We start from the raw sequence: 112574 nt of genomic DNA, 5'->3' as shown, positions 1-112574 counted from the left end.
CAGAGCAACGTGCAACGCTGGATGAGATCGAACGCCTTTCCGAACAGACGGCTCGGCGCTGGGGCCAGCTGCGGGCGGTACACCTCGAATATCACCTGCGCATGCTCGCGGTGCTCGATGAGGAACAGGTTCGGCTTTACAGTCACCTGCGAAACTACGGAAGTAGCGGCCAAGGTTACTAGGGCTCGGCCATTCATCCATCGTTTGCTTGCTTTATCTGTTAGCCGCTACTTTCGTCACCTTGACCGAATAGGACGCGCGTCCTATGCTTTGCTTGGTGTTAGGACGAACGTCCTAATTAGTGCGAAGCGACTGGCTGCAAGAGGTCTCGATGCGGGAAAACTCGACGCGTGAGCAGATCATCACGGCAGCGGACGATTTGTTTTATCGGCAAGGGTTCGAACAGACTACCTTCGCGGACATAGCGGAGGCTGTTGGCATATCCCGGGGTAATTTCTATTACCACTTCAAGACGAAAGGCGAGATCCTGGAGGCCGTGATCAAGCGGCGGCTTGCCAACACACAAGACATGCTCGACCAGTGGGAAGCCGAGAGCAGTGAGCCTTTAGAGCGCATCCGCAGCTTCGTCCGCATCCTGATCGGCAACCGGGGCAAGATCATGCGCCACGGCTGCCCGGTCGGCACGCTCTGTGCCGAGCTTGCAAAGCTCGAGCATCTTCAGCGCGATGCGGCGAACGAGGTCATGACCTTGTTCCGGAACTGGCTACGCCGGCAGTTCGCTGCCTTGCGGCATGAAGCCGATGCCGATGTACTCGCGATGCACCTGCTGGCGCGCAGCCAAGGGATCGCCCTAGTGGCGAATGCCTATCAGGAGGAGAACTTCGTCGATGCGGAGGTCGAGCAGTTGCTCGATTGGCTAGACGCATGCGCGTCACAGCGCACGCACGCCGAATAACCACAAGAAGAGGGCTTCATGATGCACCTGGTATTTCTACGCTTCTCGGAAAAGATGAGTGAGGCAGGCCGTTTCATGGAGGGCCATAAGCAATGGCTCGAGCGCGGCTTCGATGAAGGTGTGTTTCTCGTTTCGGGCAGCATCCAGCCGAAGCAGGGCGGTGCCATCCTGGCGCATAATGTCACTCTTGATGACCTTCACCGGCGTGTCAACGAGGATCCGTTCGTGGCAGAGGGTGTCGTGAGCGCGGAAATCATCGAAGTGGCTCCCTCCAAGGCGGATGAGCGGCTAGCGTTTCTGCTCTCCTAGCATTCCGGCCTGTTTCACTCAGGACGACAAAATGACGAATCTGATTCCTGGCCCCGACGGCCACCAACGTTGCCGCTGGTGTAGCGCTGCCCCTGAGTTTCTTGCCTATCACGACACCGAGTGGGGGTTCCCGGTCAGCGATGATCGGCGCCTGTTCGAAAAGCTGTGTCTCGAGGGATTTCAGTCGGGTCTGAGCTGGCGCACGATCCTCGCGAAGCGAGAGAACTTTCGCGCCGCTTTCTGCGGCTTCGACTTCACCCGCATCGCACGGTTTGACGAGCACGACGTCGAGCGCCTGCTAGGCGATCCGGGAATCGTGCGACACCGAGGCAAGATCATAGCCGTCATCAACAATGCGCGCCGTGCCATGGAGCTCGTCGAGCGGGAAGGCTCTCTTGCGGCCTTCTTCTGGCGCCATGAGCCAGCCCCGCAGCGGGACGTTGAGCCACAGAGCGCATCGACGTCGGCGGAGTCGATTGCACTGTCAAAGGCACTCAAGAAGCAAGGCTGGAAGTTCGTTGGGCCGACGACGGTTTACGCTTTCATGCAGGCCATGGGATTGATCAACGACCACGCGATCGGCTGCGTCGTCCGTGACGAGGTCGAACGTGCCCGTCTGGGCTTCGAGCGGCCTGCCGCTGCGTAGCCACGTAGCCAACGCGCCACTAGGGCACCCCGAGCCAGCCCACAGGCTCGGGGTGTTGTCGTTTATGGCAATCAGTGGAAGGGCTACCCCTACACCTTGCTCACGATCAGCGCCGCATTCACTCCACCGAAGCCGAAGCCGTTGCACAGCACGTGCTGGGTCGCGTGCTGGCGCGCCTCGCCCGAGACGATGTCCAGGTCGTGCAGGTCCTCGTCGCGGTGCTCCAGGTTCAGGGTCGGGGGCAGGCGGTCGTGCATGGCGGAAAGCACGGAGAAGATGCTCTCCACGCCCCCGGCAGCACCCAGCAGGTGGCCGGTCGAGGCTTTGGTGGCGGAGATCGGGATGCCGCCGAGGGCGTCGCCGAAGGCGTTGCGCAGGGCGGCGATCTCGGCGCGGTCGCCGACCGGCGTCGAGGTGGCGTGGGCGTTGATATGGTCGATATCGGTGGGCGTCATGCCCGCCATTCGCAGCGCCGCGCGAATGGCCGCCGCGGCACCGCCACCGTCTTCCGGGCCGGCGGTGATGTGATGGGCATCGGCACTGGTGCCGTAGCCGCTGAGGATGGCCAGCGGCGTGGCGCCGCGTGCCTCGGCGTGGGCCAGGGTTTCGATCACCAGCAGCCCCGCGCCTTCTCCCATGACGAAGCCGTTGCGTGCCTGGTCGAAGGGGCGCGAGGCCCTGGTGGGGTCGTCCTGCTCGGTGGAGAGCGCCTTCATGGCGTGGAAGCTGGCCAGCGAGAGCGGGTCGATGCAGGCCTCGGCGCCGCCCACCAGGGCCACCTCGGCTTCGCCGCTGCGGATCATGCGCATGCCGTCGCCGATGGCCTGCACGCCGGCCGCACAGGCCGTGACCGGGCAGCCGATCGGCCCGCGCAAGCCGTAGCGGATCGAGACGTTGCCCGCCGCCAGGTTGGCCAGGAAGGCCGGCACGGTGAACGGGGAGAGCCGGCGGTAGCCGCGCGTGGAGAGGGTGTTCTGCGCCTGGGTGATCGTGGGGAAACCGCCGATGCCGGACCCCACGATGGTGGCCGTGGACAGCCGGTCCGCGTCGCTTTCGGGGAACCAGTTGGCCTGGCGCAGCGCTTCCTCGGCGGCGGCCATGGCGTAGAGGCTGAACAGCTCCATCTTGCGACGCTCCTTGGCGTCGACCACGCGATCCGGATCGAGGCCGGCCTCGGGGTCGTCCTCGATGCCGGGCACCGAGCCTGCGACCTTGATCGGCAGCTCGCCGGTATCGAAACGCGAGATCGATGAGACGCCGGAACGGCCGGCAAGTAGGCGCTCCCAGCCTGCCTTGACGCCGCAGCCGAGGGGGCTGATCATGCCCATGCCGGTGATGACGAGCGGTGATTGCATGGTAATTTCCTGAACAGCTTGGGGTTGTGCCACGCTAACACCGAGCTTGATATGATCAAGATAATATTCAGCGCAGTGTGAGGTCGCCATGCCCTACCCGACGAGCCACAAGGCCAAATCGAGGGAGCGCATTCTCAAGTCGGCCATCGAGCTGTTCAGCCGCCAAGGCTTCGAGAAGGTCTCCATCGGCCAGATCATGAAGCTGGCCAAGATGACCCACGGTGCCTTCTACGCCCACTTCGCCTCGAAGGAAGCGCTCTACCACGCCTCGGTGCGCGAAACCCTTGAGAGCAGCCGTGCGGCCCGGTTGGTCAAGGGGCCCCTCTCAGTGAAGCACCTGACGGAGCTGGTCGCCAACTGCTGGAACCTGCAGGAGCTGGAGCGCAAGCGCAAGCCGGGCCCCGAGTCGGTGCTGTTCAACGAGATCGGCAACGAGAACGCCGAGATCCGTACGCTCTTCGAAGCGTCCTACCTGCGCATGAAGAAGATGCTGGAAACCCGGCTCATCGCCCTGAGCCGCCTGAAGAAGCTGCCTTTCGAGCCCGACCGCGAGGTCATCGCCGACAAGTCCCGGGTGATTCTCGCCTCCCTGGTCGGTGCCGTGGCCATCGCCAAGAGCCTGCCCAGCGAGCAGGAGCGCCAGCACATCCTCGACGCCGCCCAGCGCAACATCCTGCAGATGCTCGGCGTCGACGAGAGCGAACTGGACGGCATGACGGGGGCTGCGGGGCAGGGCGGCGCGTGAGCGTACTCGATCGGCCCTGAAGACCCCAGCGGGGTGGCGCCCTCGGGGCCGTCAGGTCCTCCAGTGCACCGGCGCGCGAGGATCGGGCTCGTAGGTGAAGTAGGTGCCGGTGCGGATCGTCCGTTCCAGGTGCTCGCCGAGGCTCGGATGATGCTGCGAGATGCGCCTGAGGGCGTAGCGCAGCGAGCGGGTGGTACTGGTGCGAGCGCGTTCCAGGCCGTCACCGACGGTTCGGGCGCGACCGTTCAGGCCGACACCGCGGCGAAGCTCATCGATCAGGAACTGACGGTCGGCACGCGCCAGCTCGGCGCGGTGGAAGTCATTGTTGGCCTCGGCCTCGGCAATGTCCTCTTCGGTCTCGGCGAGCCGCTGCCGGTAGGCCTCACGCGCCTTCGAGTCGAACACCTCCAGCCCCGCCTGGCACAAACCGGCATGGGCATCGAGCCTGGTGGCATCCGAAGTGTCACCGACCGGGAGTGAGCCACGCTCCACTGCCACCAGGTCGAGCACGTGGAATTCCCGGCCGGGCTCCGTCAGCAGGCGTTCCAGGTAGTGCATGCCCTTCAGATCCTTCAGGTACACGGTGAGGCCGTCGAACGTCACCGTGCGCATGTTCCCCTCGCAGCAGAAGACACACTGCTCGGGTTCGGCATCTGGCAGCGAAGCGGTGACCGGCAGGCGTTCGCGGGCCAGTTCCGCCCAAGGCAGGGCGTTGAGGGACTCGAAGGCACGACACGCCGCCTCGAGCTCCAGCTCGGCCGTGATGTCGTCGCCCGCCGCGCGGTGCGCCGCCGCCAGTTCGACCCGCAGTTGCGCGGCCTCGAACGGCATTCGCAGCGAGACCCACTCCATGACGGCCTCGCTGAGAAGCCGTATCGCATCGTTAGCCTGCCCGTCGAACAGCGCCAGGCGCCCCTGCGCGGCGAGCGCCGAGTTCCGCAGCGTGCGGCTGCGGTACGTCCCGGCAATCTCCGCGAGGTCGGCTGCGGCGGTGCGGGCCGTGTCGGCGTCTCCGGCCGCCAGCGCAATGACCACCTGGGCATCGCGCAACGGCGCCCGCTGCAGCCCTCCCGAAGGCGGGCGCTCCTTCGAGGGGATGTCGAACGGATGGTCGAGGGCGCCGTTGATCATGGAGAGCGCTTCCTCGACCCGGCCCTGGGCCAACCGCAGCAGCGCCAGGCCCGGCTGTGGCAGCCAGGCGTTCTGATGTGCCGCCAGGAACGCCTCCTCGGCACCGGTGAAGTCGCCCTTGCGCAGCCGCACATTGCCGAGTTCGGTCAACGGCCAGCCGTACTCCCGCCGCATCCACGGGCGCAGCTCCTCGCAGGCCAGCAGCGCCTCCTGCTCGGCGGCGTCGCAAGGCCCGCGCAGGCGCATGATCTCCGCGCGGTGCACCCGGCAGCGGCCGTTGAGCCCACCGAACGCCGCCCCATGGCGCCAGCGTTCCATCGCCTCGGTCCACTCCTCGGCGCGGTCGTGCTGGCCGATCCACTGCATGGCGCAGATGACCTCGCACCACATCTGCCCCGTGGTGAGGGGGTCGAGATGGCCGGAACTCAGCTCCACGGCGACGTCGTCCAGCGCACTCAGCCCTTCATCCAGCTCGCCGTCATGGATGCGCACCCGCGCCATGGCCACCTGGCCGATGATCGTCGGCGGCGCCAGACCGTGCCGTTGGCCTTCGTCCATGGCCCGTTGCGCCCACTGCGCCGTGCCCGGCATGTCACCGCACATCAGGCGCTCGTAGGTGCGCACGGCGGCGAGCCACGCCCAGACGGGATCGCCCGGCGCGTCCTGTACCAGGCGCTCCGCCCGTGACAGCCAGGCGCGCACCGTGGCCATCAGGCCCGTATCCATCATCAGGTACATGCCGACCATCACGGCGGCGAAGGCAGCCTCGTGGGGGCGGCCCGCTTCGAGGTGCAGGTGGTAGAGCTCGCCATAGGCGGCCAGCGTGCCTTCCAGGTCGCCGGTGCCGTAAGCCGCCTGGGCCTGGAGCGCCAGCAGCTCGGCTGAAGGCGGCATCGAAAGCCCTTCGAGCAGTTGCTGTGCCCGGGCGAAGTCGCCGGCGTCGAGGGCGGTGCGAATCGACGACAGGTGCGCTTTCGTCATCGCTCAATTGCCTTTTGTTGCGGTTGTAACAAGGAATGTTACGCCCTTTATGTAGGTGCCCTGGCACCGAACCGAAACCGCATCCAAGAAAGGAGCATCTCGCCATGAACGAAACCCTTTATGACAGACTCGGCGGTCGCGACGGTATTGACAAGCTCTGCGACCGCATCGTCGAACTCCACCTGCAGAACGACGTCGCCGGCCCACGCTACCAGGCCCTCGACCAGGAGGCGCTGGAGCGGGCCCGCATCAAGGTCAAGGAGTTCATCGCGGCCGGTACCGGCGGGCCGGTGGAGTACACCGGGCGCTCGATGCTCGAGACCCACACCGGCATGAACGTCAGCGCGGCCGAATACGTGGCCGTGATGGACGACATCATGCAAGCCATGAACGAGATGGAGTATCCGCGCCCGGTCTGCGACGAAGTGCTGGGCATCGCCTATTCGCTCAAGGGGGAGATCATCCACAAATGAGCGCGGCACTGTCGCTTGGCCATGCCCGCCCACGGTCGATTGCACCGGCCGCTGGGCCGGGTGTGTCTTATCCTCCCAATGACGGATAGAGCGCGCCATCAAGCGATGGCCGGTATGAATGGCCCGTTCTGCCAGGCTTTGAACGGCGAGCCCAGTATCTGAGGAGAGCGCAGATGACCAAGCCCGAACTATCGAACGTCTATCGAGACTACATCGCCTGCTTGAACAGGCAGGATTGGCCAGCGCTGGGGCGCTTCGTTCATGAAGACGTCAAGCATAACGGCGAGCGGCTCGGGGTATCTGGCTACCGGCGCATGCTGGAGAGAGACTTTTCCGAGATCCCTGACCTATCCTTCCATGTTGAGCTACTGGTGTCGGACCCGCCCTACATAGCCAGCCGACTCCGCTTCAATTGCACACCGAAGGGAGAGTTTCTCGGCCTGGCGGTCTGCGGAAGAAGGGTCTCCTTTGCCGAGAACGTGTTCTATGAGTTCCGCGGCGAGAAGATCGCGGAGGTGTGGTCCGTCATCGACAAAGCGGCTATCGAGGCGCAGCTAGCCCCCCATCAGATTGATCAGGAGGAAAGCGGTGATGCCACGCGACAAGGCCAAGCCAACGGCAGAAGCGAAACCGACGCTGCTGTCGGGAGGCAACCCGCAGATCCCCAAGGCTGACGGCGACGCCCCCGTACAGGCCTACATCGCCGCCATGCCGGAGTGGAAGCAGGACGTCGGGCGCCGTCTCGACGAGCTCATCGTGCGTACGCTGCCCGAGGTGCGCAAGGCCGTGAGATGGAACTCCCCCTTCTATGGCATCGAGGGCCAGGGCTGGTTTCTGACCTTTCACTGCTTCACCAAGTACATCAAGGTGGCGTTTCTCAACGGCGCTTCGCTGGAGCCACCGCCGCCTGTCGCCTCCAAGGACCCCAACACGCGCTACCTGCATATCCACCAGGACGAACCGATCGACGAAGCCCAACTGGAAGCGTGGCTTCGCCAGGCAGCCCGGCTGCCTGGGGAGCGTATGTTCTAGCGAGCGACCGGGCCAATGTCACCTGGATCTCAACGAAATCTGAATGAATGTCTTCCAGCCGAGTAAGCTGGTGGTGATCTGCTCCCGCTCAATGCCAGGCCTCAGGAGGGTGTCGACATGCATGCGCAACAGGCAAGAGATCTAGCCAGCTACAACCGATGGATGAACGAGCGTCTCTACGCCGTGTGCGCCGAGCTTTCGGAGGCCGAGCGGCATGAGGATCGTGGAGTCTTCTTCAAGTCCGTTCATGGCACCCTGAACCACCTGCTGCTGGCGGACAAGATCTGGCTAGGGAGATTCACCGGGAAGGCATTTCACGTCAGCGGCCTGGACCAGGAGCTTCACCCTGCATTCGATGCGCTGAGCGATGACCGGAAAGCCACCGATGAAGAGATCGTGCAGTGGGCCGAATCGCTCACGGAAGACCAGCTTTCAGCCACGCTGGCGTATACGAGTATCAGCAATCCCGAGCCTCGCTCCCTCGAGATGTGGTTCGCGGTCACGCACTTCTTCAATCACCAGACCCATCATCGGGGCCAGCTGACGGCGTTGCTGAGCCAATGCGGCAAGGACTATGGCGTGACGGATTTGATCGCGCTACCGCAGGTGCTAGTGCGCCATGCAACCTGACCTCGAGGCCAGATTGAGGATTGTGCGTCCATCCGCCGCCTGATCCGTCTCCTGTTGGGAAGGCCTCGCAAAGGGCGAGCGCAGATGACCAAGTCCGAGCTAGCGAACGTCTATCGAGACTACAGCGACGTCCAGGCCGATACGGGGCCGGAGGACGAGGCGGCCATTGCCCTGTATTCGAAGCTGGGCCTCAGGGAGAGCGTCCTGCATTTCGATATCCCCGTCAGGCGCAGCTGAGCCTCCTCATAGCCTGCCCCTATCGAGCCGAAAGCCTTCCTGCAGCTTGACGGTTTCGCTCTCTAATCCTTGACTGATACTTGACGGCTTACGGGACGCTCGATGCCTGCGGCGAAGAGCTGCAAGGCGTTTACAACAACATGAGGCGATGCGGCGTTATCGGCTCAGATACCCTGTAGGCCACCATCCAGTCGAGGAGAAGACCGTGTCCGATCAAAAGCCTACACGCCGGGAGTACGGGGCGCGCACCACGTCCCGTCTGCAGGGCAACGAGCACTGGTGGCCCGACCAGCTCAACCTCAACATCCTGCACCAGAAACACCCCGACGCCAGCCCGTTCGGGGCCGACTTCAGCTACGCCGAGGCGTTCTCGCAGCTCGACGTCGACGAACTCTGCGCCGATCTCGATGCCTTGATGACCGATTCGCAAGACTGGTGGCCTGCTGATTGGGGCCACTACGGCCCGTTCTTCATTCGCATGTCGTGGCACGCCGCCGGCACCTACCGTGCGCTCGACGGCCGCGGTGGCGGCGGTACCGGCGCCCAGCGCTTCGCCCCGCTCAACAGCTGGCCCGACAACGGCAACCTGGACAAGGCGCGCCGCCTGCTGTGGCCGATCAAGCAGAAGTACGGCGAGAAGATCTCCTGGGCCGACCTGCTGGTACTCGCCGGCAACCGCGCGCTGGAGACCATGGGTTTCCGCACCTTCGGCTTCGGCTACGGCCGCGCCGACATCTGGGCGCCGGAGGACGACATCTACTGGGGCCCCGAGACCGAGTGGCTCGCCACCAACGACGAGCGCTACACCGGCAGCTGGGAAGACGGCAGCCGCGTGCTCGACAACCCCCTTGCCGCGGTGCAGATGGGGCTGATCTACGTCAACCCGGAAGGCCCCAACGGCATTCCCGACGCGATGAAGTCCGCCCAGGACGTGCGCGAGACCTTCGCCCGCATGGGCATGAACGACCGCGAGACCGTCGCGCTGACGGTGGGTGGCCACACCTTCGGCAAGATGCACGGCAACGGCTCGCCGGATGCCGTGGGCGAGGCCCCCGAAGGCGCCAAGATCCACCAGCAGGGCTTCGGCTGGGCCAACACTCATGAAACCGGCCTCGGCGAATACACCGTGACCTCCGGCCTCGAAGGCGCCTGGACCCCGACGCCGACCAAGTGGGACAACGCCTACCTCAACACCATCTTCGCCCACCAGTGGGAGGTGAAGAAGTCGCCCGCCGGCGCCAACCAGTGGCAGCCGGTGGAGGTCAAGGAGGGCTACTGGGTGCCCGACGCCCACGTCGAAGGCAAGAAGAACCCGCCGGTGATGAACACCGCCGACATGGCGATGATCACCGACCCCATCTACCTCGAGATCGCCAAGGACTTCCACCAGAACCCCGACAAGCTCGCCGACGAGTTCGCCCGCGCCTGGTACAAGCTGCTGCATCGCGACATGGGCCCGCGCGCCCGCTACCTCGGTCCGCAGGTGCCCGACGAAGAGCTCATCTGGCAGGACCCGGTGCCCGAGCACCAGGGGCCGCTGGTCAACGACCAGCAGATCGCTACCCTCAAGCAGCAGATCGCCGACTCCGGCCTCACCGCCAAGCAGCTGGTGAGCACCGCCTGGGCCTCGGCCTGCACCTACCGCCAGACCGACCACCGCGGCGGTGCCAACGGCGCGCGCATCTGTCTCGAGCCGCAGACCGGCTGGGACATCAACCAGCGCTCCGGCGTGTATGACGTGATCGACAAGCTCGAGCAGATCAAGGACGCCTCGGACGCCAACATCTCGCTGGCGGACATGATCGTGCTGGGCGGCAGCGTCGGCGTCGAGATGGCGGCCAAGGCAGCCGGGCACAACGTCACCGTGCCGTTCACCCCGGGCCGCACCGACGCCACCCAGGAGATGACCGAGGTGGATACCATCGCCTACCTGGAGCCTAGGCACGACGCCTTCCGCAACTACATGCAGCCCCAGGTGACCTCCATCCCGGCCGAACACCTGATGGTGGACCGCGCCTTCATGCTCAACCTCAGCGTGCCGCAGATGACCGCACTGCTCGGCGGCATGCGCGCCATCGGCGTCAACGTGGGAGACAACAACGACGGCATCCTCACCGACCGCCCCGGCCAGCTGACCAACGACTTCTTCGTCAACCTCGTCGACATGGGCACCGTGTGGGAGCCCCTCGACGACAGCGAAGAGCGCTTCGAAGGCCGCCACCGCAAGACGGGCGAGAAGAAGTGGACCGCCACCCGCGTCGACCTCGTGTACGGCTCCAACTCCCAGCTACGCGCCATCGCCGAGGAGTACGCCGCCAACGGCGGTGAGGAGCGCATGATCGACCGCTTCGTGAAAGGGTGGGTCAAGGTCATGGAGAACGACCGCTTCGACCTGCACCGCTGAACGACAGGTCCGCGGCAGTAACGCGGACCTGGTGTAAATAATTGACCCCGTAGGTGGGATATCTGCCTTCGGGGTTTTTTATGTCCCGACTCAGATCAAGAGAAGCGGCACTAGCCGCGCCTCATGCTTTCGTTGACGTTGCCCTTAACGTTTCTGTTGGTTACGGTTAGTAAAAAGTCACAGAAGATGACGAAGTAACCAAGACGTACTCAGGGACTGCCGCATTAGGATGATGCGAATCATCATCCATTCTGCCAGCAGGGGCGGTAGCGTGCCCCGACTCCCCAACTCCCCGCCAGACGAAATCAAGTCTTATTTACATTCCTTAATAACTTACTGAATTCAAACAGATTCGACCGCGCATGGTATTCTCTGACAATTGATTGATTCAGAAGAGATAACCCATGCGCCATGAAGGTAAACTCACCGAGTGGAACGACGCCAAGGGCTTCGGGTTCATCACGCCAGCCGCAGGCGGCCCTCGCGTGTTCGTCCACATCAGCGCTTTTCCCCGCGATGGGCGCCGCCCAACAATCAACGAGCCGATTACCTACCAGCTGACACGAGATAGCCAGGACAGACCGAAAGCCCAGAAGGCGGGCTACCTGACAAAAGCATCACGCCATACATCCCCGCGCTCCAAAGGGCTGACCTTGGCATGCGCCATCGCCGCTGCGTTCTTCGCACTCCTGGCAGCCCTGAGCGCTCTAGGCAACACACCATGGCAGCTCATGGCGGCATACGCGCTGCTGAGCGTAGTCACCTTCGCCATGTACGGCATCGACAAAGCCGCAGCAGGGAAGGGCAGAAGGCGCACACCCGAAGCCACACTGCTCTTCGCAGGTTTGATCGGTGGCTGGCCCGGCGCGCTGCCAGCGCAGCGACTATTTCGGCACAAAACCAGGAAGCAGCCATTTCAGACCATATTTTGGTGTGGGGTGGTGGTGAATTGTGGGGTGGTTGGGTGGCTTGTTTATACGGGTGATGCTGTGACCGTGTGGGCTGGTTTGGGGATCGGTTAATAGTAACTAGGGCGGCGTCTCGTCGTGATCTCATCTGTATATCTCAATTTCATCAGTTATCATGCATACAGTATATTGGAACCGGAAAAACGAGCATGCGGGCGAATTCTGAATAGGTAGTCGAGCTATACTTAAATCAATAACTTGTAATAAATGAGGCGCGTTAAATAATATTATTGAACGCGCAGGATGTTCATTGAATATCAGGACGTGCAGTCCAATCACTGTTAAGCGGTAGCAAGGAACTAGTATCGTGCTACTTGAAAAACCGAATCTAAAAAGGCCTATATCGCTTGATCTAGTCGGGATGGTTTGTATCGTTGTGATAACTACAGCGTATGTCACCTATGGCGCCTGCGTTATATTCGGAGTTTTGAGTGGGTACGACTCCAGTCCCCAGATAACGTTTTTAGACCTCATCAATGGCATCGCACAAATAGCTACTGCATTAGCTTTTATTTTGGCTTATGTTCAATTTCGAAAAAACAGGATTCAGCAGAGGCAGGCAATAATTGCCAAAGAGGCGGAATCACAGCTAGAGAAAATGATCTCGGTTATTTGTGACATGGAGGTTGGTGAGAATTCGGACTTAAAGAATCTCAATAAGTCATTAGCTCTTCTTTCTAATTTAGCCACCAATTTTGATGAACTATTTAAAGCCATGAATGAAGATATTCAAAAAGGCATCGTCAGGATGCAGTGGCAAGATATGTATTTCAACTATTTAACTCATGCGCTGAGTGACATAGATCCAGTGGCAATCTTGAAAAAGGAAGCGTCAATTGATGAGGCTGTTTTAGAGGAGGCAGTTTCTGAAGCTAAAAGGGAGTCTGAATCAGAGAATATTTTGCCCGTATTCAAGGATTATGTATTTACCGAAAAGCTCCTCAATCACCCAGATATAAAAGAAGCATATAGCCTTATCGGTAAAATAGATTCTCTCGATATGTTTGTATCGCACTATCTAAATGATCATAATTTAAACGACCTCTTGTATGGTCTGCTGTCTAGGATCGATATTAGAGTCCGCGCTCCTCTATTGGCAGTCTCTGGGCCAAGCGATTGGGCATTGGAGAAGTCGGCATGAATCGCTTAACAAACGCGTCAATTAGGACGCTCGTAAGCTCGCGCCTATTACGCGGGCGTTAGGCTAAAAATGAGGCGAGAAAGATGAATGAAGTTAAGGATCTGATTTATCTCGACATGGATAAAGTTATCTCGCTTTATAGCCAGATAACTGGGGGAATAATTCAGCAGTTTGAAACATCAACTTCCTCCAATCAAACGGATAAAAATCTACGAAACTATGATCTCAAGCTGTTCAAGCATGAGGCGGGTGGTGTCGGTACTGATTCGGAGTCATTTAAGGAGACGAGAGTTAGTCACCATGAATTGTATAATGAATTAGAAGATCAGCTTTTTAAATTAGGGTATGCAGCAGAAATAGGTGTTGACGTAAGCAAAGAACAGCTGGCTTCGGGTGAGGCAATATCGATATTCGAAAACACGCTATGTATTAAAGCGACAGGATGGGTCGTTCTCGAAGATTATGAGCGTATATGTCGAATATCAGCTAACTACAAAGATATTGCGGCCCTTATAAATCGAAGTATAGAGTCTTCGCTAAGAGAGTCAGATGAGTGTAAAGAGATACTAAAAAAGATCGAGTCCCAGAAAAATGAAATCCGATTGATGAAAAATGGACAGCAAAAGACCAAGCGAAAAAATGAATTAGAGGGGTTAGAGCGTCACATAGAGCTTCTTATCAAAGCAAAGTCAATTGGCGAGGTTGAAGACTGGATCATTGAAGGAATGCAAAACTGGATAAGGGTATTTCTTCCCGGAGTAATTAATTTCCGGTTATATCCCTTTGATGATATGCCTGAATTTCATATATTGTCGAATTTAAAACGAGAGTCTTTTCTGGAGAGCAGTACTGAATCGGTACATTTTCTTTATGGATCAAAACCAACCGTTAAGCTTGATATTCTTGGCGTAATTACGGCGATTCCAAAAGAAGGAAGCGAGCAGTTTGATCCAATGATCGAGTTCAATGAAGAAGAGTTAAATCAGGAAGGACGTGAATCGGAATCAATAGAGAGAGCTTTCAGAGGTGTTTTTCGTGGCTTCGATGGGTTTGAAGAAATGATTCGAACGTGTAGGTATCCTCGAATTATGATTCAACCAATTGCAATTTACCGATCTATCAAGCCTAACAAAGCATTGCAGCGGACAGGCCGCTGAATGCGGCGTTAGATTTCTCAGGGGGAGAATGTGAGACTTCATAAGCTAAAAATAGAAGGGTTGAGAAGGCTTCAATCTGTGATAGTTGAATTCGGCGATGCTAGCTTTTGCATTGGTCCGAATAACGCTGGAAAAAGCTCCGTTTTGATTGCTGTTGAGTATCTTCTTTCGGCCAACAAACGAATTTCTGAAGCAGACTACTATTCGGAAGTGGATGAGGATACAGGAGAGGTAAAGGTTGTTACGGACTGCATAACACTTGAAGCGGAATTTCGTAATGTTCCGATTGAATCAAACAGCTGGCGTGGATTCAAAGGAAGAACATTCAGTTACGAGCTGCCGGAGGGTTCGGGTGAGACGGGAGTCTCTATTCATTATCGAAAAAGATTCCCCCTAGGCAAGGATGTCATTGTCGAGCTGAAGTCGAAGCAACGGTCTATTGCTACACAATTCGAAAAATGCAAGAGTCCGCAAGACTTTATTGATGCCGGTGCAAGTGAAGAAGTATTTAAAGAGTTATTTTCTGATTTGAACAAGGCAATTCCGGCAAAGGAAAATATCAAGCTGGAGGCTATTGATGAGCTCTGGGAGTTGGGACAGGAAGAGGAATGGTTTCAGAATCCAGGCGGAATACCTGGAAACGTTCTGAGTCGTTTGCCTACATTTCTTAGAATTCCCGCGGAAGCGGCATCTTATGAAATCGATGATCCCAAGAAGGGAGTGTTAGGAAAGACGCTAACCGAGTTATTCGAAGACGTTCGCGATGAATCAGATAATTATAAAGCTGCACAGAAACACCTCGACGAACTCACTAAGGAGCTAGATCCAACAGACGAAAAGTCTGAGTTTGGAAAGATGATGATTGAACTCAACAAGGTTCTTTCAAGTGTATTTCCGGATTCCGCGCTACATGCGACTGCGGACCTTAGTGACCCGAAAAAGGCTCTTGTCCCCTCATTCGAGATCGCTATGTCTAGCAATATACAGACGCCCGTGAGTCATCAAGGTACTGGAATGGTGCGGTCAGCCGTTTTTGGAATGCTTCGCTTCCGGCAACGTTGGTTATCACAGCGTGATGACAACTCTGATAGAAGTCTGATCATCGGCTTCGAAGAGCCAGAAATTTATCTTCATCCCAGCGCAGCCAACCAAATGCGGGACACTATATACGAGCTTTCCGGGAGGCAATCGCAAATTGTTGCTACTACTCATTCTCCATACATGATTGATCTTTCTCGCAAACCTAGGCAGGTCTTAAACAGGTTTCGTTGTGATGGCGCGTATACAGAAAGTGTGGCATTTAACGTATCTGATGAGTTCATTGCATTAGGTGAGGATGATAAAACATATGTAAAAATGCTACTTCGAATTGATGATTATATTGCAAGAGCATTTTTTACTAAGACTGTAATTTTGGTTGAAGGGGATACCGAAGATATTGTGTTAAGGGAAGCCTTGAAAAGGCTTCCTTCCGACAAAAGAGCTAAGATTCATTCCGATTTCGAAGTGGTTAAGGCAAGAGGTAAAGCATCCATCATTGGTATAGCGAAGTATTTTCACGCACTGTCTATTAATTTTAGAGTTATGCATGACCGTGACGCAGGCGTAGATGGTGCCGAGAAATTCAACCAGCCTATTCTGGAAGCAGTGGGTGACGCTGATAAAATTGTAGTTCTTGAGGAATGTGTTGAAGATTTGCTCGGCTATGATGCACCAAGCTCAGAGAAGCCTTTCAAAGCGTATCAGTTCGTCAACACTTGGGGTGATGATTGGGAAGATGTTCCAGAAAATCTAAGAGTGGTTATGGCAAATCTATTTCGTGGTTATGTTGAAGCCGAAATCTAACAGGCGCTTGCAGTCTGACGCCAAAACCGCCGCGTTTTTGTGCTACTCGCTGCGCTCAAACAGTAACACAAAAACACTCTAGTTTCAGCGCAGCTGAAGCGGGCGTTAGGCTCAGATATTAAGGGAGTCATTTTGGCCATATCAGAAACTGTTTTAGAAATGCATTACCATCGCCCAATCATGGACGCCATCAGGGATACAATCGGTGTGGGGCCGCAAGGTGCTGTTAGTTTCTATAAGTACTCTCCTCAACGAGAGTGTTTTGTTGGGTTTGATCAAGCTTATGCTATATCAGAATTAAGTGAGAGCGAATTTTTTAATCTGGTAAAAGATGCAGCGAAAAGCAAAAGCCCCCACCTCAATGATCAATTTTTTGGCTACTTTCTTCAGTTTAAGGTGGTAAAAAAGATGGAGAAATTTAATAGATATACGCCGAAAATGATCACGAATAAGCCGCATTATCGAGTTTCGCTGGATACCACGAAAAATGCTAACACCGGCTTATCTCAGCATGAGCTATTGTTCAATCTCAACCAGAACGCCGGAGCTTTAGTCTACTACGCTTGTCCTATGATTTTTGATAAGGCATCGCTCTATGAAATAGATGTGGATCTCGACTCTCTGCGGCTGGCTGACTTTAATGATTGTCCGTCTTCTTACCTCGATAACGACAATCACTTTATTTTTTTTAATGACAAAACAGACGATTCGATTTGGTGTAGCGAACCAGTTAGAGGTAAAGCGATCTCAGCAAGAGAGTTCGCTACCAAAATTGTAGAGCGAGAGGTGTCGTTGGATCGAGCTGCCGAGACCAGCAGGAAGCTTTTCGATGTATTAACGGATTTCGAATCTGCCGGCCTTAGCAGAGAGTCAAAACTGTTTCGAGATATGTTCAAGCCATCTTTTGTGCCAATGCTTGCAGATGCACTGACAATTGTTCGAGTCTCAAGGCATGCAGAGAGTGCCTAACAAATTGCTGCACGCGGAAAAATTACTCGCTGCGCTCCCAAACTTCTGGTGAGCAAAGCGTTAAATTTTGGGAGTAGAAATGCAAGTCCGAGAATGTCGATCATGTGGAGATTTGACGCCAGAAGACGCATTCCGGAAGGGCCGTGCTGATTGTGTTTGGTGTCAATACGAAGATATGGAAAAACGGGCGAAAGCTCGTTTCGCGGACAAACAAAAGGGTGCTAAGCAGCGACTTCACATTGGAAAAAACGAGTTCGTCTCTTGGTATACCGATCAGAGTGATGAATGTGCATATTGCGGCCTGACATATTCAGAGCTTAAAGAGCTGAAGCTGAAAAAAGGTAAGGGCTATTTCGTGTCTTGGGACATAGATTGCGTCGAACCGAAGAAAGGCTACGCCCTAGGAAATCTTGCCTTGTCCTGCTTCGTCTGCAATATGGCGAAAGGTAATGCGTTGACTGTGCAGGAAATGAGAATTATTGGTCCTGCTATTCTTGAGGTCTGGCATACTCGTCTCGACGCCACCAACTGAATTTAACCAGGTGGTCAACAGGACGCCAACTACGCGTTGCTCCGTTGACGCCCATTACCACGGCATTAATCAACCAACCCCTCTTATATTCCCCATAAACGCAGGAAAAACATTTAACAGTGTTCATCCCCCAAGACGGGCGCTTGCGGCTGGATCGTGAGCGCTTGAAGCAGCATCGCAAGCGGCTGGGCCTGAGTCAGGAGGCGCTGGCCGAGTATTGTTTTGATCGGCGTTTGTGCGTCTCCATCGCTTCCATCAAGCGGGCGGAGAGTGGCAAGGCGGTGCTGTATCGTACCGCGCGCCACCTGGCCGAGATCTATGAGGTCGAGGTCGAGGCGTTGTCGGCGGAGGCCGAGGAGGCTGCCGTTGTCGCTTCCGATATCGAGGAGATGGAGAGCGCCCGCGTACTGATCCAGCTGCACGCCGTGGCGGCCGATCCCTCGGCGCTGGCGAGCTGGGTGCAGCATTTCGGCGGCAGCCTGGAGGAAGGAGGCACGGCACTATTCGGCCTGCCTCGGGCTTACCGCAGCGATGCCCAGCGCGGCCTGTTGTGTGCCGCTACCCTGGTGGAGCAGGGGGTGGCCCGCGGCGTGTATCTTCAGGCCGGCCATTGGCCTACGGCTGCGCCGCTTTCCATGTCGGGTGGGCAGAGCGGCGTGTGGGTCGAGCGTGGCGTAGCGGTGCAGCTGGCGGAGCGCTTCGTTTTCGATGACGAAGGTGGCGAGTGGCTGCGCTATCGCCAACCCCGGGACGAGGCTCATGACGCTCGCTTCGAACTGGTGGGGCGCCGGGTGCAGTTGGGCCAGCTGCAAGCCATCCTGGAGAGCACCCAGGCTTACCAGGCCGGTCATTTGATCTATATCCGCGGTGTGGCGGGTATCGGCAAGACGCGCCTGAGCGCCGAGTTTGCCGAGATGGCTGCGGCCCATGCCGATCATCACCAGGCCGAGGTGCTGGATTTCGGTACTCGCGCCGATGAAGGGCCGCTGATGCAGCTCACGCGCTCGCTGTTGAAAGCGTCCGCCGAGGCGAAAGCGGAAATTCTGGACGAGGCTCTCCTACCGGCCCGTCTCTCGGCGCTGCGCCTGCCCATGGATCACGCCATGCTGCTGCGTCCGCTGCTGGGCTTGCCTCAGCCGGAGCAGGCGCAGTCGCTCTATGCCGCCATGACTCCCGCGACCCGCAGCCAGCGCTTGGTGCTGGCACTGCGCGATCTGCTCCTGGCGCGCTCCATTCATCGCCCGCAGCTGGTGGTGGTGGAGGACCTGCACTGGGCCGACGAGGCGCTGCTGGCCACGCTCACCGGGCTGCTGCAGGGTACCCAGGAAGCGCCGGTGATCTGGCTGTTCACCTCGCGCCTGGAGCAGGACCCGCTGGAGACCCGCCTGCGCCCGCAGCTGCCGGAGCTGCCGCTCACTCTGATCGAGCTGCCGCCGCTGCGCCCCCAGGAGGCCGAGGCCCTGGTGGCCAGCTTCGCCACGGTGCCCGCCGAGCACGCCGCCCGCTGCGTGACCCAGGCCCAGGGCAACCCGCTGTTCCTGACCCAACTGCTGCTGTTCCATCCTCATCGCAGCCTGCCGGCCAGCCTCGCCAATCTGGTACAGAGCAAGCTGGATCAGCTCACCGATCTGGATCGTCGGGCCATGTGCATCGCCGCGGTGATGGGGCAGCGCTTCTCCCTGGCCTCGCTGCAGGAGGTGCTGGGGCAGGCCGATTATCAGCCCGAGCTTCCTCAGCGCTACAGCCTGGTGCGCCCGCTGGAAGAGGACAGCTACCGCTTCGTGCACGACCTGATCCTGCAAGGCATCTACGAGGGGATTCCCAAGATCCAGCGCGACCGCCTGCATTTGCGCCTGGCCGCGCTCTACGGCGAGGCGGAACCGGGCTTGCGGGCGCGCCACCTGCACCGCGCGCGCTCGCTGGAGGCGCCGAATGCCTTCCTGCAGGCGGTGGCGGCGGAAATGGCCCGCTATCGGCACGAGGAGGCCATGGCGCTGCTGCGGGATTGCCGCGCCATCGACTATGCGCCGAAGGATGAGTACCACCTGATGCTGCTGCAGGGCCAGGTGGCGATGGCCACCGGTCAGGTCCAGGCGGCGCGGGAGCACTTCGAGGCGGCGCGTGCGTTCGCCCGGGAGGAGTGTCAGCGCATCAGCGCCGACCTGTGGCTGGCCCGGGTGCTGAACATGCTCGATGCACTGGCGGCGGAGGAGGCGATACTCGACGGCCTGCTGCCCCTGGCCGAGGCGCTGGAGGACCCTTTGCCCCTGGCCGAGGCGCTCTATCTCAAGGGCAATCTCTATTTCCCCCGGGGCGACTTTGCCACCAGCCGCGCCTATCACACCCGCGCCCTGGAGCAGGCCCGCCGTGGCGGCGACGTGCGCACCGAGATCCAGGCCCTGAGCGGGCTGGGCGATGCCCACTATGCCGAGGGGCAGATGCTCAGCACCCTCGAGCTGTTCGATCACTGCGTCACGCTGTGCCGAACCCATGGCCACGCCGACCTGGAGGCCTCCAACCTCTTCATGCTGGGTACCGCCCGTATCTACGCCAACCAGACCGAAGCGGCGCTGGCCGACTGTTTCGATGCCGCCAAGCTGGGCAAGCGGGTCGGCAACCGGCGTGCCGAGGTGGTGGCGCGGCTCACGGCAGGGTGGATTCTGCTCTCCCAGGGCGAGCCTTATGCGGCGGACGAGCAGATCGAGCAGGCGCTGACGGTGGCGCGTGGCCTGGGCTCCGGTCGCTTCGAGGCATTCCTGCTGGAGAGTTGCGCCCGGGTCGAGCTGATCACCGGGCGGCTGGCCGAGGCGCGGGCCAGCATCGAGCGTGCCTGGCAACTGGTCGAACAGCACGGCCTGAAGGCCTTTATCGGCCCCTGGGTATTGGGCACCCGGGCGTTGCTGGAAGAGGAGCCGGAAGCCCGCCTGGCGACGCTACAACAGGGCGAAGCGCTGCTGGATGCCGGCTGTGTGGGGCACAACGGTTATCGTTTTCTGATCGCCGCGGCAGAAGTCAGCCTGCTCGACGGGCGCCCCGAGGCGGCCCGCCACTATGCCCGGCGCCTGACCCAACTGATGGGGGCGGAGCCCTGTGCCTGGGGTGAGCACCATTGCGCCCTGATCGAAGCCCATGCCGATTGGCTGGAGAACGGCCAAGCGGAGGGCGAGAAGGGCGGTAAGGCACACGCCCTGGAAGCCTTACGAGCGTGTTGGCACCGAGGCGAAGCCGCCGGCGTGCGGATGACGCTGCCCCGCCTTGCTGCCAGTCGGCGCTAACCGCGTGGGACCATCGATCCGACGCTCTTTCTTCGTGGTACGTGGTCCATGATGAAGCTCCTAGGCAACATGATCCAAGGATCGAGATGCTACCAAGGGGGGATTTGGTGATGCCGAAGTAATTTGTTGCGGTTGGTGCTGTTACTAACTTGGATAAGTCCTTCTTCGACATGATAGTCTGCCACTTCCTTTGATACTAGCTAGTGGTCAGTCATCTAAAAACTATAAAGGGGCGGGGAATGATCGTTGAATGTCCGAGCTGTTCCAAGGATAAGGAAATCAAGTGCGCTGAAAATATAGTCTGTGACGAGTGCGAATCAAGCTTTTTAGGCCATACCTATAGAAAGTACAAGAAGCCTCTGATCTCCGCTACTACCGCATTGTTTATCGGTGCGTTCGGAGGCTACAAGGCGGAGGGTTATGTTTCCTCCTCAGACCGATATCCATTACGGGCAGAATATCAATTGGTTGACTCTTGCGTCAATTCTAGTGCCCTGCCTTTGGCTCGGGAGAGCTACGCTAGGAAGCAAGAAATCTGCCTGTGCGCGGTAGGGGAAACCACTGCTGAGATAAGTGTTTCGTCAATGAGTAAAGACCCGGATGGCTTTCTTAAAGCTATGAGAACCAATATTGCAAGTTGCAGGTGAAGAGGCCGCTTTCGCGGCCTCAGGGTATTAACGCTTAGGTGGGTTGTTTCCCCTTCCTTTGCCAGAGGGTTCACCGGTTTTGCTGGGGCCATTGGGTGGGGTAGTCTTTGAGGCAGTGCTTTGTGCACGCGCTGCAAACGAACCCTTGGGTACCGCACCACCATGCTGCTTTGCGGTGGCTGACTGAATTCTGGAAGCAGCGGCTTTGGTCATAGACTTAGACATAACGTACTCCTTGTGTGGTTGGTTGTCCCCGCTGGGACAAGGACCATACTAGAGACATCCAAGGGGACAAATGGGGACATTTGAGAAAATGGGTGCTAGGGATGAGCTAAGAAAGGCGATGAGGCAGCTTGGATGGTCCACACCGCGCCTGGCTGAGGTGGTCTATGTCGCTCGAAATGACGATGACGACCTTGAAGGGATAGCAAGGTTGGCCGAGAGGATTAAGAAGGAGTTTCAGCGAGAGTCAACAAGCGCCGATAAATTTTATGGATACTTAAAGATTCTTCAGGCTCACCCGGAGTACTCGAAGCTGGGTGAAGTTGTGCCGGTTTACCATTCAGGAACAGCTTTAAGTCCTCAGGTTGAGCGTGGTATGAAAAAAATTTCTGAGCAATTGTCGAAGGATCTACTTGATGAAGAGAAGGGGCGAAGTTTTGAAGAATAGCGCTATAGGCTGTGCAGTAACGGTAATCACCTGACACAAAGCCTCTGGGCCAGTCATCTGACCCAGGGATTTCGTTTCTGCTGTTTGCTTACTTCGCGGCCAGCACTAGGCAATCTTTGAGAGATTTGGACGGCAGATGGCTTGGGGATCCAGGTGCCGCTCTCGGCGGGCTTGCCGAAATCAATGTCGGTGTCGTCGCCCAGGCCTTATATCAGCGTCTGGGTGCTGGCACCGAGGCGAAGCCGCCGGCATGCGGATGACGCTGCCCCGCCTGGCTGCCAGTCGGCACTAGCCGCAGGACTTTGTCATCCCGGCGCTCTGCCGTGCCCAGCAGCAGCTCGACGAGATGCGCCGATTGCTCCAGGCACTGCTCCTGCAGGCCGGCACCGCGGGTCCAGCCGCCGGCGAACAGCAGCGGGCAACCCTCCTGGCCCTCGGCGCTCCGTCGGGCGGTGGCCTGGTTGTAGCGCTCGATCTCCGCCTGCGCCTCCAGGCAATTGGCATCCAGCACGTTGTGCTTGAACAGGGTCCAGGCCTTGGATTCCAGGGCGCTGTCCAGCGGCGGCAGCCGGTCGCGATAGCCGCCCTCGCCGGGAGCGGCGGTTATCGGTACGGGCTCGTCCAGGGGAGGGGACTGCCGCTCGAGCATCTCGCTGCGGGGAATCCGGTTGAGGTCGTCCACCAGGGAGACGAAGTACTGCGGCAGGCCCGCCTGGTTGTAGGCGGGGTTCTCCGCATCGTTCTGGTGGCGATTGGCCACGTAGTCGATGCGGTAGGGGAAGAAGGTGTCCTCGGGGTTGCGCACCTCGATGTTGTAGGTGCGCCACAGGTTGCGATCGGGCGGCAGGCGAGCGGCGGCGGTGTGGCAGACGCCGAAGCTGCGGGTGTAGCGCACCTTGCCGAGGATATGCCGCAGCTCCCGCTGGGTGTCGCTCAGGCCGTCGCCGAAGGTCAGCAGCGGCAGGGCGTCTTCGGCGTGGGTGGCCATGAACAGCAGGTCGGCTTTCCAGCGGCGTTCGCCGGGGGCTCGCTCCGTCAGTGTCACACCCTGGGGCGAGAGGCTGGCTTCCACCTCGATGCCGCGCAGGATCTGAACGCGGGGGCCCGGCGTATTGGGGTTGACGATGTGCGCGGCCAGCGCTTCCAGCCAGTGCTGGGCGCCGTGCTCGAAATAGCGGCGGTCCGGCGGCGAGCCGCCCTCCTGGATACGGTAGTACTCGAAGGGGGCCTGGAGCGGCATGCCGCCCGGGCCGCGATCGTCGGCGAAGTACATGGCCGAGATGCGCGGGTAATAGATGGTGCGGCGGATGCGCTCCAGCCGCGCCGGTAGCTCCGGATCCTGCCAGTCGATGGTGACGCTCAAACGCTCCGCCGCCGCGGCCAGCATGTCGGCGGGGGCGGCAGCGCAGGCGTCGAAGAAGTCGTCCACCGTATAGCGCGGCGTAACGCGGTGACTCTCCACCAGGGCGATGGCACTTTGGTGAACCACGGGGATCAGCAGCGCCAGCCGGCCTCCATCGACCTTGCACAACTCGCGGGCCGGGTCGCTGACGCCACGGAACAGCTCCTTGTCGTCGGTCAGGGCGATGCTGCCGTCGCGGCTGAAGTAGCTCTCGGTGTTCTCCAGCGGCTTCATGCGCTCCAACTCGCCGATCTCGCCGAGTATCGTGCGCAGGCGGTGGTAGGTCGCCAGGTTGACGTCATTCACGCCCAGGTCGGCCCAGCGGCGATAGGGCGTCTCGGGCTTGCCAGGGTACCGCCGCACGCCCAGGTCGACCCACACCGTCTCGGCGTTGCCGCCCAGGCTGGCCTTGCGCTCGAAGATCGTGACCTCGATCTGCCGGGCCGTCTCGTGCCCCAGCTTCTGGCAGCCGAGTTTTTGCAGATAGTAGGCCAGCGACAGGCCGGAAACCCCGCCGCCGATGATGGCAACCCGTAGCGGTGCATGGTCCATGGTGGCGCCCCCCGTCGTTGTTTTCACAAGAATCCACCAGGAGGGTGTTGCGTCCAAGAGGCTCAGATGAGGTGATACCGAAGTGATCCGTTGCGCTTGGCAGCGCTGATACCGGCGTTCGTGGTGATACTGAGCTGATGCGGTCGGTATGAGAGTTCTGAACTGGAATGCTTAGTGCAGTAAGCCGGTCGGTTTCCGACCGCCATTTCCAGAACGATCGTACGAGGTATCGACCGATGAATGCTCCGCAAACCATCGACAAGCAGCTGATCGCCCACGACTTCCGTGTCGCCATGCATGGCAAGCTCGAGCCCGAGAAGATCGACGAGGCCGCCCAGGCACTGGCCGCCTCCCAGAAGGCCTATCCTGCCAATGGCAGCGTAGCCAGCATGATCTTCTACCTGAAGTTCCAGGTGAATATCACCGATGGCAAGACCTTCGACGGCCATGCCGGCGGCGCCTCCTCACCGGGCGGTGGCGCCCTGTTCGGGCACGTCTATACCGATGACCTCGACCGGCTCTACCGCGATACCGTGAGCTTCGAGTTCCAGGCCACGCCGGTCTACCTGAGCATCCTGTTCTTCGACAGCCACAGCAACCTGCTGGGCCACTTCCAGTCGGGGGCAGTCTCCATCGTCACCGGCGTCGGCGGAGGCAAGGGTAGCTGGAGCTGAGCGGATAAATTGTCAATAGCTTGGCTATATACGGGGGCGCTTCGGCGCCCCTGTTCATTTGAGAGGGCATCGTCGCCTTAAGCTTTCATTGGCGTTGTCACGGAAGGGGGAGGCGCTGCCTGCCAGATGGGAGGTGCCTTGCGCTTTACCCATATCTCACCGAAGGTTGGATAGATACCTGGCTAACCTGGCGTCGTAACCGACGCGCCTACTTCGCGCCGCCGAGCTAGAGCGTTACCCGTAGGGTAGCGCCGCCGAGCTAGAGCGTTACCCGTAGGGTGCATGGAGGAGTAGAAACCATGTCCAAGCCGATCCTGTATATCGATATATCAGACATCCGACCGGGCAAGCTTGAAGCCGTCAAGGTGTTGATGGAGGATCTTGTCGCCTTCGTCGATGCACACGAACCACAGCTTCTCACCTACGAATTCTTCATCGACGAGACGGAAAGCAGGATGACGTGCGTCGCACTGCACCCCGATTCCGCATCGATGGAGTTCCATATGGATGTCGGGTGGGAGAAATTCCGGGCCTTCCGCGAACTCATTGATCAGCGATCCATTGACGTCTACGGAGATGCGAGCGAGAGGGTCATGGCACGGCTACAGAAAAAGATCGAGATGCTGGGAAAAGGGACAGTCATCGCACATCACCTACAGGCAGGTTTTGCGCGACTTGGCAGGGAAGCAACTCCTGGCATGACTTGAACTTTGCACCCTCATCAGGCGTCGCTTAGGCTCAGTAGGGTGCTGCCGGAGGAGGGCCAGCGGGGAGGCCGCCACACTTGATGAAGGCGGCAGGCCAGTTTCGGCTGGCCCGGGATGGCGGCGGTTGCCTGCCATGAATCCGTGGAATCCACAGGAGACAACTGAATCCGCGATGAGCTTCGTTCAGAACATCTTCATGCGAGCCTTCGGTCGCCCGGCGGGCCTATTGGGTAGAGTCGGCGGTACCATCATGGCCCGCATGAATCGTCGGATCGCCCAGCGGGTCATCGAATTGCTCGAGATCCAGCCGAGCGACAGCGTACTTGAGGTTGGTTTCGGTCCAGGCGTCGGAGTTCAACTCCTTGCCGATTGCGTTCCATCGGGATGCGTCGCCGGCATCGATGCTTCGGGGGAGATGGTCCAGCAAGCCAAGGCTCGCAACGCCAAGGGAATTCGTGCTGGCAGGGTTGAGCTTCGGCAGCATTCGGTAGAAGACCTGCCTTACCGGAACGCCACCTTCGACAAGGCCCTGGCGATCAATTCGCTGCAGGCCTGGCCCGATGCCGCGGCAGGGCTGCGGGAGATTCGGCGCGTGATGAGCCCGGGGGGTGTAATGGCGCTCGGTTTCACTCCCCACTCCGGCCAAGTGAAAGAGGGGCTGGCCGAAGTGCTCGCGGCTGCTGGATTCGCCGATGTCCGGCTGGTGGATGTGGATGAGGGGTTCTGTGTACTGGCGACGGCACCCGGCGAATAGAGCGCCGTTGCCGCCTGCGCTCGCGTTGCACTCGTTGGGGCTGCATGGGAGAGAGTCGCCACTCCGCCTTGTGCCACGCATTCCAGAGGAACAAGAAATGCTCAAGACCTACCAAGGCAGCTGCCATTGCGGCGCCGTACGCTTCGAGGCGGACCTGGACCTTGCCCAGGGCTCCTTCCGCTGCAACTGCTCTATCTGTCGACGAACTCGGTTCTGGCCCGCCGTTGCGAAAGAAGGCGGGTTTCGTCTCGTCTCGGGAGAGCATATGCTCACCGAGTACCTATTCAATTCCACGAAGAACCAGCACTTCTTCTGCAAGGTCTGCGGTGTCCGGCCATTCGGCGTCGGCAACGAGACGCCTATCGGGAAGATGTACGGGGTCAATATCGGTTGCCTGGAAGGCATTAGCGAAGAAGAGCTATCAGGCATTTCGATTACCTATGTGGACGGCATGAACGACCAGTGGCAGCAATTCCCCCAGTTCTTCGCTCATTTGTAACGGAGGACGATCGAGGAGCCGCCTATGCGCTGGAAATTCGCGTATGCCATCGGCTTTCATCCCTGGGAAGATACCGACCAGGCGTTCCATCGTACGCTTGCGTCGCTGCTCGAGCGCGAGGAAGAGGGCCGTGAGCCACCCTATGGGCGTGCCCTGGATGTCGGCACGGGTAGCGCCATCTGGGGCATCGAGCTGGCGAAGCGGGGCTGGGAGGTGACCGGGGTCGACTTCGTGCCAAAGGCCCTCGAGCGGGGGCGCGAACGGGTCCGGGCTGCCGGCGTGGAGATGAACCTGGTGCGCGGTGACGTTACCCGCCTGACCGCGGCTGAAGTGGGTTCCGGCTTCCGGCTCATCCTCGACACCGGCACCTTCCATGACTTCGATATCGAGCGGCAGCGGGGTATGGCCCGCAGCCTGGATGCCCTGGCCAGCGACGACGCGACAGTGCTCCTGCTTTGCTGGCCGCGGCGCCTCCGTCCGTTGATCCGTGGGGTAAGCCGCGAAGAGGTCGAGGCCGCCTTCACCGGTTGGCAGGTCACCGACGTGAAGCCATCTTGCTTCAAGCTGCCGCCACCGCTGGAATGGGTGCTGCGCCCGGATGAGCACTGGTATCGCCTGCGCCGTGCTTGATCCGCCCGCCTTGGCGACAGCCACCCCCAGGAGGACGAGGCGCCGTCTCGTACTCAGTTCACGATACCGATGCCCCCGGGCCAGATACCTGGCTCGGGGGCTCTGCATTCTGTTGCCGGATGATTTCGCCGCCAGCGCCGCAATCACCTTGGAACGGTTCAACTTCGACGGCCTGGGTGAGCTTGTCCAGGGCGATGCCGGTATCGATGCCCAGTCTCTCATGTAAGCCCCTTCCTACACGTTTATCGGCGAAGTGCCACAGATACCCACTGCCACGATTGATAAGCTTTGCGCGCGAGGGACTGCGATTCCCTAATTAACCAATAAGAGCGGCATCTTCCGGATGCAGGGAGGCATCATGGCCAACGAGAGCGGATGGCAATTCACCCTGGCCCTGGCCGGGGCCGACGACCTGGCGGTGGTCGAGTTCACTCACAAGGAAGCGCTCTCCCAGCCCTTCGAACTGTCGGTGCGCTTCGCCAGCCGCGATGGCAGCCTCTCCGCCGCCGACATTCTCGATCGCGAAGCCACCCTGACGATCTGGCAGGCGGGCGAGGCGCTGCGCCACGTGCACGGCATCGTCAGCGAGTTCGGCCGCGGCGATCGCGGCCACCGCCGCACCTTCTACCGCGTCGAGATTCGCCCCGCGCTGTGGCGCCTTTCGCTGCGCCACAACTCGCGCATCTTCCAGGAGGTCTCGCCGCTCACCGTGCTCAACACCCTGTGCGACGAGCATGGCCTGACCGATCTCGCCTTCGCCGCCACCCGCGAACCCGAAACGCGCGAGTACTGCGTTCAGTACCGGGAGCATGACCTCGCCTTCGTCGAGCGCCTGGCCGCCGAAGAGGGCCTGTTCTACTTCCACGAGTTTCATGACGGGCACCGCCTGGTGTTCGCCGACGCCCCTCAGGTGCTGCCCCACCTGGGCGAGCGCACCTACCACGGACGCGCCGGCGGCACGCCGCCCACGCGCCACGTGCGCAAGCTGCACCAGCACGCCCGGGTTGCCCCGGCTTCGGCCACGCTCAAGGACTACTCCTTCAAGAACCCGGCCTACGGTCAACTGCACGAGCACCTCGCCGACGGGCTGGAGGAGCACGCCCAGCGCGTCGACTACGAACACTACGACTACCCCGGCCGCTACAAGGCCGACGCCTCCGGCCAGGCCTTCACTCGCATCCGCCTCGAATCGCTGCGTCGCAGCGCCAACACCGCCGACGCCGAGAGCGACCTGCCCGAACTCGCCCCGGGCACGCGCTTCACCCTCACCGACCACGACCTCGATGAGCTCAACCAGGACTGGCAGGTGCTCGGCGTGGTCCATTACGGCAAGCAGCCCCAGGCGCTGGAAGAGGACGGCATCGTTCAAGATCATAACGGGGGCAGCGCTGCCAGCCTGCAGGGTCGGGCAGGCTCGGAAGCCATGACCAAGTACCACAACGAACTGGTGCTCATGCCCGCCGATCTGGCCTGGCGCCCCGAGCCCAACCCCAGGCCCCGGGTCGACGGCCCCCAGGTCGCCTTCGTCGTCGGCCCCGAAGGCGAGGAGATCCATTGCGACGAACACGGCCGGGTCAAGGTGCAGTTCCCCTGGGATCGCTACGCCGAACCCAACGAAACCGCCAGTGCCTGGCTGCGGGTCAGCCAGGACTGGGCCGGCGGTGGCTACGGCAGCATGGCGATTCCCCGGATCGGCCACGAGGTCCTCGTCAGCTACCTGGAGGGCGACCCCGACCAGCCGCTGATCACCGGGCGGGTCTACAACGCCATCAACACGCCGCCCTACGAACTTCCGGCGCACAAGACCCGCACCGTCATCCGCACCCAGAGTCACCAGGGCGAAGGCTTCAACGAACTGCGCCTGGAGGACCAGGCCGGCCAGGAGCAGATCTGGCTCCACGCCCAGAAAGACCTGGAACTGCTGACCAACAACGACCGCACCGAAGAGATCGGCAACGACAGTCATCTCAGCGTGCACCATCACCGCATCAGCGAGATCCACAACCACGACCACCTCACCGTGCACGGTCAGCGGCATACCCAGGTCGATGGCGACGACCACCTCATCGTCGGCGCCACCCGCCACGAAAAGACCGCCCGCGCCCAGCTCGTCGAAGCCGGGCAGGAGATTCACCACCAGGCCGGCAGCAAGACCGTGATCGATGCCGGCGCCGAGATCACCCTCAAGGCCGGCGGCAGCTTCCTCAAGCTCGACCCCAGCGGCATCACCATCGTCGGCGCCCAGGTCAGGATCAACTCCGGCGGCAGCCCCGGCTCGGGAAGTGGGCAGGGGGCCCAGCCCCCTGAACTACCCCAGCGCGCTGAGCGAGAGGAACATACCCAAGTCGCCTTCTCAGGCCATGGACCCAGCCAGCGGGCACAGCTGGTCGAGGCGGAAGGGCTGGGCGAGCGGGAGTTTCTCGTCGACGTCACCAGCGGTAGCCAGGACGGTCAGCAGGTTCGTCTGCGCAAGGGGCGGGCTCGGACGAATGGAGGACAGAACGGATGAGCGAAGCCGATCTCAAGGAACTGCAGGACGAAGATGTCGACCTGGGCGTGCGGCGCCGTGTCGAGTACGAAGACGAGGAAGATGGCACTTTGGCGCTGGTCATTCCCAAGCGTGAAGGCGGCGGTGAAATCGAGATACCGCTGCTGGAACATGCCAGAACCGTTTTCGAGCGCACCGATGGCAACCTGCAGGACAACACCATGCTGGCCGTTCGCCCCCTGGCGGAAGTCGGGCGCAATCGTCCCGTTCAGCGGAGTGGGGTAACGACCAATACCGGCATCGCTACTGCCATGCTGCGCCCGGGATACCTCTATGTCTTTTTCGACAACCGCCTGTGGCGCGAACTCGAGGTCGGCCCCGATGGCAAGCTCAGCGATGTAGACGTCGAACACTATCGCGAGCAGGCCGAGGGCGGCGATACCCCCAACGAGCGCGACAGCGCAGGTGAATGGCTCGATAACATCCTGCTGCCTGCGATGCTGCAAGGGCAGGCCACTTTGCACCGAGTGCGCCTCGCCTACAGCGAGATCGCCTGGAGCTGGCCCTATATCACCTGGCTCGAAGCCAATCCTGGCCGGCTCGAAACGCGCACCACCGCCGTCGGTCACGCCCATGCCGTCGTCCTCGACATGGAAGGCTGGCTCTCCATGCAGACCGGCTTTCCTGCCGGGCGCGTGGCTGACCAGCCGGAACTGCGCGAGCGTGATCTCGGTATCGAACTGATGCTACAGGCGCCGGAGTCTTTCACTCCCGACTTTACCGCGCCGCCAGGAAGCGAACTGTGCGCCAAGCTCAAGACCTTGTGGGAGCAGGCAGGGGAGACCGATCGCGCTGCCACCCTGGCGCTGGAGTGCGAGGCAAGTGAAGACCTCTTGGCTGCCATTCGGGAAAACGCTGGTATCGTTGCCGTGGCACTGCCGGACCCCCCGTTTACGTTGCGCCATGCCCTGGCACAGATCCACCTCGCCGAACACTATCTGGATGGCCTCGACAGCCGGCTGGCCGACAATCCCTTGGGACATTCGGCCAAGCTGATTCGCCAGGCTCTCTTCACCGCGCCGAGCGGTGGCGAGGCGAATCCGCTTGCCGAGTTTCGGGGTACCATCGACACGACAAAGCTCGATGCCACCCTGGAGCAGGCCGAACGCAACGCCGCGCTTGCGGTAGTGCGCTCACAGCTCGACGCCCTTGAGCGGCTGGCCAGCCAGGGCCAGCTCACTGCCGTGCTGCGTGATTTCACCAGCCACGATGAACTGGGCATCTGCGAAGGCTACGCCCTGTGTGGTGATCTCTACGGCGTACTGCAACAGCTTCCCGGTGTGCTCCACGACCAGGGCGACACCCGCCAGGAGGCCCGTACCCGGCAACTGCTCAAGACGCTGCTGACCGACCGGGAGTTGCAAGCGCTTTGGAGTGCCGACGAGAACGAGGCCACCGATGAATCGGCGGATGACGACACCAATGATGGCAGTGGCAATTTCCGGCCTGCCTTCCTGCGCCGGCTTGCCCAGGATGACCGCGACATCGACGAGGCCCTAGCCGAAAGCCTTGGGCTGGAGACCTTGGGGCTGGTCGCCCAAAACCAGTCCGAGCAGGAACAAACCCAGCAGGCCGGTGTGCTCAGCGTGGCCAACGCCATCAAGGTTGGCGGCTTGGTCAACACGGTAGTGGGGCAGTGGAGCCAGGCCGTGCTGCGAGTCGCGGAGCGGGTCGGCGACGACGTGGAAGTGGTTCACATGCGGCGTGTGTTCACCGCCGTTGGTGCCCATGCCAATCTGGTCGATGGCTCCCTGAGGGGCGAGCTACAAGTCATGCAGCGTGGCGAGGTCGACCTGAGCCGCTACGTCATCATCGGCGTGCATGGCGATGGTATCGAATGGGGCCTGACCGACCGCGACCGTACCAGCGGTGTGCTCCAGACCCAACGAGACTACCTCTACGCTGAGCAGGTGGATCCCAGGGGCAATGCGCAAGCCTCGACCAGCCCGAAGCGCATGTCGTCTGAAGTAGACGATGCTATCCGTCAGGCTGCCGGCCATGTCCTGGTGTACGTACTTCCCGCCGGCCACCCCGAAGCCGCGAAGGTTGCTCAACTGCGTCTGACCAAGCTTGCCGGTCAGGTGAAAGTGGTGATGGATGGCCCTTCAGTGTCGAGATTGTTGGTGGGGTTTGCGATATATAATCTTGGTAAAGAATTATCTAGTGCTGCGAAAGCGTATCAAGATGGCATGCTTGAAGGGCTTCAAGTTTCTAAGGTGGTGAGTGGTTTGGTTGATCTTAGTGCTGCCTCAATGAAGTTGCATTCAGTGTTATATCCGGAGCCTGTATCAGTAATCGGGCGTATTTCTCAAAGGCCTTTAGTTGATATGAAGAGCTGGCCTATTATTGGCAAAAGGTTGGCTAAAGTAGGAGCCTCTACACTGGTTCGTACTATTGGGCTATTTAACTTCTTCGCTGGTGTGATAACAGTGGGGGTTAGCAGTTGGGAGTTGCGCAATAGTTTGCAGCAAGGGGATCGCGATGCAGCTATTGGCCATGGTGTGGCGATTGCAGGAGGAGCACTGTTTCTTGCCGCTCCGCTAATGGCCGGGCTGATAATGGTTCCCGGCTGGGGCTGGGCGTTGCTGGGCCTTGGGCTTGCCATCGGCGGGTCCAGCTATGCCGCCATGAACCAGGATACCCCCTTCGAGCAATTGCTTAGGCAAGGCCCCCTGGGTACCCATCCTGCCAGTACAGTGACATCGGCCGACGATACCGTTTACTACCCGCAGCTGTTGACGCAGTTGAGCCCGGCTCAGATCGAGGTGTCGCGCTACGGCAGTTTGGGGGCGGAGGAGCGCCAGGCACTGCTGGAAAGTGTTTGGGAATCAAGCACTGATGCCCCCAGTAGCCGCGACTATGTGGTAACGATCAGCACGCCGCTGATCAGCCGCTACAAGATTGGCGAGACATTGAACCTGGCCGTGCAGGAGCTGGAGCAGACCGATACCGGTACCATCACCCCGCTTGGCACCTATGAGCAGCTCTCTCATATCACAAGGGCGCCGGAGCCGTTCGAGATTGGTAAACGGCAATTGCTGCCGCAGCAAAGTGCGGTACGCTTTCTGGTCAAGCGCAAGGTGGCGGAGGAGAGCTTCGAGATGGGCGGTACCAGCGTGACCTCCACGGCTCGCCTGCGTGTCGCCCTGCAGGCGAGAATCGAATGGGAGTTGGGCGAGATGGTGCTGCCTACCCCCATGCTCAAGGAGTACGAGCCCTTTGTGGAAGGGCAGCATGATGCGCTTCCGGCTCGGTCGTATCGCACGGTGAACAACCCTATCGTCGATTTCATCAGATCCTTTACAGGGCGTTCACAGGACCCCCGTTACTGGTACATCAAGGAATTTCAGGTATGAAAGAGGCAAGCTCCTCCCACTATGGTTCCGGTGCCTACCGTGCTAGTGCTATTCCTGCGATGCCGGCAGCGCCGAAGAAGCGAGAGCGTATTGGTGAGGAGCTGCTGCCTTTTGGGGATTATGCCAGTATCGACCCCTATCAGCAGCTCTGCGAGGATGCCGAGTTCGTTCAGCATTTGGATTGTGAGGACAAGGCGTTCTTCAAGACGGATGATTGGTGGTGGGATCACCAGCGCATTCGTTTTCTAAAAAGCAAGCTAGGGCTTTCTGTCATATTGATGGCCTTTCCCTTTTTTTATTTCTGTCTTTTGGTTTTAGCTCCATTTTATCTCTCGGGAGTGATTGTTTTTTATATGCAGGAGCGTGGTTATAGTGTTATGTTGGCCATGTTTTTGTTTTTGCTGGTGGCTGGAGGGGGGCTGGTATTCGCTATCGCGATTGCGGCATATACAACTCAACCTGTTTTTAATTGGCTGATCAAGTTTTTTGCATTGATTTTACGTCCCTTTAGTCGATGGTCTGCCAATCGAGCTAATCGCTATATGGAAAACCGCTGCAGCGAATTCAACCGCCAAACCGGAATGGTGAGTTTCGCCCAAGGCAAGAAGAAGCCACCGCTGAAGGCACCTTTCGTCGAGTTCGACGGCTATGTGGAGCGCGTGGTACAGCGGGGCGGTATCTTCTACCGCTTGATGTTCGTGCACCGCTATACCGGCAAGCAGTTCAACCAGACCTCGCTCAGCGCCATCGTCGACCACAAGCACGAGGTGCATGCCACGTGGGACATGCTGCAGCGTTACATGGACGTGAGCCAACCCATGCCCGACGTGCCGCGTTTGGAGCCGTTCCGGCATCTCGACCCCACCACCGCCGAGCACGACCGACAAACCGGGCGCGACCCGCGCTACTGGCGCGACCTGGACCTAGAGGCATGGAAGAAGGGCGAGGGCGCCGCCCACCTCAAGGCGCAGATCGAATATCCTTGGTCTCGCCAGCGTTGCCAGCTCACCCCGCAGCTTGGGAAGGTAGAGATGGCTGCCTACAAGGAACAGCTGAAAGCCGCGATGGCATGAGGAGAGACAGCTCCGCTTGCTGTGGTTCAGGTGCCCTTGCCTGAAGTGCGACGGTACTCACCTGACAAAAAGCCCCTGAGCCAGCTACCTGGCTCAGGGGCTTTTCGTTTCCACCGCTAAATCACTTCGCCGCCAGCGCCACACCTACCTTCGAACGGTTCGGCCGGCCGATGGTTTGGGTGATCCAGGTGCCGGTTTCGGCGAGCTTGTCGAGGTCGATGCCGGTTTCGATGCCGAGGCCGTTGAGCAGGTAGACGACGTCTTCACTCGCCACGTTGCCGGAGGCACCTTTGGCGTAGGGGCAGCCGCCGAGGCCGGCGACGGAGCTGTCCACCACGCCGATGCCTTCTTCCAGCACGGCATAGAGATTGGCGAGCGCCTGGCCGTAGGTGTCGTGGAAGTGGGCGGCGAGCCTTTCCATGGGGATGTCGCGGCTCACGGCTTCGATCATGCGCTTGGCGGCGAGCGGGGTGCCGACACCGATGGTGTCGCCGAGCGAGACTTCGTAGCAGCCCATCTCATACAGCGCCTTTGAGACTTCGGCCACCTTGGCCGGGGCGATTTCGCCTTCGTAGGGGCAGCCGAGCACGCAGGAGACGTAGCCGCGCACGCGCACGTTGGCCTCTCTGGCTCGCTCCAGCACCGGGGCGAAGCGCTCCAGGGATTCGGCGACGGAGCAGTTGATGTTCTTCTGCGAGAAGGCTTCGCTGGCCGCGCCGAATACCGCCACTTCTTCCACGCCGCACTCCAGCGCCGCTTCCAGCCCCTTGAGGTTGGGGGTGAGGGCGGCGTAGGTCACGCCCTGGCGGCGCATGAGGCCGGTCATCACTTCACGGTGGTCGGCCATCTGTGGCACCCACTTGGGCGAGACGAAGCTGGCGGCTTCGATGTAGCGGATGCCGGCGGCGCCCAGGCGGTCGATCAGTTCCAGCTTGGTGGCCGTGTGGATCGGGTTGGGCTCGTTCTGCAGCCCGTCGCGTGGGCCGACCTCGACCAGGCGCACGCGCTTGGGAAATGCCATATTTACACTCCTTCCTGTCCTCGGCCGTGGCCATGAACCGCGGCTGATCCGTCGACAGGGCTACGCGGAGGCGCTGTAAATCCTTCCCTGGACGCTACATTTGCCATCCATGGCAAATGACCTCCGCTTCGCCCTGTCCCCGGCGCCGCTCGGCTTGCTGCCTTCCGCCTTGACGCTTTCGTTTCCACTCCAATCTTACTCGGCGGGAGCAAACTCGAGCAGCACGTCTCCCTGGCCCACCGTATCGCCGGCGTTGAAGTGGAAGCTCTCCACGTGGCCGTCGGCGGGGGCGGTCATGGTGTGTTCCATCTTCATGGCTTCCATGACCATCAGCGGCATGCCTTTCTCCACCTTCTGGCCGGCTTCCACCAGCAGCGCGACCACGGTGCCGTGCATCGGCGCGGTGAGGGTCGACTCGGCTTCGTGGTGGCCGTGGTCGATGGCGTCGATGCGGCGCCAGAACAGGCGGGTTTCGCCGCGTGGGTCCACCATCACCACGACGTTGCCGTCGCGGCGGGCCTGCAGGCGGCGGCGGTGGCCGTTGAGGGTGACGGCCACGGCGTCGCCTTCCAGGTGCTGCAGGCGGGCGGTGAGGGTTTCGCCGCCGATGGTCAAATCCCACGGATCGGCGCCGCTGGCCCGGGTGCCTTCCACGACGACGACGCTCGCTTCATCCTGCACATGGGCCGGGTCGCAAAGCGAGATGCGGATGGTGTGCGGGGCGTTGAGGCGGAAGCCGTCGTGGCGGTCCCACGGCGAGTCGCTCTCGCACTCGCGGGCGAGCTGGTTCAGGCCGATCAGCGCGGCGCCGGCGTACTCTTCGATGCTGTACTGCTTGGGCGCGAAGAGGGTGGCTTCGTTCTTCTCGATGAAGCGGGTATCCAGCTCCGCGTTGCGAAACGCCGGATGCGTGGCCAGCCGTTGCAGGAAGGCGCGGTTGGTCACCACGCCCTGCACGTCCAGCGCCGCCAGTGCGCGGTTGAGGGTGGAGAGCGCCTGCTCGCGGTCGTCGCCGTGGACGATCAGCTTGGCCAGCATGGGGTCGTAGTGCATGGAGACCACGTCGCCGGTTTCCACGCCGCTGTCCAGGCGTACCTGGCGCGGGTCGAGTCCGGCACCCTTGAGGTCCATGGCGAAGCGCTCGAGCTTGCCGGTGGCGGGCAGGAAGTCCTGCTCCGGGTCTTCGGCGTAGAGGCGCGCCTCGAAGCTGTGGCCGGTGATGGTCAGCTCGTCCTGCTTGAGCGGAAGCGGTTCGCCCATGGCCACGCGCAGCTGCCACTCGACCAGGTCCTGGCCGGTGATCATCTCGGTGACGGGGTGCTCTACCTGCAGGCGGGTGTTCATTTCCATGAAATAGAACGAGCCATCTTTGTCGAGCAGGAACTCGACGGTGCCTGCGCCGACGTAGCCGATCTCCTTGGCGGCGCGCACGGCGGCTTCGCCCATCTCGCGGCGCAGTTCGGCGGTCATGCCGGGGGCGGGGGCTTCCTCGAGGACCTTCTGGTGGCGGCGCTGCACGGAGCAGTCGCGCTCGAACAGGTAGACGCCGTTGCCATGGGAATCGCAGAAAACCTGCACCTCGACGTGACGCGGCTGGGTCAGGTACTTCTCGATCAGCATGCGGGTGTCGCCGAAGGCGGCCTGGGACTCGCGGCGGCAGCCGTCCAGCGCGGCCTGGAACTGCTCCGGGGCTTCGACCACGCGCATACCCTTGCCGCCGCCGCCGGCGCTGGCCTTGAGCAACACCGGGTAGCCGATCTTGTCGGCTTCGGCCTTGAGCAGGGCGTCGTCTTGGTCGTCGCCATGGTAGCCCGGCACCAGCGGCACACCGGCGTTGGCCATGCGCGCCTTGGCGGCGGACTTGTCGCCCATGGCGGCAATCGCCGAGGCGGGCGGGCCGACGAAGGTGATGCCGGCGGCGTCCAGTGCCTCGACGAAGGGGCCGTTCTCGGAGAGGAAGCCGTAGCCGGGGTGGATGGCGCCGGCGCCTGTGCGCTTGGCGGCTTCCACCACCGCTTCCACCTTCAGGTAGCTCTCGCGGGCGGCGGCCGGGCCCAGGCGCACGGCTTCGTCGGCCTCGCGCACGTGGCGGGCGTTGGCGTCGGCGTCGGAGTAGACAGCCACGGTGCGCAGGCCCATGGCGCGGGCGGTGCGCATCACGCGGCAGGCGATCTCGCCGCGGTTGGCCACCAGCAGGGTGTCGAAGGGCGTGGTGCGGGAATCGGTCTGGCTCATGAGCGGCGCTCCGAGGAGTTCGTGTTGTCGTCGGCCCAGGCGGGGCGGCGCTTCTCGAAGAAGCTGGTCAGGCCTTCCTGCCCTTCGGCGCTCACGCGCAGCTCGCTGATCACGCGGCAGGTGTGCTCGCGGGTGGCCTTGCTGTCGGAGTCACGGGCCACTTCGGCGAGCAGCGACTTGGTGGCGCGCTGGGCCTGGGGCGAGCCGGCCAGCAGCGTGGCGATCATCGCTTCGACCGCCTCGTCGATATGGTCGTGGCCGACGATCTGGTGGGCCAGGCCCAGCTCCAGTGCCTGGTCGGCGTCGATAACCTCGGCGGTGAGCGCGTAGCGGCGCATCTGGCGCGAGCCCAGGGCGCGCTGCACGTAGGGGCTGATCACCGCCGGGGAGAGGCCGATCTTGACCTCGGAGAGGCAGAACCTGGCCTTCTCGCTGGCGATCACCACGTCGCAGCAGGCGGCCAGGCCCACGGCACCGCCAAACGCCGCACCCTGCACGCGACACACGGTGGGGCAGGGCAGGGTGTCCAGGCCGTGCATCAGCTGCGAGAGCTTGCGCGAGTCGGCCAGGTTACCTTCGAAGTCGTACTCCACCATACGCTTCATCCAGCCGAGATCGGCCCCGGCGGAGAAGCTCTTGCCCTCGGAGCCCAGCACCACCACGCGTACCTCGCCGTGGCGGGCGGCGTCGTGGAGCTTGACGAGGTGCTCGTTGAGCTCGGCGATCAGGCTGTCGTCGAAGGCGTTGTGCACCGCGGGGCGGTTCAGCGTCAGCCGGGCGACGCCGCGCTCGTCGATGTTCAGGTTCGAATATGTCTGTGTCATGGCGACCTCACATCCGGAATACGCCGAACTTGGTTTGCTGGACTTCCGCGTTCATCGCCGCGGCGAGCGACAGCCCCAGCACGTCGCGGGTCTGGGCCGGGTCGATCACGCCGTCGTCCCAAAGCCGGGCGCTGGCGTAGTAGGGGTGGCCCTGGCGCTCGTACTGCTCGCGGGTGGGCTGCTTGAAGGCTTCCTCCTCCTCCTTGCTCCACTCGCGGCCTTCGCGCTCGTACTGCTCGCGCTTGACCTGGGCCAGCACGCCGGCAGCCTGTTCGCCACCCATTACCGAAATACGCGCGTTGGGCCACATGAACAGCAGGTTGGGGTCGTAGGCGCGGCCGCACATGCCGTAGTTGCCGGCGCCGAAGCTGCCGCCGATCAGCACGGTGAACTTGGGCACCTTGGCGCAGGCCACGGCGGTGACGAGCTTGGCGCCGTGCTTGGCGATGCCTTCGTGCTCGTACCGGGAGCCGACCATGAAGCCGGTGATGTTCTGCAGGAACACCAGCGGGATCTTGCGTTGGGCGCACAGCTCGATGAAGTGGGCACCCTTCACCGCGGATTCGGAGAACAACACGCCGTTGTTGGCGACGATACCCACCGGGTAGCCGTGGATGTGGGCGAAGCCGGTGACCAGGGTGTCGCCGTAGTAGCGCTTGAATTCGTCGAAGTCGGAGTCGTCGACGATGCGGCCGATCACCTCGCGCACGTCGAACGGCTTCTTCAGGTCGGTGCCGACGATGCCGTAGAGCTCGCTGGGGTCCAGCCGCGGGGGCTTGGGCTCCTGCATCTTGAGCTGGCCGCGCTTCTGCCAGTTCAGCCGCGACACGCAGGCGCGGGCGAGCTGTAGGGCGTGGGCGTCGTTCTCGGCGTAGTGGTCGGCCACGCCGCTGATCTTGGCGTGCACGTCGGCGCCGCCCAGGTCCTCGGCGCTGATGCTCTCGCCGGTGGCGGCCTTCACCAGCGGCGGGCCGCCGAGGAAGATGGTGCCCTGCTGCTTGACGATGATCGACTCGTCGGCCATGGCCGGCACGTAGGCGCCGCCGGCGGTGCACGAGCCCATCACCACGGCGATCTGCGGGATGCCTTCGGCGGAGAGGGTGGCCTGGTTGTAGAAGATGCGCCCGAAGTGGTCGCGGTCGGGGAACACTTCGTCCTGGCGGGGCAGGAAGGCGCCGCCGGAGTCGACCAGGTAGATGCACGGCAGGCGGTGCTTGCGGGCAATCTCCTGGGCGCGGATGTGCTTCTTCACCGTGAGCGGGTAGTAGGTACCGCCCTTGACGGTGGCGTCGTTGGCGACGATCACACACTCCACGCCGGAAACGCGACCGATACCGGTGACCACGCCGGCGGCGGGCACGTCGCTTTCGTAGACCTCATGGGCGGCCAGCGCCGAGAACTCGAGGAAGGGCGAGCCTTCATCGATCAGGTGGTCGATGCGGTCGCGCACGAACAGCTTGCCGCGGGACTCGTGCCGCGCGCGGGCCTTCTCGCCGCCGCCCTGGCTGATCGCCGCGGTCAGCTCGCGCAGCTTCATTACCTCGTGGCGCATGGCCTTTTCGTTGGCCTGGAAGCCATCGCTGCGCGGATTGATTTGTGTCGTTAGGGTAGCCATAGGAGTCTCTTTTTCTCTTCAAGTATGAAAATAAGCGAGCGATATTCAGCCAAGGCAAAAATTGACGAAAAAGCGGAGTTTACTGTTGTAAATGAGCCTTTTGAGTCAAGTTTTAACGCCGTATGAATGAGCGCAGCTATTTTCACTTGGACTCGTTGAAGAGTTCACGGCCGATAAGCATCCGGCGAATCTCGCTGGTGCCGGCGCCGATCTCGTAGAGCTTGGCGTCGCGCAGCAGGCGCCCGGTGGGGTACTCGTTGATGTAGCCGTTGCCGCCGAGCAACTGGATGGCGTCCAGCGCCACCTGGGTGGCCTTCTCCGCACAGTAGAGGATCACGCCGGCAGCGTCCTTGCGGGTGGTCTGGCCGCGATCGCAGGCGGCCGCCACGGTGTAGAGGTAGGCGCGGCAGGCGTTCAGGGTGGTGTACATGTCGGCGACTTTGCCCTGCACCAGCTGGAACTCGCCGATGGACTGGTCGAACTGCTTGCGCTCGTGGATGTAGGGCATCACCACGTCCATGGCCGCCTGCATGATGCCGATGGGGCCGGCGGCGAGCACGGTGCGCTCGTAGTCGAGGCCGCTCATCAGCACGCGGACGCCCTTGCCTTCGTCGCCGAGCACGTTCTCGACCGGCACCTCGCAGTCCTGGAACACCAGCTCGCAGGTGTTGGAGCCGCGCATGCCCAGCTTGTCGAGCTTCTGGGCGGTGGAGAAGCCGGCAAAGCCCTTCTCGATGATGAAGGCGGTGATGCCCTTGGAGCCGGCGTCCGGGTCGGTCTTGGCGTAGACCACCAGCACATCGGCGTCGGGGCCGTTGGTGATCCACATCTTGTTGCCGTTGAGCACGTAGTGGTCGCCTTCGCGGCGCGCGCGCAGCTTCATCGAGACCACATCGGAACCGGCGCCCGGCTCCGACATGGCCAGGGCGCCGACGTGTTCACCGCTGATCAGCTTGGGCAGGTACTTGGCCTTCTGCTCGCGCGAGGCGTTGATCTTGAGCTGGTTCACGCACAGGTTGGAGTGGGCGCCGTAGGAGAGGCCCACCGAGGCGCTGGCCCGGGAGATCTCCTCCATGGCAATGCAGTGCGCCAGGTAGCCCATGCCGCTACCGCCGTCCTCTTCCGGCACGGTGATGCCGAGCAGGCCCATGTCGCCGAACTTGCGCCACAGGTCGTTGGGGAACTCGTTCTTCTCGTCGATCTCGGCGGCGCGCGGCGCGATCTCGTCGCGGGCGAAGGCGTTCACCTGATCGCGCAGCATGTTGAGTTCGTCATCGAGGCCGAAGTCGAGGGGCTTGTAGGACGTGAACATGGCGGCGGAACTCCCTAGTGTCAGTGGTAGACCGGCTGTCGGCTGATGCGGGCACGCAGCCGCGCCTCAGTGTATTCAGGATGCTACAAGACTAGGCGAGGTTGACGTTAACGTAAAGTGCAGCTTTGTGGCGTTCTACGAATGTCGAAGGAAGCGAGCCATCGGCACGTGCCGACGGCCCGCGGGCGGCCGGCTCGCGCTAGCCGGCCAGCCACTGAATGAGCTGATGGTAGAGCGGTATGCCGATGATCACGTTCAGCGGGAAAGTAAAGCCCAGGGAGGCGAGCATGGCCAGCCCGATATTGGCTTCGGGGATCGCGGTGCGCATTGCCGCGGGCGCCGCAATGTAGGAGGCGCTGGCGGCGAGCGCGGTGAGGATCAGCACCGAGCCGGTCGGCAGGCCCAGGGCCAGGCCGGCCAGCATTCCCACCAGGGAGAGCAGCGGCGGGGCCACCAGGGCGAAGGTAAGCAGCCGCCAGTGGCGCCAGGGGATCGGGCGCAGGGTCTCCGCCGCGGTCAGGCCCATCTCGAGCAGGAACAGCGCCAGCACCGCGTGGAAGGCGCCGGTCAGCAGGTCGGTGACGTTGGCGCCCTCCGCCGGGCCGTACATGGCGCCGATCACCACGCCGCCGGCGAGCAGGATCACGCCGCGGTTGGTCAGGGTCTCGTGCCACAGGCCCTGCATCGCCTCGCCGGCTTCACTGCCGCGATAGCGTCGGTAGAGAGCGATGGCGATCATGATCGCCGGAAGCTCCATCATCACCAGGTAGAGGGTGACCTCGGCGCCGATGGCCAGGTCGCGCCCCTCGGCGAAGGCCAGCGCCACGGCGAAGGTACCGGCGCTGACCGAACCGTAGTGCGCGGCCAGGCTGGCGCTGTCGGCCGGCGAGAGGCGTACCAGCCGCCGCAGGATCGGCATCAGCGCCAACGGTATCAGGGCGCCGAGAGCCGCCACCGTCAGCAACTCCGGTATCAGCGACCAGCCCAGGTTGCCGTAGAGTGCCATGCCGCCCTTGAGGCCGATGGTCAGCATCAACAGCAGGCTCAGGGTGTCGTAGGCGGCCTTGGGAATGGTCAGGTCGGACTTCACCACGCCGGCCAGCAGGCCGAGCAGGAAGAACATCACCACGATATCGGGCATGAAACGCTCTCTTCTCGTTCAGGAGGCAGGGTAGACGCGGATTGTGAAGAGTGCGTTATATTGATTCCAATAAATTGTTAGAGGTAGCTAGATAGATGATCAGCTATGGATCATTGGCCAGGGTGGTGACATGAACGTTCGGCACCTGACTTTTCGGCTCCTTCAGGTGTTTACCGCAGTGGTGCGTACCGGCTCGGTCAGCGAAGCGGCGCGCCAGCTCCACCTGACCCAGCCGACGGTGTCGCAGCAGCTGCGGCGCCTCACCGAGGCGGTCGGCGAGCCGCTGTTGCAGAGCGGCCATGGGCGGCTGACCACCACCGAGGCGGGACACGAGCTGTACCGTGCCAGCCGTGAAGTGCTCGGCCGCTTCGACGACTTCCAGGACTACCTGGCCGCCCTGCGCGGCGGTGAGCGGGGCCGCTTCAGCATCGCCCTGGTCAACACCGCCCAGTACGTGCTGCCGCGCCTGCTCGGCCCTTTCAGCCAGGCCTTCCCCGACATCGACGTGACCCTGCACATCGGCAACCGTCGCCAGGTGCTGACGCGCTTCGAACGCCAGGACGACGATCTCTACGTGTTCAGCCATCCACCTTCGCTGGCCCATGCCTTGGCCGGCCGCTTCCTGCGCAACCCGCTGGTGGTGGTGGCGCCACAGGGGCATCCGTTGGCGCACCGCGAAAGCATTTCCCTGGGAGAGCTGCTGCGTGAACGCTTCCTGCTGCGCGAACCGGGCTCGGCGACGCGCATGATGTTCGAGAGCTGGCTGCAGGAACACGGCCTGTCGCTGGGCCCCACGCTGCAGATGGCCAGCAACGAGGCGATCCGCGTCGGAGTGGCGGCCGGGCTTGGGCTTGCCGTGCTCTCCGAGCATGTGCTGCCGCAGGAGCACCCCGACCTTGTGATCCTGCCGGTGCGCGATTTTCCCATCGAGAGCCACTGGCAGTTCATCGTGCGCCGTGACCGACGCCTGCCCCATGCCGCGCTGGGCTTCCTGCGCTTCGCCGCGGGGCATCTCGACGAGTGCGTCGAGCCACGCTTCGTGGCCAACGAGCTGGAGGCGATGCTAGGGCGGTTGGAAGACTCCTCATGAAGGTCTCAGGCAGCTTGATCCTGCGACTGGCGACGATGGCGCAGCGTCTTCCACAGCTGAGAGAGCAGCACCACGGCCAGCAGAGCGACGATGCCTAGCGAGATGGGGCGGGTGAACAGCACCGTCCAGTCGTTCTGGGCAATCAGCATGGTCAGGCGGAAGTTCTGTTCCGCCATGGGACCCAGCAGCACCCCCAGTACCACGGGCGCCAGCGGGAAACCGAGTCGATTGAGCAGGTAACCGGTCAGGCCGAAGGCCAGCATGACATAGAGATCCGTGACGTTACCGTTTACGGTGTACACCCCCACCGCCATCAGCACCAGGGTGGTGGGTACCAGCAAGGCGGAGGGCATGCGCAGCACCTGGGCGAACAGGCGTGTGGCGACCATGCCGCCGAGCAGCAACAGCAGCATGGCCGTCAGCAACATCTGCCACATGAAGCCGAACACCACGTCGGGAGCGCGGGTGAACAGCTGCGGACCGGGCTGCAGCCCGTGGATCATCAGCGCGCCCAAAACCAGCGCCGCAACCAGGTTGCCAGGAATGCCGAGCGTCAGCGAAGGAATCATGGCCGCCGCGTTGTCGGCGCTGTTGCCGGACTCCGCCGCGGCGACGCCGACCGGATTGCCGCTGCCGAAGGTCTCGGGGTCCGGCGCCTTGCGCTTGGCCTCGTTGTAGCTGAGCAGGGCGGCCAGGTTGCCGCCGGCGCCAGGCAGGATGCCCACGGCCACACCGATCAGCGATGAACGGCTCCAGGTGCGCCAATGTCGACGCAGCAGGCCCAGGCTGCCGCCGCTCGGCTTGGCACGGAAACTGTCGCTGTTGAAGTAGGATTCGTTGCGCCTTTCCGCCATCTCGAGCACGGGAGGCACGGCATACAGCCCGATCAGCACGATGAGCAGCTCGAAGCCGCCTGACAGGTAGAGCGAATCGAAGGTGAAGCGCTCTTCGCCGCTGATGGCATCGACGCCCACCAGGCCGATGATGACGCCGAGCAGGGCGCTGAGCATGCCCTTGCTGACATCCTTGCCGACCAGCACTGCAATGCTGACGAGGCCGAACACGGCCACCCAGAAGTACTCCGCCGGGCCGAACGCCAGGGTCACCTTGGCCAGCATGGGGGCCAGCGTCATCAGGGCCAGGGCGCTGACGATACCGCCGATAGCGGACGACCAGCAGGCCGTCTTCAGGGCAAGCCCTCCCTCACCCTTGCGCGTCATCGGGTAGCCGTCGAAGGTGGTGGCGATGGCGGCAGGCGTGCCGGGGATGTTGAGCAGGATGGCGGGAATGGCGCCGCCATACATGGAGCCGTTGTAGATCCCGGCGACCAGCCCCAGGGCAATGATGGGGTCGAAGCCGTAGGTCAGCGGCAGCATCAAGGCGATGGCCATGACCGGGTTCAAGCCGGGCAGCGCACCGATCAGGATGCCGATCAGCGTGCCGACGAACAGGCTGATCAGCGAGCCGAACTGCAGGGCCACCGGGAGCGCATTCAGGAGCGATTCGAACATGAGCTGGAGCCTATCTAGGAAGCGAGAAAGAACTCGACGGGCAAGGGGCGCTTGAGCACCACGGCGAACAGGGCGTACAGCAGCGTGATGAAGCCAACGGTGATGCCCGCTATCACGGCGGGTCGCCGTTCTCCCAGCAGCACGGCCAACAGCGTGATGAACAGGGCGCTGGTGGTATAGAAGCCGACGATCGGCAGGGCCGTGTAGTACACCAGACAGCATCCGAGGGTCGTGGTGAAGCGCGCCGGATGATCGACCAGGGCGGGCGCCGGGTGGGTTGTCATGTTGTGGCCGGTGGTGGAGTCGGTCATTGCGCGTGTGGTCAGCACGCTCTTCATGCCTCGCCAGATCAAGGGCAGGGAGAACGCGCCCATCAGGGTGCCTACCCCGATGGGAACGTAGGCGGCATCGGCAAAGAAGTCATTCCCCATCCAGACGGTGGTGACGCCAATGATGAGGAAGGCAATGCCAGAGAAGAGATCTCTGTAGTTCATGGTCTTATCGCTGCCCTTGCGAGTCACTGTTGCTTGAGGCCGAGGTTTTCCAGGGTCTCGCCGATGGCCTGGGTTTCCTGTTTCAGGCGCTCGCGCAGTTCTTCGCCACGCACCAGGTTGAGGGTTTCGCCCTGGGCGGCGAGAAACTCCTGGAACTCGGGATGTTCCACGGCGCGGGCCACGGCGTCGGCGACCGCTTCCGCGCGCTCTTCCTCCATGCCTTCGGGGCCCAGCATCATGCGCCAGAGCACGGTCTCGAGCTCGGGATGGCCAAGGGCGGCGAGGCCGGACGCCTGTGGCAAGGCCTCGTTGTCATCGGCGGAGGTCACCAGCAGGCACTTGGCCTGGTCCTCCTCGACATAGGGCAGCACCGGCGTGATGGAACCGCCGTAGATGTCGACGTGGCCACCGAGGAAATTCTGCAGGGTCTCGCCGGCACCGCCGAAGGGAATTGGGCGGGCATTGATGTCGTAGGCTTCGAAGATCCGCTCCGCCGCCAGACGCATGGTGCCGCCGACGCCGTCGTTGCCATAGGTGTACTTGCCGGGGTTGGCTTGCAGCTCGGCCAGGAACTCCTCGCCATTATCGGCCGGAAAATCGGGCGCGACACAAAGTGTGTAGGCGCTCTGCGAGGTGCTGGTGATGGGGGTCAGCGTCTCGTAGGAGTACTGTACGCGCTGCAAGTGCGGCACCGTGGTGATGGGACTGTTCCAGGTGGAGAGCAAGGTATAACCATCGGGCTTCGCTCGGGAAAACTGATTGACGCCGACGGCGCCGCCGCCGCCCGCCACGTTGAGTACGGCGACGGGCTGGCCCAGCTCCTCCTCGAGGTACTGGTTGAGCATGCGCGCCACGTTGTCGGTGCCGCCGCCCGCCGGTGCCGGCACGATGAGCTCGATGGGTCGGTCGGGATAATCGCTGGCCATCGACGGAGTGAAGGCAAGGGCTGACACGGTGGCGGTGGTGAGAAGCAGGGTGGTTTTCATTTGTCGTACCTGTCGTTGGAATCGTGAGGACATGGGGCGGGCATCGAGGCCCGCTTCAGGCGTTTTGTTCGCCGAGGGTGACGCGATAGCGGAAGCGCTCGGGGCGGCCATGCACGCGGCGATACTCGATGACGCGGCCCACGGGATTGCGCGCGATGCGCTCGATGACGGCAACCGGCGAATTGGCAGGCAGTCCCAGGTACCTGGCGCTTGCCTGGGTGGCGGTGCCGAACGAAAGCTCATCCGTCGCCGACGAGATGAGAATCCCGAATTCCTGAAGGAAAACGGGGTAGAGCAGCGGTCCCATGTCCTTGGGGTCGAGCGCCAGCAGCCCTTCGAAATCGGGCAGGCGCAGGTAAACCTCCTCGAACAGCATCGGTTCGCCGGACCACAGGCGAACGCGCTCGAGCTTGATGCAATTCGTCGCGACCGGCTCGCCGAAGGCCAGCCGGACCTCGGCGGGCGTTTCGACCTCCTCACGACGGAGAATACGGCTCTCCGGAATCATGGAGCCGTCGGGATCCTCGGCGTCGTGAACATGGAAGAAGCGGAACAGGTCGGCGCGAAAAGCCGGCTGCTTGACGAAGGTGCCGGTGCCCCGGCGCCGCTCCAGCAGGCCTTCGTCCACGAGTTGTTTCAGCGCCATGCGCATGGTGGCCAGCGCCACACCGTACTCCTCGGCCAGGCGATTCTCCGAGGGGATCGTGTCGCCCGGCGACCACTCCCCATTGGCGATCCGCGACGCCAACTGATCGCGCAGCCGGGCATAGAGGGGAAGGCGCCCGTCGGCTTGGGGCATGCGCAATGCACACATGGGTTCGATCTCCTGGATTCGCTGTCTTGTTGCTGTCACTAAAGACCAGTGTATACTTCTAGTCAACCGGTTCTCTAGAGAACTAGACTTAAGTCTTAACAAGAGGCCTTGGCTTCAGCCGCCAAGGGCCAGGCGATGAGGAGGCCAGGGTGAGGGAGCCAACGTGAAGCAAGGATTCGACTGTCATGCCCACGTCTATCCGCAGGTGGATGAGGTCAAGGGCTCCAACTATCGCCCGTCGCGGCCGGCGCCTCTGCATGAATGGCAGGCACATCTGTCGTCATGCGAGCTTCGCGGTGGCGTGCTGGTACAGCCGAGCTTTCTCGGTCACGACAATCGTGAGTTGTTGCGTATCCTCGCCGATCTGGGTGAGAACTACCGCGGAGTGGTGCAGCTTCCCAAGGAGGCCGGCCTGACGGAGATGCGTCAGCTCGATGCGGCCGGCATCGTCGGCGTGCGCTGGAACCTGATCGAACGGCGCCGCGAGCTTCCCGACCTCAACGATCCGGAGTGGATCGGTTTTCTCAACCGGCTGAAGGTGCTGGGCTGGCACCTGGAGCTGCACCTCGAAGGGGATCGCCTGCCCGAAATCTTCCCCGCGCTGCACGAGCACGGGGTCACACTGGTGATCGATCACCTGGGGCTGCCCGTCGAGGCCGACCCCGCCGCCGATGCCGGTTTTCGCCTGCTGCTGGAAGCCGGCCGCTACGGTCGCACCTGGGTCAAGCTGTCGGCGCCGTATCGATCGCCCGTGGCTGATCTGCGACCTCATGTCCGAGCGCTACTGGAAGCGTTGGGGCGTGAACGACTGGTGTGGGGCAGTGACTGGCCCTGGACCCGCCATGAAGGCAAGCACAGTTACCGGGACACCTTCGACTGGCTGGCCGGTTGGATCGGCGATGAAGACGACCGTCGTTATATCCTGGAGAAATCGCCACAAGCTCTCTTTCGACTGGGCGAAATCGACTGACAGGAGAAGACCGAACGATTAGCAAGACCCGGCCGCTCAGGGCGAGCGGCCGGGTCTTTCTTGCTTCCGCACATCCGTCTGCACCTGAGCCGCCGTCAGGCGAAGGAGTCGCGACGCCGCCGCGCCCCGGCCAGCCAGCCGGCGAGATGGAGGCTGAGATCGCGGGCGTCGTCGTCGGCGCCGTGGATGGCGCCCGACTTGCGTCGGCGCATGAACGGCAGGCCCATGGCGTAGAGGCCGGGTGCCACCATGCCGCCGTCGTGGCGCAGGCCTCCGCGGGCGTCGAACACCGGCACCTCGAGCCAGCTAAAATCGGGGCGAAAGCCGGTGGCCCACAGCACCGTCTTGATCTCGCCGGCGGCCAGGTCGAGCCCAAGGCAGGGCCGCTGCGGTACTCGCGTGGAGGGTAGGCGCTGCGGGGCGGGCAGGGCGTCGTGCCAGCCATGGGTGCTGGCCCAGGCGTCCAGATTGTCTAGCAGCCGGGCGAGCTTGAGATCCGCCGTCGTGCAGTGCACCGCAAGTGAGCCCGAGAACTGCAACCGGGTACCGGACAGGCCCGCCAGGCGGCCGACCAGGCGCACGCCGCGATCGCTCAGGGCGTTGAGGTCCAGGTCCTGCGGCACGGCGCTGCCCAGCAGTTGAGGCGAGGGCTGGCGCCGGGCGCGGGCCAGGTCCTCCACCTCGTCGAAGCGCTGGTCGAGCATCCCGGCGCGCTCCAGCCACCACTGGATGTCGCGGTCGCGGTAGCTCCGCGGCAAGCGCAGGTGCTGGCCCACGGCAAGCGTCACGGGGCGGCCGCTGCGCTGGATCTCGTCGGCCAGTTGCACACCGGTGGCCGAGGCGCCGACCACCAGCACGCCGCCCGGCGGCAACTGCTCCGGGCGACGATATTCGTGGGGCGTCAGGCTTTCGATCCAGGGCGGAAGGGCGGCGGCCATGGCGGGCACAATGGGAAGCTGGCAGGCGCCGGTGGCGATCACCACCGCCCGGCAGCGCCAGTCGCCCCGGTGGGTCACCACCCGGTAGCCGTCCTCGGCCTGGCGCACCGAGACCACCTCGGTGTCGGTATGCAGCGGGGCCGAGAGGCTCCGCGCATAGTGGTCGAGAAAGGCGATCAGCTCCGCCATGCCCATGAAGCCTTGCGGCTCCGGCCCGCTGTAAACCTGGCCGGGCAGCCGCGTCTGCCAGTTGGGCGTGAGCAGGCGCAGCGAGTCCCAGCGCTGGTGCCGCCAGGCATTGGCCACCTCGCCGCGTTCCAGGAGCACGTGGTCGATGGCGTGCCGGGCCAGGTGGTGGCTCATGGCGAGCCCCGCGTGCCCGGCGCCGACGACCACGGCGGTCACGGTCTTCACTTTACCTCGACCTTGACGTGGGTCGGGTTGGTGAGCAGGTCGTAGACCGCCGAGCGTTTCTGCGACTGGGCGACCAGCGCCTCGATGTCGGCACGGCTGGCATCGGCGTCGATCTCGAACGTCACGCGGATGTCGTCGAAGCCGTTGCGCACCTCCGGGTCCATGCCGAGGATGCCCTGGATGTCCATGTCGCCCTCCACAACGGCCTTGACCGAGCGCAGCTGGATGCCGCGATGCTGGGCCACGGCGGCGACGCCGGCGGTGAGGCAGGCGGCCAGGCCCAACAGCACGTACTCCACCGGGGTGGGGCCGTTGTCCTCGGCGGCGAACACCTCGGGGTGGTCGGCCTCGAAGGTGTAGCGCGAGCGGTGCCGCTGGGTTTCGCCGAGGCCGTGGAACTCCTCGATGGCGATGCGGCTGTGTGTGCCGCGGACCCAGGCGCAGTGCGCGCGCCAGGTGAAGCGGGCGGCGGCGGGGGCCTGGGCCAGCGCCTCGCGGGCGCCCAGCAGGGCGGTGACGTTGACGCCGTTGTCGATCGGTTGGGTGGCGGTGTGCATTGACGCTCTCCTCGTGTCGTTGTGTCTCGTCGGGGTTGACCGTCAGCGGTCAACGGCGAGATTCGACGCGCTTGGTGTGAGTCAGCGTGGGAGAGGGCGTGGTTTTTCAGGTGGGTGGCGTGGAATTCACTGCCGGGGCGATACGCTGGAAGGTCCAGATGCGGGTGACCGGCATGCCGGCCTGATACTGGGCCAGGCGGACCGATTCGGCGTCCGGAGCTTGGTAGAGGCAGAACATGCGTCGCCGGTCGAGCGAGAAGAAGGTGCGCAGGAACCTCACCCGATGGTTTTGCAGGCACGCGCCCCCGGCGTCTTCCAGCGCCTGGATCGCCTCGAAGGTCACCGGGGCGGCGAAGTGGCGTTCCACGATGACGTTGGCGGCAGCCAGCTCGGACGACCCCAGGCCGGGGGCATCGATGACGCTGCCGCCCCACAGCGAGCTGACATCGGCGCCGGCCTGGCGCAGGCCGATGCGTGCCGATTCCGCGTCGGGAGCCTGGAAATGGCAGACCAGGCGGCGTCCGTCCCGTGCCAGCAGGCTCTCGTGCCAGCAAATCCGGTGCAGGTCGAAACAAGGCAGAGCCGCTTCGGTCAGAGAGCGCACCAGCCATGGTTCGAGGGGGCGGTCGAAGCCGCGTTCGAGGATGACATCGATCATGTTCCGTCCTCGGTGGGCTGGTCCCGCAGCGCCTGCCAGCGTCGCCGGGCCCAGCCGGCAACGGGCTCCTGCGCCAGCGCTTCGGCGGCCTGGGCATGCAGGCGCCAGGCTGGCGTGTCGCCTAGGCGCCGGGCACATTCGGCCAGCAGGGCGTGGGCCAGCAGCTGCTCGCTGCGGCGTTCCAGCACCCGCGCGTGCTCGAGGGCTTCGCTGGCGCGCTGTCGTGCCGTTTCGGTTCTTGCGCGAGCGAGGTCGAGCCGTGCCGCCTGCAGCAGCAGCACCGCCAGGCGGTGGCGGGCATCGGCGTGGCGCAGGGGCACGAGTGCCACGCCGAAGGGGTCGGAGTCGTCCTCCAGGGCGTAGTGGCACAAGGCGTCGGCGCTGGCGGCATAGGGCGCCTCGCTGCCGTCGCGCAGCCGTTCGGCGAGTTCGCGAAGTTGGGCGCAGCGTTCCCGGGCGCGGGCGTAATCGTCCCGCTCGAAGTCCATCAGCAGCAGCGTCTCCTGGGCCTGGAACTCGCCCAGCCTGTCCCCCATGGCCTTGCACAGGGTGCGGGCCTCCTTGAAGTAGCTTTCCGCACTGTCGAAACGATCCTCGTGCAGGCTGAGCAGTCCCTGGGCCAGCGGAATGGCCGGGTGCCCGATATTCTGCTGGATGGCCAGTTCGCGCGCCTGGGCGAGCAGTGCCTTCGCCTGGTTCAGGTCGCGCTCCAGCATGGCCAGGCAGCGCGCGGTTTCGGCCATGGCGATGACCTGTTCGCGGCCTTCGCCGCAGCGGGTCGCGCGCTCCGCCTGCAGGGTCTGTTCGTGAGCATCGCGCCATTGGCCGTGGGCCCAGCGAATATGGCTGGCCAACTGGAAGCCGAGCCGCGCATGGGCCAGGGCGCCGTGCTCCAGGGCCTGCTCGGCAAGCGCGACCACTTCGCCGGCACCGGCCTCCCAATCGGCCAAGGGGGCGGCACTGTACAGCAGCTCGTGGAGTTCGAGCGCCAGGCAGACACGCCGCGAGCCGGTCATGGCGTCGGCCAATGCCAGGCCCCGCTGGGCAAAGTGCTGGGCTTGCTGGTTGGCGAAGATGCGCAGGCAGAAGCGGCCGGCTTCGATCATCGCCCGGACGGCCAGCTCGAGGTCGCCGCTGGCATGGGCGTGGTGCGCCAGGCTGGTGGCTTGGCGCATGTCGTTGAGGGGACTTTCGGCCAGCCATTCGGCAATACGCCGATGCATGGCCTGGCGCCGTGCCGGCGAAATCGCCTGGTAGAGCTCGGCAGCCACTTCGATTCGCGAAAAACGCAACCCCTCGGCGCCGAACGTGAGCCACCCGTGCCGTTCGGCCACCTCCAGGGCCAGGCCGATACGATTGGTGTCGAGCCCCGAGACCCGGCCCAGGGTGGCCGGATCGGGATCAGGAGCCAGCAGCGCCGCCCAGCGCATCACTTCCAGGGTATCGCCTGCATGGGCGAGGGGGGCGTCAGCGGCGGAGAGAGGCGGCATGCCTGTGCCGGCACTCACCATGGAGCCCTGAACCTGACGGGTCTCCCGCCAGGCGCGCAGCAGCTGGCCGTTGAGCGGCAGGCCCGCTTCACGAATGAGGCGCACGCCCAGTTGCAGCTGCTGTTCGGCTTCGCGCGGACGGTGCAGGGCCAGCAGCAGACGCACCAGCCAGGCACGAGCCGCTTCGTCGAAGGGGACGAGGCGTACCCAGGCGTGGGCGTGGGGCAGCGCGCGTTCCGGTGTATCGGCAAGGCGCTGGACCAGCGTCGTCAGCAGGGTCGTCTGGGCTCGCATGGCGGCTTCTCGCTCGGCCAGGTACCAGCCGTGAAAATCGGCAAAGCGGTCCAGTTCCAGGCCCTCGAGGAAATGGCCCCGATAGCGGCTGGCGGTGCGCTCGAGCTGGTCGATGTCGGCTGCGGCCAAGCCGTCACGGCACAGCGCATGCAGGCCGACCACATCGATGTCGATATCGGAAGTGTCCAGCAGCACGCCGTGCCGGTCGGCCCTGAGGCGGGGCCGACCCGCAGCGTCCACCACACGGCGCAGCTTCGACAGGCTCCAGCGCAGCGAGCCTCGTGGATCGTCGGGCAGTTCCCAAAGCAGGTCGCACAAGTGCTCGCGGCTCAAGGGGCGCGAGTGTCGCGCCAGGTAGCCGAGCAGAGCACGGGTTTTCCTGGAAGGAGGCAGCACCAACACCTGTCCGTCCCGGATCACTTCGAGATCGCCAAGCAGGTTGAGGGTCAGCGCGTGCATGTCAGGACCCGGTGGGATAACCCTAGCAGTATAGTTCGCGCCTCCCTCGGCCTGGTCGCCCATTTTTCTACTCACTTGGCAGCAAAAAACCACGCTGGTTTCCACGCCCGCTTCCTCGGCCCGGGCCGACCCTGTGGACCTGTCTACCCGAGGAGAATCACCATGGCCCGCTACGCCAGCATCCTGGAAACCATCGGCCGCACCCCGTTGGTGCGACTCGCTCGGCTCGCCCCGCCGGACGTCAATCTTCACGTGAAGGTGGAGGCCTTCAACCCCATGGGTTCGGTCAAGGACCGTATGGCACTGGCGGTGATCGAGGCGGCCGAACGCAGCGGTGACCTGCGCCCGGGCCAGACGGTGATCGAGGCCACCAGTGGCAATACCGGGATCGGCCTGGCCATGGTGTGCGCGCGCAAGGGCTACCCGCTGGTCGTGACCATGGCCGAGAGCTTCAGCCTAGAGCGCCGGCGGCTGCTGCGCTTCCTCGGCGCACGGGTGGTCCTGACGCCGGCCTCGGAGAAGGGCAGCGGCATGCTGGCCAAGGCGGTCGAGCTGGCCGAGACCCACGGCTACTTTCTGTGCCGACAGTTCGAGAACGAGGCCAACGCCGAGGTGCATAGCCGCACCACGGCGCGGGAGATTCTCGACGACATGCAGGGCGAGCCGATCCATGCCTGGGTGACTGGCTTCGGCACCGGCGGCACGCTCAAGGGCGTCTCCCGGGTACTCAAGGCGGCCGATGCCCGGACGCGCATCGTCGTGGCCGAGCCCGACAATGCGCCGCTGCTGGGCAGCGGCGAAGTCCAGCCGCAAGGCGTCAGCCACCCGCGCTTCCGTCCGCACCTGATGCAGGGCTGGAGCCCCGATTTCATCTCGCCCCTGACCCAGCAGGCGGTGGCCGCCGGGATGGTCGACGAGGTGGTGCCGGTGGCGGGAGAAGAGGCGCTGCGGCTGGCCCGCGAGCTGGCGCGCAAGGAGGGTATCTTCGTCGGCATCTCCGCCGGCGCGACCCTGGCGGCGGCCCTGGAGGTGGCGCGGCGGGCACCGGCCGGCAGTCATGTCGTCTGCATGCTGCCGGATACCGGCGAGCGCTATCAGACCACGCCGCTGTTCGCGGGCATCGAGGACGAGATGAACGAGGAGGAGCTGGCGCTGTCCCGTTCCACGCCCGGTTTCCGCTTCGACACGCCCGCGGCAGCGCCGGCCCCCCAGCCTTCTGCCACGCCCGCGGTGCGTGTCGCCGCGGCGCAGGAAGCGACAAGCGACGCCGAGGCCGAGCAACGGCTCGACGACTACCTGGCCCAGGCGCCGGTGGTCATGTTCGCCCTGGCCTGGTGCGAGTTCTGCTGGGCCGCGCGCAAGCTGTTCGACCGCCTGGGCGTCGACGTGCTGAGCGTCGAACTCGATTCGCCTGCCTGCCAGGTCGGCGACATGGGCGTGCGCCTGCGCCCGGTGCTGGCCCGGCGCACCGGGGCGCCCACCATTCCGCAGATCTTCATCGGCGGCGAGCCGCTGGGCGGCTGCGGCGAGCTGTTCGAGGCGTGGGAGAACGGCAGCCTGGGCGAGCGCCTCGCGGCGTGCGGCGTTGCCCATGACAGCACGGCGCGGATCGACTCAAGGCTGCTGTTGCCGGCCTGGCTGCATCCGCGCTCCGCCGAAGCCTGACACGGGAGAGGACCCACATGAGCTATATCGAGACGATTGCCCCGGAACTGGCCGAGGGCGAGGTCAGCGAGATGTACCAGCGCCAGCAGGCCCACTTCGGCTTTCTTCCCAACTATGCCCGGCTGTTCTGCCATCGCCCCGAGGTGATGAAATGCTGGGCGGCACTGATCGCGACGATCCGCCGCCCCATGGATGCGCGCCGCTACGAGCTGGTGACCCTCGCCGCCGCCCGCGCCCTGGGCAACAGCTACTGCTCGCTGGCGCATGCCAAGGCCCTCGCGGAGCTGCTCGGCATGGAGGGGACGCAGGCCATGGTGGCGGGCGAGGCGGGGCCGCTCAGCGAGGCCGAGCGCAGCATGATGGCCTTCGCCGCCAAGGTGGCGTGTCGCGCCCAGGAGGTCGGCGCCGAGGATATCGACGCGCTGCGGGCGCACGGCCTCGGCGATGCCGAGATCTTCGACATCGTCGCGGTGGTGGCCGGCCGCGCCTTCTTCACTCGCCTTCTCGACGGCCTCGGGGCCGAGGCCGACGCGGCCTTTCGCGAGCTCCCGCCGGGGCTGGTGTCGGCGCTCTGCGTGGGCCGGCCGATCGCCTCGGCCTGACGCCGCCTCGCTACTCCTCGGACAGGTCGGGCATGTTGCGGGTGCGCGCCACCCCCGGCAGGCGTCGGCGCAGAGCCGCCTTGCCCATCATGTGGGCGCTGACCGGCGCGGTGGCGAACAGGAAGATCGTCACCAGCGCCTCCTGGAACGAGACGCCACCCTGCTGGTGGCTGAAGAAGAGCAGCGAGCCGATCAGGATGCAGCCGACTCCCAGGGTGCTGGCCTTGGTCGGGCCGTGCAGGCGCGTGTAGAAGTCGGGCAGCTTGGCCAGCCCCCAGGAGCCGATCAGTGCCACCAGCGCGCCGAACAGCAGGAAGGCGGCGACGATGAACTCGAGGTAACCCGGCATGGCGATGGCGTTCATTCGATCACGTCCCCCCGCAGCAGGTACTTGCTCATGGCAACGGTGCTGACGAAGCCCATCAGCGCGATCAGCAGGGCCAGCTCGAAGAGCACGCCCAGCCCCATGCGGATGTCTGCCAGCACGATCAGCGCGATGCTGTTGATCATCAGGGTGTCCAGCGCCAGGATGCGGTCGACGATGTCCGGCCCGACGGCCAGGCGGTAGAGATTCAGCAGGGCGGCAACGGCGAATAGCGTCATGGCGATCGTTACGACGGCGTCGATCATCGGAAGATCTCCTCGAGCGGCTGCTCGTAGCGTTGGCGAATGGTGGCGATGACCTCGGCCTCGTCCTCCAGATGCAGGGCGTGGACCAGCAGCGTATTGGCCTTGGCGTCGTGGTGGATCGAGACGGTACCGGGCGTCAGCGAGATGGTGCTGGCCAGGATGGTGATGGCGAAGTCGTCGTCCAGGGCCAGCGGATAGACGAAGAACCCCGGCTGCAGGTGCCGGGCGGGGCGCAGGATGCGCAGCGCCACCACCAGGTTGGAGCGCAGGATGTCCACCAGCAGCACCAGCAGATAGCGCAGCAGCGGCAGGGGGCGCTTGATCCTGGCCTCCTCGGGCCAGAAGGCGTGGGTGACGAAGGGGATGGCCACGCCCAGGGCCAGCCCCAGCAGGGCGTGGGCCACGCTGAAGTCGTTGACCATCAGCAGCCACAGCAGCGCCAGGAACAGCGAGAACAGCGGATGCGGCAGCCAGAACTGCCAGGAGCGGAACGACGGCGTCATGGTGCCACCTCCGGCGTCGCCGTGCCGGCTTCCGGCAGCACGGCGGCGATGTAGGCCCTGGGATCGAGCAGCTGCTCGGCGGTCAGTTCGAGATACCCCATCACCGGCTCGCCGAACACCGCCAGCAGGCCGTTGAGGCCGACCATGGTCGAGACCAGCGCCAGCGGGCCGCGCTCCAGCGGATACGGCTTGGCCATGTCGCCGGGGCGCCAGAACCAGCTGCTGCCGGTGCGGCTCAGGGCGATGACGGTCAGCAGCGCGGCGCCCAGCAGCACGCCCCACAGCCACATGCCCTGGGGCTCCCGGGCGCTCGCCTGGAGGATCCACGCCTTGCTGACGAAGCCACCGAACGGGGGCAGGCCCGCCATGGCGATGGCCGCGACGAAGAACAGCGTGCCCAGCAGCCAGCGATGGCCGATGGGGCCGATCGCCGAGAAGCGGTCGTAGCCCGCCTCGCGCTGCTGGCCCAGCAGGTCGGCGAGCAGGAAGAAGACGGCGGCCATGCCGGTGCTGTGGATCAGGTAGAAGAGCGCGGCGCCCAGGGCCGCCGGGGTGACGAAGCTGATGGTGGCCAGCAGGGTGCCCACCGAGAGGATCACCAGGTAGGCCGTCAGCGTGCGCAGGCTGTTCGAGCCCAGCACCCCGATGCCGCCCAGCGCCAGGGTCAGCAGCGCCAGCGGCCACAGCCAGACCCAGGCGGTGGCGTTGATCGGCGCTTCGCCCAGCGCGAAGACCAGCAGGAAGACGCGCAGGATGGCATAGATGCCGACCTTGGTCATGATGGCGAAGAGCGCGGCCACCGGCGCGGTGGAGGCCGAATAGGCGCGGGGCAGCCAGAACAGCAGCGGCAGGATGGCGGCCTTGATGCCGAACACCACCAGCAGGATCAGGCTGGCGGCGGCGAGCAGCGGGGCATCCTCCGGTGGCGCCTGCGCCACACGCAGGGCCAGGTCGGCCATGTTGAGGGTGCCGGTGAGGCCATAGAGGGTGCCCAGGGCGATCAGGAACAGTGCGGAACCCGCCAGGTTGATGACCACGTAGTGCAGCCCGGCGCGGCTGCGGGCGCGGCCGCCGCCATGCAGCAGCAGGGCATAGGAGGCGATCAGCAGGATTTCGAAGAACACGAAGAGGTTGAACAGGTCGCCGGTCAGGAAGGCGCCGTTCAGGCCGGCCAGCTGGAACTGGAAGAGGGCGTGGAAGTGCGGACCGCGCCGGTCGGCACCGCTGCTGGCATAGAGCAGGCAGCAGAAGCCCAGGACGGCGGTCAGCGCCAGCATGATGGCGGAGAGCCGGTCGAGCACCAGCACGATGCCGAAGGGCGCGGGCCAGTCGCCGGCGTGGTAGAGGTGGTGCTCCCCCGAGCCGGCCATGGCCAGGCCCCATACGCCCAGCACGACCAGGCCCAGGGTGCTGGCGATGCCCACCAGGCGCTGCACGGCGAAGGGCAGCCGGTAGAGCAGCAGCTGGCCCGCCCCGGTGACCAGCGGCAACAGGATCGGCAGGATCAGGGCGTGGTTCATGCCAGGTCCTCGTCGGGGTTCTCGCCGTCGACGTGGTCGTTGCGCAGTTCCACCGCCGCCTTGAGCGCCAGCACCACCACGAAAGCGGTCATGGCGAAGCCGATGACGATGGCGGTCAACACCAGGGCCTGGGGCAGCGGGTCCGCCGAGCGTTCGCTGAGGCCGACGATGGCCGGCGCGCCGGCGACCAGTCGGCCCGAGGCGAAGAGGTAGAGGTTGACAGCGTGCGAGAGCAGGGTGAGCCCGAGGATGACCGTGAAGGTGCGTGCCCGTAGCAGCAGGTAGATGCCGCAGGTCGTCAGCACGCCGAGGGTGATCGCATAGAGCAGTTCCATCAACCGATCTCCTTGCCGGGGCCGGCCACGGTCATCAGCTTGCCGAGGTTGGCCAGGATGAGCAGGGTCGCCCCGACCACGGTGGCATAGACCCCGAGGTCGAAGAGCATGGCGGTGGCCAGCTCGACGTCGCCCGCCAGGGGCAGGTGGAGGTGGCCGTGGGCCGAGGTGAGGAACGGGTAGCCGAACAGCCAGCTGCCTATGCCCGTGAGCACGGCGATCAGGATCCCGGCGCCGATCAGCGGCCGGAAGGCGGTCAGCATGCGCTCCTGGGCCCATACCAGCCCGCCCGCCATGTACTGCAGTGTCAGCGCCACGGCGGTGATCAGCCCCGCAATGAACCCGCCGCCGGGCAGGTTGTGTCCGCGCAGGAAGATATAGGCCGAGACCAGCAGGGCGATCGGCAGCACCAGCCTGGCCACGGTGCCGAGCATGATCGGGTGCGGTTCGGCGACCCAGTGCGCGGGGTTGGTGTCGACCACCCGCTCCTTGAGCTGCAGGTCGCGGGTGAAGGCGAACACTGCCACCGCCGCGATGCCCAGCACGGTGATCTCGCCCAGGGTGTCGAAGCCGCGGAAGTCGACCAGTATCACATTGACCACGTTGGTGCCGCCGCCGCCGGGCAGGCTGTTGGCGAGGAAGAAGTCGGAGATGGTCCGCTGCGGCCGGGTCAGGATGGCGAAGCTGAAGGCGGCCACGCCGCCGCCCATCAACCCGGCAATGGCGAGGTCGCGTGCCATGCGCCGGCGCGAGGACTCGCGGGGCGACTGCTGGGGCAGGAAGGAGAGCGCCAGCATCATGATCACCACGGCCATCACCTCCACCATCAGCTGGGTCAGGGCCAGGTCCGGCGCCGAGAAGCGTGCGAAGGCGACGGTGACGAACAGCCCCGTCACCCCTAGCAACAGCAGGGCCGGTAGGCGCAAGTGGTGGAACACCACCACGCCGATGGCCGCCAGGCAGAGCAGGATGGCGGCCAGTACGGTCAGCGGGTCGAGCGGAGCCAGTGCCACGCCGCCGTTCCAGCGTGCCACGCTGAGCAGCTCCACGCCGACCAGCACGACTACGGTGATCATGATGAAGGTCAGGTAGCGCTGCTGCGAGCCATTCTCGAGCTGGAACACGCGCTGCTGGGAGAGGTCGATGGCGCGGCGCATGATCCAGTCGAAGATCTCCTTGGCATCCACCTCGGGCAGCCGCGCGTGAAGGCGGAAGAGCGGGTCGCGGATATGGTAGAAGAGTGCGCCGCCGACAAGCGCGACGAGGCTCATGAGCATCGGCAGGGTGCCGCCTAGCGCCGCGAAGTCGTAGGCCGGCAGGCTCGCCTGGCGCGAAGCCTCGAACGCCGGCTGGACCAGCAGCGCGTTGAGCCCCGCCGGTGCCAGGCCCACATAGAGCGTGGCCAGGGCCAGCAGCGCGATCGGAGTCAGCGCCGCCAGGCGCGGCTCCCGGGGGGGCCAGACAGGCAGGTCGATGGGCCGGCCGTTGAAGTAGACGTTGTGGAAGATGCGAATCGAGTAGGCCACCGAGAACAGCCCGGCCAGGGTCACCCAGGCGGGTATGACCGCGGCCGCCCAGCTGGGCGTCGTGACCAGCAGGCTCTCGCCGAACAGCATCTTCTTGCTCAGGTAGCCGCTCATCAGCGGCAGGCCGGCCATGGCGGCGGCGGGGATCGCCGAGAGCCCCATCAGCACCGGCATGAAGCGCCACATGCCGTTGATGCGGCGCATGTCGCGAGTGCCGGTGGCGCGGTCGACATAGCCCGCCATCATGAACAGCGGGGCCTTGAACAGGGCATGGCACACCAGGTGGAAGAGCGCCGCCGCCACCGCCATGGGCGTGCCAAGGCCGAGCAGCAGCATGATCAGCCCCAGATGCGAGACCGTGGAGTAGGCCAGCAGCCCCTTCATGTCGTGCATGAACATGGCGACGAAGGCGCCTGTCATCAGCGTCGCCATGCCGGTCAGGGCGACCAGGTGGAACCACAGTTCGGATTCCGCCAGGGCCGGATGCAGCCGGGCGAGCAGGAACAGCCCCGCCTTGACCATGGTGGCACTGTGCAGGTAGGCGGAGACCGGCGTCGGCGCCGTCATGGCATGGGGCAGCCAGAGGTGGAAGGGGAACTGTGCCGACTTGGTGAAGGCCCCGAGCAGGACCAGGTTGAGCATCAGGGCATGATGTTCGTAGGCGCGGATTCGCTCGCCCGCCTCGAGCACCGCCGAGAGTTCGTAGCTGCCGGCGGCCTGGCCCAGCAGCACGATGCCGCCCAGCAGCGCCAGCCCGCCGCCGCCGGTGATCACCAGCGACATCCGCGCGCCGAGCCTGGCGGCCTGGCGGTCGCTGTTGAAGCCGATCAACAGGAAGGAGACCAGGCTTGTCAGCTCCCAGAACACCAGCATGAAGAGCAGGTTCTCGGACAGCACGATACCCAGCATGGCCGCCATGAACAGCAGCATCAGGATGTAGAAGCGTGCGGCCGAGGCGTTGCCCTCGAAGTAGTAGCGAGCGTAGAGCAGGATCAGGCAGCCGATGCCGGTGATCAGCAGGGCGAACAGCAGGCCCAGGGCATCGAGTCGCAGCGCCATGTCGAGCCCCAGCGAGGGCAGCCAGCGCAGTTCGTGAACGACGGTTTCGCCGTCCGAGACCCGCGGCAGCCAGCTCAGCAGCAGGGCGAAGCTCGAAACGGCGGGCAGGGCGGCGAGAGAGGCGAGCTGGCGTGGTGTGCCGCGCCGGTGGAGCGCGGGCAGCAGGGCACCCAGCAGCGGCAGCAGGAGGACGAGGGCAAGGGCCATGCGGGCGCTTGCGGCTAACGTCGTGAAGCGGGCTGGCGGCTGGGATCCTCCAGGCGCCGACAGGAAGACAAAGGTTGACTCGGGAATGGGTGTGGATACGGGTGGATGATTCCTCGCATGACGCCCCCTGAAGCCGTGAAGATCTTCATCGCATCGCCGCGGCGTCGCCAGTGACGTGCCTGGCGTCGCCTGCCGAAAGATTGCCGTCAACGGCCTTCACTATAGTGGGCTTTGCCGGGCCGTTCCTTGGCTCGTGTCAACGCTGGGCGAGGTTTCCGATGTTCGCGGGCGAGCGCTTGGCCAGCTTCGTCTCGGCGCGCTGTGGGCTTCCTGCCCCGGGGGTCAACTGGTGGCCTGCTGGTTCGGCGGCACGATGCCCAGCCGCTTCATGATCTCGTCCTGCCACCGCGGTGGCAGGGGTGTAACGTCATAGACTCGTTCTCTGGGTGGCTAAAGGCACCCGTTCAGTATCCAAGAAGTCTAGGGAGCCAAGTTACGATTGCGGGCACAAAGGTAATAATCAATAGCACCAGTATCTGTACCAGGAGCAGTGGCAGCACTCTTCGTGACAGCCGCGCCAGTCCCACCTTGGCCACCGAATCCGCCACGAACAGGCAGAGCCCCATGGGCGGGGTGATCAAACCGATCATCAGATTAAAGATCACCACGATACCGAAGTGCACCGGGTCGATCCCCAGACTCATGGCGATGGGGTGAAGAATCGGCACCAGCACCAGCATGGCGGCGATTCCTTCCAGGAAGAGCCCAACTATCAGGAACAGCACAATGATCGCCAGCAGAAAGGTCCATTCCACACTGATGTAGGCGAGCACCATGTCGGTGATCAAATTGGGGATGCGATTGTAGGTCAACAGCCAGTTGGCTGCCGCCACTGCGCCGATGATGATCATGATCACCGCACTGTCGACCATGGTGCGCGAAAAGATCGAAGGCAGGTCTCGCCAGCCTAGCTCGCGAAAGTAGAGCATCCCGGCGAGCAGGGCATAGGCGACGGCGAAGGCCGCCGCCTCGGTGGGCGTGACGATGCCCAGCAGGATGGAGCCCACCACGAACACCGGCATAAACAGCGGTACAATGCCGTCCAGCAGGATCTTTCGCTTCTCTCCGGCGGGCTTTGGCGCGGCCTGTTTCTGGTACGTGCCGGCGAAGATCATCACGTAGCCGGAAAGGAAGAGGGCCAGCAGTATCCCCGGCACGATACCCGCCAGAAAGAGGGCAGGTACCGAGACACCAGAGACGATCAGTGCATAGATGATAACCGGAATACTCGGCGGAATGATCGGGCCGATGACTGAAGAGGCTGCGGTCAGCGCCGCTGCGAAATCGCGAGGGTAACCTTCCTTCTCCATCTCGGGAATGAACACACGCCCCAGCGCCGAGGTGTCGGCTACCGCCGAACCAGACAGGCCTGCGAAGACCACCGAGGCCCAGATGTTGACGTGAGCCAGCCCCCCTCTGAGCCTGCCAACCATCAGCTTCGAGAAAGCGATGATACGACTGGTGATGCCGCTGGCATTCATCAGCTCGCCGGCCAGGATGAACAGCGGGATTGCCAGCAACGGAAAGGAGTTCATGCCCGAGAACATCTGGGTGGCCACCGCACGCAGATGATAGGGCGGCTCGCCGGTTGCCATGAAGAACAGCAAGGCGGCCAGGATCGCCAAGGCGATCGGCAAGCCAATGATCAGCCCGCCGACCAGAATTACATAGGCCATGTCACACACCCTCCGGTACGCTGCTCTGCGCGTTGTGCAGCAAGGCAAGCCGTTCGATGAATTTAAGCACCGCCGCCAAGGTCAGCATGGCGCCGCCTAGACACAGGGCGAACTGATAGGGCGCCATGGTGGCGAAGAGGCTTAGATCCAGAACGGTCAATTGACTAAGTTCACGCATTGCACCGTGCAACCCCGAAACACGCATGCCACCGCGCTGCTGCATGAAGAGGTAGCCAGACCAGGAGAGCAATACGCCAATCACTACGACCGACAGGTCGACGATCAGAAAGAGAATTTCTCGGAAGCGCTCAGGCAGGAAGTCCACCAGCAGGCCGAGGCGCACATGGCGATCCTGTAAATAGCCCAGCGACAAACCAAACATCACGCCATAGATACCCAGGAAGACAGGCACCTGATCCCCCCAGGCCAGCGAGCTACCTAGCGCATAGCGCAGCAGAGCATTACAGAAGACGACCAGGAAAATGATGGCCATGCATAGCCCGGCGCCAATAGCCAGTAGTCGTGACACCAGGAAAGTCAGGGATCGGAAGAGTGCAGACATGGTGTGCGCGTCTCAGCCAGTGAAGAGTCGGAGTATCACCCTGCCGGCTGGGCCGGCAGGGGGTATTCGCATACGCCAGGGGTCAGCGGCTGGCCGCGTCGACGGCGGCTTCCAGCTTGTCGATCCACTCGGCATCGGGGCCCAGGTCGTCGGCCAACCACTCGAGGACACGAGGCTGAGCGCGTTCACGGAACTGCTCGAGTTCCTCCGCAGAGGGAGTGTAGACCTGCATGCCCGCCTCTTGCACCGCGATCACCCCCTCGGCGGTGGTGAACTGCTGAATCGCCCGTCCCATCACCCCGGCGATGACCCCAGCGCGTTTGACCACGGCCTGGTCCTGGGGCGATAGCGACTGGTAGAAGTCGTCATTGATCAGCAGGAAGTCAGTGGCATAGACGTGTCCATCCAGGGTCAGATAGTCCTGCAACTCATGAATGTTGTTGTTGTAGATGGTCCCCACCGGATTCTCATGGCCATCCACCACGCCAGTGGCCAATGCGGTGGGCACTTCCGACCAGGCAATCGGGGTCGGTTCGCCGCCCAGCCCGCGTACCATCTCCACATAGAGGGGGATGTCCTGGACCCTGAAGCGCAGCCCGGCCATGTCATCCGGGCTCTGAATCTCGCGCACGCTATTGGTGAAGTGACGTACGCCTGTCTCGCCGTACCCCAGGGTGCGCAGTCCTGTCTGGTTCAGGCAGTGTTCGGCAAGCTCCTGGCCGAACTCTCCGTCCAGCACCCGCCAGGCGGTCACTGGCGAATCGAAGGTATAGGGAATGTCGAGTACTCCGGCCGCCGGGCAGATCTGCGCCATGGCGCCAGAAACCATCACCACCTGAGTCGTGCCGTCAACGGCCTGTTCCACCAGCTCGGGTTCGTTGCCCAGCGAAGCGGCAGGAAAGAGCTCGACGCTGAGGTCGGTCTCACCCTCGACGATCTTCTTGAAAATATGCGCTGCCGCGCCCTTCTTGGAGCCCTGCCAGTCGTCGGGGTCGACGTGGGCAAAGCGGATAGTCTGAGCCTGGACCATGGTGCTTACGCCGAAGACCAGGGCGGTACCGAGCAGGGCGCTCTTCAAGTTTATCGTTGTCATTGTCGTTGCCTCGTTGTCGTTATGGGTGCCTGGGTCCCGGGCTCTCGCCTTACTGCCCTGGAAGCACCGCTGCATGAAGTGAGGGGGTCTTGACGGCATTTTGCATGCAGAAACATTATTGCCGACAAAATACAACCTAGGGCGCTGCAGGTCCCGGGTCAATATAGCCTCGACTAACGTCTAATATCGATCCAGTGTTGCTGACATTGGCCCTCAGTCTGAAAGTGCTTATTTCGCTTGTCCACCTACCGAATAATGGACACAGCCGATCTCTAGGTACGACTTTGGTCTCAACTCTTCTCATCTTGCTTGACGCCTGGGGGAGAGATGAATAGCTTGCATTCAATATAGACTTTGCATGCAAAACATATTTTGTCTCTTATCTTGATACCCGAAGGAGCTCTATCCATGTCGTCACCCCGACTCGACCTGGACGCTGTCGGTCAGGCCATGGGCCTGGCAAGCACTGCACAGAGGAGCGCCATCAGCGCCCACCAGCAGCCCTATCTTGATTTGCTTGGTTTCGTGCCACCGCGTATCGAGGCCCGCTTGTGCACCACCGGTGTCATGGATCCCACCATGGTCGAACTGCAGGAGAAGACTCGCAGCTACGCCATGGACACTCCGCACCTGGAACCCAAGATGGTGCAGATGATGCTCTTCGGCATGCTCTTGATGGCAGGTAACGATGCCGCCCAAACCCATTGCATCGCTGCCCGCCGCTGTGGCGCAAGCTGGGAGGAGCTCCAAGCCACCATCAATCTTTGCTTCCTGTTCCGCGGCCTGCCCGCCGCCAATCGTGGAGCCCACATGCTGGCTAGCGTCGCCGCCCGCGAGGCCGAGCAGGCCGATGGCTCCGCCAACGAACAATGAATCGGGAAATCATCATGAAGCCGGAATCCCTGCAACTGGCAGCCCAGCAACTGCGCGATGCCGCCACCAGCGGCGACTTCATCGCTCCGCTGCGCGAGCGGTTCGAGGGCCTCGACATCGAAGCCGCCTACGCCATCCAGCAGCACAACACCGAGGCACGGCTGGCGGCTGGTCACCGCATCGTCGGCCGCAAGATCGGACTCACGTCACGAGTGGTCCAAGCCCAGCTAGGCGTCGATCAACCCGATTACGGTGCTCTGTTCGACGACATGGGCTACGGCAACGGCGAACCGATCCCCTGGGCACGGCTGCAGCAGCCCAAGGTGGAGGCTGAGGTTGCCTTCGTTCTGGGCCAGGACCTGGCCATGGTCAACCCTACGCAGGTGGACGTGCTCCGTGCCATCGATCATGCGGTAGCCGCCCTCGAGGTGGTTGGAAGCCGCATCGCCGACTGGAACATCGGCATCATCGACACAATTGCCGATAACGCCTCGTCCGGCGTCTATGTGCTGGGCAGCACCCCGCGACGCCTCGAAGACCTCGACCTGGATCTGTGCGGCATGGTGATGGAGCGGCGCGGTGAACCGGTTTCGGTCGGCGTGGGCCGCGCCTGTCTTGGCAACCCCCTCAATGCCGTGGTGTGGCTGGCCCGCAAGATGGCCAAACTCGGTCAGCCGCTGAAGGCCGGTGACCTCGTGCTCTCCGGCGCCCTCGGCCCCATGGTGCCGGTGCAGCCCGGTGACGTGATCGAGGCACGCATCAACGGCCTAGGCAGCGTCCAGGCTGTCTTCCAACTGTCAGCGAATGACGAGGTGAGCGCATGAGCACTATTCAGCAGCACGCCCTCCGGCTCGACGAGGCGGCCCGCTCAGCCACCGCCGTGGAGCAGCTCGACCCCGAGTCGCGGATGTCGCTGGAAGAGGCCTACGCCATCCAGATGGCCTCCATACAACAGCGCCTGCGGCGCGGCGAGGCCCGAGTGGGCATGAAGATGGGGTTCACCAGTCGCGCCAAGATGAGCCAGATGGGCATCGACGATGTGATCTGGGGGCGCCTGACCAGTGGCATGCGCATCGAGGAGAACTCGACCATCAGTCTCGCCAGCTATGTGCACCCGCGGGTGGAGCCGGAACTGGCCTTCCTGCTCGGTCGCGACCTGCCCGAGCAGGTCACTTCTGCCGAGGCCTTGACGGCCATTGAGGCCATCGCCCCCGCACTGGAGATCATCGATTCGCGCTACCGCGACTTCAAATTCTCACTGCCCGACGTAATCGCCGACAACGCCTCCTCCACGGGCTTCGTGGTCGGTAACTGGGGCGACCCCAGAATCGATTACACCAACCTGGGGCTGGCCATGAGCTTCAACGGCCAGACGCGTCATGTCGGTTCAACCGCTGCCATTCTCGGCAACCCCATCCGTTCACTGGTCGCAGCCGCACGCCTGGCCGCCCAGGCCGGCGAGCCACTGCGCGCCGGTGACATCGTGCTGGCCGGCGGCGCTACCGCCGCCGAATGGCTAGAGCCCGGACAATACGTGCGCCTGGAAATGCAGCAGCTGGGCAGCCTCGGTTTCCATGTGGAGGAGTGACCATGCCGATCGCCACCATCAACATCATCGAAGGCCGTGATGCCGAGAAGAAGCAGAGGCTTATCGAGAATGTCGCCCGCGCCATCAGCGAGAGCCTGGACGCCCCTCTGGAGAGCGTTCGGGTGCTGGTCCAGGAGTACCCCGCCACCCATTGGGGGGTAGGTGGGGAAACCATGCAGCAACGCCGCGCACGGCAGCAGTGAGGACTCCAGCATGAGCCAGAAAGTCAAAGTCGCCATCATCGGCTCCGGCAACATCGGCACCGACCTGATGATCAAGATCCTGCGTCACGGCCAATACCTGGAGATGGGCGCCATGGTGGGCATCGATCCCGCCTCCGACGGCCTGGCCAGGGCACGGCGCTTTGGTGTGCCCACCACCGCCGAGGGCATCGACGGGCTGCTGGCCATGGACCACATCGACGAGATCAAGATCGTCTTCGATGCCACCTCCGCCGGCGCCCACCGGCGCCACAGCGAGCTGCTCACGGCCCGCGGCATCAGGGTGGTCGACCTGACCCCCGCGGCCATCGGCCCCTACGTGATTCCTCCCATCAATCTGGATGAGCACCTGGACGCCCCCAACATCAACATGGTCACCTGCGGCGGCCAGGCTACCATCCCCATGGTGGCAGCGGTTTCCCGGGTCGCCAAGGTGCATTACGGCGAGATCGTCGCTTCCATTTCCAGCAAGTCCGCCGGCCCCGGCACCCGCGCCAATATCGACGAATTCACCGAAACCACCTCGAAGGCCATCGAGGTTTGCGGCGGGGCCGAACGCGGCAAGGCGATCATCATCCTCAATCCCGCCGAGCCGCCACTATTGATGCGTGACAGCGTCTTCGTGCTCTCCGAGTCCGCTGACCGAGCCGCCATCGAGGCTTCCATCGAGGAGATGGTCCGCATGGTCCAGCAGTATGTACCCGGCTATCGCCTCAAGCAGCGGGTGCAATTCGAGGAGATTTCGGTCGAGGCGCCGCTGAACGTTCCCGGCATCGGCAAGGTCAGCGGCCTCAAGACCTCCATCTTCCTGGAAGTGGAGGGCGCCGCCCACTACCTGCCTGCCTATGCCGGCAACCTGGACATCATGACCTCCGCCGCCAAGGCTTGCGCCGAGCGTCTGGCCGAGACCCGCCTGTTGGCCGCCACCGCTTGAGGAGCCTCATCATGAGCAAGAAACTCTACATCTCCGACGTTACCCTGCGCGATGGCAGCCATGCGGTGCGCCACCAGTACAGCCTGGACGATGCCCGGCGCATCGCTCGTGCCCTCGACGCCGCCCGAGTCGACTCCATCGAGGTGGCCCACGGCGACGGCCTGCAAGGCTCCAGCTTCAACTACGGCTTCGGCGCCCACCGCGACGAGGAGTGGATCGCCGCAGTGGCCGAGGTAGTGGAGCACGCCATGATCACCACCCTGCTACTACCCGGCATTGGCACCGTCCACGACCTGGACGCCGCCTATGCCGCCGGTGCCAGGGGGGCTCGCATCGCCACCCATTGCACCGAGGCCGATGTCTCCCGCCAGCATATCGAGCATGCTCGCAAGCTCGGCATGGATACCGTGGGCTTCCTGATGATGAGCCATATGCAGACGCCCAGGGGGCTCGCCGAACAGGCCAAGCTGATGGAGTGTTACGGCGCCCAGACCCTCTATGTAGTGGACTCCGGTGGTGCCCTGACCATGGAGGGGGTGCGCGAGCGCTTCCGGGCGCTCAAGGATGCGCTCGACCCGAGCACCCAGACCGGCATCCATGCTCACCACAACCTGAGCCTGGGTGTGGCCAACTCCATCGTCGCGGTGGAGGAGGGCTGCGACCGGGTCGATGCCAGCCTGGCCGGGATGGGCGCCGGCGCCGGCAATGCTCCGCTCGAGGTGTTCATCGCCGTCGCCGAGCGCCTGGGCTGGGATCACGGCTGCGACCTCTACACCCTGATGGACGCCGCCGACGACATCGTTCGCCCGCTACAGGACCGGCCGGTTCGCGTCGATCGCGAGACCCTGGCACTGGGTTATGCCGGCGTCTACTCCAGCTTTCTGCGTCACGCCGAGGCCGCTGCAGAGCGCTATGGCCTGAAGACCATGGATATCCTGGTGGAGCTGGGCCGCCGCCAGATGGTCGGCGGCCAGGAGGACATGATCGTCGACGTCGCGCTGGATATGACGCATCGATGACCCCGGGTGATTTCGCCATCCCAAACACAACAGCAGCAGTGACCTGCCAATTCAACGGGAGTACAAGAGATGTCCTACCAGGAACCGATCTACGACATCGCCAAGCTGGGCCATGCCGAACTGCTCACGCCCAAATTCGACGAGAGCCTGAGCTTTTTCACCGAAGTCTACGGTCTCGATGTCGTGGCTACCGAGGGTGACAGCGCCTATCTGCGCGCCTGGGGCGACCATGATCTCACCTCGCTGAAGCTCACCGCCTCCCACCAGGCCGGGCTTGGTCATGTGGGCTGGCGAGCCATGAGCCCCCAGGCTCTGGAGCGTCGCGTCGCCGCCCTCGAAGCCTACGGTATTCAGGGCCGCTGGATCGATGGCGACGTGGGCCACGGCAAGGCCTATCGCTTCACCGGCATCGGCGGCCACGAGATGGAACTCTACTTCGAGTCCGAGAAATATCGGGCACCCGAGGGTAAGCAAGCCTATCTCCCCAATCAGCCGCAGAAGTACCATGGCCGAGGCGTGGCCGTGGAACGCATCGACCATATCAATCTGCTGACCCGGGACGTGGTGGAGATGCGTACCTTCGCCGCCGAGACCTTGGGCTTCAAACTGCGCGAGCACCTGATCCCCGGCGGCCAGGGCGAAGAAGTGGGCGCCTGGATGAGCCTGATGAACAAGGCCCACGACCTGGCGATCACCAAGGAGCCGGCGGCGGGTGTCAGCGGTCGTCTGCATCACCTGGCCTACTACGCCAGCACCCGCGAGGAGGTGTTGCGAGCCGCCGAGATCTTCATGGAGAACGACGTCTTCATCGAGTTCGGGCCGGCCAAACACTCGCGCACCCAGGGCTTCTTTCTCTATGTCTATGAGCCGGGCGGCAATCGCATCGAGGTGTTTGCCGGCGGTTTTCATATCTTCGAACCGGACTGGGAGCCGGTAACCTGGGGCACCGAGGTCAAGGGCCGCTCCACCGCCTGGGGCCTGGAGTGCCCGCCGAGTTTTCATGAACACGCCACGCCGCTGCTGTAAGGCTCACCCAGGCCCCTTGCTTGCAGAGGAGCCCTGAAGGCCAAGGGGTAGGCGCGGTATACTGAACACACTGATCTCTTGCTACCCGATAGGCGTCACGACGCCGGTAACACTGGAGGCTCTGAAGATGAACAGGATGATGGAAAGTCTCGTCCCCGAGAGCGGGGAGGGTGGTATCACCCTGGCCACCTCCTTGGTTCAGCGCCTGCGTCGCGCCATTCTCAGTGGTGAACTCCCCCCGGGGGCCAAGCTTCGTCTGGAGGCCCTTCGAGAGCAGTTGAACCTGTCGATCAGCCGCAGCCCCCTGCGCGAGGCGCTGTCGCGCCTGGGTGCTGAGGGTTTGGTGCTGATCGAGGACAAGCGTGGCTACCGTGTCATGCCCGTATCGGAGAAGAATCTCAGGGAGATCGCCAAGTTGCGCATCCACTTCGAGGGGTTGGCGTTGCGTGAGGCGATCGCCGAGGGCGGTCGGCGCTGGGAAGCCGGAATCATTGCCGCCCAGTACGAGCTGGACAGCATCAAGCGTACCGATGGCATGACCCTGGAGCAGCAGGAGGTGTGGGAAGAGGCCCACCGCCAGTTCCATCTCAAGCTGCTCGAGGCCTGTGACATGCCGCTGCTCCTCAACTACTGTCGCACGCTCCACGACCTCAACGATCGCTACCGCCGCCTCTACCTCCAGAAAAATCCTTTCGACCGGGATACCCGCAGCGAGCACGCCGCCATTGTCGAGGCCACGCTGGAACGCAACGCCGACCTGGCCTGTGTACTACTGGCTCAGCATACCCAGCGAACCACGGACAACATTCGCACCATGCTGGCGCGCGAGCGGGAAGAGGAGCTCAACGTCCAGCCGGACTGAGCCCTGCCGCCAGGCGGCACCCCCCCGATCACTATTCATGATGCGGACGGGCTTTGACCCGCCTGCAGGGAGGCACTCATGCGCCACGCTATCGCAACCCTGTCGCTCTCCGGCAGCCTGCCGGAGAAACTCCAGGCCATCGCCGCCGCCGGCTTCGATGGCTGTGAGTTGTTCGAGACTGATTTGCTGAGCTACCCGGGCCGCCCAGACGAGATTCGCCGGATGGCCGAGAACCTGGGGCTGACCATCGAAATTTTTCAGCCGTTCCGCGACTTCGAGGGCGTCCACCCCGAACAGCTGGAGCGCAACTTGGTGCGCGCCGAGCACAAGTTCGACCTGATGGAACAGCTTGGTGTGGAGCTGATGCTGGTCTGCTCCAATGCCCAGCCCGATATCTCCGGCGACCCGGCCCTCGTCGCCGAGCAGCTCCATCGCCTGGCCGAGCGAGCGGCGGCCCGCGGGCTGAGAGTGGGCTTCGAGGCACTCTCCTGGGGCACGCAAATCAATCGCTACGCCCAGGCCTGGGCGGCGGTTGAGGCCGCCGACCATCCCAGCCTTGGGCTCATCCTCGACAGCTACCACACCCTGGCACTGGACGACGCCATCAGCCCCATTACCCAGTTGCCCGGCGAGAAGATCTTCTTCCTGCAGCTCTCCGACGCCCCGCGAGAGAGCACTCGCCCCCCGAGGTACAGCCGCACCCTGCGCTCGTTCCCCGGCCTCGGCGAATACGACATGACGGGCTTCGTCGCCGCCGTGCTCAAGGCCGGATACGCCGGCCCACTGTCGCTGGAGATGTTCAACGACGAGTTTCGCGCCGCTCCGGCCGGCCCCACCGCGATGGCCGCCCGCCAATCGCTGCTATGGCTGGAGGAGCGCCTGCAAGCCGACGTCCAGCTGCCGAGCCAGGCCGAGCGCCCGCTGTTTCAACCGCCCAGGGCTCCGGCCCTCAACGGTTTCGCCAGCCTCGAGCTAGCCATGCCGCCCGTCCACCGGCAGGCCGTGGAACAGCTGCTTGGTAGCCTGGGCCTGGTCGAGCAGGGCCGGCATCGCCGAGCGCCAATCACCCGCTTTGCTGGCCAGGCCTTCGATGTTTATCTACGTGAGACCCACGACAACGCGGCCGTCACGGTGCATAGCCTGGGCCTCGCATGCACCGATTCTCAGGCCTTGCTGATGCGTCTGGAGGGGTATGGTCAAGCCACCCGCGACGATGATGATCTGGGTGGTCGCCTGCTGACCACCCCGGCGGCCCTGGCGCTACGCATCGGCCCCGACGCCAACCTCGACGGACGCTTCGAGTCCGGCCAGCATCCGGCGCCCTCGGACTGCCGGCTGAGCGGAGTCGCCTTCGCCCTGCCGTGTGGCCTGCTGGAGAGCGAGTCAGGCGTCTGGCGTCACCTGCTAGGACTGCCTGCGGCGAGCACGGGCGTTCGCCACGAGTCCCAGGGCGTGGTAAGGCGTCGCTGCTGGCAGTCGACCGACGGTGGGGGGGAGATCGTCCTGGAGACCTCGACCCATGCCGGCACTTCGGTCGGTCGCGCCTTGTCACCTTCAGCGGGTCTTGATCAGCCCGCCACTTGTGTGGCACTGCGCCTCGAGGTCGACGATGTGGTGGCCACCGCCCAGCGCCTGAGTGCCGCCGGCCTTGCCGTGGAACCGGTACCGGCCAACTACTACCACGACCTGGCGGCCCACCAGGCCCTATCCGAGCGCGACCGGACCCTCTTCCAGGCCCATGCCCTGCGTTATGAACGCCGTGGGAACCGTGACTATGCCTTCCTTCAACTGACGGTTCCCGGCAACGAACATCTCATGCTCGAGGTCGGTGAATACCGCACCTCCGAGGCGTGACGCCTCTATGGCTACTGCTAACTGGAGAGCCCCATGACCGCCACCCTTCTGGTCCTCAACGGCCCCAATCTCAATATGCTCGGCACCCGTCAGCCAGACCTCTATGGTCACGAGACGCTAGCCGATGTGGAGTCTATCTGCTTGCGTCGAGGCGAAGTTTATGGCCTGGCCATCGATTTCCGCCAGACCAATCACGAAGGAGAGCTGATCGGCTGGCTCCACCAAGCCCGCGGCAAGGTGGCTGGCGTGGTGCTCAACCCGGCGGCCTGGACCCATACCTCGGTGGCGATCCGAGACGCCATTCTGGCCTCTGAGCTACCGGTCATCGAGGTGCACATCTCCAACGTGCATCAGCGCGAAGCCTTTCGCCACCGCTCCTATGTCTCCGACGTCGCCGTTGGAGTGATCTGCGGGCTGGGCACCCACGGCTACGCGTTGGCAATCGATGGTTTCGCACAGCGACTGGGAGGCGGGGCTCGATGAGTGCCGTCAACGATCATTCAGTGCTGGTGGGCTTGATCGGCGCCAGCATCCAGCGGTCCAAAACCCCCGAGCTGCACATGGAAGAGGGGCGCAGCCAAGGGCTCGCCTATGTCTACAAGCTGATCGACCTGGACAGCCTGGGATTCGGCGCCGAAGCGCTGCCGGAGCTGCTGCAGGCCGTTCGCCTGACGGCTTTCGACGGCCTCAACATTACCTTTCCTTGCAAGCAGTCGATTATTCCCCACCTCGATGAGCTCTCCGACGAAGCCAGTGCCATCGGCGCGGTGAACACCGTAGTGATTCGTGGGGGAAGGCTGGTTGGCCACAACACCGACTGCACCGGCTTCGGCGAAGCCTTCCGACGCAACCTGAGCCAACAATCACGCCGGCGAGTAGTGCAAATGGGGGCCGGCGGCGCCGGTGCCGCCGTGGCCAATGCCCTGCTGGAGCAGGGCGTCGAAACACTCGTGGTATTCGATACCGATGCCAGCAGGGCAGGGAAGCTGGTCGAAACTCTGAAGGGGCGCTTCGGCACGGGGCGCGCCCAACTTGGCAGTGACCTGGCGGGAGAAATAGCTGCCGCCGATGGCCTGGTCAATACCACCCCAGTGGGCATGGACAAGCTGCCTGGCATGCCGGTTCCCGAATCGCTGCTTCGCTCTGAGCTCTGGGTCGCCGATATCATCTACTTTCCAAGGGAAACCGAGCTGCTGCGCAAGGCCAAGGCGTTGGGCTGCACCACCATGGACGGCACCAACATGGCAGTGTTCCAGGCTGTCAAGGCCTTCGAGCTGATCAGCGGACGGCCCGCCGATGCCGATCGCATGATGGCGCACTTCCAGCGGCTCGCCGCAGTGGGAGACTGACCGCGATACCCCGAGAGGTGCCCATGCGGTTTCGCGATGCATGGGGCTTCAAGCGTCGGGCGGCCCCTTGAGTTCGACGGTGTTGCCTTCGGGGTCTTCGAGGTAGAGCGAGGGGCCCGAACCCTCGGCGCCGTAGCGTTGCACGAGTTCGCCGGCCTCGATGTCGTGAGCGGCGAGGTGTCGGCGAATCGCCGCCTCGTCGAAGGGCTCCAGGCGCAGGCAGAAGTGGTCGAGGTTGCGTCCCTCGCGGCCCGGGGCGGCGCCGCCACGCTGTCCCAGCGGGCCTGCCACGGGCACCAGGTCGATCAGGCTGCGTCCGGCGCGCAGTTGGATCAGGCCGATCTCTTCCTGATGCTTCTCCACTGTGCAGCCCAATACATCGCGATAGAAGGCGAGCATGAGTTCGGTGTCGCGGATGCGAAGCACCAGATGGTCGATTCCCTGGATGGGCAGCATGGCGTTCCCGGTTCACGGTCGTTCCTCGATACTATGGGCCACCGAGGCATCCTTCACCACCTGCCGCGCCCGCGCTCCGGCACCAGGCGGCCGAAGTAGAGCAGGCCGAAGGCCAGCCAGGCCACGGTGAACGCTAGTGTCATGCCGAGAATCGTGAGCGGGCCGAACTGGGCGATGAGCGGCAGCGAGGCGGCGGTGAACAGCCCGCCGCCGACCACCGGCTCGAACATCAGCTGCTTGTAGCCGAAGCTCTCGAAGGCCCCGGAACGGTTCTTGGGGTCGGCCATGCGCATCAGCAGCAGGCCGGTGACGGTGACCCCCATGGACTGGCCGAAGTCGCCGATGCCGCGTTCGAACCAGTTCTCGGGGATGACACGCGGCGCGATCACGATCAGCACGAACAGGCACCAGCCGATACCGGCCGCGGCCAGCAGCAGGAAGGGCAGGAAATACTCGCCCAGGGTAGTGAGCGACAGCGTGGCCAGTGCCGCGACGATGGTGAAGTCCAGTGCGGTACCGGCGATGCGCGCCATGGTGCGGCTCGAGACATGGGGTTCGAGTCCGAAGCGGGTCACGATGAGTTGCACGATCACGCCGCCGATCATGGCGATGGGGAACAGCGGGACGTGGGCGAGTACCTCCAGACCGCCGTCCCGCGCCCAGGTCTGTCGCTCGATCCACTGCAACGCGCTGAGGACCAGCCAGCCAATGACGATGGCGATGCCCACCAGGCCGATGTGCAGGCTCAGGGGGTCGGCCGTTTCCTCCTCCTGGGCCAGATCCTTCTTGAACTCGCTGTACTCTTCGGTGGGAGGCCGCGCATTCTCTTCAACGAGGGGCATGGCCGGGGCTTCGTCCCGGGCGTCTGGTGTCTTGCGCGGCTTGTCGAGCTGGATGACCCCTCGCCGGGCCGCAATGTTGATCATCAGCGTTCCGATCAACACCCCCGAGACGATGCCCACGGTGGCCAGGCCCAGGGCCAGGTCGGCGCCTTCCTCGAAGCCGAGGTCCTCGAAGGTGCCCGCCATGCCCGCCGCCGTGCCGTGGCCGCCTTCGAAGCCGATCTCGATCAGGGCCCCGGCCATGGGGTTCATGCCGAACACCGGCGCCAGCACCAGCAGGGCCAGCGTCAGCCCGACCACATACTGGCCCCAGGCCATGGTCTGGCCGACCACCACCTGCGGACCGGCACGCAGCCAGATGGTACGCAGCCCGGGAATGGGGCGGCCGATGAACAGCGCCGCGAACACCACGTTGATCAACAGGCCGGGCAGCGCGCCCCAGCTCTCGTAGACGAATTCCGGGAACAGCCCCGCGGGCTCCTCGATGGGCAGGGACACGGCGCGACCCAGTACCTCCGGACCCAGCAGCAGCAGCAGCAGGCCGCCGATCACGGAACTGGGCAAGAACAGCCGCTGCAGTGCGGCGGAGTGGGATAGGATGACATGGCTTGCCAGCAATGCCAGTGAGATGAACATCAGGGCGACGAAAAGCTCGCCTACGGAAAACGACATGGCCGGCTCCTTCCTTGGAATGTCTGGGTGCCACTCGGGCAACTTGTCTCAGCGTAGACGCTGCGACCCAGCCGCAAGCATGTCGTGAGCGAGCGCCGGATGCGCGGCAGGCGCCGGGCATGCCAGTATGGGGCCTGGTCGTTCATGCCCAGGAAGCCATTCCATGACCCGACTGTTCCAGAAACACTATCATCCGGCCGGCACGGCGCCCGGTACCCTGCGTAACCTTTCGCTCGAGCAGGCTGCCCTGCAGGGGCCGGCGACGTTCCTGCTGGCGCGACGCGATGCCGGCCGCTGGGGCGAGGTGGAGGAGATCGTGCCCGAGGCGATTCCCTGCGCTTCGGAGGAGGGGCCGCTGTGCTGGCTGCACGTGCAGGGCATGCCTACAGCGGAGGAGCTAGAACTGCTCGGCGAGCGGGTGGGGCTGCACCCGCTGGCCCAGGAGGACATCCTCAACGGTGGCCAGCGGCCCAAGGTCGAGCGCTTCGAGGGGGCGCTGGTGGTCACCCTCGGCATACCCGAGGTTGACGACGAAGGTAGCCTGCATCTCTTCCAGCTGACCCTGTTCATGGGCGGCAACATCGTCGCCAGCGTGATAGCCGAGATGCTCGACCCCTTCGTCGAGGTGCGTCGGCGGCTCAAGGAGCGCGGTGGTCGCGCCCTGGGGGAACCGGACGACCTGCTCTACGGCCTGCTCGATGCCGCCGTGGACCACGCCTTTCCGGTGCTGGACGGCGTGGGCGAGCGCATCGAGGAGCTCGAGATGGAGATCCTCAACCATCCCGACAGCTCGACGCTGGAGCGCCTGCATGGGCTGAAGCGGGAGCTGATCATGCTGCGCCGCTACCTGTGGCCCACCCGGGAGGTGATCAATCAGCTGCTGCGCGACCACGATGATCTGTTCACGCCGGACACACGCATGTGGATGCGCGATGTCTACGACCACACCGTGCAGGTGATGGACCTGGTGGAGAGCTATCGCGACATGACGGCGAGCATGCTCGACGTCTATCTCTCCAGCATGAGCAACCGGCTCAACGAGAGCATGCGTACCCTGACCATCATCGCCACCATCTTCATGCCGCTGACATTCATCGTCGGCATCTACGGCATGAACTTCTCCCACCCCACCAGCCCCTTCGCCATGCCCGAGCTCGGCTGGTACTGGGGCTATCCTGGGGTATGGACGCTGATGGCCGTCGTCGCCATCGGCATGGTGGTGTGGTTCAAGCGCAAGCGCTGGTTCTAGGCGCCATACGGGAAGTAGCGACATGCATGAGCCCTCGTCCACCCTGGGCATGCTGATCGGCAGCGGGTGTTAGCCCGGCGCAACGGCAAGCGACGAGACAGCGTGCCCGCCGTTCCTGCCTGACGCTCACGCCTCGCCGTCCCCCTGCGCCTTGGAGGCGCGGCGAGCCTCGGCGCCGGCGATCGGGCGCAGGCTCTCGCCGAACACGGCGTTGAGGTCGAAGGTGGAGTGCCTGCCGATGGCATCGAAGTGCTCCTCGAGCCAGAGCTCGGCCCAGCCGCGCCCTTGGCGGTGGAGCCGCGAGACGAAATCCCACTGGGCGTTGAACTTGCTCGAAGCGGAGAGCTCCTCGACCTCCTGCTCGGCGTGGATCAGGTGCAGGCGCATGGAACGGTAGCGCTCGACGTCGAGGTCCTCGGCATCGATCAGCTGCTGCAGCAGCTGGATGCTGCGCAGCTCCTTGATCAGGCTGCTGTTGAAGGTGATTTCGTTGATGCGATTGACGATGTCACGGGCGCTGTCGGGGAGGCCTTGGCGTACCAGCGGATTGACCTGCACGACCACCAGGTCCTGGCAATCCATGTCGTCCACCAGCGGAAACAGCGCCGGGTTGCCGCTGTAGCCGCCGTCCCAGTAGGCCTCGCCGTCGATCTCCACCGCCGGGAACATGAACGGCAGGCAGGCCGATGCCATCACCGTATCCACCGAGATTTCGGGCTGGCGGAACACCTTGGCTCGCCCGGTGCGGACGTTGGTGGCGGTGACGTAGATCTTGGCCCGGCGGCAGGCGTTGACCCGCTCGAAATCGACCAGCTCGCAGATCAGGTCGCGCAGGGGGTTGATCTTCAGCGGGTTGAGCTTGGCGGGGGCGACGAGCTGGGTGAGGCCTTCGAACGCCAGGTAGCCGGGGGAGTGATCGAGGCTGCCGCTCGACCAGTCCCAGGGCGCCGGCTGAATGGGCGAGAAGCGCGCCGCATCGCTGACCCCGCGCCAGAACGCCTGGAGCCGCTCGCGTGCCCCCTCGCGGCCCCCGCGCTGCAGGCCGTCTGCCAGCACCACGGCGTTCATTGCCCCCGCGCTGGTGCCGCTGACGCCGTCGATCTTCAGGCGTTCCTCTTCCAGCAGCCGATCGAGTACGCCCCAGGTCAGTGCGCCGTGGGAGCCGCCGCCCTGCAGGGCGAGGTCGATGTGCTTGCGTGCGTCCTTGGGCATGCCAACTCCGGTGTCGTCGATATTGCGCTGCAGTGTAGGACGCCCTGGTCCGCCTGTCTTGCATGGGGGCGTGAACGAAAGGACGCAGGGCTTGTACTAAAGTCTAAGTCGTAGGAGAATATGAAAAATCCTTCCACAAATTTAACGGAGGCGGTTCGACAGGAACCGTGACGAAGCCATGACGACACTGCGTTTCTCTACCATCTGGGACGTCTCCACCTCGCGCGCCCGCCACGACGAGCCCGGCGCCAACGGCCGCTACCTGACCATCTGGGACAGCGCCCTGCCGAGACGCCGCAAGCGCCGGTCGCAGGCCCGTCCCGCCCGCACGCTCCCCAGGTTCTATCTGTGAGGAGAGCGGGTTACGCAGAGCAAGGCACCCATCACGGCATCGGCCCCTTCCCGGTGTGGACCAGACGCTGACGCAGCCGCGTACTTCATGAGCCCACCGCCGGATCGCCGGCCTGCAGCTTGGCGAGTGTCGCCACCAGCCGTTGGCACAGTGCGTCGAGCCGCTGCTGCTGACTCTCGTCCGCCAATTCGCCGCCCTCGCCGAAGGCCTGGGCGGCGCGGGGAACGGCCAGTGGGTTGGGCAGCACGGTCACCCCGAGGTTGCCGAGCAGTTGGCGGATCAGGGCGAGGCTGCGCATGCCGCCCAGCGCCCCCGGCGAGGCGGACACCACGGCGGCCAGCTTGTCGGCGAACAGTGCCAGGCCGCTGCGATCGCCATCCGAACGCGACAGCCAGTCGAGGGTGTTCTTCATCAGCGGCGTGATGAATCCGTTGTACTCCGGCGAGGCCAGCAGCAGGCCCTGATGTTCGGCGAGCAGCGCCTGCAGGCTGCGGGCGCTGGCTGGCAGCCCCTCACGGGTTTCCAGGTCGCCATCGTAGAGAGGAAGCGGATAGTCGCGCAGGTCGATGAAGGTCGCCTCGCCGCCCAGCCGATCGAGTCGCTCGGCGGCCAGGCGGGCGAGACGCTTGTTGAAGGAACCCTCCCGGGCACTGCCGGCGAACACCAGGATGCGCGGTGGCGTATAGGTTGTCATGGATGAGTGTCTCTCTCTTCAGGGGTTCGGTTGCCCACTTTCAGGCCTGCCAGGGCAGAGGCGGCGGCTCCAGGCGTTTGCCGTCGAACTGGGGAATGTTGCCGAAGCGTTCGCTGCCGGCTTCCCAGTCGCGCTGGGCCTCGATGATCTCGGCCTTGCTGTGACCGACGAAGTTCCACCAGATCAGGATCTCCTCGCCCAGCGGTTCGCCGCCGACCAGGATCGCGCGCCCGCCCGCCGGCAGCTCGAGGGAGGCCTGGCGGCGCCCACGGCCCAGATAGGCCAGCTCGTTGGCAGTGAAGCGTTCGCCTTCGATGGCGACTTCGCCTTCCAGCGGCAGCAGGCCGTACTCGAAATCCTCGCGTAGCGGAAGCACCAGCGTGCCGTCCGAAGCGGCCATCAGGTCCAGGCCTACCAGCGGCGAAAAGGCCAGTGTCGGTGCGCGATGGCCGCCGAATTCCCCGGTCAGCAGGGTCATCTCGACGTCCCCTTCGTGCCACTGCGGCAGCGTCGGGTAGTGGTCGAAGCGTGGGTCGGTGCGACGGTGAGCTTCGGGCAGCGCGATCCACAGCTGGGCGGCATGCAGGTGCGACTCGCCGGGTACCGACTCCTCGGTATGGCTGATACCTCGGCCGGCGGTCATCAGATTGACCTGGCCGGGGCGGATCACCTGCTCGTTGCCCAGGCTGTCGCGATGCAGCACCTGCCCCTCGATCATCCAGGTGAAGGTCTGCAGGCCGATATGCGGGTGGGGGCCGACGCGCAGGCCGCGTGAGTCGCCCTTGAACACCGCCGGGCCGGCATGGTCGAGGAAGCACCAGGCGCCGACCAGACGGCGCTGGCGCGAAGGCAGTACCCGGTTGACCGGAATGCCGCCGACGTCGGCGGTGCGCGGCGCGATGTGCTGCACCTGCCGCCTGCCGTCGACAATGGGGCAGTCGAGGGAGGAGGAAAGCTCCGCTTCGTTGACGAGGTTGCTCATGACGGGGGTCTCGATGAGGCCAGGGCAGCCTGGCAAGTTGGTTACAGCATAGGCGCTTGCTTCGCTGCCTGCCGATATGGAGCCGAGCCGGCGAAGGCTCAGCGGAACAGCCAGGGTGCCACCCGCCTCACCACCCGCGGCATGATGACGTAGACCACCAGGCCGACGATGGTGACTGCCACCAGGCCATGGCGGACGCCCCAGGTATGCAGCAGCGGCAGCAGGTCGAAGAGCGGTTGCCACAGCAGCGGCACGATCATGGTCAGGGGCCAGATCACCGCCGAGGTCACCAGCCACTGCTTCCAGCGGGTCGGTTGCGGGCTGGTGGGGGTGGGCGGGGTGAACCAGTAGTCGATGCCGCTGACGATCTCCACTCGCTCGGCCTGCTGCAGGTCGGGCTGGATGCCGGTCATCAGTTCGCGCCGCTCCGAGGATTCCCGCCAGCGCCGGGCGTCGTCATCGCTGGCGAAGCGTACGGCGATCTCGTAGTCGTGGTGGCCTGCCGGCGGGCGCAGGATGTGCACCCCCTGATGGCCGGGAAAGCGCCCGGCGGTCATGATGATCTGGCGCAGCCAGGTCTCGTAGCGATCCACGGCCTCGGGCCTGACCCGGTGGTGGATCTGGATGGTAGCCCCTTCGCAGTGGGCCGAGGGGGCGGGGTCGGAGACGGACATGGAAAGCCTCCATGGCGATTGGATGGCCGGTGGGGCGGAGCCCGGCATCCGCCGGGCCCGTACCCATCAGCCCTTCTGGGCGGTGTAGCTCTGGATCAGGTTGGCGTAGGCCGGCAGGTGGCCGGCCAGCAGGCCGCCGAAGCCCTCGATGTCGTTGCGCCAGTCGCGGTGCAGTTCGCAGCCGACGCCGAACCAGGTCATCAGCTGGGCGCCGGCTTGCGACATGCGCTCCCAGGCGGCGTCCCGGGTGGTCGGGTTGAAGGTGCCGGAGGCGTCGGTGACCACGAACACCTCGAAGCCTTCCTCCAGCGCCGAGAGGGCGGGGAAGGCGACGCACACCTCGGTGACCACGCCGGCGATCAGCAGCTGCCTCTTGCCGGTGGCCTTGACCGCCGCGACGAACTCCTCGTTGTCCCAGGCGTTGATCTGCCCGGGGCGGGCGAAGTAGGGCGCGTCGGGGAACATCTCCTTCAGTTCCGGCACCATGGGCCCGTTGGGGCCGTTCTCGAAGCTGGTGGTGAGAAGGGTGGGGATCTCGAAGAACTTGGCGATGTCGGCCAGGGCCAGCACGTTGTTCTTGAAGTCGTCGGGGCTGAAGTCGCGCACCAGCGAGAGCAGGCCGGCTTGATGATCGACCATCAGCAGGGCCACGTCGTTCTTGTCGAGACGGTGGTAGGTAAAGGACATGGTGTCTTTCCTCCAGGGTGAGTGAAAACGCCCGGTCAGGGGCAGCCGGGCGCGGTTGGGCGCGGCGTAGCCGCTAGCCCGCCAGGCGGCCGAACTTGCCGGCCTGTAAATCGGCGAAAGCCTGATGTATCTCGGCTTCGCTGTTCATCACGAAGGGGCCGTAGCCCGCCACCGGCTCGCCCAGGGGGTCCCCGGCGAGCAGCAGCAGCCTGGCATCGTTGTTGGCCTCCAGGCGTATCCCGTCGCCCTGGCGCTCGAAGCACACCAGGCCGGCATCACGTACCACGGCCTCGCCGTTGACCTGTATCGTTCCCTCCAGCACCACCAGCAGCGTGGTGTGCCCCTCGGGCACCCGCAGGGTCGTCTCCGCGCCCGATTCCAGGCGCAGATCCCACACCTCGATCGGGGTGAAGGTATGGGCCGGCCCCGCATGCCCCTGGTATTCACCGGCGATCACCCTGAGCTCACCGGCTCGCCGAGGCAGTGTCACCCGCGGGATGTCGGCGTCGAGCAGGGTCTGGTAGGCCGCCGGCGTCGACTTGTGTCGGGCCGGCAGGTTGACCCACAGCTGGACCATTTCCAGCGTGCCGCCCCGTTCGGTAAAGGCCTGCGAGTGGAACTCCTCGTGCACGATGCCGGCCCCCGCGGTCATCCACTGCACGTCGCCCTCGCCGATGCGCCCGCCGCTGCCGGTGGAGTCGCGATGCTCCAGCTCGCCGCGATAGACCAGGGTCACGGTCTCGAAGCCGCGATGCGGGTGGGCACCCACGCCGCGGGGGCGGCTCGCCGGCGCGAAGTCATGGGGGCCGGCATGGTCGAGCAGTAGAAACGGGCTGAGGTGATCGGCGCCAAGGCGGTCATAGCTGAACAGCGAGCGCACGGGGAAACCGTCGCCGACCCAGTGACCGCGAGGGGCGCCATAGATGCCTTGGATTCTCTTCATGGTCTGGCTCCTGCATGGATTGGGATTATGCCGATACAGGAAGCTTATGAGAGGAACGCAATGGTCAGTAGAGGGTATAATTCACACTCACCGTTCCATCAGCAGAACGACAAGGGCGGCATGCCATGCAGGATCTCAACGACCTCTACTACTTCGTCCAGGTGGTGGATCACGGGGGCTTCGCTCCGGCCGGCCGTGCCCTGGGCATTCCCAAGTCGAAGCTGAGCCGGCGCATCGCGCAACTGGAGGAGCGCCTGGGAACCCGGCTGATCCATCGCTCGACCCGTCAGCTGTCGGTTACCGAACTGGGCCAGGCGTACTACCGCCACTGCGTGGCGATGCTGGTCGAGGCCGAAGCGGCCGAGGCGCTGATCAAGACCAATCTGCAGCAGCCGCGGGGGACGGTGCGCCTGAGTTGCCCGCCGAGCCTGCTGCACTACCTCATCACGCCGCTGCTGGTGCGTTTCATGGCGCAGTGCCCCGACGTGGAGGTGCAGGTGGAAGCCACCAGCCGCCGGGTGGACGTGATCAAGGAGGGATTCGACATGGCCATCCGGGTGCGCTTCCCGCCGCTCGAGGATAGCGATCTTTCGATGAAGGTGCTGTCGCGCAGCCCCCAGCGCCTGGTGGCCTCGCCAGCGCTACTCGCGCAGCGCCCGCTGCCGCGGGCGCCGGGGGATTTGGCGGGTCTGCCCAGCCTGGACTTCGATCAGGTCGACCGGCAGCACCACTGGGTACTCGACGGACCGGAGGGCGCGAGCGCCCGGATTCGCCACCAACCACGGCTGGTCACGGACAATGCCGAGACGCTGCATCAGGCTGCGCTTGCGGGCCTGGGCGTGGTCAAGCTGGCACTGCTGGTGGCAGGACAAGACTTGAAGGCGGGGCGACTCGTCGACGTGCTGCCTGGCTGGGAGCCGCGCGGCGGCATCCTGCATGCCGTCTTTCCCTCGCGTCGCGGCGTGCTGCCGGCCGTGCGTGCGTTGCTCGACTTCCTGGCCGGGAATATCGACGAGATCGATTTCACCAGCCAAACCGCCTGGGCATTGTGGCACGGGGAGCACGAGGCGCGGGAGGCAACGGCCACCCAGCCACGCAACTGACCTCCTGCCTGACCGACGACGGGCCGCCTGTCTCAACACAAGCGAGTGCCGAGCAGCAGCAGCGAGGCGTCGACCGCGTGCCAGCCCCACCACACCAGCGCCAGGGCGCCGCCGAGGGCCAGCAGCGCCGCGAGTTTCACCCGTCGGGCCCGGTTCATGCCTGAGCCCGAGCGGGGACGGAGCGCTTGATCGGGGCCTCGCTGATGAACCAATGCAGCAGCGCCGCGACCACCGAGAGCAGGATGGCGAGCTTCCAGACCACGTCGTAATCGCCATGCAGGTCGTAGAGCAGGCCGCCCAGCCACACGCCGGTGAACGAGCCGACCTGGTGGAACAGGAAGACGATGCCGCCGAGCATGGAGAGATGGCGCACGCCGAACACCGCGGCCACGATGCCGTTGGTCAGGGGTACCGTGGAGAGCCACAGCAGGCCGATGGCGATGCCGAACAGGTAGGCGCTGGCGGGGCTCAGCGGCAGGAAGACGAACGCCATGATCACCGCGCCACGAGCGAGATAGAGCCAGCTTAGCAGGCGCGGCTTGGAGTAGAGCCCGCCCAGCCATCCGGCGGTGTAGGTGCCGAAGATGTTGAACAGGCCGACCAGGGCCAGCGTGGTGCTGCCCACCTTGACGGCCAGGCCGTTGTCGAACAGGTAGCCGGGAAGGTGCACGCCGATGAACACTACCTGGAAGCCGCAGACGAAGAAGCCCAGGCACAGCAGCCAGAAGCCGCGATGCCCGGCGGCCTCGTCCAGCGCCGCGCGCAGCGAGAGATCCGTGGCCTGGCGCGCCGAGGGGCGGTCCTTCAGCATGGCGCCGAGCGGCACCATCATGGCGGCCAGGGCGCCCATGGCCAGCAGGGCCGCCGACCAGCCGAGCCAGCCGAGCAGACCCAGGGTGCCCGGCAGCATGGCGAACTGGCCGAACGACCCCGCCGCGCTGACGATGCCCATGGCCATGCTGCGTTTCTCGGGGGCCACGGCGCGCCCCACGGCGCCGAGAATGACCGAGAACGTGGTGCCCGAAAGACCCAGGCCGATCAGCAGCCCCGCCGCGAGCGACATGCCCAGCGCCGATTCCGAAAGGCCCATGAACAGCAGGCCCAGGGCATAGAGGACGCCGCCGACCGCGACCACCCGGGCGGCGCCGTAGCGGTCCGCCAGCGCCCCGGTGAAGGGCTGGGCGAAGCCCCAGATGAGGTTCTGCAGCGCCAGGGCGAAGGCGAAGACCTCGCGCCCCCAGCCCAGCTCGCTGCTCATCGGCTCGAGGAACAGGCCGAAACCATGACGCAGCCCCATGGCCAGCGAGATGACCAGGCTGCCGAGCAGGATCAGCAGCAACGAGTGGCGGCGAAGAGCGTCCATGATGGCGAGCATTCCCGTTTGCAGACTAACGAGACAGCACTATCGCGCTTTCTTCCCGGACTGGCAATGTCGCACTCTGGCGACTGGCTTGTTGCCGCTTCGCCACATGTGTAAATACGCCGTAATTCGCTATCATGAACACTGTTCGTCAACCTGGAGATACGTCATGTCACGGCGTCTGTTGTTTCCTTTCATCCTGGTCCTGGCCGCCTTGCTGGTGGCTGGATGCAGCTACCAGCCGGCACGTATCAAGTCCGAACCGCTGATCGTCATCGACGATGACCGCGGCGGGCATCATGGCGGTGGCTTCTGCCCCCCGGGGCAGGCGAAGAAGGGCCGCTGCTGAGAACGCCACCTGCCAAGGCGCGCTAGACTGACAGGTGTATCCATAAAGACTCCGAACGGGAACCGAAGGGGGGCGTCTGGAGCTCTTGCCCTGAGAGGTAAATGCCATGAAAACGTCCCTGCGCTTGCTCACCCTGGCCTTCGTGCCCCTCATGCTGTTGCTGGCCGGCTGCAGCTATTCGCCGGCGCGCATCACGCCCGAGCCTCTGGTGGTGGTCGATGGCTCCCATGGCCACTACCACGGTGACAAGTATCGTCATCGCCACCGGGATCGCCATGTCGAGCGCCGCTACTACTACGACGGTCATCGTCATGACGGTCGCCGTTATCGCGATCGCTACCGTCCCCGCGGGGGGTTCTGCCCGCCTGGGCAGGCCATGAAGGGCCGCTGCTGATCGCAGGCACGCCGGTTTCGCGAAGCCGCTCGGCAGGGTAGGGTAGTAGCTTTCCTGGCCGAGCAGGCATCAAGAAGCCGTCATGTCTCTACTCGACTTGCGCACCTGCAACCTGGGGCACGAGCACGTCTCCCATGACCATGCGCACCATCAGCTGATCCTGGCGACCTGCGGCACCACCGAGCTCGACGTCGAGGGGCTGGGTGGCCGCGTCCACGAGGCGCGCGGCTGCCTGATTCCCTGCGCTTCCCATCACGAGTACGAAGGCGACGGATGCAACCGCACCTTCGTGCTCGACGTTCCCCTGGCCGCGCTGGGGGCCATGCGCGATGGCGAGGGGCTCAAGCGGCTGTTCGAGCGGCCGCGCTTCTTTCACGTGCCGCAACGTCTCCACCGGCTCGCCGCCACGCTGATGGCGCAGCTGGAGCATTTTCCCGCACTGCACAGCGAAATCGCCGCGCTGCTGCTGCGAGCGCTCTACCTGCACTTCCGGGAGGACGCGCCCGGCCGGGTCTCCCGCTCTGCGCCAGCCAGGCGGCCCGCGGCGCGCATCGATCTCGAGCGCCTCGACGACTGGATCGACCGGCATCTGGCCGACGAGATCCGGGTCGAGCGGCTGGCGGCTCTCTGCGCCCTCAGTCCCGGGCATTTCCACGCCCTGTTTCGTGAACTCACCGGCATCACGCCGCTGGCGCATGTCCAGCGGCGGCGGCTGGGCCATGCCCGCACGCTGGTGCTGCGCAGCGGCCTGAGCCTGGGACAGATCGCGGCCCTGGTCGGCTTTCGCGACCAGGGTAGCTTCAGCCGCGCCTATCGGCGTCACTTCGCCGCCACCCCCTCCGCCGAGCGGCGTGAGGCCGAGGCATTTCCCGAGCCTGGGGCAAGCCTTGATGACTTCCGGGCAAGCACCGTCGGCGCACGCGTTCTAATCTGACAGTAGCACCGCCTTGTCCGTGGTCCGCCCGTGTGCCGCGAGCGGGCGTGTGTGCGGCCATCAACATCGCTTCGCCAAGGACCCGTGATGAAGCTCTTCTACCACCCCGACCAGGAGCACCATGCGCCTGCCAGCTTCCTGGTGCGTGGCCAGCTCACGTCTTCCCCGGAGGGCCCGGTGCGGGCCGAGCTGCTGGCCAGGGGATTGGCCGCGGCGGGTTTGACGCTGCACGCGCCGGAGGACGTCGACACCCCGCGCCTGCGCAGCCGCCTGGCGCAGATCCACACGCCGCGCTACCTGAGTTTTCTCGAGACGATTCATTCCCGCTGGCGTGAGCTGCCGGGTGCCGCCGAACTGGTGATGCCCAACATTCATCCATGCGGCGGCGGGCACCACTATCCGCGCCATCCGGTAGGGCAGGCGGGCTGGCACATGCACGACATGGCGTGCCCCATGGGCGCCGACAGCTTCCGCGGCATCCTGGCCAGTGCGGCCACGGCCGAGGCCGCGGCGGAGGCGCTGCTCGGCGGCCACGGCACCACCTACGCGCTGTGCCGTCCGCCCGGTCATCACGCCGGGCCGGATCGGGCGGGCGGCTTCTGCTTTCTCAACAACTCGGCGTTGGCGGCGACGGTGCTGCGCGAGCAGTTCTCACGGGTCGCGATCGTCGACGTCGACCTGCACCACGGCAACGGCACCCAGGACATCTTCTACTACCGGGGTGACGTCTGGACGGGGTCGCTGCATGTCGATCCCGCCGACTTCTATCCGTTCTTCTGGGGCGGCGCCAACGAGGAGGGCATGGGCGAGGGGCTGGGTGCCAACGTCAACCTGCCGCTTCCCTTGGGCAGCGACGGTGCCGTCTTCCTCGACGCGCTGGAAACGCTGCTGGAACGCATGCAGGCCTTTCGTCCCGAGGCGATGATCGTCGCCCTGGGGCTCGACGCCCATCGTGACGACCCGCTGGCGGGCATGACGCTGGAGACCGAGGATTTCATCGCGGTCGGCCGCCAGTTGCGTCGGTTGGGCTTGCCCACCGTGCTGGTGCAGGAGGGCGGCTATCCGACCGAGCACCTGGGGCACAACCTGGCTGCCTTCATGGAAGGCTTCAGCGATGCCTGAACGGCGGCCCCACCCCATCATCGCCGCAACACCACGACAACACGACGAGGAGTCCCAGGCATGACGATCGAGTACCAGGACAGCAACGCCCGCATGAGCCAGGTCGCCATACACAACGCCACGGTCTACCTGGCCGGCCAGGTGCCGAGCGACACTCGCGCCGACATGCGCGGCCAGACCGAGCAGGTGCTTTCGCGTATCGACGAGCTGCTGGCCCAGGCCGGTACCTCCAAGCAGCACCTGCTGTCGGCCCAGGTCTGGGTCACCGACATGGCGGAGTTCGGCCAGATGAACGAGGCCTGGGAGGCCTGGGTGGTGCCGGGGCGCCCGCCGGTGCGTGCCGCCCTCGAGGCCAAGCTGGCCAGGCCCGAGTGGAAGGTCGAGATCATGGTGGTCGCGGCCCTGCCGGAGGCCTGACCATGCGCATCGTCACCGCCGAGGAAGTGGCCGCGGCGCTGCCCTGGCCGGCGCTGGTGGAGCGCCTGGCGCGGACCTTTCGCGAGGGCGTGGAATCGCCGCCGCGCCACCACCACGCCATGCAGCGGCCCGATGGCGAGGCCACCCTGCTGCTGATGCCGGCCTGGGAGCGGGCCGGCTACATCGGCGTGAAGATGGTCAACGTCTTCCCGCAGAATGCCGATCACGGCCTGCCGGCCATCGCCGGCGTCTACCTGCTCAGCGAGGGCGCCCATGGCCGCCCGCTGGCCTGTCTCGACGGTAGCGAGCTGACCCGGCGCCGCACCGCGGCGGCCTCGGCGCTGGCCGCTCGCGAGCTGGCCCGGGAGGATGCGGCATCGCTGCTGGTGGTGGGCACCGGCAAGCTGGCGCCGATGGTGATCGAGGCCCACGCCGCCGTGCGGCCGATCAGGCGGGTGCGCGTCTGGGGCCGCCACCCGGAGAAGGCCCGCCAGGTAGCCGCCGAGTATGCCGATCGCTTCGACTGTGCGGCGGTCGAGGATCTCGAGGCGGCGGCCCGCGAGGCCGACCTGATCAGCTGCGTGACGCTCTCCGCCGAGCCGCTGATTCACGGCGAGTGGCTGATGCCGGGCACCCATCTGGACCTGATCGGCGCGTTCCGGCCGACCATGCGCGAGACCGACGCCGAGTGCCTGCGGCGCGGCGAGGTATTCGTCGATACCTATGCCGGTGCTCGCGGCGAGGCGGGTGACATCCTCCAGGCCATCGACGAGGGCGCCTTCGCCTTCGACGCCATCGCCGCCGAACTGGCGGAACTGCTGCGCGGCGACAAGCCCGGGCGCAGCAGCGCCGAGGCGATCACCGTGTTCAAGTCGGTCGGCGCCTCGCTGGAGGACCTGGGCGCCGCCATCGAAGTCTGGGAGCAGTTGGAGAAGCGCTCATGAGGGAGAGTCGCAGGACGGGGTTCTTCTGGCACGAGCGCTGTTTCTGGCACGACCCCGGCGCCATCGGCGTGTTCTCGGCACCGGGGGAGTTCCTGCAGCCGCAGCCTGCCTCGGAAAGCCCCGAGAGCAAGCGTCGGCTGAAGAACCTGCTCGAGGTGTCGGGCCTGATCGACGAGCTCGAGGTGCGCAAGGCGACGCCGGCCAGTCGCGAGGATCTGGCGCGGTTTCATACCGGCCGCTACCTCGACGAACTCGAGGCCGGCGACATGACGCGCGGCGGCGACGCCGGCGAGTGCGCCCCCTACACCCCGGGCAGCCTGGCCGCGGCGCGGCAGTCGGCGGGCCTGGCGATCGCCGCCGTGGAGGCGGTGGCGACGGGCGAACTGGCCAATGCCTACGCCCTGTGCCGCCCGCCGGGACACCATGCCGAAGCCGATCGAGGTCGCGGGTTCTGCCTGTTCGGCAACGTTCCGGTGGCGGTGATGCGCGCGCGGGCGCTGGGGCAGGCGAGGCGAGTGGCGATCCTCGACTGGGACGTGCACCACGGCAATGGCCAGCAGGCCGCCTTCTATGACGATCCCGACGTGCTCACCGTGTCGATCCACCAGGCCGGCAACTACCCGCTGGACAGCGGCGACTTCGAGGAGCTGGGCGAGGGGGCGGGGCATGGCGCCAACCTCAACCTGCCGCTGCCGCCCGGGTGCGGTATCGGGGCCTATCGCTACGCCATGCAGGAGCTGGTGCTGCCCGCCATCGGTGGCTTCGCCCCCGACCTGATCGTGGTGGCGTGCGGCTATGACGCCTGCGGCAAGGATCCGCTGGGCAAGATGATGCTCAACAGCGCCGCCTTCGCCGCCATGACCCAGCAGCTCAAGGCCCTGGCCGAGCGCATCAGCGACGGCAAGCTGGTGATGATCCACGAGGGCGGCTACTCCGAAGGCTACGTGCCGCTGTGCGGGCATGCGGTGATCCAGGCCCTGGCGGGCAGCCGCACCGCGGTGCCGGACCCGCAGAACGACGAGATCGCCGCCTGGGCCTACCAGTCGCTGCAGCCCCACCAGCGGGCCCTGATCGACGGCTGGTGCGACGAATGGCGGCGTATGGCACTGCTGTGAACCGACGAGGACGACATGACACCGCTCTACGATAGAGATGGCTGGATCTGGCTGGACGGTGAGTGGCTGGCTTGGCGCGAGGCCCAGACGCACCTGCTGACCCATACCCTGCACTACGGCATGGGCTGCTTCGAGGGCGTGCGGGCCTACGCCGGCGAGCGCGGCACGCACCTGTTCCGCGTCGCCGAGCACACCCGGCGGTTGCTCGACAGCGCCCACGCGCTGGACATGCCGGTTGCCCACGGCGAGGAGGCGCTGATCGAGGCGCAGCGCCAGAGCTTGGAGCGCAACGCGCTGGGCAACGCCTACCTCAAGCCGACGATCTTCTTCGGCGCCGAGGGGCTCGGCCTGCGCGCCAAGGGACTGACGGTGCATGTGATGATCGCGTCCTGGGACCTGGGCGACTATATCTCCGCCGAGGCCGCCTCGCTCGGCCTGCGCGCGCTGACCTCCTCGTGGGCGCGCCACCACGTCAACATCAGCCTGTGCCGGGCCAAGACCAACGGCCACTACGTCAACTCCATGCTGGCGCTGAACACGGCGGTCAAGGCGGGCTTCGACGAGGCGATCATGCTCGACCCCGAGGGCTACGTGGCCGAAGCCTCCGCGGCCAATGTCTTCCTGCTGCGCGATGGCGTACTGCACACCCCCGAGATCACCTCCTGCCTGCAGGGCATCACCCGCGACAGCGTGATCCGCCTGGCGCGTGACGTGCTGGGCATCGAGGTGCGCGAGCGACGCATCACCCGCGACGAGCTCTATACCGCCGACGAAGCCTTCGTCACCGGCACCGCCGCGGAGATCCTGCCGCTGCGCGAACTCGACGGGCGCCACATCGGTGCGCGTGCCGGTGCGCCGCGCCCCGGGCAGCCGATCGCCGAGGACTCGGTGACGGCCCGGCTGCAGCGGCTCTATCGCCGGCTCACCCGAGCGCAACTGGAAGACGACCTGGCTGGCTTCCGCCCCTGGCTGACCCCGGTCTAAGCCGATTGTCCTAGCCCGCCTTCCTGCTGCGAGACGCGCATCGCCATATCGAGGCTGCTAATATGGCCCCACGTCGAGAATAGTGGGGTGCAATGACTCAGGCAATCGCAGGCTTTCTGGTCAGTGTCGTGCTGGCCGTGGTCATGCTGTGGGGCGCTGCCGCGCTGTGGTTCCGCCTGCCCGGCTCGCGAAGACGTCGACGGCTGGCCGTGACGTGCTGGACGGCGCTGGCCCTGGCGCTGCTGGCGCTGGGCTTGCGCGGGCAGTGGCTGGCGAACCTGGTCCAGCTGCTGCTGCTGATGGCGCTGTTCAACTGGTGTTTTCGGCTGCAGCCGGCCCATGATCGCCCCTGGTCGGACGACGTCGCCTACCTCGCCACCGGCGAGGTGCGGGACAACCGCCTGACGCTGCACCACGTGCGCGACTTCGACTGGCGAACCCGCGACGACGCCGCCATTTGCTGGGAGGCACGCAGCTACGACCTGGAGCGCCTCGACTCGGTCGACATGATCGTCTCCAGTTGGGGGCGGCCGGGCGTCGCCCACGTGATGGTCTCGTTCGGCTTCGAGGGCGAGACCTTCGTGGTGTTCTCGGTGGAGGTTCGTCGCCTCAGGGGCGAGCGCTTCTCGGAGATAGGCGGCTTCTTCCGCCAATACGAACTGGCCATCGTGGCCGCCGACGAACGCGATGCGATAGGTCTGCGCGCCAAGGTGCGCGGCGAGCGGGTCTCGCTGTTCCGCCTGCGCATGCCGCAGGGCGCCATGCGTTCACTGCTGCTGGCCTATGTCGAGGAGGCCAATGCGCTGGCCAGGGCGCCGCGCTTCTACAACACCGTCACCGCCAACTGCACCACGCTGATCTTCGCCATGGCGCGGGGCATCGGGGCGCGCCTGCCGCTCGACTACCGCCTGCTGGTGACCGACAGGCTGCCGGGCTACGCCTTCAAGGTCGGTGGCCTGTGGCCCGGGCACACGCTGCCCGAGCTGGAAGAGCGCGGGCGCATCGACCCGCGGGCGCGCCAAGTGCATCGCGCCCCCGACTTTTCCCAGCGCATCCGCCAGGGGGTACCGGGCTGGGAGTCCCTGGCAGGACAAGGGGAGCCGGAGTGTGGCGCGCAACAAAGAGCGCCACGGGCCTGAGGCCACGTGGCGCATGTCTCCCTGGGCATGATCCCTCATGCCGACTTTCCTGCACCGGCTTCCTGCCCGGTCGCATCCGTGTCGCAGCTCGACAGTATCCCTTGTCTTTTCTGCCCTGGCGGGGCATGGGCCTTTATCCCATAGGCGGATGACATTGCCATGACGGCACGGTGAAAACGGTCGGATAAAGGCTAATCGAAGCCTAGCCGCCCCCGGCCGATTCTTCCAGCGACCGAAGCAGGCCGCGAAGCAGGGAGAGTTCCTTGCGGCTGGGCCGAGCCCGGGCGAACAGGGCCTGCAGCTGGGCCTCGGTGCGGGCGTGAGGCTGGGTCAGGAAACCGCTGGCCTGCATCACGCGGCCCAGGTGCGCGTGAAAATGCTCGAGCTGTTCGCGGGTCGGCTGGCGCTCCTCGGCGGGGCGGGGCTGGCGGTGGTCGCTCTCGGGCCGCCGGCGCCACGCCTTGAACGTCTCGTAGGCGAGCACCTGTACCGCCTGGGAGAGGTTGAGAATGCCATAGTCGGGATTGGACGGGATGCTGACCTGATGGCTGCAGCAGCGGATCTCGTCATTGGTCAGCCCGAAGCGCTCGCGACCGAATACCAGCGCCACCGGATCGTCCGCCGCATGGGCGACGAGCTCACGGGCCATCGCCTCGGGTTCATCGAAGTGGGGTAGCGGCAGGCTGCGCAGCCGGGCGCTGGCGCCCACCACCTGTACGCAGTCGGCGATGGCCTCCTCAAGTGAGCCGACCACGCGCGCACTGTCGATCACATCCTCGGCGCCGGCGGCCAGGCGCGTGGCCTCGCTGTCGGGAAAGCGGCGCGGCTTGACCAGCACCAGGTCGGTCAGGCCCATGGTCTTCATGGCCCGCGCCGAGGCGCCGATGTTGCCGGGGTGGTAGGTCTGGACGAGGACGATACGGATATTGGCGAGCATGGGGCAGGCTTGCTGTCGGAGAAAAGGCGATGGTAGCCCAAAAAGCACAAGCCCCGCACGAGGCGGGGCTTGCGTAGGGCTCGGGTTATGGCCGGCTTACATCATGCCGCCCATGCCACCCATTCCACCCATGCCGCCCATGTCCGGGCCGCCTTCCTTCTCTTCCGGATCGTCGGCGATCATGCACTCGGTGGTGATCATGAGGCCAGCCACGGAACCGGCGGACTGCAGCGCGGTACGGGTTACCTTGGCCGGGTCCAGCACGCCCATCTCGAACAGGTCGCCGAACTCGCCGGTCTGGGCGTTGTAGCCGAAGTTGCCCTGGCCTGCCTTGACCTCGTTGAGGATCACGGAGGCTTCCTGACCGGCGTTGGTCACGATCTGGCGCAGCGGAGACTCCATGGCGCGCAGCGCGATGGCGATGCCGTGGGTCTGGTCCTCGTTCTCGCCCTTGAGGTCCTTGATCTTGGTCAGCACGCGGACCAGGGCGGTACCACCGCCAGGCACCACGCCTTCCTCGACGGCGGCGCGAGTGGAGTGCAGGGCGTCCTCGACGCGAGCCTTCTTCTCCTTCATCTCCACCTCGGTGGCGGCACCGACGCGGATGACGGCAACGCCGCCGGCCAGCTTGGCGACACGCTCCTGCAGCTTCTCGCGGTCGTAGTCGGAAGAGGTCTCCTCGATCTGCGCGCGGATTTGGTTGACGCGGGCCTCGATGTCGCCCTCGTTACCGGCGCCGTCGATGATGGTGGTGTTCTCCTTGGACATGGTGATGCGCTTGGCGCTGCCCAGGTGATCCAGGTTGGCCTGCTCCAGGGTCAGACCCACTTCCTCGGAGATCACGGTGCCGTTGGTCAGGATGGCGATATCCTGCAGCATGGCCTTGCGACGATCGCCGAAGCCGGGGGCCTTGGCGGCTGCCACCTTGACGATGCCGCGCATGTTGTTGACCACCAGCGTGGCCAGCGCTTCGCCTTCGATGTCCTCGGCGATGATCGCCAGCGGCTTGCCGGACTTGGCGACGGCTTCCAGCACCGGCAGCAGTTCGCGGATGTTGGAGATCTTCTTGTCGACCAGCAGCAGGTAGGGGTCTTCGAGCTCGACCGCCATGGTGTCCTGGTTGGTCACGAAGTAGGGCGACAGGTAGCCGCGGTCGAACTGCATGCCTTCCACGACTTCCAGCTCGTCCTCGAAGCCACGGCCCTCGTCGACGGTAATGACGCCTTCCTTGCCGACTTTCTGCATGGCTTCGGCGATGATCTCGCCGATGCGCTTGTCGCCGTTGGCGGAGATGGTGCCGACCTGGGCGATGGCCTTGGAGTCGGTGCAGGGCACGGCCAGGGCCTCGATCTCCTTGACCGCGGCGATGACGGCCTGGTCGATGCCGCGCTTCAGGTCCATCGGGTTCATGCCGGCGGTCACGCCCTTCATGCCCTCGGTGACGATGGACTGGGCCAGCACGGTGGCGGTAGTGGTGCCGTCACCGGCGACGTCGGAGGTCTTGGAGGCGACTTCCTTGACCATCTGCGCGCCCATGTTCTCGAACTTGTCCTTGAGTTCGATCTCCTTGGCGACGGAGACGCCGTCCTTGGTCACGGTCGGGGCGCCGAAGGACTTTTCCAGTACCACGTTGCGGCCTTTCGGGCCCAGGGTGGCCTTGACGGCGTTGGCCAGAACGTCAACGCCACGGGCCATGCGCTTGCGGGCGTCATCGGAGAATTTGACTTGTTTCGCTGCCATTTTTCGTTACTTCCTGTGAGTTCGTGAACGTCTTATGGGAACGGAGTAGGTGCGCTGGCTCAGCCTTCGACCACGGCGAGAATGTCGGACTCGCTCATGATCAGGACTTCCTCGCCATCGATCTTCTGCTTCTCGACGCCAAAGCCTTCCTTGAAAATCACGGTGTCGCCGACCTTGACGTCCAGCGGGCGAACGTCACCGTTGTCGAGAATCCGGCCGTTACCGACGGCGAGCACTTCGCCACGAGTCGGCTTTTCCTGGGCGTTGCCCGGAAGCACGATGCCGCCAGCAGTTTTTTGCTCTTCTTCAACGCGACGGATGACGACGCGATCGTGCAAGGGACGGATGTTCATTGCTCACGTTCTCCTGATGGTCAGTGGTGCCATGCATGGCATGGCGGTTCATCATTCCCTTCCAGTGACCCGGAAGGTGGAGGCGAGGACGCCTTCCTTGTCAAAGATGCCGAGTTCCACTCGGCACCGTAGCCTGGTGCTGACCGTGAAATGGGGCCGGGCAAACTCCTTTCAAGGCCTTGCGATAAAAAATTTTCGCCTTGGGCGGCGGTGCGGTCGCTGCCTAGCGGCGCGGCTCGTTGCGACTGATGAAGTCGCCTTCCAGCGGCTGCCCGTCGTCCCCGCTGGGCTCTCCTTCTTCCCGAGTGGCGCGCGCGCGGGGTTCGCCCTCGGGGCGCTGCCAACCCTCGCCGTGCCCCGAGGGGCCAGACGCGCTGCGCTGGGCCGCGCCATGCAGGCGAAGGTTGGCCAGCGCCAGCAGACGGGCGACCTGGCGTCGCGCACCGGGCACGACACAGAGCAGGCCGAGCGCATCGGACAGGAAGCCGGGGGCGAGCATCAGCGCGCCGCCGAAGATCAGTGCCGCACCGGTGAGCAGTTCGCTGGAGGGCAGTTCGCCCTGGGCCAGGCGCTGGCGTGCACGGGCGAGGGTGGCGGTACCCTGGCGGCGAATCAGGTGGAGCCCGATGAAACCGGTGGCCAGCACCATGACGAGGGTGGGCAGCAGGCCGATCTGGCTGCCCACGGAGAACAGCACGATGAAGTCGAGCAGGGCGAAGAGCGTAAAGAAGATGAGTAACGGCATGTTGTCTCCGGGGGTGGCGATGTGAGGGACATGGGGGCTGAGAAGGGGATTTCAAGCGCACCGGGTGTGTGACGGGAGATCATGATATTCTTGTGCTGCAACGCACAATCAACGTTTCACCGCTCAAGTCGATCGAGCCTTCTGCCGAAATGAGTGCAAGGCGAGAGCAGCATGACGACAACAGCGGGACGGGATGCCTGGCTCCCGAGCGAGCAGGCATCGACCGGTTCACTATCTATAGGGGACAGCGAATGAAACTGGACAAGAGCGTGATAGCCATCACCGGCGGTGCCCGGGGCCTTGGCTTCGCCATGGCGCGTCGCCTGGGTCGTCAGGGGGCCGCCCTGGCGCTGATGGACATGGATGCGGAGGCGTTGGACCAGGCCGTGTCCGCCCTGCTTGCGGAAGGCATCGAGGCGGGCGCATTCCGTGTCAATGTGGCCGACGAGGCCTCGGTGAAGCAGGCCTTCGGCGATGTGGCGGCCACCCTGGGGCCTGTCCGCGGGCTGGTCAACAATGCCGGTATCCTGCGCGACGCCCTGCTGGTCAAGGCGAAGGACGGCAGGGTCGAGAAGACCATGTCGCTGGCGCAGTGGCAGTCGGTGATCGACGTCAACCTCACCGGTGTGTTCCTGTGCGGCCGCGAGGCGGCCACCCAGATGGTCGAGGCTGGTCATGACGGGGTGATCGTCAATATCTCCAGCATTTCGCGCGCCGGCAACATGGGGCAGAGCAACTATGCCGCCGCCAAGGCTGCCGTGGTGGCGCTGACCACCACCTGGGCGAGGGAGCTTTCACGCTACGGGATCCGCGTGGGGGCGGTGGCGCCGGGCTTCATCGAGACCGACATGACCGCCTCGATGCGCGAGGAGATGCTCGACAAGCTGACCGCGGGGGTGCCGCTCAAGCGACTGGGCGATCCCGACCATATCGCCCAGAGCGTGGCCTTCATCTTCGAGAACGACTACTTCACCGGCCGCGTGATCGAGTGCGACGGCGGCCTTCGGCTATAACAACCGCCCTGCCCGGAACGACGGCGAGGCCGGCAACTGCCGGCCTCGTCGCGTTTTCGTGCAAGCCGCTCCAGCGCTCTAGAAAGCCACCTGGTCGCGGAAGCCATCCACGGTGGCCGATCCGATGCCGCTGACCCGGGTCAGGTCGTCGGCGCTTTCGAAGTTCCCGTTGGCCTCGCGATCCTCGATGATCGCCTGTGCCCGGCTCGGGCCGACGCCCGGCAGTTCGGCGAGCAGTTCCGCATCGGCGGTGTTGACGTTGATCGGCGCCACGTCCTGGGCCATGGCCAGCGAGGTGAAGCTCAGCGCCAGCGCCAGCAGGGTTGCCTGTACGACTCCCTTCATCGTGTTTTCCTCTTCGTGAAGTGTTTTTCTTCTGGAAATGCCTGAGACACGGATGGCCTCGTGCTCCAAGCTAAACGAACCCGGTGGGGGAGAAGAGAGGCATATCGCCATTTGCCATGTAAGCAAAAGACGATAGATGGCGGGAGAGATTGCCCCGCAGCGCTGTGCGACATCGTGCAAGGAGGTGAAGAGGGGGCGCTGGCAGCGGCCTCGCCCGACGCGGAGAGCGCCGGGCGAGGCCAGGCGCCTCAGCCCTCGGCGGCGACCTTGTCGGTACGCGCGGCGAGAATGAAGTCGTTCTTGTGCAGCCCTTTCATCTCATGCGACCACCAGGTCACGGTGACCTTGCCCCATTCCGTCAGCAGGGCGGGGTGATGGCCCGCTTCCTCGGCGATCTCGCCGACCCGGTTGGTAAAGGCCAGCGCCTGCTTGAAGTTGCGAAACTTGAATACCCGCTCGAGCTGCTTGATGCCGTCGCGCTCCACCACACTCCACTCGGGAATGTCGCGCTTGAGCGTGTCGATCTCGGCATCGCTGACGTGGGGGGCGTCCCAGCTGCAGGCTTCGCACTGCTGTTCGGACAGTTGGCTCATGTTGGTTCCTCGTCTTCGTGGCGAAAAGGGGGATTGTCGCAGGGCTGGCATCACGCCTTGGCGGCCTTGGGCGCCGGCTCGAAGCGCGGCGTGTGCAGGCCGAGCTCCATGGCCCGGTGCACCATGCCCATGATGTCCTGCTGTGAAAGCTCGTGCAGGGTAGAGAGATCGTCAAGCACGTAGTAGAGCGGCTGCAGGATGTCGATGCGGTAAGGGGTGCGCAGGGCCTCGATGGGGTCGAAGGGCAGATGCACGGGGGCGTCGGACAGTGCGTGCAGGGTCTCCTTGGGCGAGGAGATGATGCCGCCGCCGTAGATGCGCCGGCCGGCCGGCGTGTCGACCAGGCCGAACTCCACCGTCATCCAGTACAGTCGTGCCAGGTAGACCCGCTCCTTGGGTTCGGCGGCGAGCCCGAGGCGGCCATAGGTGGCGGTGAATTCGGCAAAGGCCGGGTTGGTGAGCATCGGGCAGTGGCCGAAGATCTCGTGGAAGATGTCCGGTTCCTTGAGGTAATCGAGTTCCTCCGGGGTGCGGATGAAGGTGGCCACCGGAAAGCGCCGGTTGGCCAGCAGCTCGAAGAAGGTATCGAAGGGGATCAGCGCCGGCACCTGGGCCGTGCGCCAGCCGGTGCTGGCTTCGAGTACCCGGTCGATGTCGCCGAGCTGGGGAATCCGGTCCACGGGCAGGGCGAGCCGTTCCAGGCCGTCGAGGTACTCCTGGCAGACGCGTCCCTCCAGCATGCCGAGCTGGCGCTGCATCAGGGTCTGCCAGGTGGCGTTGTCCTCGTCGGGCCACTGGATGAAGCCGCTGGCGTCGGGCAGTCGCGCGCGATAGCCGGTCTTGCTGGCCACATCGCTGAGGGTCGGGTTGGCTGACGTCATGGGGAACTCCGGTCGGCAGGTCTTGTGGTTGTCTCGCGAACCTCTTGCCTCGAGTGTAGGGCCGGCGCGCCACGGCTTTCCCAGCGCCGTGAGGGTATGTCGAGGCGTCGAAACGGGGCTGGCGTAAAGAAATCCTGACGTCGCGTGCCGCCGCTCCGTCGACCTTCCGCAGCTCGGCCTGGCTTCGGGTTTGTACTGCCTCGGGTGTCACGTTATCTTTACAGGTGAGTCACGTCCGCTTGACGTCTCTTTTCGGCTTCGCCTGTGCCCGCCGTTCCCTCTCTGCTGTAAGGCGCCAGCTCCATGAGATTGAGATTTCACTGCCAGAATCGCATCGGCATCCTGCGCGACATCGTCTCCCACTTCGTCGATTACGGCCTCAACGTGGCGCGTGGCGAAGTGGGAGGCGAGCACGGCAACGCCATTTACCTGCACATTCCCAACCTGCTCAACGCCCAGCTGGCCACGCTCAAGCCGGAACTCGAGGCGGTGCCCGGCGTGTTCGGGGTGCGCCGGGTCAGCCTGATGCCGAGCGAACGGCGTCACCTGGAGCTCGACGCGCTGTTGTCGTCGCTCTCCGACCCGGTGATGTCGATCGACATGGAAGGGCACATCGTCGCCGCCAACCGCGCCGCCGGGCAGCTGCTCGGGGTGCGCATCGACGAGGTGCCGGGGCTTTCGCTCAACCGCTACCTGCCCGACGTGGATCTGCCGGCGCTGATCCGGCGCAACAACGCGCGGGTCAACGGCCTGCGCATCAAGCTGCGCGACGCCACCTTCCTCGCCGACATCGCCCCGCTGCACCGCGAGCATCATGACGACGTGGCCTCCCTGGCCGGCGCCGTGGTGACCCTGCACAGCGCCGACCGCATCGGCGAGCGCATCTACCAGGTCCAGCGGCAGGAGCTGCGCGGCTTCGATGCGCTGTTTCAGGCGAGCCCCAGGCTCGCCGCACTGATCCGCGAGGCGCGGCGCATGGCGCCGCTGGATGCGCCGCTCTTGATCCACGGCGAGACCGGCACCGGCAAGGAGCTGCTGGCGCGCGCCTGCCACCTGGCCAGCGCGCGCGGGCAGGCGCCGTTCATGGCGCTCAACTGTGCCGGGCTGCCGGAGTCGATGGCCGAGACTGAGCTGTTCGGCTATGCGCCGGGCGCCTTCGAGGGCGCGCGCCCCGAGGGCAAGCTCGGCCTGCTGGAGATGACCGCGGGGGGGACCATCTTCCTCGACGAGGTGGGCGAGATGAGCCCACGGTTGCAGGTCAAGCTGCTGCGCTTCCTGCAGGATGGCGGATTCCGCCGGGTGGGCAGCGACGAGGAGACCTACCTCGACGTGCGGGTGATCTGCGCCACCCAGCAGGACCTGCCCAAGCTGTGCGCCGAGGGCCACTTCCGCCACGACCTCTACCATCGCCTCAACGTGCTGTCGCTGGCGGTGCCGCCGCTGCGCGACTGCCTCGACGGCATCGAGGCCATGGCGCGGCACTTCATCGACCGAGCGGCGCGCCAGATCGGCTGTCGCATGCCCGGGCTGTCGGCGGCGGCGCTGGCTCGGCTCTCCACCTACCACTGGCCGGGCAACGTCCGTCAGCTGGAGAACGTGCTGTTCCAGGCGGTGTCGCTGTGCGAGGGCGACGCCATCGAGCCGGGACACCTGCGGCTGCCCGACGTGGGCGCGGCACCGGGGCTCTCCGGCATCGACCTCGACGGCAGCCTGGCCGACATCATGGGCGACGTGGAGCGGCGCGTGCTGGCCGCCCTCTACCCGCAGTACCCCTCCAGCCGCCAGCTGGCCAGGCGCCTAGGGGTGTCGCACACCACCATAGCCAACAAGCTCAAGCGCCATGGCCTCGGCGACGACGAGCCCTGAACGACAGGCTGCTAGAGTAAAGGCACACGGACAAGGAGGGCTTCGATGGCTCACGGCGTGCCTCGGCATCTCCACCAGCCTCGTCTGCCTCTCTGGCTGAAGCTGGCGTTCAGCGCCTGGATCCTCGTCTGGGCGCCGACCTACTGGGCGCTGCTGGGGCCGCAGAACTACTTCTGGTTGTGCAACCTGGCCAACTTCCTGATTCTGGTAGGGCTATGGTGCGAGAGCCGGCGGTTGATCTCGATGCAGCTGCTGTCGGTGCTGCTGGTGGGCAGCCTGTGGGCGGTGGACGTCGGCACCGCCTGGCTCACCGGCGTGCATCCCATCGGTGGCACCGAGTACATGTTCGATGCCGAACAGCCGCCGGTGACTCGGCTGCTGTCCCTCTACCACCTGGTGCTGCCGGTGGTGGCGGGCGTGGCCGTCTGCTGGCTGGGCTATGACCGCCGGGCGCTGCCGTGGCAGGCGGCGCTGACCTGGGTCGTGGTGCCGCTTAGCTATGTGGCGACCGAGCCCGAGCGCAACATCAACTGGGTGCACGGGCCTTTCGGCCAGCCCCAGGAAACGCTTGACCCGCTGCTCTATCTCACGGGCCTGACGCTGCTCTGGCCGGTGGCGGTCTACCTGCCGGTGCATCTGCTGATGATCGCGCTCCAGCGCCTGGGTTGGCTGCGCTGATCTTGCCCCTCAGCGCCGGTTCAGCCACTCACGCACCTCCGCGTAGCGATAGGCCTCCAGTGTCCCGAAGCCTGCCAGGCGGCGTGCCTTGAGGCGGGTCAGCAGGGGGCCGCTCAGGCCGCATAGGAAGCGTGCCAGCAGGTCGGGCGTGACGGGGTGGGCCTCGTCGCTGCTGGCCAATTGCTGCACCAGCTCGTCCGCGAGCTGCCCGGCGTCGCTCTCCTCCAGCGGTGCCAGCGGCGCGGGGGCGGGCAATCGGGCGACCTGGCCGCGGCAGGCCGAGCAGTGGCCGCACTGCTCGGGCGCGCGTTCGTCACCGAACCATTCCGCGAGGCGGCGGCTGAGACACGAGGCGCTCTCGAACAGGGCCAGCATCGCATGAAGGCGCTCGACCTCGGCACGCTCCTTGTCGCGGAAATAGGCGTGCAGCTCCTCGGTCAGGGCGGCGGGGTCGATGTCGTCGCGCAGCACCTCATAGACCTCGGTCATCTGCTTGCTCTCGAGCACCATCCAGCCCTGGGCGACGAAGTAGTCCAGCGCGGTGAGCACGCGAGCGCGATCGACGTTGAGGCCGCGTTCCTCGCCCAGCCGCTCGAGGGCCGCGAAGTCGAGGCTGAACCAGGTACGGGCGCGCTGCGAGGCGTCGAGGACCGCCTGGACGAAGGCGCCGCGTTCGCCCTCGAAGCGGGCCACCAGCGCCTCGGGCTCGTCGTGCAGGCGGAAGCGGTATTCGGCGAAGTAGCTGTAGCGCGGCGCGATGATGCCGCGCAGTTCGAGCTGCACCAGCAGGGTCTTGAGCGGCAGCGGGCGGATGTTGCTGTACTGGGAGAGCGAGTTGAGCACCAGTTGCCATTGTCGCGTGGCGCCGGCGGCAAGGGTCATTTCATCGAGCACGCGGCGGATGCCGTGGGGCTCCGGGGTGTCGCCGTAGACGAAATTCTCCAGCACGTTGACGTGATCGCGACCGGCCAGCATCAGGCAGTCGGAAGGCTGGCCGTCGCGGCCGGCACGGCCGATCTCCTGGCTGTAGTTCTCGACCGACTTGGGCAGGTCGAAGTGCACCACGTTGCGGATGTCGGCCTTGTCGATGCCCATGCCGAAGGCGATGGTGGCGACGATGCAGGCGGTGTGCCCGGCCATGAAGTCGTGCTGGATGCGCTCGCGGGTCTCGCCGTCGAGTCCGGCGTGGTAGGCGGTGGCGGCCAGCCCCGCCTTGGTCAGGTAGGCCGCCAGGCGCTCGGCGGTCTGCTGCAGGGTGACGTAGACGATGGTGGGCTGGGGCGGGGCGTCGCCCAGCCTGGGTCGCAGCCACTCAACCAGCCGGCGGGGACGCATCTCGGCCGGCACCGGCGCCACCTCCAGGTTGAGGTTGGGGCGGTAGAAGCCGGTGGCGGTGACGTCGCTCTCGGCGATATCGAAGCGCTCGCGCATGTCGGCGATCACCCGCGGCGTGGCCGTGGCAGTCAGCAGCAGCACCTGGGGGATGCCGAACTCGTGGCGATACTGGGGCAGCTTGAGGTAGTCGGGGCGGAAGTTGTGGCCCCACTCGGAAATGCAGTGGGCCTCGTCGACCACCAGCAGCGAGATCGGCACGCGGCGGATGAAGGCGCGAAAGCGCTCGTTCTTGAGCCGCTCCACCGAGACCATCAGGATGCGGATCTCGCCGCGCTTGACGCCCTCCATCACCGCGGCCGCCTCCTCGCGGCTCTGGCCCGAGTCGATGCTGGCGGCGGCGATGCCGTGGCGGGCGAGGAAGGCGAGCTGGTCCTGCATCAGCGCCAGCAGCGGCGAGATCACCAGGGTGAGGTGGGGCAGGTGCAGGGCCGGCAACTGGTAGCACAGCGACTTGCCCGAGCCGGTGGGGAAGATCGCCGCCGCGGAGCGCCCCGCGGTTATCGCTTCGATGACCGGGCGCTGGCCGGGGCGGAAGTCGCCATAGCCGAAGACCCGCTGTAACGTCTGTTCGATCATGTAGGCACTCCCTGCTCTGTTGTTCTACTCGCAAGATGCTATCGACTCGAGGCGGAAGCCATGGCAAGCACCGCGCGTCAGCGCACATTCTCGCATATCGTCGGCTTCGACGATTGTCCGTTCCCGCGACGCCACCGCGGCGACGTGGCCATCGTCGGCACGGTCTACTCGGGGCAGCGCCTGGAGGGGGTGCTCTCCGGCAGGGTGCGCCGCGACGGCGTCAACAGCACCCGCGAGTTGATCCGCCTGGTCGGCGGCTCGCGTTTTGCCGCCCACCTGCAGCTCGTCATGCTGCAGGGCGTGGCGCTGGCCGGCTTCAACGTGGTCGACGCAGTACGGCTTCACGCCGAGCTGGAGCTGCCGGTGCTGGTGGTGGCAAGGCGGGCTCCACGCCAGGGAGCCATGCGCCGGGCGCTGCTCGAGCGCATTCCCGGCGGGGTGCGCAAGTGGGCGCTGGTCGAGCGCCTGGGCGAGATGGAGCCGCTCGAGGGCGTCTACGTGCAGCGCGTGGGGCTGAGCCTGGCGGAGGCGGCCGCGACCCTGCGCGCCACCACGCCTCACGGCAGCGTGCCCGAACCGCTGCGCGTGGCGCACCTGATCGCCGGCGGCATGGCCACCGGGGAAAGCAGCGGACGCGTGTAGCGAGCGCATTGAGAGGCCTACACTTGTTCTGAACGAGAAAACGCAGGAGGTAGCCGTATGGCGACCACACCCAGGCGTGTCGTGATCGATGCCGACGGCGTTGCTCTGGAAGGGGACCTGATCCTGCCCCAAGGGGCGACCGGCATCGTCGTCTTTGCCCATGGCAGCGGCAGTAGCCGCTTCAGTTCGCGCAATCGCCGGGTAGCGCAGCACCTGGCCGAGCAGGGGCTGGCCACGCTGCTGTTCGACCTGCTGACAGCGGAGGAGCACGTGATCGACGAGCATACGCGGCAGCTGCGCTTCGACATTCCCCTGATCGGCTCGCGAATGACCGCGGCGGTGGGCTGGGTGGCGACGGCCGACCCGACCCGGCACCTCTCGATCGGCCTGTTCGGCGCCAGCACGGGGGCAGCAGCGGCGCTGATCGCCGCTGCCGAGCGGCCCGAGCAGGTGCGCGCGGTGGTGTCCCGCGGAGGGCGGCCTGACCTGGCCGGCCGGCACCTGGCGGAGGTAAAGGCGCCCACGCTGTTGCTGGTGGGTGGGCTGGACGAGCCTGTCATCGGCCTCAACCAGCAGGCCAAGGAGCAAATGACCGCGGCCAGCGAATGCGAGCTGGTCATCGTGCCCGGTGCCTCACATCTTTTCGAGGAACCGGGCAAGCTCGAGGAGGTGGAGGCGTTGGCGACCCGCTTCTTCCAGCAACAACTCTAGCAGGCCGGCCTCAAGCGCTGCGGCCGGCGTGGTCGAACGCCGGGCCGTGAGCGTAGAAAGACAGGGGCCACCACGTCATGACCCGGACGGCCGAGCTTGGCATAATGCCCCTCTTTTCTTCGTCCGCAGGGAAGACCCCATGACCGCCTGGAGCAAGCTGCTGATCGCCACGACGCGGCTGATCGACCTGCACGACAGCGCCCACGAGCCCGGTTCGCCCTTCGTCCAGGTGAGCCAGGAGCATCGCCGCGGCCTGCGCGACGGCTACTGGCTCGACCTCGGCTGCCTGCTGCTCGACTACCTGCTCGACGAGGACTTCGCCACCAACAGCGCTTTCGTCTCTCAGGCCCGCTGTCTCAACCACCTGCGCGAGGTGTACCCGGGCCTGCCCCACGATGACCTGAGCTTCGTCATCAATCTGCTCGCCACCCCCAGCGAGATCCACTTCCGGCAGCCATCGCCGACGACGGTCGACGACGCGACGGCAGAGGAGCGTAACCGGCGCAGCACCAAGCGCACCGCGCTGATCGAGAAACAGGGCCAGACCGGCCAGGTGCGCCTCACCCCGAGCGGCCGCCAGGCGGTGACCCTGGCCAGTCAGGTGGAGGACCTGCTCTATTCCGAATACGACGCCGCCAAGGTGCTGGCGGCGCTGGCGCGGGGCGATTTCGCCCGCATTCCCGACATCACCAACCAGATCCTGCTGGCGATCCGCGCCCTGACCCAGGAGCTGCGGCGGGTGCGCGAGAATCCCACTCGCGAGGGCAAGCTCTCCGCGCTGCTCGACAACGAGCGCCACTACCACAATGCGCTGACCAACATTCAGCAGACCCTGCTCGACGCCCGCTCCCAGCTCGCCACGCCGCGCCTGATGGAGCGCTTCGAGAGCTGGCGCGAGGCGCAGTCCGACGACTGGGACCTGCGTGTGCTCGCAAGCGCCATCGGCCGGGTGCTCACCGCCATCGAGAACCTCTCGCGGCGACTCTCGGAGTTGCTGGGTGACATCGCCGAGGGGCGCATCCAGGCCATGGGCGTGATCGACTTCCAGGACATGGCGCGCCAGCTGCTCGAGGCGCCGCCCGCGCCCGCGCTGCGCGATGCCGTGGTGGCGCGCATGATGCCGCTGCACGTGCAAGCCACCTTCCCGCGCCTGGCGCCGCTGGTGCCGCTGCTCGAGAGCCGCCGCGCCGAGGTCAGCCCGGTGGCGCTGGTGTTCGACGAGGCGCGCGACGCCGCCCCCGGGGACCCGCTGCTGGCGCGTTTCCTCGAGGCGCGGGGCCCGGCGTTGCGGAAGCGTATCCAGCGCGCGCCGCTGTCGCTGCCCGAGGCGCTGTCCGAGGGCTGGCACCGCTTCGAGGAGGGCGACTGCCTGGCGCAACTGCTCAACACCTTCGTCGATACCGAACTGCTGGCCCCGGGGCTGACGGTGGGCATCGACGCGACGCCGTTCGAGCTCGAACTCGACGACGGCCGCCGCATCGAGGGGGCCGTGACGCCTTCTCTCGGTTTCTTCTCTCTACAGGCGCCCGGGACCGCGCCGCATTCCTTACAGGCGCCCGAAGCTGCGCCGCATTCCTTACAGGCGCACGGGGCCGCCCCGAACTCCTTACAGGCGCCCGCCGCCGCGCCGCATTCCTTGCAGGCGCCCGCTGCCGCGCCCAACGACATATCGCGCATCGATCAGGACGAGCCAGTATGAACATGACCGAGATGGGCGAAGTGGTCGCCTACCTGCTGCGCTACCGCAGGGCCGAACGCACCCCGGGCGGCGGGCGCAAGCGCCGCGCCGCTCGCGAGGGCCAGCTCTCCGAGCGCGACGTCTGCGCGCTGATCGACGACGCCAGCGAGGCCGAGCGCGAGGCGCTGCGCGACTTCCTGGCCGGGCAAGGCTTGCGGCTGAAGGCCTTCGAGTCCGGCGACTATCCCGGCATCGCGCCCGGCTCGCGCTACTACGCGCTGCTGCCCGATCCGGAGCTGGAGCAGCCGCCGCTCTACACCCGCGAGCCGGTGTTCGAGGCGCTCAAGCTGCGCCAGGAGAGCCGCGCCGAGCTGGCCCAGTGGTACCTGCAGCTGTGGCTGCTGATGCACACGCTGCTCTATACCCGCTACAACCGCGCGCTCTCCGACGTCAGCCGCTACCAGGAGGCCACCTTCGCCGGAGCCGAGCTCGCCGAGCTGATGCGCGAGCAGCTCGAATCGCTGCGCGCCCTGGGCGAGGAGGCCCCGGAAGCCAGCCGCGTGCTGCTGGAGGAGCGCGGTGAGGACATCAGCCGCCGGGTGCGCGCCTTCATCGACCTGCAGGTGCGCGCCGGGCTGCTCGAAGGCCTGCGCGACGCCGAAGCGAGTGCCGGCACCGAGGAGAGCGTCGGCGAGGTGTGGCAGCAGACCCTGCTCGGCGCGCTGGAGAGCGAGCAGATCGGCATTCATCAGCTCGGCCACCTGCAGGCGTTGGCTCAGGGCCGTGCCCAGGGCCGCTATCGGGACGAAGCGTACGAAGCCGACATCGACGAGCACGAGGAGACCCAGGCATGAGCGTGATCAACCGCATCGAGGTCGCCAACCTGCTCAACAAGCACGGCGACGTGGCCTCGCCCTGGGACGCCAAGATGCGTCACCTGCTGCTTGACCTGCGCGGCCAGTCGAGCGCCATCAGCATGGAGAACGGCTTCGGCAAGACCACGCTCTCCGAAGCGCTGATCGGCCTGCTGTCGCGGGATCGCACGCTGCTCTCGCGTACCCGGCGCAAGTGCTCGCCCTCGGCGGTGGGTGGCAGCGCACGTAGCTGGAGCCACCTGCGCGTGGAGTTCCGCTCGCGCAGCGGGCTCGAGCGCCAGGACGACATGCTCGCCGTGGCGGGTGAGGAGGTGGCCGGCGAGACCTTCGTGTTCGGCTTCTACGGCTACAGCGACGGCAGCGGGCTCTCCTTCTACCACTATGCCGGGCGCCTCGAGGACGTGCCGGTGCACCACCTGACCCTGGACGGCAAGCTGGCGCTCTACGCCAACCGCGACGTCAAGGCGGCCATGGCCGAGCGCGGCGTGCGCCTGACCCACAACCGCGAGGAGTGGCTGGAGGCGGTGGGCGCCCACGTCTCCCGTCGCGAGCTGGCCCAGCTCGCCGCCTTCCAGAAGGAGGGCGGCGCCGACAAGAGTCAGATCTTCAACGCCATCAAGCCCCGCGCCGGCGAGAAGGCCGACCAGGCGTTCTTCTTCGAGGTGCTGGCCCCCGAGATCCTCTCCGGCGCCACCCGCGGCGAGACCGACGAGAGCGAGGAGCTGATCGAGGAGGTGATCCTCAACTCCGGCACCAACATCACCGAGCTGCGCCACCGGCTGGAGGAGGCCGAGAGCGACCAGCGCCGCGCCAGCGACAAGGTGGTGCGCCTGGCCGAGCTGCGTGAGCAGGGCGAGTCGCTGCGCGACGCCCGCACCCGGCTGATGGAGCTCGACCAGGGCCTGGCGGCCAGCGAAGCCTTGCTGGGCGGCCAGGCACTGCTGGGCCTGCCCGGGCTGCCCCGCGCCGCTGCCGAGGTGGACGTCGAGGATGACGCCGAAGCGCGTGGCGCCGCTCCGCTGGATGGCTTCGCCTGGATCGCCGGCGATACCTCGCGGCCGCGGGTCTCCACCTCGCTGCTGGCGACGCTCTCGGGGCTTTCCGAGCGGGCCGTGCGCCAGGCGCTCTCCGAACGCGGCGCCCGGGTCGACGTGCACCGGCGGCTGATTCATCTGCCCCAGGCCGAGTGGCCGCTCAACCGCGACGTCGGCCACGTCAGCTTCAAGGCCGCCCGCGAGTGGCTGGCCGAAAGCCACGCCCTGGCCGACGATACGGCACGCGACCGCGCCCTGAGCGCGCTGGACGAGGGCGCCGACGCCTTCGAGGCCGCCGATGGCAACCGTTTCCGCGAGGAGGTGATCGGCGACGGGGTCTATCTCGAGGAGCTGACCCGCGAACTCGCCGAGCTGGACGAGCGCCGCGACGAGATGGAGCACGAGCGCGAGCGGCTGGAGTCCCAGCAGCGCGACTTCGTCGACAACCAGAGCTTCTACACCCAGGCGCTGGCCGAGGGGCTGTTCAGCGAGGCCGAGCTGGAGACCCCCGAAGCCAGCGCCGAGGCGGCCAAGGCCCAGGCATCGGACGCGCGCCGTGCCCTCAACGCGCACCTGGGCCGCGTCGGCGAGCTCAAGCAGGTTGCCGCCTGGCATGAGGCCTACCGCCGCGAGTGCCCGGGCATCGCACCGGCCGAGCGGCTCGAGGAGAAGCTGGAGCGCGAGGCCGAGCTGGCCGAGTCCCTCGACGAGCTGACCCGGCGTCGCGACGAGGCGCTCGGCGCCTTCGAGACCGCCCGCGGCGAGCGTGAGCGGCTAAACGGCGAGCGGGAGCGTCTGACCGGCGAGCAGGGCCTGCTGGCCCGCGGCCAGGCGCCCTGGCGTGCCTTCGTCGAGGGCTGGCCGGGTGAAGAGGTGAGCGGCTTCTGGACGCGGCGCAAGACCGCGCTGGCCGAGCTGGAATCGAACTGTCGCGAGGCCGAGCAGCGCCGTCAGGAGGCCGAACGCACCCTGGCCCGGCTGGCACCGCTGGCCGAGGCCGCCCGTCGTTACGCTGAGCTGCACGGCGATGACGAGCCGGTGCACCTGCGCTCACGCCTGCGCGAGCGGGAGCGAGAGCTGGGCGACGAGTGCAAGCGGCTGCTCGACGAAGAGCACCACCTGCGCACGCTGCACCGGGCGCGGCTCGACTTCGCCGAGCGCAGCGAGCTGACCCCGGAGAAGTGGCTGGCCGACGCCCGGCGCCGCTATCCGCGGCTGCTGCGCGAAGCGGAGACGCTGGAAGCCGACATCGCCGCCCGCGAGCGCTACCTGGAGAGCCTTGCCGGCGATCCGCTGGAGCGGCGCGTGGTGGAGGCCGAGGCCCATCGCCACCTCGACGACGCCGGCATCGCCTGGCAGCCGCTGCATGCGGTGCTCAACGTCGACACCCATACCCCCGAGCAGCGCCGCGAGTGGCTGGTGCAGGCCGCCGGGGTGCTGTTCGCCCCGGTGGTGGCCGGGCGCGAGGCGGCCGAGGCTGCCGCCGCCACGCTGATCGAGGCGGGCCTGGCGCTGCCGGTGTTCGAGGCCGAGGCGCTGGCCGTGCTGCTGGCCCGGGGCGAGCCGCCCCTGGGCGCGGTGGCCGGGGTCGAGACCCTGGCGGTAAAGGCGGCGCTCGACCCGAGCTACCTGGAAGCGCTGCGCGAGGCCACCGAGAAGCGGCTGGTCGCCGACCGCGAGCGGCAGAAGGCGCTGGCCGTGGAATGCGAGCGGCTCGATCCCCATGGCGAGATCTTCGCTCTGGCGCTGCGCGCCCGCGAGGCCGACGAGGCGGACGTCGAGATGGCCCTGGAGGCGTTGGCCGAGCGCCAGGCCGCGCTGGCCGAGCGCGAGGCGGCGCTGGCGCCGCGGCTCACCGACGCCGCGCTTGCCTGTATCGACGACTACCAGCGCTACCTGCAGGAGGGCGGCGAGTTCGCTCAGCAGGAGGCCGCCGAGGCGCGGCTCGAAGCCGAGACGGCGCTGGCCGAGTTCGCACCGTTGCGTGAAGCGGCGGCCCGCGAGCTGGAGGCTCACGGCCAGACCTGGCTCGCCGCCGAGCAGTTCAGCGATGCCGGCGGCGTCGAGCGGCTACAGGCGCTGGAGGCGCGCCTCGCCGAACTCGAACGCCACCTGAGCGAGGCGAGCGTGCGACTGGCCGCCGCCGAGGAGCAGCGCGAGACGCTCAAGCGCCAGGTGGAAGAGACCGAGGCCCAGCTGCGCGGCATCTTCAGCGACGGCGAGCGCGACCGGCTGCGTGCCCTGGCGCGCTTCGAAGCGGAGGGCGGCGTCGACTTCATGGCCACTGCCGCCGAGGTGCAGGAGGAGCTGGAAGCCGCCCAGGCCCGGGCGACCCGCCGCGCCGACTTCGACTTCACCCGCATTCGCGCCTACCTGGAGGTACGCGACGCCGCCGGCGGCAGCCAGAAGCTCGAGCGCGAGATCGCCCGGGTGCGGCGCGAGCTGGGCGAGCTGCGCGAGACGCGCAAGGCGCGGGGAGAGGAGCGCGACGCCCTGGAGGCGCGCCTGGCCGAGCAGCGCCGGGCGCTGGCCTGCATCGATCAGCTGGCGGTGGAGTGGCTGCGGGTGCTACGCGAGCTGCCCGAGGGCTGGCCGCGGCGCCTGGCAGCGCTGGTCGATCTCGCCGAGGCCAGCCGCTGGCCCGGGGAGGCGGACGAGCACGCGGCGCGCAACGCCGCCCTCGAGGCCTGGCACGACATGGCCGCAAGCGAGGGGCAGGACGAGTTCGACATCGAAGCGCTGGAGGCCTGTCAGCAGACCCTGGTCGATGCCCTGGGCGAACTCAACCTGGGCGAGCAGGCGCGCAACCGCGAGCGTCAGGCACGCCAGGTCGAGGGCGGCGAGCGCAAGCTGGCCGAGGCCCTGGCCGAAGCGGCCCACAGCCGCATGTTCAGCGACACCGAGCGTGCCCGCCTGGCCGGGCTGACGCACGCCAGCGCCGAGGCGCTGGACGACCTCTCGCACCTGCACGACCAGCTTGCCGGCCAGCTCGACGACCACAAGATACGGGTCGAGCGGCTGCACGCCTCGCGCGAGCAGATCGAAGGCACCCTGGTGGAGCGCCTCAGCTCGATCATCTCGGATGCCGCCGGCAACCTCGACATCCTCAAGCGCGTGGCCAGGAGCAGCGGCGAGGGCGGCGCCTTCTTCGAGGTCAAGGCCTCGCTGATCGGCCCCGACCAGCTGCGCGAGCTGATCAGTACGCTGCTGGCCGACATCGACGAGCACCAGGCGGCCATGCGCCGTCGCGCCGAGCGCGACGGCGGCATGGTCGACGGCGAGTCGCGCCGCCGCGACGACGACCTGCTGCGGCAGATCCGCCGGCGCATCTACCGCGGGCTGTTCCACGACGTGGCGATCCGCCTCAAGCACGACGCCATTCGCCCGCATGGGCGGCTGTTCTCGCTCAACGAGGAGATGTCGGAAGGCCAGCGCGAGGCGGTGTCGCTGATGTGGCTGGTCAAGCTCTCCGAGTTCGCCATCGAGCGCGAGCTGCGCGAACTGCCGGGGCACCACCGCCGCCGCGCCCGCACCAGCCGCGAGAGCGTGATCCTGCTCGACGGCCTGTTCTCCAAGCTCTCGCACCGCCGCCTGATCCAGGACTCGCTGGAGTCGCTGCGCAACACCCGCGGACGCTTCCAGA

Annotated in this window: 105 protein-coding genes and 1 pseudogene (2 of these 106 only partly in view); 62 read left to right on the top strand and 44 right to left on the bottom strand. The window is 65.0% G+C overall.

Features of this window, described 5'->3' with window-relative positions:
* The 4 genes from DIS04_RS03045 to DIS04_RS03030 all read left to right on the top strand — a co-directional run.
* On the top strand, positions 1 to 182 hold the 3' portion of the coding sequence (locus DIS04_RS03045) for a Spy/CpxP family protein refolding chaperone (RefSeq protein ID WP_111412235.1). Its footprint begins 346 nt before the window's first position; 182 of the gene's 528 nt are visible here — the last part of the coding sequence; the start codon falls outside the window, past its left edge; the stop codon is at positions 180 to 182.
* 149 nt (positions 183 to 331) lie between these two features.
* Positions 332 to 916, top strand: coding sequence for a TetR/AcrR family transcriptional regulator (locus DIS04_RS03040; protein ID WP_111412234.1), 585 nt, complete (start codon positions 332 to 334; stop codon positions 914 to 916).
* Between the two features lie 18 nt (positions 917 to 934).
* The gene (locus DIS04_RS03035) at positions 935 to 1225 is read left to right on the top strand and encodes a YciI family protein (RefSeq protein WP_245904465.1); all 291 of its coding nucleotides are present in this window, start codon (positions 935 to 937) and stop codon (positions 1223 to 1225) included.
* A 31-nt stretch (positions 1226 to 1256) separates the two neighbouring features.
* On the top strand, positions 1257 to 1871 hold the full coding sequence (locus tag DIS04_RS03030) for a DNA-3-methyladenine glycosylase I (protein ID WP_111412233.1): 615 nt from the start codon (positions 1257 to 1259) through the stop codon (positions 1869 to 1871).
* Positions 1872 to 1960: 89 nt separating this feature from the next.
* On the opposite strand, the gene fabF is transcribed toward DIS04_RS03030, so the two are convergent.
* Positions 1961 to 3226, bottom strand: coding sequence for a beta-ketoacyl-ACP synthase II (gene fabF / locus DIS04_RS03025; protein ID WP_111412232.1), 1266 nt, complete (start codon positions 3224 to 3226; stop codon positions 1961 to 1963).
* A gap of 88 nt (positions 3227 to 3314) precedes the next feature.
* On the opposite strand from fabF, the gene DIS04_RS03020 reads away from it, so the two are divergent.
* A complete protein-coding gene (locus DIS04_RS03020; RefSeq protein ID WP_111412231.1) occupies positions 3315 to 3971 on the top strand; it encodes a TetR/AcrR family transcriptional regulator in 657 nt (218 codons plus the stop codon).
* A 51-nt stretch (positions 3972 to 4022) separates the two neighbouring features.
* On the opposite strand, the gene DIS04_RS03015 is transcribed toward DIS04_RS03020, so the two are convergent.
* Positions 4023 to 6083 carry a tetratricopeptide repeat protein gene (locus DIS04_RS03015; protein WP_111412230.1) on the bottom strand — a complete coding sequence of 687 codons (2061 nt, stop codon included), beginning with the start codon at positions 6081 to 6083 and terminating at the stop codon, positions 4023 to 4025.
* 104 nt (positions 6084 to 6187) lie between these two features.
* On the opposite strand from DIS04_RS03015, the gene DIS04_RS03010 reads away from it, so the two are divergent.
* The 14 genes and pseudogenes from DIS04_RS03010 (at position 6188) to DIS04_RS20385 (ending at position 22063) form a co-directional block, all read left to right on the top strand.
* On the top strand, positions 6188 to 6556 hold the full coding sequence (locus tag DIS04_RS03010; RefSeq protein ID WP_218938119.1) for a group I truncated hemoglobin: 369 nt from the start codon (positions 6188 to 6190) through the stop codon (positions 6554 to 6556).
* 173 nt (positions 6557 to 6729) lie between these two features.
* Positions 6730 to 7230 carry an ester cyclase gene (locus tag DIS04_RS03005; RefSeq protein ID WP_111412228.1) on the top strand — a complete coding sequence of 167 codons (501 nt, stop codon included), beginning with the start codon at positions 6730 to 6732 and terminating at the stop codon, positions 7228 to 7230.
* Complete coding sequence (locus tag DIS04_RS03000; protein ID WP_111412227.1) at positions 7148 to 7588, top strand: DUF1801 domain-containing protein; 441 nt, start codon at positions 7148 to 7150, stop codon at positions 7586 to 7588. The genes DIS04_RS03005 and DIS04_RS03000 overlap by 83 nt, the downstream gene beginning before the upstream one ends.
* Positions 7589 to 7705: 117 nt before the next feature.
* Positions 7706 to 8218, top strand: coding sequence for a DinB family protein (locus DIS04_RS02995; protein WP_111412226.1), 513 nt, complete (start codon positions 7706 to 7708; stop codon positions 8216 to 8218).
* A gap of 129 nt (positions 8219 to 8347) precedes the next feature.
* Positions 8348 to 8455: pseudogene (locus DIS04_RS02990) on the top strand (AAC(3)-I family aminoglycoside 3-N-acetyltransferase); the annotation flags it as partial.
* Positions 8456 to 8660: 205 nt separating this feature from the next.
* Positions 8661 to 10859 carry a catalase/peroxidase HPI gene (katG, locus tag DIS04_RS02985; RefSeq protein WP_111412225.1) on the top strand — a complete coding sequence of 733 codons (2199 nt, stop codon included), beginning with the start codon at positions 8661 to 8663 and terminating at the stop codon, positions 10857 to 10859.
* 404 nt (positions 10860 to 11263) lie between these two features.
* On the top strand, positions 11264 to 11881 hold the full coding sequence (locus tag DIS04_RS02980; RefSeq protein ID WP_111412224.1) for a DUF1294 domain-containing protein: 618 nt from the start codon (positions 11264 to 11266) through the stop codon (positions 11879 to 11881).
* 253 nt (positions 11882 to 12134) lie between these two features.
* The gene (locus DIS04_RS20400) at positions 12135 to 12968 is read left to right on the top strand and encodes a hypothetical protein (RefSeq protein ID WP_162623011.1); all 834 of its coding nucleotides are present in this window, start codon (positions 12135 to 12137) and stop codon (positions 12966 to 12968) included.
* Positions 12969 to 13051: 83 nt separating this feature from the next.
* Positions 13052 to 14125 (top strand): DUF6414 family protein, encoded by a 1074-nt coding sequence (locus DIS04_RS02975; protein ID WP_111412223.1) that lies wholly within the window; start codon positions 13052 to 13054, stop codon positions 14123 to 14125.
* A 30-nt stretch (positions 14126 to 14155) separates the two neighbouring features.
* Complete coding sequence (locus DIS04_RS02970; RefSeq protein WP_111412222.1) at positions 14156 to 15970, top strand: AAA family ATPase; 1815 nt, start codon at positions 14156 to 14158, stop codon at positions 15968 to 15970.
* 132 nt (positions 15971 to 16102) lie between these two features.
* On the top strand, positions 16103 to 16939 hold the full coding sequence (locus tag DIS04_RS20395; protein WP_162623010.1) for a hypothetical protein: 837 nt from the start codon (positions 16103 to 16105) through the stop codon (positions 16937 to 16939).
* Positions 16940 to 17018: 79 nt separating this feature from the next.
* Positions 17019 to 17471 (top strand): hypothetical protein, encoded by a 453-nt coding sequence (locus DIS04_RS20390; protein WP_162623009.1) that lies wholly within the window; start codon positions 17019 to 17021, stop codon positions 17469 to 17471.
* 119 nt (positions 17472 to 17590) lie between these two features.
* Entirely contained in the window at positions 17591 to 20746 is a 3156-nt protein-coding gene (locus tag DIS04_RS02965) for an ATP-binding protein (protein WP_111412221.1), read from the top strand.
* Positions 20747 to 21688: 942 nt separating this feature from the next.
* On the top strand, positions 21689 to 22063 hold the full coding sequence (locus DIS04_RS20385; protein WP_162623008.1) for a hypothetical protein: 375 nt from the start codon (positions 21689 to 21691) through the stop codon (positions 22061 to 22063).
* A 211-nt stretch (positions 22064 to 22274) separates the two neighbouring features.
* Here DIS04_RS20385 and DIS04_RS02955 read toward each other — a convergent pair whose 3' ends face one another.
* A complete protein-coding gene (locus DIS04_RS02955) occupies positions 22275 to 24044 on the bottom strand; it encodes an NAD(P)-binding protein (protein ID WP_245904464.1) in 1770 nt (589 codons plus the stop codon).
* A gap of 209 nt (positions 24045 to 24253) precedes the next feature.
* Here DIS04_RS02955 and DIS04_RS02950 point away from each other — a divergent pair, with 209 nt between their 5' ends.
* The 8 genes from DIS04_RS02950 (at position 24254) to DIS04_RS02910 (ending at position 34258) form a co-directional block, all read left to right on the top strand.
* On the top strand, positions 24254 to 24691 hold the full coding sequence (locus DIS04_RS02950) for a VapA/VapB family virulence-associated protein (RefSeq protein ID WP_111412218.1): 438 nt from the start codon (positions 24254 to 24256) through the stop codon (positions 24689 to 24691).
* Positions 24692 to 24990: 299 nt separating this feature from the next.
* A complete protein-coding gene (locus DIS04_RS02945; protein WP_111412217.1) occupies positions 24991 to 25398 on the top strand; it encodes a hypothetical protein in 408 nt (135 codons plus the stop codon).
* Positions 25399 to 25570: 172 nt separating this feature from the next.
* Entirely contained in the window at positions 25571 to 26152 is a 582-nt protein-coding gene (locus tag DIS04_RS02940; protein WP_111412216.1) for a class I SAM-dependent methyltransferase, read from the top strand.
* A 97-nt stretch (positions 26153 to 26249) separates the two neighbouring features.
* Entirely contained in the window at positions 26250 to 26651 is a 402-nt protein-coding gene (locus DIS04_RS02935) for a GFA family protein (protein ID WP_111412215.1), read from the top strand.
* 24 nt (positions 26652 to 26675) lie between these two features.
* Positions 26676 to 27281, top strand: coding sequence for a class I SAM-dependent methyltransferase (locus DIS04_RS02930; RefSeq protein WP_111412214.1), 606 nt, complete (start codon positions 26676 to 26678; stop codon positions 27279 to 27281).
* 358 nt (positions 27282 to 27639) lie between these two features.
* Positions 27640 to 29790 carry a type VI secretion system Vgr family protein gene (locus DIS04_RS02920; protein WP_111412212.1) on the top strand — a complete coding sequence of 717 codons (2151 nt, stop codon included), beginning with the start codon at positions 27640 to 27642 and terminating at the stop codon, positions 29788 to 29790.
* Positions 29787 to 33185 (top strand): toxin VasX, encoded by a 3399-nt coding sequence (locus tag DIS04_RS02915; protein ID WP_111412211.1) that lies wholly within the window; start codon positions 29787 to 29789, stop codon positions 33183 to 33185. The genes DIS04_RS02920 and DIS04_RS02915 overlap by 4 nt, the downstream gene beginning before the upstream one ends.
* Complete coding sequence (locus tag DIS04_RS02910) at positions 33182 to 34258, top strand: MFS transporter (RefSeq protein WP_111412210.1); 1077 nt, start codon at positions 33182 to 33184, stop codon at positions 34256 to 34258. The genes DIS04_RS02915 and DIS04_RS02910 overlap by 4 nt, the downstream gene beginning before the upstream one ends.
* Positions 34259 to 34379: 121 nt before the next feature.
* Here the strand turns inward: DIS04_RS02910 and DIS04_RS02905 are convergent, their stop codons facing one another.
* The 6 genes from DIS04_RS02905 to DIS04_RS02880 all read right to left on the bottom strand — a co-directional run bounded on the left by DIS04_RS02905 (position 34380) and on the right by DIS04_RS02880 (position 42406).
* Positions 34380 to 35279: a hydroxymethylglutaryl-CoA lyase gene (locus tag DIS04_RS02905; RefSeq protein WP_111412209.1), complete on the bottom strand. Its 900-nt coding sequence runs from the start codon at positions 35277 to 35279 to the stop codon at positions 34380 to 34382.
* Positions 35280 to 35474: 195 nt separating this feature from the next.
* The gene (locus DIS04_RS02900; RefSeq protein ID WP_111412208.1) at positions 35475 to 37514 is read right to left on the bottom strand and encodes an acetyl/propionyl/methylcrotonyl-CoA carboxylase subunit alpha; all 2040 of its coding nucleotides are present in this window, start codon (positions 37512 to 37514) and stop codon (positions 35475 to 35477) included.
* Positions 37511 to 38338, bottom strand: a complete 828-nt coding sequence (locus DIS04_RS02895; protein ID WP_111412207.1) for an enoyl-CoA hydratase-related protein — start codon at positions 38336 to 38338, stop codon at positions 37511 to 37513. Before DIS04_RS02895 ends, DIS04_RS02900 begins: the two co-directional genes overlap by 4 nt.
* A gap of 7 nt (positions 38339 to 38345) precedes the next feature.
* Positions 38346 to 39953 carry a carboxyl transferase domain-containing protein gene (locus DIS04_RS02890; protein WP_111412206.1) on the bottom strand — a complete coding sequence of 536 codons (1608 nt, stop codon included), beginning with the start codon at positions 39951 to 39953 and terminating at the stop codon, positions 38346 to 38348.
* Between the two features lie 142 nt (positions 39954 to 40095).
* The gene (locus DIS04_RS02885; protein ID WP_111412205.1) at positions 40096 to 41265 is read right to left on the bottom strand and encodes an isovaleryl-CoA dehydrogenase; all 1170 of its coding nucleotides are present in this window, start codon (positions 41263 to 41265) and stop codon (positions 40096 to 40098) included.
* Between the two features lie 199 nt (positions 41266 to 41464).
* On the bottom strand, positions 41465 to 42406 hold the full coding sequence (locus DIS04_RS02880; protein WP_111412204.1) for a sodium-dependent bicarbonate transport family permease: 942 nt from the start codon (positions 42404 to 42406) through the stop codon (positions 41465 to 41467).
* Positions 42407 to 42536: 130 nt separating this feature from the next.
* Between DIS04_RS02880 and DIS04_RS02875 the strand changes: the two genes are divergently transcribed.
* Positions 42537 to 43496 carry a LysR family transcriptional regulator gene (locus DIS04_RS02875; RefSeq protein ID WP_111412203.1) on the top strand — a complete coding sequence of 320 codons (960 nt, stop codon included), beginning with the start codon at positions 42537 to 42539 and terminating at the stop codon, positions 43494 to 43496.
* 5 nt (positions 43497 to 43501) lie between these two features.
* On the opposite strand, the gene DIS04_RS02870 is transcribed toward DIS04_RS02875, so the two are convergent.
* From DIS04_RS02870 to DIS04_RS02855, 4 genes are read right to left on the bottom strand one after another with little or no spacing between them, the layout of a single operon-like run.
* Positions 43502 to 45007 carry a tripartite tricarboxylate transporter permease gene (locus DIS04_RS02870; protein WP_111412202.1) on the bottom strand — a complete coding sequence of 502 codons (1506 nt, stop codon included), beginning with the start codon at positions 45005 to 45007 and terminating at the stop codon, positions 43502 to 43504.
* A gap of 14 nt (positions 45008 to 45021) precedes the next feature.
* The gene (locus tag DIS04_RS02865; protein WP_245904463.1) at positions 45022 to 45501 is read right to left on the bottom strand and encodes a tripartite tricarboxylate transporter TctB family protein; all 480 of its coding nucleotides are present in this window, start codon (positions 45499 to 45501) and stop codon (positions 45022 to 45024) included.
* A 23-nt stretch (positions 45502 to 45524) separates the two neighbouring features.
* Positions 45525 to 46487 carry a Bug family tripartite tricarboxylate transporter substrate binding protein gene (locus tag DIS04_RS02860; RefSeq protein ID WP_111412200.1) on the bottom strand — a complete coding sequence of 321 codons (963 nt, stop codon included), beginning with the start codon at positions 46485 to 46487 and terminating at the stop codon, positions 45525 to 45527.
* 55 nt (positions 46488 to 46542) lie between these two features.
* Complete coding sequence (locus DIS04_RS02855; RefSeq protein ID WP_111412199.1) at positions 46543 to 47301, bottom strand: GntR family transcriptional regulator; 759 nt, start codon at positions 47299 to 47301, stop codon at positions 46543 to 46545.
* Positions 47302 to 47464: 163 nt separating this feature from the next.
* Here DIS04_RS02855 and DIS04_RS02850 point away from each other — a divergent pair, with 163 nt between their 5' ends.
* Entirely contained in the window at positions 47465 to 48271 is an 807-nt protein-coding gene (locus DIS04_RS02850; protein ID WP_111412198.1) for an amidohydrolase family protein, read from the top strand.
* A gap of 95 nt (positions 48272 to 48366) precedes the next feature.
* Here the strand turns inward: DIS04_RS02850 and DIS04_RS02845 are convergent, their stop codons facing one another.
* From DIS04_RS02845 to DIS04_RS20375, 4 genes are all read right to left on the bottom strand, one after another.
* Complete coding sequence (locus DIS04_RS02845; protein WP_111412197.1) at positions 48367 to 49623, bottom strand: NAD(P)-binding domain-containing protein; 1257 nt, start codon at positions 49621 to 49623, stop codon at positions 48367 to 48369.
* Positions 49620 to 50180: an OsmC family protein gene (locus DIS04_RS02840; protein ID WP_111412196.1), complete on the bottom strand. Its 561-nt coding sequence runs from the start codon at positions 50178 to 50180 to the stop codon at positions 49620 to 49622. Before DIS04_RS02840 ends, DIS04_RS02845 begins: the two co-directional genes overlap by 4 nt.
* Before the next feature lie 106 nt (positions 50181 to 50286).
* Entirely contained in the window at positions 50287 to 50838 is a 552-nt protein-coding gene (locus tag DIS04_RS20380) for a DUF4242 domain-containing protein (protein ID WP_162623007.1), read from the bottom strand.
* The gene (locus DIS04_RS20375; protein WP_162623006.1) at positions 50835 to 53081 is read right to left on the bottom strand and encodes an ATP-binding protein; all 2247 of its coding nucleotides are present in this window, start codon (positions 53079 to 53081) and stop codon (positions 50835 to 50837) included. Before DIS04_RS20375 ends, DIS04_RS20380 begins: the two co-directional genes overlap by 4 nt.
* A gap of 162 nt (positions 53082 to 53243) precedes the next feature.
* On the opposite strand from DIS04_RS20375, the gene cysK reads away from it, so the two are divergent.
* Positions 53244 to 54746 carry a cysteine synthase A gene (cysK, locus tag DIS04_RS02830; RefSeq protein ID WP_111412195.1) on the top strand — a complete coding sequence of 501 codons (1503 nt, stop codon included), beginning with the start codon at positions 53244 to 53246 and terminating at the stop codon, positions 54744 to 54746.
* A gap of 17 nt (positions 54747 to 54763) precedes the next feature.
* Positions 54764 to 55348, top strand: a complete 585-nt coding sequence (locus DIS04_RS02825) for a carboxymuconolactone decarboxylase family protein (RefSeq protein ID WP_111412194.1) — start codon at positions 54764 to 54766, stop codon at positions 55346 to 55348.
* Positions 55349 to 55358: 10 nt separating this feature from the next.
* On the opposite strand, the gene DIS04_RS02820 is transcribed toward DIS04_RS02825, so the two are convergent.
* From DIS04_RS02820 to DIS04_RS02780, 9 genes are all read right to left on the bottom strand, one after another.
* Positions 55359 to 55712 carry a Na+/H+ antiporter subunit G gene (locus DIS04_RS02820; protein ID WP_245904462.1) on the bottom strand — a complete coding sequence of 118 codons (354 nt, stop codon included), beginning with the start codon at positions 55710 to 55712 and terminating at the stop codon, positions 55359 to 55361.
* Positions 55709 to 55978 carry a K+/H+ antiporter subunit F gene (locus DIS04_RS02815; RefSeq protein ID WP_111412193.1) on the bottom strand — a complete coding sequence of 90 codons (270 nt, stop codon included), beginning with the start codon at positions 55976 to 55978 and terminating at the stop codon, positions 55709 to 55711. The genes DIS04_RS02820 and DIS04_RS02815 overlap by 4 nt, the downstream gene beginning before the upstream one ends.
* The gene (locus DIS04_RS02810) at positions 55975 to 56481 is read right to left on the bottom strand and encodes a Na+/H+ antiporter subunit E (RefSeq protein ID WP_111412192.1); all 507 of its coding nucleotides are present in this window, start codon (positions 56479 to 56481) and stop codon (positions 55975 to 55977) included. Before DIS04_RS02810 ends, DIS04_RS02815 begins: the two co-directional genes overlap by 4 nt.
* Entirely contained in the window at positions 56478 to 58001 is a 1524-nt protein-coding gene (locus DIS04_RS02805) for a monovalent cation/H+ antiporter subunit D (protein ID WP_111412191.1), read from the bottom strand. Before DIS04_RS02805 ends, DIS04_RS02810 begins: the two co-directional genes overlap by 4 nt.
* Positions 57998 to 58336 carry a Na+/H+ antiporter subunit C gene (locus DIS04_RS02800; RefSeq protein WP_111412190.1) on the bottom strand — a complete coding sequence of 113 codons (339 nt, stop codon included), beginning with the start codon at positions 58334 to 58336 and terminating at the stop codon, positions 57998 to 58000. Before DIS04_RS02800 ends, DIS04_RS02805 begins: the two co-directional genes overlap by 4 nt.
* The gene (locus DIS04_RS02795) at positions 58336 to 61128 is read right to left on the bottom strand and encodes a monovalent cation/H+ antiporter subunit A (protein WP_111412189.1); all 2793 of its coding nucleotides are present in this window, start codon (positions 61126 to 61128) and stop codon (positions 58336 to 58338) included. The genes DIS04_RS02800 and DIS04_RS02795 overlap by 1 nt, the downstream gene beginning before the upstream one ends.
* 464 nt (positions 61129 to 61592) lie before the next feature.
* Positions 61593 to 62864: a TRAP transporter large permease gene (locus tag DIS04_RS02790; protein WP_111412188.1), complete on the bottom strand. Its 1272-nt coding sequence runs from the start codon at positions 62862 to 62864 to the stop codon at positions 61593 to 61595.
* 1 nt (position 62865) lies between these two features.
* Positions 62866 to 63426: a TRAP transporter small permease gene (locus DIS04_RS02785; RefSeq protein ID WP_111412187.1), complete on the bottom strand. Its 561-nt coding sequence runs from the start codon at positions 63424 to 63426 to the stop codon at positions 62866 to 62868.
* An 82-nt stretch (positions 63427 to 63508) separates the two neighbouring features.
* Positions 63509 to 64519: a TRAP transporter substrate-binding protein gene (locus tag DIS04_RS02780; RefSeq protein WP_111412186.1), complete on the bottom strand. Its 1011-nt coding sequence runs from the start codon at positions 64517 to 64519 to the stop codon at positions 63509 to 63511.
* A 408-nt stretch (positions 64520 to 64927) separates the two neighbouring features.
* Between DIS04_RS02780 and DIS04_RS02775 the strand changes: the two genes are divergently transcribed.
* The 11 genes from DIS04_RS02775 to DIS04_RS02725 all read left to right on the top strand — a co-directional run bounded on the left by DIS04_RS02775 (position 64928) and on the right by DIS04_RS02725 (position 74245).
* Positions 64928 to 65392 (top strand): carboxymuconolactone decarboxylase family protein, encoded by a 465-nt coding sequence (locus tag DIS04_RS02775; RefSeq protein WP_218938118.1) that lies wholly within the window; start codon positions 64928 to 64930, stop codon positions 65390 to 65392.
* Positions 65393 to 65406: 14 nt separating this feature from the next.
* Positions 65407 to 66216 (top strand): 2-keto-4-pentenoate hydratase, encoded by an 810-nt coding sequence (locus DIS04_RS02770; protein ID WP_111412749.1) that lies wholly within the window; start codon positions 65407 to 65409, stop codon positions 66214 to 66216.
* A complete protein-coding gene (locus DIS04_RS02765; protein ID WP_111412185.1) occupies positions 66213 to 66980 on the top strand; it encodes a 2-keto-4-pentenoate hydratase in 768 nt (255 codons plus the stop codon). Before DIS04_RS02770 ends, DIS04_RS02765 begins: the two co-directional genes overlap by 4 nt.
* 2 nt (positions 66981 to 66982) lie before the next feature.
* Entirely contained in the window at positions 66983 to 67183 is a 201-nt protein-coding gene (locus tag DIS04_RS02760; RefSeq protein ID WP_111412184.1) for a 4-oxalocrotonate tautomerase family protein, read from the top strand.
* 10 nt (positions 67184 to 67193) lie between these two features.
* The gene (locus tag DIS04_RS02755) at positions 67194 to 68135 is read left to right on the top strand and encodes an acetaldehyde dehydrogenase (acetylating) (protein WP_111412183.1); all 942 of its coding nucleotides are present in this window, start codon (positions 67194 to 67196) and stop codon (positions 68133 to 68135) included.
* An 11-nt stretch (positions 68136 to 68146) separates the two neighbouring features.
* A complete protein-coding gene (gene dmpG, locus DIS04_RS02750; protein ID WP_111412182.1) occupies positions 68147 to 69154 on the top strand; it encodes a 4-hydroxy-2-oxovalerate aldolase in 1008 nt (335 codons plus the stop codon).
* Between the two features lie 69 nt (positions 69155 to 69223).
* The gene (locus DIS04_RS02745) at positions 69224 to 70180 is read left to right on the top strand and encodes a VOC family protein (protein ID WP_111412181.1); all 957 of its coding nucleotides are present in this window, start codon (positions 69224 to 69226) and stop codon (positions 70178 to 70180) included.
* A 127-nt stretch (positions 70181 to 70307) separates the two neighbouring features.
* Positions 70308 to 71042: a GntR family transcriptional regulator gene (locus DIS04_RS02740; protein ID WP_218938117.1), complete on the top strand. Its 735-nt coding sequence runs from the start codon at positions 70308 to 70310 to the stop codon at positions 71040 to 71042.
* Positions 71043 to 71120: 78 nt separating this feature from the next.
* On the top strand, positions 71121 to 72896 hold the full coding sequence (locus tag DIS04_RS02735) for a sugar phosphate isomerase/epimerase and 4-hydroxyphenylpyruvate domain-containing protein (protein WP_111412180.1): 1776 nt from the start codon (positions 71121 to 71123) through the stop codon (positions 72894 to 72896).
* Positions 72897 to 72929: 33 nt separating this feature from the next.
* Positions 72930 to 73379, top strand: coding sequence for a type II 3-dehydroquinate dehydratase (gene aroQ / locus DIS04_RS02730; protein ID WP_111412179.1), 450 nt, complete (start codon positions 72930 to 72932; stop codon positions 73377 to 73379).
* Positions 73376 to 74245, top strand: coding sequence for a shikimate dehydrogenase (locus tag DIS04_RS02725; RefSeq protein ID WP_111412178.1), 870 nt, complete (start codon positions 73376 to 73378; stop codon positions 74243 to 74245). The genes aroQ and DIS04_RS02725 overlap by 4 nt, the downstream gene beginning before the upstream one ends.
* 48 nt (positions 74246 to 74293) lie before the next feature.
* Here DIS04_RS02725 and DIS04_RS02720 read toward each other — a convergent pair whose 3' ends face one another.
* Complete coding sequence (locus tag DIS04_RS02720; protein ID WP_111412177.1) at positions 74294 to 74701, bottom strand: VOC family protein; 408 nt, start codon at positions 74699 to 74701, stop codon at positions 74294 to 74296.
* A gap of 53 nt (positions 74702 to 74754) precedes the next feature.
* Positions 74755 to 76215 carry a sodium/glutamate symporter gene (locus DIS04_RS02715; protein ID WP_111412176.1) on the bottom strand — a complete coding sequence of 487 codons (1461 nt, stop codon included), beginning with the start codon at positions 76213 to 76215 and terminating at the stop codon, positions 74755 to 74757.
* Positions 76216 to 76378: 163 nt separating this feature from the next.
* Here DIS04_RS02715 and corA point away from each other — a divergent pair, with 163 nt between their 5' ends.
* Positions 76379 to 77464 carry a magnesium/cobalt transporter CorA gene (gene corA, locus DIS04_RS02710; protein ID WP_111412175.1) on the top strand — a complete coding sequence of 362 codons (1086 nt, stop codon included), beginning with the start codon at positions 76379 to 76381 and terminating at the stop codon, positions 77462 to 77464.
* Between the two features lie 126 nt (positions 77465 to 77590).
* On the opposite strand, the gene DIS04_RS02705 is transcribed toward corA, so the two are convergent.
* The gene (locus DIS04_RS02705; protein WP_111412174.1) at positions 77591 to 78676 is read right to left on the bottom strand and encodes a patatin-like phospholipase family protein; all 1086 of its coding nucleotides are present in this window, start codon (positions 78674 to 78676) and stop codon (positions 77591 to 77593) included.
* A gap of 178 nt (positions 78677 to 78854) precedes the next feature.
* Here DIS04_RS02705 and DIS04_RS20370 point away from each other — a divergent pair, with 178 nt between their 5' ends.
* A complete protein-coding gene (locus tag DIS04_RS20370) occupies positions 78855 to 79028 on the top strand; it encodes a hypothetical protein (RefSeq protein WP_162623005.1) in 174 nt (57 codons plus the stop codon).
* Positions 79029 to 79113: 85 nt separating this feature from the next.
* Here the strand turns inward: DIS04_RS20370 and DIS04_RS02700 are convergent, their stop codons facing one another.
* From DIS04_RS02700 to DIS04_RS02680, 5 genes are all read right to left on the bottom strand, one after another.
* The gene (locus DIS04_RS02700) at positions 79114 to 79722 is read right to left on the bottom strand and encodes an NADPH-dependent FMN reductase (protein ID WP_111412173.1); all 609 of its coding nucleotides are present in this window, start codon (positions 79720 to 79722) and stop codon (positions 79114 to 79116) included.
* Between the two features lie 40 nt (positions 79723 to 79762).
* Positions 79763 to 80704 (bottom strand): pirin family protein, encoded by a 942-nt coding sequence (locus tag DIS04_RS02695; RefSeq protein ID WP_111412172.1) that lies wholly within the window; start codon positions 80702 to 80704, stop codon positions 79763 to 79765.
* A gap of 98 nt (positions 80705 to 80802) precedes the next feature.
* Positions 80803 to 81378 carry an antibiotic biosynthesis monooxygenase gene (locus DIS04_RS02690; RefSeq protein WP_111412171.1) on the bottom strand — a complete coding sequence of 192 codons (576 nt, stop codon included), beginning with the start codon at positions 81376 to 81378 and terminating at the stop codon, positions 80803 to 80805.
* A 66-nt stretch (positions 81379 to 81444) separates the two neighbouring features.
* Positions 81445 to 82065: an isochorismate family cysteine hydrolase YcaC gene (ycaC, locus tag DIS04_RS02685; protein WP_111412170.1), complete on the bottom strand. Its 621-nt coding sequence runs from the start codon at positions 82063 to 82065 to the stop codon at positions 81445 to 81447.
* 73 nt (positions 82066 to 82138) lie between these two features.
* The gene (locus DIS04_RS02680; protein WP_111412169.1) at positions 82139 to 83008 is read right to left on the bottom strand and encodes a pirin family protein; all 870 of its coding nucleotides are present in this window, start codon (positions 83006 to 83008) and stop codon (positions 82139 to 82141) included.
* A gap of 125 nt (positions 83009 to 83133) precedes the next feature.
* On the opposite strand from DIS04_RS02680, the gene DIS04_RS02675 reads away from it, so the two are divergent.
* Positions 83134 to 84111 carry a LysR substrate-binding domain-containing protein gene (locus DIS04_RS02675; protein WP_111412168.1) on the top strand — a complete coding sequence of 326 codons (978 nt, stop codon included), beginning with the start codon at positions 83134 to 83136 and terminating at the stop codon, positions 84109 to 84111.
* A gap of 32 nt (positions 84112 to 84143) precedes the next feature.
* Here the strand turns inward: DIS04_RS02675 and DIS04_RS20815 are convergent, their stop codons facing one another.
* Both DIS04_RS20815 and DIS04_RS02670 read right to left on the bottom strand, forming a co-directional pair.
* Complete coding sequence (locus DIS04_RS20815; protein WP_281270151.1) at positions 84144 to 84269, bottom strand: hypothetical protein; 126 nt, start codon at positions 84267 to 84269, stop codon at positions 84144 to 84146.
* A complete protein-coding gene (locus DIS04_RS02670; RefSeq protein WP_111412747.1) occupies positions 84266 to 85474 on the bottom strand; it encodes an MFS transporter in 1209 nt (402 codons plus the stop codon). Before DIS04_RS02670 ends, DIS04_RS20815 begins: the two co-directional genes overlap by 4 nt.
* A gap of 166 nt (positions 85475 to 85640) precedes the next feature.
* Between DIS04_RS02670 and DIS04_RS02665 the strand changes: the two genes are divergently transcribed.
* The 9 genes from DIS04_RS02665 (at position 85641) to DIS04_RS02625 (ending at position 92869) form a co-directional block, all read left to right on the top strand.
* Positions 85641 to 85820, top strand: coding sequence for a hypothetical protein (locus DIS04_RS02665; RefSeq protein ID WP_111412167.1), 180 nt, complete (start codon positions 85641 to 85643; stop codon positions 85818 to 85820).
* Between the two features lie 106 nt (positions 85821 to 85926).
* Positions 85927 to 86214: a hypothetical protein gene (locus tag DIS04_RS02660; protein ID WP_111412166.1), complete on the top strand. Its 288-nt coding sequence runs from the start codon at positions 85927 to 85929 to the stop codon at positions 86212 to 86214.
* A gap of 82 nt (positions 86215 to 86296) precedes the next feature.
* Positions 86297 to 87148 carry a helix-turn-helix domain-containing protein gene (locus DIS04_RS02655; protein ID WP_111412165.1) on the top strand — a complete coding sequence of 284 codons (852 nt, stop codon included), beginning with the start codon at positions 86297 to 86299 and terminating at the stop codon, positions 87146 to 87148.
* A gap of 87 nt (positions 87149 to 87235) precedes the next feature.
* Entirely contained in the window at positions 87236 to 88270 is a 1035-nt protein-coding gene (locus tag DIS04_RS02650; RefSeq protein WP_111412164.1) for a histone deacetylase family protein, read from the top strand.
* A 60-nt stretch (positions 88271 to 88330) separates the two neighbouring features.
* Complete coding sequence (locus DIS04_RS02645; RefSeq protein WP_111412163.1) at positions 88331 to 88687, top strand: RidA family protein; 357 nt, start codon at positions 88331 to 88333, stop codon at positions 88685 to 88687.
* A 2-nt stretch (positions 88688 to 88689) separates the two neighbouring features.
* A complete protein-coding gene (gene lhpI / locus DIS04_RS02640) occupies positions 88690 to 89631 on the top strand; it encodes a bifunctional Delta(1)-pyrroline-2-carboxylate/Delta(1)-piperideine-2-carboxylate reductase (RefSeq protein ID WP_111412162.1) in 942 nt (313 codons plus the stop codon).
* Positions 89628 to 90746, top strand: a complete 1119-nt coding sequence (locus DIS04_RS02635; protein ID WP_111412161.1) for a class II histone deacetylase — start codon at positions 89628 to 89630, stop codon at positions 90744 to 90746. Before lhpI ends, DIS04_RS02635 begins: the two co-directional genes overlap by 4 nt.
* A 15-nt stretch (positions 90747 to 90761) precedes the next feature.
* Complete coding sequence (locus DIS04_RS02630) at positions 90762 to 91730, top strand: branched-chain amino acid transaminase (protein ID WP_111412160.1); 969 nt, start codon at positions 90762 to 90764, stop codon at positions 91728 to 91730.
* A 92-nt stretch (positions 91731 to 91822) separates the two neighbouring features.
* Positions 91823 to 92869 (top strand): Lnb N-terminal periplasmic domain-containing protein, encoded by a 1047-nt coding sequence (locus DIS04_RS02625; RefSeq protein WP_111412159.1) that lies wholly within the window; start codon positions 91823 to 91825, stop codon positions 92867 to 92869.
* A gap of 202 nt (positions 92870 to 93071) precedes the next feature.
* On the opposite strand, the gene DIS04_RS02620 is transcribed toward DIS04_RS02625, so the two are convergent.
* The 4 genes from DIS04_RS02620 to DIS04_RS02605 form a co-directional block, all read right to left on the bottom strand.
* Positions 93072 to 93806, bottom strand: a complete 735-nt coding sequence (locus DIS04_RS02620) for an RNA methyltransferase (RefSeq protein WP_111412158.1) — start codon at positions 93804 to 93806, stop codon at positions 93072 to 93074.
* A gap of 96 nt (positions 93807 to 93902) precedes the next feature.
* Complete coding sequence (gene groL, locus DIS04_RS02615; RefSeq protein ID WP_111412157.1) at positions 93903 to 95546, bottom strand: chaperonin GroEL; 1644 nt, start codon at positions 95544 to 95546, stop codon at positions 93903 to 93905.
* A 59-nt stretch (positions 95547 to 95605) separates the two neighbouring features.
* Positions 95606 to 95899, bottom strand: coding sequence for a co-chaperone GroES (locus tag DIS04_RS02610; protein WP_111412156.1), 294 nt, complete (start codon positions 95897 to 95899; stop codon positions 95606 to 95608).
* A gap of 223 nt (positions 95900 to 96122) precedes the next feature.
* On the bottom strand, positions 96123 to 96644 hold the full coding sequence (locus tag DIS04_RS02605) for an FxsA family protein (protein WP_111412155.1): 522 nt from the start codon (positions 96642 to 96644) through the stop codon (positions 96123 to 96125).
* A 251-nt stretch (positions 96645 to 96895) separates the two neighbouring features.
* Between DIS04_RS02605 and DIS04_RS02600 the strand changes: the two genes are divergently transcribed.
* Positions 96896 to 97657 (top strand): SDR family oxidoreductase, encoded by a 762-nt coding sequence (locus DIS04_RS02600; RefSeq protein WP_111412154.1) that lies wholly within the window; start codon positions 96896 to 96898, stop codon positions 97655 to 97657.
* A gap of 78 nt (positions 97658 to 97735) precedes the next feature.
* Here the strand turns inward: DIS04_RS02600 and DIS04_RS02595 are convergent, their stop codons facing one another.
* The 3 genes from DIS04_RS02595 to phhA form a co-directional block, all read right to left on the bottom strand.
* Positions 97736 to 98002: a ComEA family DNA-binding protein gene (locus DIS04_RS02595; RefSeq protein ID WP_111412153.1), complete on the bottom strand. Its 267-nt coding sequence runs from the start codon at positions 98000 to 98002 to the stop codon at positions 97736 to 97738.
* 248 nt (positions 98003 to 98250) lie between these two features.
* A complete protein-coding gene (locus tag DIS04_RS02590) occupies positions 98251 to 98595 on the bottom strand; it encodes a 4a-hydroxytetrahydrobiopterin dehydratase (RefSeq protein WP_111412152.1) in 345 nt (114 codons plus the stop codon).
* Between the two features lie 50 nt (positions 98596 to 98645).
* Entirely contained in the window at positions 98646 to 99476 is an 831-nt protein-coding gene (phhA, locus tag DIS04_RS02585) for a phenylalanine 4-monooxygenase (RefSeq protein ID WP_111412151.1), read from the bottom strand.
* A 303-nt stretch (positions 99477 to 99779) separates the two neighbouring features.
* Here phhA and DIS04_RS02580 point away from each other — a divergent pair, with 303 nt between their 5' ends.
* Together DIS04_RS02580 and DIS04_RS02575 are read left to right on the top strand one after the other, a co-directional pair.
* Complete coding sequence (locus tag DIS04_RS02580; RefSeq protein WP_111412150.1) at positions 99780 to 101342, top strand: sigma-54-dependent transcriptional regulator; 1563 nt, start codon at positions 99780 to 99782, stop codon at positions 101340 to 101342.
* 45 nt (positions 101343 to 101387) lie between these two features.
* A complete protein-coding gene (locus tag DIS04_RS02575; protein WP_111412149.1) occupies positions 101388 to 102020 on the top strand; it encodes a hypothetical protein in 633 nt (210 codons plus the stop codon).
* Positions 102021 to 102029: 9 nt separating this feature from the next.
* On the opposite strand, the gene DIS04_RS02570 is transcribed toward DIS04_RS02575, so the two are convergent.
* Positions 102030 to 103991, bottom strand: coding sequence for a RecQ family ATP-dependent DNA helicase (locus DIS04_RS02570; protein WP_111412148.1), 1962 nt, complete (start codon positions 103989 to 103991; stop codon positions 102030 to 102032).
* Positions 103992 to 104051: 60 nt separating this feature from the next.
* Here DIS04_RS02570 and DIS04_RS02565 point away from each other — a divergent pair, with 60 nt between their 5' ends.
* From DIS04_RS02565 to DIS04_RS02545, 5 genes are all read left to right on the top strand, one after another.
* The gene (locus tag DIS04_RS02565; RefSeq protein WP_111412147.1) at positions 104052 to 104633 is read left to right on the top strand and encodes an endonuclease dU; all 582 of its coding nucleotides are present in this window, start codon (positions 104052 to 104054) and stop codon (positions 104631 to 104633) included.
* Between the two features lie 57 nt (positions 104634 to 104690).
* On the top strand, positions 104691 to 105344 hold the full coding sequence (locus DIS04_RS02560; protein WP_111412146.1) for a dienelactone hydrolase family protein: 654 nt from the start codon (positions 104691 to 104693) through the stop codon (positions 105342 to 105344).
* Between the two features lie 139 nt (positions 105345 to 105483).
* A complete protein-coding gene (locus tag DIS04_RS02555; protein WP_245904461.1) occupies positions 105484 to 107043 on the top strand; it encodes a hypothetical protein in 1560 nt (519 codons plus the stop codon).
* Positions 107040 to 107876: a hypothetical protein gene (locus DIS04_RS02550; protein WP_111412145.1), complete on the top strand. Its 837-nt coding sequence runs from the start codon at positions 107040 to 107042 to the stop codon at positions 107874 to 107876. The genes DIS04_RS02555 and DIS04_RS02550 overlap by 4 nt, the downstream gene beginning before the upstream one ends.
* Positions 107873 to 112574: the 5' portion of a coiled-coil domain-containing protein gene (locus DIS04_RS02545; protein ID WP_111412144.1), read on the top strand. It continues 212 nt past the right edge of the window; 4702 of the gene's 4914 nt are visible here — the first part of the coding sequence; it begins with the start codon at positions 107873 to 107875; the stop codon falls past the right edge of the window. The genes DIS04_RS02550 and DIS04_RS02545 overlap by 4 nt, the downstream gene beginning before the upstream one ends.

Origin of the sequence: Billgrantia lactosivorans (assembly GCF_003254665.1) — a bacterium.
GTDB lineage: Bacteria > Pseudomonadota > Gammaproteobacteria > Pseudomonadales > Halomonadaceae > Halomonas > Halomonas lactosivorans.
The sequence above is the reverse complement of the archived record's forward strand: the minus strand, read 5'-3'. Positions and strand labels throughout refer to the sequence as shown.

Bases quoted from the DNA above. Each gene is read 5' to 3' on its own strand.
- DIS04_RS03040 (WP_111412234.1), top strand. From the start codon at position 332: ATGCGGGAAAACTCGACGCGTGAGCAGATCATCACGGCAGCGGACGAT.
- DIS04_RS03035 (WP_245904465.1), top strand. From the start codon at position 935: ATGATGCACCTGGTATTTCTACGCTTCTCGGAAAAGATGAGTGAGGCA.
- DIS04_RS03030 (WP_111412233.1), top strand. From the start codon at position 1,257: ATGACGAATCTGATTCCTGGCCCCGACGGCCACCAACGTTGCCGCTGG.
- fabF (WP_111412232.1), bottom strand. From the start codon at position 3,226: ATGCAATCACCGCTCGTCATCACCGGCATGGGCATGATCAGCCCCCTC.
- DIS04_RS03020 (WP_111412231.1), top strand. From the start codon at position 3,315: ATGCCCTACCCGACGAGCCACAAGGCCAAATCGAGGGAGCGCATTCTC.
- DIS04_RS03015 (WP_111412230.1), bottom strand. From the start codon at position 6,083: ATGACGAAAGCGCACCTGTCGTCGATTCGCACCGCCCTCGACGCCGGC.
- DIS04_RS03010 (WP_218938119.1), top strand. From the start codon at position 6,188: ATGAACGAAACCCTTTATGACAGACTCGGCGGTCGCGACGGTATTGAC.
- DIS04_RS03005 (WP_111412228.1), top strand. From the start codon at position 6,730: ATGACCAAGCCCGAACTATCGAACGTCTATCGAGACTACATCGCCTGC.
- DIS04_RS03000 (WP_111412227.1), top strand. From the start codon at position 7,148: ATGCCACGCGACAAGGCCAAGCCAACGGCAGAAGCGAAACCGACGCTG.
- DIS04_RS02995 (WP_111412226.1), top strand. From the start codon at position 7,706: ATGCATGCGCAACAGGCAAGAGATCTAGCCAGCTACAACCGATGGATG.
- DIS04_RS02980 (WP_111412224.1), top strand. From the start codon at position 11,264: ATGCGCCATGAAGGTAAACTCACCGAGTGGAACGACGCCAAGGGCTTC.
- DIS04_RS02975 (WP_111412223.1), top strand. From the start codon at position 13,052: ATGAATGAAGTTAAGGATCTGATTTATCTCGACATGGATAAAGTTATC.
- DIS04_RS20390 (WP_162623009.1), top strand. From the start codon at position 17,019: ATGCAAGTCCGAGAATGTCGATCATGTGGAGATTTGACGCCAGAAGAC.
- DIS04_RS20385 (WP_162623008.1), top strand. From the start codon at position 21,689: ATGGGGACATTTGAGAAAATGGGTGCTAGGGATGAGCTAAGAAAGGCG.
- DIS04_RS02950 (WP_111412218.1), top strand. From the start codon at position 24,254: ATGAATGCTCCGCAAACCATCGACAAGCAGCTGATCGCCCACGACTTC.
- DIS04_RS02945 (WP_111412217.1), top strand. From the start codon at position 24,991: ATGTCCAAGCCGATCCTGTATATCGATATATCAGACATCCGACCGGGC.
- DIS04_RS02940 (WP_111412216.1), top strand. From the start codon at position 25,571: ATGAGCTTCGTTCAGAACATCTTCATGCGAGCCTTCGGTCGCCCGGCG.
- DIS04_RS02935 (WP_111412215.1), top strand. From the start codon at position 26,250: ATGCTCAAGACCTACCAAGGCAGCTGCCATTGCGGCGCCGTACGCTTC.
- DIS04_RS02930 (WP_111412214.1), top strand. From the start codon at position 26,676: ATGCGCTGGAAATTCGCGTATGCCATCGGCTTTCATCCCTGGGAAGAT.
- DIS04_RS02920 (WP_111412212.1), top strand. From the start codon at position 27,640: ATGGCCAACGAGAGCGGATGGCAATTCACCCTGGCCCTGGCCGGGGCC.
- DIS04_RS02915 (WP_111412211.1), top strand. From the start codon at position 29,787: ATGAGCGAAGCCGATCTCAAGGAACTGCAGGACGAAGATGTCGACCTG.
- DIS04_RS02910 (WP_111412210.1), top strand. From the start codon at position 33,182: ATGAAAGAGGCAAGCTCCTCCCACTATGGTTCCGGTGCCTACCGTGCT.
- DIS04_RS02905 (WP_111412209.1), bottom strand. From the start codon at position 35,279: ATGGCATTTCCCAAGCGCGTGCGCCTGGTCGAGGTCGGCCCACGCGAC.
- DIS04_RS02900 (WP_111412208.1), bottom strand. From the start codon at position 37,514: ATGAGCCAGACCGATTCCCGCACCACGCCCTTCGACACCCTGCTGGTG.
- DIS04_RS02895 (WP_111412207.1), bottom strand. From the start codon at position 38,338: ATGACACAGACATATTCGAACCTGAACATCGACGAGCGCGGCGTCGCC.
- DIS04_RS02890 (WP_111412206.1), bottom strand. From the start codon at position 39,953: ATGGCTACCCTAACGACACAAATCAATCCGCGCAGCGATGGCTTCCAG.
- DIS04_RS02885 (WP_111412205.1), bottom strand. From the start codon at position 41,265: ATGTTCACGTCCTACAAGCCCCTCGACTTCGGCCTCGATGACGAACTC.
- DIS04_RS02880 (WP_111412204.1), bottom strand. From the start codon at position 42,406: ATGCCCGATATCGTGGTGATGTTCTTCCTGCTCGGCCTGCTGGCCGGC.
- DIS04_RS02875 (WP_111412203.1), top strand. From the start codon at position 42,537: ATGAACGTTCGGCACCTGACTTTTCGGCTCCTTCAGGTGTTTACCGCA.
- DIS04_RS02870 (WP_111412202.1), bottom strand. From the start codon at position 45,007: ATGTTCGAATCGCTCCTGAATGCGCTCCCGGTGGCCCTGCAGTTCGGC.
- DIS04_RS02865 (WP_245904463.1), bottom strand. From the start codon at position 45,501: ATGAACTACAGAGATCTCTTCTCTGGCATTGCCTTCCTCATCATTGGC.
- DIS04_RS02860 (WP_111412200.1), bottom strand. From the start codon at position 46,487: ATGAAAACCACCCTGCTTCTCACCACCGCCACCGTGTCAGCCCTTGCC.
- DIS04_RS02855 (WP_111412199.1), bottom strand. From the start codon at position 47,301: ATGTGTGCATTGCGCATGCCCCAAGCCGACGGGCGCCTTCCCCTCTAT.
- DIS04_RS02840 (WP_111412196.1), bottom strand. From the start codon at position 50,180: ATGCACACCGCCACCCAACCGATCGACAACGGCGTCAACGTCACCGCC.
- DIS04_RS20380 (WP_162623007.1), bottom strand. From the start codon at position 50,838: ATGATCGATGTCATCCTCGAACGCGGCTTCGACCGCCCCCTCGAACCA.
- DIS04_RS20375 (WP_162623006.1), bottom strand. From the start codon at position 53,081: ATGCACGCGCTGACCCTCAACCTGCTTGGCGATCTCGAAGTGATCCGG.
- cysK (WP_111412195.1), top strand. From the start codon at position 53,244: ATGGCCCGCTACGCCAGCATCCTGGAAACCATCGGCCGCACCCCGTTG.
- DIS04_RS02825 (WP_111412194.1), top strand. From the start codon at position 54,764: ATGAGCTATATCGAGACGATTGCCCCGGAACTGGCCGAGGGCGAGGTC.
- DIS04_RS02820 (WP_245904462.1), bottom strand. From the start codon at position 55,712: ATGAACGCCATCGCCATGCCGGGTTACCTCGAGTTCATCGTCGCCGCC.
- DIS04_RS02815 (WP_111412193.1), bottom strand. From the start codon at position 55,978: ATGATCGACGCCGTCGTAACGATCGCCATGACGCTATTCGCCGTTGCC.
- DIS04_RS02810 (WP_111412192.1), bottom strand. From the start codon at position 56,481: ATGACGCCGTCGTTCCGCTCCTGGCAGTTCTGGCTGCCGCATCCGCTG.
- DIS04_RS02805 (WP_111412191.1), bottom strand. From the start codon at position 58,001: ATGAACCACGCCCTGATCCTGCCGATCCTGTTGCCGCTGGTCACCGGG.
- DIS04_RS02800 (WP_111412190.1), bottom strand. From the start codon at position 58,336: ATGGAACTGCTCTATGCGATCACCCTCGGCGTGCTGACGACCTGCGGC.
- DIS04_RS02795 (WP_111412189.1), bottom strand. From the start codon at position 61,128: ATGGCCCTTGCCCTCGTCCTCCTGCTGCCGCTGCTGGGTGCCCTGCTG.
- DIS04_RS02790 (WP_111412188.1), bottom strand. From the start codon at position 62,864: ATGGCCTATGTAATTCTGGTCGGCGGGCTGATCATTGGCTTGCCGATC.
- DIS04_RS02785 (WP_111412187.1), bottom strand. From the start codon at position 63,426: ATGTCTGCACTCTTCCGATCCCTGACTTTCCTGGTGTCACGACTACTG.
- DIS04_RS02780 (WP_111412186.1), bottom strand. From the start codon at position 64,519: ATGACAACGATAAACTTGAAGAGCGCCCTGCTCGGTACCGCCCTGGTC.
- DIS04_RS02775 (WP_218938118.1), top strand. From the start codon at position 64,928: ATGTCGTCACCCCGACTCGACCTGGACGCTGTCGGTCAGGCCATGGGC.
- DIS04_RS02770 (WP_111412749.1), top strand. From the start codon at position 65,407: ATGAAGCCGGAATCCCTGCAACTGGCAGCCCAGCAACTGCGCGATGCC.
- DIS04_RS02765 (WP_111412185.1), top strand. From the start codon at position 66,213: ATGAGCACTATTCAGCAGCACGCCCTCCGGCTCGACGAGGCGGCCCGC.
- DIS04_RS02760 (WP_111412184.1), top strand. From the start codon at position 66,983: ATGCCGATCGCCACCATCAACATCATCGAAGGCCGTGATGCCGAGAAG.
- DIS04_RS02755 (WP_111412183.1), top strand. From the start codon at position 67,194: ATGAGCCAGAAAGTCAAAGTCGCCATCATCGGCTCCGGCAACATCGGC.
- dmpG (WP_111412182.1), top strand. From the start codon at position 68,147: ATGAGCAAGAAACTCTACATCTCCGACGTTACCCTGCGCGATGGCAGC.
- DIS04_RS02745 (WP_111412181.1), top strand. From the start codon at position 69,224: ATGTCCTACCAGGAACCGATCTACGACATCGCCAAGCTGGGCCATGCC.
- DIS04_RS02740 (WP_218938117.1), top strand. From the start codon at position 70,308: ATGAACAGGATGATGGAAAGTCTCGTCCCCGAGAGCGGGGAGGGTGGT.
- DIS04_RS02735 (WP_111412180.1), top strand. From the start codon at position 71,121: ATGCGCCACGCTATCGCAACCCTGTCGCTCTCCGGCAGCCTGCCGGAG.
- aroQ (WP_111412179.1), top strand. From the start codon at position 72,930: ATGACCGCCACCCTTCTGGTCCTCAACGGCCCCAATCTCAATATGCTC.
- DIS04_RS02725 (WP_111412178.1), top strand. From the start codon at position 73,376: ATGAGTGCCGTCAACGATCATTCAGTGCTGGTGGGCTTGATCGGCGCC.
- DIS04_RS02720 (WP_111412177.1), bottom strand. From the start codon at position 74,701: ATGCTGCCCATCCAGGGAATCGACCATCTGGTGCTTCGCATCCGCGAC.
- DIS04_RS02715 (WP_111412176.1), bottom strand. From the start codon at position 76,215: ATGTCGTTTTCCGTAGGCGAGCTTTTCGTCGCCCTGATGTTCATCTCA.
- corA (WP_111412175.1), top strand. From the start codon at position 76,379: ATGACCCGACTGTTCCAGAAACACTATCATCCGGCCGGCACGGCGCCC.
- DIS04_RS02705 (WP_111412174.1), bottom strand. From the start codon at position 78,676: ATGCCCAAGGACGCACGCAAGCACATCGACCTCGCCCTGCAGGGCGGC.
- DIS04_RS20370 (WP_162623005.1), top strand. From the start codon at position 78,855: ATGACGACACTGCGTTTCTCTACCATCTGGGACGTCTCCACCTCGCGC.
- DIS04_RS02700 (WP_111412173.1), bottom strand. From the start codon at position 79,722: ATGACAACCTATACGCCACCGCGCATCCTGGTGTTCGCCGGCAGTGCC.
- DIS04_RS02695 (WP_111412172.1), bottom strand. From the start codon at position 80,704: ATGAGCAACCTCGTCAACGAAGCGGAGCTTTCCTCCTCCCTCGACTGC.
- DIS04_RS02690 (WP_111412171.1), bottom strand. From the start codon at position 81,378: ATGTCCGTCTCCGACCCCGCCCCCTCGGCCCACTGCGAAGGGGCTACC.
- ycaC (WP_111412170.1), bottom strand. From the start codon at position 82,065: ATGTCCTTTACCTACCACCGTCTCGACAAGAACGACGTGGCCCTGCTG.
- DIS04_RS02680 (WP_111412169.1), bottom strand. From the start codon at position 83,008: ATGAAGAGAATCCAAGGCATCTATGGCGCCCCTCGCGGTCACTGGGTC.
- DIS04_RS02675 (WP_111412168.1), top strand. From the start codon at position 83,134: ATGCAGGATCTCAACGACCTCTACTACTTCGTCCAGGTGGTGGATCAC.
- DIS04_RS20815 (WP_281270151.1), bottom strand. From the start codon at position 84,269: ATGAACCGGGCCCGACGGGTGAAACTCGCGGCGCTGCTGGCCCTCGGC.
- DIS04_RS02670 (WP_111412747.1), bottom strand. From the start codon at position 85,474: ATGGACGCTCTTCGCCGCCACTCGTTGCTGCTGATCCTGCTCGGCAGC.
- DIS04_RS02665 (WP_111412167.1), top strand. From the start codon at position 85,641: ATGTCACGGCGTCTGTTGTTTCCTTTCATCCTGGTCCTGGCCGCCTTG.
- DIS04_RS02660 (WP_111412166.1), top strand. From the start codon at position 85,927: ATGAAAACGTCCCTGCGCTTGCTCACCCTGGCCTTCGTGCCCCTCATG.
- DIS04_RS02655 (WP_111412165.1), top strand. From the start codon at position 86,297: ATGTCTCTACTCGACTTGCGCACCTGCAACCTGGGGCACGAGCACGTC.
- DIS04_RS02650 (WP_111412164.1), top strand. From the start codon at position 87,236: ATGAAGCTCTTCTACCACCCCGACCAGGAGCACCATGCGCCTGCCAGC.
- DIS04_RS02645 (WP_111412163.1), top strand. From the start codon at position 88,331: ATGACGATCGAGTACCAGGACAGCAACGCCCGCATGAGCCAGGTCGCC.
- lhpI (WP_111412162.1), top strand. From the start codon at position 88,690: ATGCGCATCGTCACCGCCGAGGAAGTGGCCGCGGCGCTGCCCTGGCCG.
- DIS04_RS02635 (WP_111412161.1), top strand. From the start codon at position 89,628: ATGAGGGAGAGTCGCAGGACGGGGTTCTTCTGGCACGAGCGCTGTTTC.
- DIS04_RS02630 (WP_111412160.1), top strand. From the start codon at position 90,762: ATGACACCGCTCTACGATAGAGATGGCTGGATCTGGCTGGACGGTGAG.
- DIS04_RS02625 (WP_111412159.1), top strand. From the start codon at position 91,823: ATGACTCAGGCAATCGCAGGCTTTCTGGTCAGTGTCGTGCTGGCCGTG.
- DIS04_RS02620 (WP_111412158.1), bottom strand. From the start codon at position 93,806: ATGCTCGCCAATATCCGTATCGTCCTCGTCCAGACCTACCACCCCGGC.
- groL (WP_111412157.1), bottom strand. From the start codon at position 95,546: ATGGCAGCGAAACAAGTCAAATTCTCCGATGACGCCCGCAAGCGCATG.
- DIS04_RS02610 (WP_111412156.1), bottom strand. From the start codon at position 95,899: ATGAACATCCGTCCCTTGCACGATCGCGTCGTCATCCGTCGCGTTGAA.
- DIS04_RS02605 (WP_111412155.1), bottom strand. From the start codon at position 96,644: ATGCCGTTACTCATCTTCTTTACGCTCTTCGCCCTGCTCGACTTCATC.
- DIS04_RS02600 (WP_111412154.1), top strand. From the start codon at position 96,896: ATGAAACTGGACAAGAGCGTGATAGCCATCACCGGCGGTGCCCGGGGC.
- DIS04_RS02595 (WP_111412153.1), bottom strand. From the start codon at position 98,002: ATGAAGGGAGTCGTACAGGCAACCCTGCTGGCGCTGGCGCTGAGCTTC.
- DIS04_RS02590 (WP_111412152.1), bottom strand. From the start codon at position 98,595: ATGAGCCAACTGTCCGAACAGCAGTGCGAAGCCTGCAGCTGGGACGCC.
- phhA (WP_111412151.1), bottom strand. From the start codon at position 99,476: ATGACGTCAGCCAACCCGACCCTCAGCGATGTGGCCAGCAAGACCGGC.
- DIS04_RS02580 (WP_111412150.1), top strand. From the start codon at position 99,780: ATGAGATTGAGATTTCACTGCCAGAATCGCATCGGCATCCTGCGCGAC.
- DIS04_RS02575 (WP_111412149.1), top strand. From the start codon at position 101,388: ATGGCTCACGGCGTGCCTCGGCATCTCCACCAGCCTCGTCTGCCTCTC.
- DIS04_RS02570 (WP_111412148.1), bottom strand. From the start codon at position 103,991: ATGATCGAACAGACGTTACAGCGGGTCTTCGGCTATGGCGACTTCCGC.
- DIS04_RS02565 (WP_111412147.1), top strand. From the start codon at position 104,052: ATGGCAAGCACCGCGCGTCAGCGCACATTCTCGCATATCGTCGGCTTC.
- DIS04_RS02560 (WP_111412146.1), top strand. From the start codon at position 104,691: ATGGCGACCACACCCAGGCGTGTCGTGATCGATGCCGACGGCGTTGCT.
- DIS04_RS02555 (WP_245904461.1), top strand. From the start codon at position 105,484: ATGACCGCCTGGAGCAAGCTGCTGATCGCCACGACGCGGCTGATCGAC.
- DIS04_RS02550 (WP_111412145.1), top strand. From the start codon at position 107,040: ATGAACATGACCGAGATGGGCGAAGTGGTCGCCTACCTGCTGCGCTAC.